The organism is Comamonas faecalis, from assembly GCF_039538025.1.
In the GTDB taxonomy this organism is placed as follows: domain Bacteria; phylum Pseudomonadota; class Gammaproteobacteria; order Burkholderiales; family Burkholderiaceae_C; genus Comamonas_C; species Comamonas_C faecalis.
The window spans coordinates 1-111,714 of record NZ_BAABBP010000008.1 but is presented as its reverse complement, the minus strand read 5'-3'; the positions used below and the strand labels follow the sequence as shown (position 1 = coordinate 111,714).

At 63.9% G+C, this 111,714-nt stretch carries 106 protein-coding genes and 1 pseudogene (1 of these 107 only partly in view); 63 read left to right on the top strand and 44 right to left on the bottom strand.

Annotated features, from left to right (window positions below):
- Positions 1-403 carry the 3' portion of a 3-hydroxyisobutyryl-CoA hydrolase gene (locus ABD767_RS06450; protein ID WP_103045002.1) on the top strand. The gene continues 689 nt to the left of window position 1, outside the view, so 403 of the gene's 1,092 nt are visible here — the last part of the coding sequence; the start codon falls outside the window, past its left edge; it ends in the stop codon at positions 401-403.
- A complete protein-coding gene (locus tag ABD767_RS06445; RefSeq protein WP_344868853.1) occupies positions 403-882 on the top strand; it encodes an acyl-CoA thioesterase in 480 nt (159 codons plus the stop codon). Before ABD767_RS06450 ends, ABD767_RS06445 begins: the two co-directional genes overlap by 1 nt.
- 11 nt (positions 883-893) lie before the next feature.
- Here the strand turns inward: ABD767_RS06445 and smpB are convergent, their stop codons facing one another.
- Entirely contained in the window at positions 894-1,367 is a 474-nt protein-coding gene (gene smpB / locus ABD767_RS06440) for an SsrA-binding protein SmpB (RefSeq protein ID WP_103045018.1), read from the bottom strand.
- Between the two features lie 131 nt (positions 1,368-1,498).
- On the opposite strand from smpB, the gene ABD767_RS06435 reads away from it, so the two are divergent.
- Complete coding sequence (locus ABD767_RS06435) at positions 1,499-1,939, top strand: SRPBCC family protein (protein ID WP_103045000.1); 441 nt, start codon at positions 1,499-1,501, stop codon at positions 1,937-1,939.
- A complete protein-coding gene (locus tag ABD767_RS06430; protein ID WP_103044999.1) occupies positions 1,932-2,258 on the top strand; it encodes an RnfH family protein in 327 nt (108 codons plus the stop codon). The genes ABD767_RS06435 and ABD767_RS06430 overlap by 8 nt, the downstream gene beginning before the upstream one ends.
- A gap of 44 nt (positions 2,259-2,302) precedes the next feature.
- Here the strand turns inward: ABD767_RS06430 and ABD767_RS06425 are convergent, their stop codons facing one another.
- Positions 2,303-2,896, bottom strand: coding sequence for a DUF4124 domain-containing protein (locus ABD767_RS06425; RefSeq protein ID WP_103044998.1), 594 nt, complete (start codon positions 2,894-2,896; stop codon positions 2,303-2,305).
- Positions 2,897-3,005: 109 nt separating this feature from the next.
- On the opposite strand from ABD767_RS06425, the gene guaB reads away from it, so the two are divergent.
- The 6 genes from guaB to repC all read left to right on the top strand — a co-directional run bounded on the left by guaB (position 3,006) and on the right by repC (position 9,741).
- Positions 3,006-4,481: an IMP dehydrogenase gene (gene guaB, locus ABD767_RS06420; protein WP_103044997.1), complete on the top strand. Its 1,476-nt coding sequence runs from the start codon at positions 3,006-3,008 to the stop codon at positions 4,479-4,481.
- A 76-nt stretch (positions 4,482-4,557) separates the two neighbouring features.
- Entirely contained in the window at positions 4,558-6,165 is a 1,608-nt protein-coding gene (gene guaA, locus ABD767_RS06415; RefSeq protein WP_103044996.1) for a glutamine-hydrolyzing GMP synthase, read from the top strand.
- A gap of 304 nt (positions 6,166-6,469) precedes the next feature.
- A complete protein-coding gene (locus ABD767_RS06410; protein ID WP_000954590.1) occupies positions 6,470-7,672 on the top strand; it encodes a tyrosine-type recombinase/integrase in 1,203 nt (400 codons plus the stop codon).
- A 147-nt stretch (positions 7,673-7,819) separates the two neighbouring features.
- The gene (locus ABD767_RS06405) at positions 7,820-8,041 is read left to right on the top strand and encodes a helix-turn-helix transcriptional regulator (protein WP_001179606.1); all 222 of its coding nucleotides are present in this window, start codon (positions 7,820-7,822) and stop codon (positions 8,039-8,041) included.
- A gap of 4 nt (positions 8,042-8,045) precedes the next feature.
- Positions 8,046-8,873, top strand: coding sequence for a helicase RepA family protein (locus ABD767_RS06400; RefSeq protein ID WP_001162384.1), 828 nt, complete (start codon positions 8,046-8,048; stop codon positions 8,871-8,873).
- A complete protein-coding gene (repC, locus tag ABD767_RS06395) occupies positions 8,860-9,741 on the top strand; it encodes a replication protein C, IncQ-type (protein ID WP_000743064.1) in 882 nt (293 codons plus the stop codon). Before ABD767_RS06400 ends, repC begins: the two co-directional genes overlap by 14 nt.
- A gap of 206 nt (positions 9,742-9,947) precedes the next feature.
- Here repC and ABD767_RS06390 read toward each other — a convergent pair whose 3' ends face one another.
- From ABD767_RS06390 to tetR(C), 3 genes are all read right to left on the bottom strand, one after another.
- A complete protein-coding gene (locus ABD767_RS06390; RefSeq protein WP_001067855.1) occupies positions 9,948-10,652 on the bottom strand; it encodes an IS6-like element IS26 family transposase in 705 nt (234 codons plus the stop codon).
- A gap of 531 nt (positions 10,653-11,183) precedes the next feature.
- Positions 11,184-11,498, bottom strand: a complete 315-nt coding sequence (locus ABD767_RS17275; RefSeq protein WP_061342203.1) for a helix-turn-helix domain-containing protein — start codon at positions 11,496-11,498, stop codon at positions 11,184-11,186.
- Complete coding sequence (gene tetR(C) / locus ABD767_RS06385; RefSeq protein WP_001038045.1) at positions 11,485-12,144, bottom strand: tetracycline resistance transcriptional repressor TetR(C); 660 nt, start codon at positions 12,142-12,144, stop codon at positions 11,485-11,487. Before tetR(C) ends, ABD767_RS17275 begins: the two co-directional genes overlap by 14 nt.
- A 92-nt stretch (positions 12,145-12,236) precedes the next feature.
- Between tetR(C) and tet(C) the strand changes: the two genes are divergently transcribed.
- Entirely contained in the window at positions 12,237-13,427 is a 1,191-nt protein-coding gene (tet(C), locus tag ABD767_RS06380) for a tetracycline efflux MFS transporter Tet(C) (protein WP_001297013.1), read from the top strand.
- Positions 13,428-13,482: 55 nt separating this feature from the next.
- Here the strand turns inward: tet(C) and ABD767_RS06375 are convergent, their stop codons facing one another.
- The gene (locus ABD767_RS06375) at positions 13,483-13,611 is read right to left on the bottom strand and encodes a type VI secretion protein (protein ID WP_001260374.1); all 129 of its coding nucleotides are present in this window, start codon (positions 13,609-13,611) and stop codon (positions 13,483-13,485) included.
- A gap of 265 nt (positions 13,612-13,876) precedes the next feature.
- Here ABD767_RS06375 and ABD767_RS06370 point away from each other — a divergent pair, with 265 nt between their 5' ends.
- Positions 13,877-14,155 carry a site-specific integrase gene (locus ABD767_RS06370; RefSeq protein WP_000015696.1) on the top strand — a complete coding sequence of 93 codons (279 nt, stop codon included), beginning with the start codon at positions 13,877-13,879 and terminating at the stop codon, positions 14,153-14,155.
- Between the two features lie 357 nt (positions 14,156-14,512).
- On the opposite strand, the gene ABD767_RS06365 is transcribed toward ABD767_RS06370, so the two are convergent.
- From ABD767_RS06365 to ABD767_RS06335, 7 genes are all read right to left on the bottom strand, one after another.
- Positions 14,513-15,217 (bottom strand): IS6-like element IS26 family transposase, encoded by a 705-nt coding sequence (locus tag ABD767_RS06365; protein WP_001067855.1) that lies wholly within the window; start codon positions 15,215-15,217, stop codon positions 14,513-14,515.
- Positions 15,218-15,393: 176 nt separating this feature from the next.
- Positions 15,394-16,158 carry an IS6-like element IS6100 family transposase gene (locus ABD767_RS06360; protein WP_001389365.1) on the bottom strand — a complete coding sequence of 255 codons (765 nt, stop codon included), beginning with the start codon at positions 16,156-16,158 and terminating at the stop codon, positions 15,394-15,396.
- Positions 16,159-16,664: 506 nt separating this feature from the next.
- On the bottom strand, positions 16,665-17,165 hold the full coding sequence (locus tag ABD767_RS06355; RefSeq protein ID WP_000376623.1) for a GNAT family N-acetyltransferase: 501 nt from the start codon (positions 17,163-17,165) through the stop codon (positions 16,665-16,667).
- 127 nt (positions 17,166-17,292) lie between these two features.
- Positions 17,293-18,132 carry a sulfonamide-resistant dihydropteroate synthase Sul1 gene (gene sul1 / locus ABD767_RS06350; protein ID WP_000259031.1) on the bottom strand — a complete coding sequence of 280 codons (840 nt, stop codon included), beginning with the start codon at positions 18,130-18,132 and terminating at the stop codon, positions 17,293-17,295.
- A complete protein-coding gene (locus ABD767_RS06345; RefSeq protein ID WP_000679427.1) occupies positions 18,126-18,473 on the bottom strand; it encodes a quaternary ammonium compound efflux SMR transporter QacE delta 1 in 348 nt (115 codons plus the stop codon). The genes sul1 and ABD767_RS06345 overlap by 7 nt, the downstream gene beginning before the upstream one ends.
- Before the next feature lie 163 nt (positions 18,474-18,636).
- Positions 18,637-19,428 carry an ANT(3'')-Ia family aminoglycoside nucleotidyltransferase AadA2 gene (locus ABD767_RS06340; protein WP_001206356.1) on the bottom strand — a complete coding sequence of 264 codons (792 nt, stop codon included), beginning with the start codon at positions 19,426-19,428 and terminating at the stop codon, positions 18,637-18,639.
- Positions 19,429-19,485: 57 nt separating this feature from the next.
- On the bottom strand, positions 19,486-20,118 hold the full coding sequence (locus ABD767_RS06335; RefSeq protein ID WP_000186237.1) for a type B-3 chloramphenicol O-acetyltransferase CatB3: 633 nt from the start codon (positions 20,116-20,118) through the stop codon (positions 19,486-19,488).
- Between the two features lie 170 nt (positions 20,119-20,288).
- Between ABD767_RS06335 and intI1 the strand changes: the two genes are divergently transcribed.
- The 4 genes from intI1 to ABD767_RS06315 all read left to right on the top strand — a co-directional run bounded on the left by intI1 (position 20,289) and on the right by ABD767_RS06315 (position 24,320).
- Positions 20,289-21,302, top strand: coding sequence for a class 1 integron integrase IntI1 (gene intI1 / locus ABD767_RS06330; RefSeq protein ID WP_000845039.1), 1,014 nt, complete (start codon positions 20,289-20,291; stop codon positions 21,300-21,302).
- Between the two features lie 355 nt (positions 21,303-21,657).
- Positions 21,658-22,395, top strand: a complete 738-nt coding sequence (locus ABD767_RS06325) for a recombinase family protein (RefSeq protein WP_001366550.1) — start codon at positions 21,658-21,660, stop codon at positions 22,393-22,395.
- Complete coding sequence (locus ABD767_RS06320) at positions 22,392-22,616, top strand: hypothetical protein (RefSeq protein ID WP_000743213.1); 225 nt, start codon at positions 22,392-22,394, stop codon at positions 22,614-22,616. The genes ABD767_RS06325 and ABD767_RS06320 overlap by 4 nt, the downstream gene beginning before the upstream one ends.
- Before the next feature lie 210 nt (positions 22,617-22,826).
- Positions 22,827-24,320, top strand: a complete 1,494-nt coding sequence (locus tag ABD767_RS06315; RefSeq protein WP_001120888.1) for an IS91-like element ISCR2 family transposase — start codon at positions 22,827-22,829, stop codon at positions 24,318-24,320.
- 235 nt (positions 24,321-24,555) lie between these two features.
- Here the strand turns inward: ABD767_RS06315 and glmM are convergent.
- Both glmM and sul2 read right to left on the bottom strand, forming a co-directional pair.
- Positions 24,556-24,798: pseudogene (gene glmM, locus ABD767_RS06310) on the bottom strand (phosphoglucosamine mutase); the annotation flags it as partial.
- An 86-nt stretch (positions 24,799-24,884) separates the two neighbouring features.
- Entirely contained in the window at positions 24,885-25,700 is an 816-nt protein-coding gene (gene sul2, locus ABD767_RS06305; protein ID WP_001043260.1) for a sulfonamide-resistant dihydropteroate synthase Sul2, read from the bottom strand.
- A 608-nt stretch (positions 25,701-26,308) separates the two neighbouring features.
- Here sul2 and ABD767_RS06300 point away from each other — a divergent pair.
- The 4 genes from ABD767_RS06300 (at position 26,309) to ABD767_RS06285 (ending at position 29,733) form a co-directional block, all read left to right on the top strand.
- On the top strand, positions 26,309-27,565 hold the full coding sequence (locus ABD767_RS06300) for a tyrosine-type recombinase/integrase (RefSeq protein ID WP_091571626.1): 1,257 nt from the start codon (positions 26,309-26,311) through the stop codon (positions 27,563-27,565).
- 155 nt (positions 27,566-27,720) lie between these two features.
- A complete protein-coding gene (locus ABD767_RS06295; protein WP_091571629.1) occupies positions 27,721-28,542 on the top strand; it encodes a type IV toxin-antitoxin system AbiEi family antitoxin domain-containing protein in 822 nt (273 codons plus the stop codon).
- Positions 28,526-29,473 carry a nucleotidyl transferase AbiEii/AbiGii toxin family protein gene (locus ABD767_RS06290; RefSeq protein ID WP_091571631.1) on the top strand — a complete coding sequence of 316 codons (948 nt, stop codon included), beginning with the start codon at positions 28,526-28,528 and terminating at the stop codon, positions 29,471-29,473. Before ABD767_RS06295 ends, ABD767_RS06290 begins: the two co-directional genes overlap by 17 nt.
- A 17-nt stretch (positions 29,474-29,490) precedes the next feature.
- Complete coding sequence (locus tag ABD767_RS06285) at positions 29,491-29,733, top strand: transcriptional regulator (RefSeq protein WP_091571760.1); 243 nt, start codon at positions 29,491-29,493, stop codon at positions 29,731-29,733.
- 29 nt (positions 29,734-29,762) lie between these two features.
- Here the strand turns inward: ABD767_RS06285 and ABD767_RS06280 are convergent, their stop codons facing one another.
- The 3 genes from ABD767_RS06280 to ABD767_RS06270 all read right to left on the bottom strand — a co-directional run bounded on the left by ABD767_RS06280 (position 29,763) and on the right by ABD767_RS06270 (position 31,500).
- Positions 29,763-30,140 (bottom strand): helix-turn-helix transcriptional regulator, encoded by a 378-nt coding sequence (locus ABD767_RS06280; protein ID WP_091571634.1) that lies wholly within the window; start codon positions 30,138-30,140, stop codon positions 29,763-29,765.
- A gap of 101 nt (positions 30,141-30,241) precedes the next feature.
- A complete protein-coding gene (locus ABD767_RS06275) occupies positions 30,242-31,111 on the bottom strand; it encodes an ImmA/IrrE family metallo-endopeptidase (RefSeq protein WP_091571638.1) in 870 nt (289 codons plus the stop codon).
- A 2-nt stretch (positions 31,112-31,113) separates the two neighbouring features.
- A complete protein-coding gene (locus ABD767_RS06270; RefSeq protein WP_091571640.1) occupies positions 31,114-31,500 on the bottom strand; it encodes a helix-turn-helix domain-containing protein in 387 nt (128 codons plus the stop codon).
- Between the two features lie 276 nt (positions 31,501-31,776).
- Here ABD767_RS06270 and ABD767_RS06265 point away from each other — a divergent pair, with 276 nt between their 5' ends.
- From ABD767_RS06265 to ABD767_RS06235, 7 genes are all read left to right on the top strand, one after another.
- Positions 31,777-32,001 (top strand): DUF2188 domain-containing protein, encoded by a 225-nt coding sequence (locus ABD767_RS06265; RefSeq protein ID WP_011812342.1) that lies wholly within the window; start codon positions 31,777-31,779, stop codon positions 31,999-32,001.
- Positions 32,002-32,006: 5 nt separating this feature from the next.
- On the top strand, positions 32,007-33,008 hold the full coding sequence (locus tag ABD767_RS06260) for a CBASS cGAMP-activated phospholipase (protein WP_091571643.1): 1,002 nt from the start codon (positions 32,007-32,009) through the stop codon (positions 33,006-33,008).
- A complete protein-coding gene (locus ABD767_RS06255) occupies positions 33,002-34,144 on the top strand; it encodes a CBASS cGAMP synthase (protein ID WP_091571645.1) in 1,143 nt (380 codons plus the stop codon). The genes ABD767_RS06260 and ABD767_RS06255 overlap by 7 nt, the downstream gene beginning before the upstream one ends.
- Positions 34,141-35,772 (top strand): ThiF family adenylyltransferase, encoded by a 1,632-nt coding sequence (locus ABD767_RS06250; RefSeq protein WP_091571648.1) that lies wholly within the window; start codon positions 34,141-34,143, stop codon positions 35,770-35,772. Before ABD767_RS06255 ends, ABD767_RS06250 begins: the two co-directional genes overlap by 4 nt.
- Complete coding sequence (locus tag ABD767_RS06245; protein WP_091571651.1) at positions 35,760-36,236, top strand: Mov34/MPN/PAD-1 family protein; 477 nt, start codon at positions 35,760-35,762, stop codon at positions 36,234-36,236. Before ABD767_RS06250 ends, ABD767_RS06245 begins: the two co-directional genes overlap by 13 nt.
- A gap of 324 nt (positions 36,237-36,560) precedes the next feature.
- Positions 36,561-37,097, top strand: a complete 537-nt coding sequence (radC, locus tag ABD767_RS06240; protein ID WP_091571654.1) for a RadC family protein — start codon at positions 36,561-36,563, stop codon at positions 37,095-37,097.
- Positions 37,098-37,364: 267 nt separating this feature from the next.
- Positions 37,365-37,712 (top strand): DUF2958 domain-containing protein, encoded by a 348-nt coding sequence (locus ABD767_RS06235; protein WP_091571657.1) that lies wholly within the window; start codon positions 37,365-37,367, stop codon positions 37,710-37,712.
- 33 nt (positions 37,713-37,745) lie between these two features.
- Here ABD767_RS06235 and ABD767_RS06230 read toward each other — a convergent pair whose 3' ends face one another.
- A complete protein-coding gene (locus tag ABD767_RS06230) occupies positions 37,746-38,417 on the bottom strand; it encodes a DUF6988 family protein (RefSeq protein WP_091571660.1) in 672 nt (223 codons plus the stop codon).
- 549 nt (positions 38,418-38,966) lie between these two features.
- Here ABD767_RS06230 and ABD767_RS06225 point away from each other — a divergent pair.
- The 6 genes from ABD767_RS06225 to ABD767_RS06200 all read left to right on the top strand — a co-directional run bounded on the left by ABD767_RS06225 (position 38,967) and on the right by ABD767_RS06200 (position 44,867).
- The gene (locus ABD767_RS06225) at positions 38,967-39,794 is read left to right on the top strand and encodes a DUF932 domain-containing protein (RefSeq protein ID WP_091571663.1); all 828 of its coding nucleotides are present in this window, start codon (positions 38,967-38,969) and stop codon (positions 39,792-39,794) included.
- Positions 39,795-39,901: 107 nt separating this feature from the next.
- Positions 39,902-41,926, top strand: a complete 2,025-nt coding sequence (locus tag ABD767_RS06220; protein WP_344868795.1) for a ParB/RepB/Spo0J family partition protein — start codon at positions 39,902-39,904, stop codon at positions 41,924-41,926.
- Positions 41,927-42,113: 187 nt separating this feature from the next.
- Positions 42,114-42,563, top strand: a complete 450-nt coding sequence (locus ABD767_RS06215; RefSeq protein WP_344868793.1) for a MerR family transcriptional regulator — start codon at positions 42,114-42,116, stop codon at positions 42,561-42,563.
- Positions 42,517-42,900 carry a carboxymuconolactone decarboxylase family protein gene (locus tag ABD767_RS06210; protein ID WP_091571670.1) on the top strand — a complete coding sequence of 128 codons (384 nt, stop codon included), beginning with the start codon at positions 42,517-42,519 and terminating at the stop codon, positions 42,898-42,900. The genes ABD767_RS06215 and ABD767_RS06210 overlap by 47 nt, the downstream gene beginning before the upstream one ends.
- A complete protein-coding gene (locus ABD767_RS06205; protein WP_091571673.1) occupies positions 42,897-43,730 on the top strand; it encodes an NHL repeat-containing protein in 834 nt (277 codons plus the stop codon). The genes ABD767_RS06210 and ABD767_RS06205 overlap by 4 nt, the downstream gene beginning before the upstream one ends.
- Positions 43,731-44,552: 822 nt before the next feature.
- Entirely contained in the window at positions 44,553-44,867 is a 315-nt protein-coding gene (locus ABD767_RS06200; RefSeq protein WP_091571675.1) for a DUF736 domain-containing protein, read from the top strand.
- Positions 44,868-44,972: 105 nt separating this feature from the next.
- On the opposite strand, the gene ABD767_RS06195 is transcribed toward ABD767_RS06200, so the two are convergent.
- The 3 genes from ABD767_RS06195 to ABD767_RS06185 all read right to left on the bottom strand — a co-directional run bounded on the left by ABD767_RS06195 (position 44,973) and on the right by ABD767_RS06185 (position 46,433).
- Complete coding sequence (locus ABD767_RS06195) at positions 44,973-45,548, bottom strand: hypothetical protein (protein WP_091571679.1); 576 nt, start codon at positions 45,546-45,548, stop codon at positions 44,973-44,975.
- The gene (locus ABD767_RS06190) at positions 45,545-45,994 is read right to left on the bottom strand and encodes a DUF6367 family protein (RefSeq protein WP_139182757.1); all 450 of its coding nucleotides are present in this window, start codon (positions 45,992-45,994) and stop codon (positions 45,545-45,547) included. The genes ABD767_RS06195 and ABD767_RS06190 overlap by 4 nt, the downstream gene beginning before the upstream one ends.
- A 145-nt stretch (positions 45,995-46,139) precedes the next feature.
- The gene (locus ABD767_RS06185; RefSeq protein ID WP_091571682.1) at positions 46,140-46,433 is read right to left on the bottom strand and encodes a helix-turn-helix domain-containing protein; all 294 of its coding nucleotides are present in this window, start codon (positions 46,431-46,433) and stop codon (positions 46,140-46,142) included.
- 223 nt (positions 46,434-46,656) lie between these two features.
- Here ABD767_RS06185 and ABD767_RS06180 point away from each other — a divergent pair, with 223 nt between their 5' ends.
- From ABD767_RS06180 to ABD767_RS06140, 9 genes are all read left to right on the top strand, one after another.
- Positions 46,657-47,004 carry a DUF2958 domain-containing protein gene (locus ABD767_RS06180; protein WP_091571684.1) on the top strand — a complete coding sequence of 116 codons (348 nt, stop codon included), beginning with the start codon at positions 46,657-46,659 and terminating at the stop codon, positions 47,002-47,004.
- A gap of 333 nt (positions 47,005-47,337) precedes the next feature.
- On the top strand, positions 47,338-48,153 hold the full coding sequence (locus ABD767_RS06175; RefSeq protein WP_091571687.1) for a DUF2285 domain-containing protein: 816 nt from the start codon (positions 47,338-47,340) through the stop codon (positions 48,151-48,153).
- An 83-nt stretch (positions 48,154-48,236) separates the two neighbouring features.
- Positions 48,237-48,530, top strand: a complete 294-nt coding sequence (locus tag ABD767_RS06170) for a helix-turn-helix transcriptional regulator (RefSeq protein WP_091571762.1) — start codon at positions 48,237-48,239, stop codon at positions 48,528-48,530.
- Between the two features lie 26 nt (positions 48,531-48,556).
- The gene (locus ABD767_RS06165) at positions 48,557-49,426 is read left to right on the top strand and encodes a replication initiator protein A (protein WP_091571690.1); all 870 of its coding nucleotides are present in this window, start codon (positions 48,557-48,559) and stop codon (positions 49,424-49,426) included.
- Positions 49,427-49,679: 253 nt separating this feature from the next.
- Positions 49,680-50,318: a ParA family partition ATPase gene (gene parA / locus ABD767_RS06160; RefSeq protein WP_091571695.1), complete on the top strand. Its 639-nt coding sequence runs from the start codon at positions 49,680-49,682 to the stop codon at positions 50,316-50,318.
- Positions 50,315-50,587 (top strand): chromosome partitioning protein ParB, encoded by a 273-nt coding sequence (locus tag ABD767_RS06155; protein WP_091571698.1) that lies wholly within the window; start codon positions 50,315-50,317, stop codon positions 50,585-50,587. Before parA ends, ABD767_RS06155 begins: the two co-directional genes overlap by 4 nt.
- Positions 50,584-51,177, top strand: a complete 594-nt coding sequence (locus ABD767_RS06150) for a DUF2840 domain-containing protein (RefSeq protein ID WP_091571701.1) — start codon at positions 50,584-50,586, stop codon at positions 51,175-51,177. Before ABD767_RS06155 ends, ABD767_RS06150 begins: the two co-directional genes overlap by 4 nt.
- Positions 51,174-51,737: a S26 family signal peptidase gene (locus ABD767_RS06145; RefSeq protein ID WP_091571703.1), complete on the top strand. Its 564-nt coding sequence runs from the start codon at positions 51,174-51,176 to the stop codon at positions 51,735-51,737. Before ABD767_RS06150 ends, ABD767_RS06145 begins: the two co-directional genes overlap by 4 nt.
- A gap of 412 nt (positions 51,738-52,149) precedes the next feature.
- Positions 52,150-54,147 carry a DUF3363 domain-containing protein gene (locus ABD767_RS06140; RefSeq protein ID WP_344868778.1) on the top strand — a complete coding sequence of 666 codons (1,998 nt, stop codon included), beginning with the start codon at positions 52,150-52,152 and terminating at the stop codon, positions 54,145-54,147.
- Between the two features lie 30 nt (positions 54,148-54,177).
- Here ABD767_RS06140 and ABD767_RS06135 read toward each other — a convergent pair whose 3' ends face one another.
- Positions 54,178-55,155 carry a helix-turn-helix transcriptional regulator gene (locus ABD767_RS06135; protein WP_091571709.1) on the bottom strand — a complete coding sequence of 326 codons (978 nt, stop codon included), beginning with the start codon at positions 55,153-55,155 and terminating at the stop codon, positions 54,178-54,180.
- A 184-nt stretch (positions 55,156-55,339) separates the two neighbouring features.
- Here ABD767_RS06135 and ABD767_RS06130 point away from each other — a divergent pair, with 184 nt between their 5' ends.
- From ABD767_RS06130 to ABD767_RS06045, 18 genes are all read left to right on the top strand, one after another.
- Positions 55,340-57,568 carry a TonB-dependent receptor gene (locus ABD767_RS06130; protein WP_139182758.1) on the top strand — a complete coding sequence of 743 codons (2,229 nt, stop codon included), beginning with the start codon at positions 55,340-55,342 and terminating at the stop codon, positions 57,566-57,568.
- Positions 57,568-58,827, top strand: a complete 1,260-nt coding sequence (locus tag ABD767_RS06125) for an MFS transporter (RefSeq protein ID WP_245704073.1) — start codon at positions 57,568-57,570, stop codon at positions 58,825-58,827. Before ABD767_RS06130 ends, ABD767_RS06125 begins: the two co-directional genes overlap by 1 nt.
- Complete coding sequence (locus ABD767_RS06120) at positions 58,824-60,617, top strand: ABC transporter ATP-binding protein (protein WP_091571714.1); 1,794 nt, start codon at positions 58,824-58,826, stop codon at positions 60,615-60,617. Before ABD767_RS06125 ends, ABD767_RS06120 begins: the two co-directional genes overlap by 4 nt.
- Positions 60,614-62,368: an ABC transporter ATP-binding protein gene (locus ABD767_RS06115; protein WP_344868775.1), complete on the top strand. Its 1,755-nt coding sequence runs from the start codon at positions 60,614-60,616 to the stop codon at positions 62,366-62,368. The genes ABD767_RS06120 and ABD767_RS06115 overlap by 4 nt, the downstream gene beginning before the upstream one ends.
- Before the next feature lie 118 nt (positions 62,369-62,486).
- Entirely contained in the window at positions 62,487-63,380 is an 894-nt protein-coding gene (locus ABD767_RS06110) for a LysR family transcriptional regulator (RefSeq protein WP_091571721.1), read from the top strand.
- A 75-nt stretch (positions 63,381-63,455) separates the two neighbouring features.
- On the top strand, positions 63,456-63,722 hold the full coding sequence (locus ABD767_RS06105; protein ID WP_091571724.1) for an EexN family lipoprotein: 267 nt from the start codon (positions 63,456-63,458) through the stop codon (positions 63,720-63,722).
- Positions 63,723-63,942: 220 nt separating this feature from the next.
- The gene (locus ABD767_RS06100; protein ID WP_091571726.1) at positions 63,943-65,952 is read left to right on the top strand and encodes a conjugal transfer protein TraG; all 2,010 of its coding nucleotides are present in this window, start codon (positions 63,943-63,945) and stop codon (positions 65,950-65,952) included.
- Positions 65,949-66,407 carry a ribbon-helix-helix protein, CopG family gene (locus tag ABD767_RS06095; protein WP_091571728.1) on the top strand — a complete coding sequence of 153 codons (459 nt, stop codon included), beginning with the start codon at positions 65,949-65,951 and terminating at the stop codon, positions 66,405-66,407. Before ABD767_RS06100 ends, ABD767_RS06095 begins: the two co-directional genes overlap by 4 nt.
- Entirely contained in the window at positions 66,404-67,489 is a 1,086-nt protein-coding gene (gene trbB / locus ABD767_RS06090; protein ID WP_091571731.1) for a P-type conjugative transfer ATPase TrbB, read from the top strand. Before ABD767_RS06095 ends, trbB begins: the two co-directional genes overlap by 4 nt.
- Positions 67,486-67,863: a TrbC/VirB2 family type IV secretion system protein gene (locus ABD767_RS06085; protein WP_091571734.1), complete on the top strand. Its 378-nt coding sequence runs from the start codon at positions 67,486-67,488 to the stop codon at positions 67,861-67,863. The genes trbB and ABD767_RS06085 overlap by 4 nt, the downstream gene beginning before the upstream one ends.
- Positions 67,860-68,144, top strand: a complete 285-nt coding sequence (locus ABD767_RS06080) for a VirB3 family type IV secretion system protein (RefSeq protein ID WP_091571736.1) — start codon at positions 67,860-67,862, stop codon at positions 68,142-68,144. The genes ABD767_RS06085 and ABD767_RS06080 overlap by 4 nt, the downstream gene beginning before the upstream one ends.
- A 12-nt stretch (positions 68,145-68,156) precedes the next feature.
- Positions 68,157-70,625: a conjugal transfer protein TrbE gene (gene trbE, locus ABD767_RS06075; RefSeq protein WP_344868765.1), complete on the top strand. Its 2,469-nt coding sequence runs from the start codon at positions 68,157-68,159 to the stop codon at positions 70,623-70,625.
- The gene (gene trbJ, locus ABD767_RS06070; RefSeq protein WP_091571004.1) at positions 70,622-71,350 is read left to right on the top strand and encodes a P-type conjugative transfer protein TrbJ; all 729 of its coding nucleotides are present in this window, start codon (positions 70,622-70,624) and stop codon (positions 71,348-71,350) included. Before trbE ends, trbJ begins: the two co-directional genes overlap by 4 nt.
- A gap of 12 nt (positions 71,351-71,362) precedes the next feature.
- Entirely contained in the window at positions 71,363-72,733 is a 1,371-nt protein-coding gene (gene trbL / locus ABD767_RS06065; RefSeq protein ID WP_091571007.1) for a P-type conjugative transfer protein TrbL, read from the top strand.
- Between the two features lie 45 nt (positions 72,734-72,778).
- Positions 72,779-73,483 (top strand): conjugal transfer protein TrbF, encoded by a 705-nt coding sequence (gene trbF, locus ABD767_RS06060; RefSeq protein ID WP_091571010.1) that lies wholly within the window; start codon positions 72,779-72,781, stop codon positions 73,481-73,483.
- A 5-nt stretch (positions 73,484-73,488) separates the two neighbouring features.
- A complete protein-coding gene (gene trbG, locus ABD767_RS06055) occupies positions 73,489-74,502 on the top strand; it encodes a P-type conjugative transfer protein TrbG (protein WP_091571333.1) in 1,014 nt (337 codons plus the stop codon).
- 2 nt (positions 74,503-74,504) lie between these two features.
- The gene (locus tag ABD767_RS06050) at positions 74,505-75,797 is read left to right on the top strand and encodes a TraB/TrbI/VirB10 family type IV secretion system protein (RefSeq protein WP_091571013.1); all 1,293 of its coding nucleotides are present in this window, start codon (positions 74,505-74,507) and stop codon (positions 75,795-75,797) included.
- Positions 75,794-76,036 carry a DUF2274 domain-containing protein gene (locus tag ABD767_RS06045; protein ID WP_091571015.1) on the top strand — a complete coding sequence of 81 codons (243 nt, stop codon included), beginning with the start codon at positions 75,794-75,796 and terminating at the stop codon, positions 76,034-76,036. Before ABD767_RS06050 ends, ABD767_RS06045 begins: the two co-directional genes overlap by 4 nt.
- On the opposite strand, the gene ABD767_RS06040 is transcribed toward ABD767_RS06045, so the two are convergent.
- The 11 genes from ABD767_RS06040 to ABD767_RS05995 all read right to left on the bottom strand — a co-directional run bounded on the left by ABD767_RS06040 (position 75,993) and on the right by ABD767_RS05995 (position 92,641).
- A complete protein-coding gene (locus ABD767_RS06040; RefSeq protein ID WP_091571020.1) occupies positions 75,993-76,541 on the bottom strand; it encodes an ATP-binding protein in 549 nt (182 codons plus the stop codon). The genes ABD767_RS06045 and ABD767_RS06040 overlap by 44 nt on opposite strands.
- A complete protein-coding gene (locus ABD767_RS06035) occupies positions 76,538-77,005 on the bottom strand; it encodes an ASCH domain-containing protein (RefSeq protein WP_091571023.1) in 468 nt (155 codons plus the stop codon). Before ABD767_RS06035 ends, ABD767_RS06040 begins: the two co-directional genes overlap by 4 nt.
- On the bottom strand, positions 76,965-78,440 hold the full coding sequence (locus ABD767_RS06030; protein WP_091571026.1) for a GNAT family N-acetyltransferase: 1,476 nt from the start codon (positions 78,438-78,440) through the stop codon (positions 76,965-76,967). Before ABD767_RS06030 ends, ABD767_RS06035 begins: the two co-directional genes overlap by 41 nt.
- A 27-nt stretch (positions 78,441-78,467) precedes the next feature.
- Entirely contained in the window at positions 78,468-78,677 is a 210-nt protein-coding gene (locus ABD767_RS17270; protein ID WP_425549900.1) for a PaeR7I family type II restriction endonuclease, read from the bottom strand.
- A gap of 215 nt (positions 78,678-78,892) precedes the next feature.
- Positions 78,893-79,909: a S1 family peptidase gene (locus ABD767_RS06025; protein ID WP_091571039.1), complete on the bottom strand. Its 1,017-nt coding sequence runs from the start codon at positions 79,907-79,909 to the stop codon at positions 78,893-78,895.
- Positions 79,910-80,002: 93 nt separating this feature from the next.
- On the bottom strand, positions 80,003-80,215 hold the full coding sequence (gene cspE, locus ABD767_RS06020; protein ID WP_091571041.1) for a transcription antiterminator/RNA stability regulator CspE: 213 nt from the start codon (positions 80,213-80,215) through the stop codon (positions 80,003-80,005).
- Positions 80,216-80,406: 191 nt separating this feature from the next.
- A complete protein-coding gene (gene nhaA / locus ABD767_RS06015) occupies positions 80,407-81,759 on the bottom strand; it encodes a Na+/H+ antiporter NhaA (RefSeq protein WP_344868750.1) in 1,353 nt (450 codons plus the stop codon).
- Between the two features lie 155 nt (positions 81,760-81,914).
- Positions 81,915-82,298, bottom strand: a complete 384-nt coding sequence (locus ABD767_RS06010) for a CE1 family esterase (protein ID WP_091571045.1) — start codon at positions 82,296-82,298, stop codon at positions 81,915-81,917.
- Positions 82,299-82,391: 93 nt separating this feature from the next.
- The gene (locus tag ABD767_RS06005; RefSeq protein ID WP_175488291.1) at positions 82,392-82,688 is read right to left on the bottom strand and encodes a CopG family transcriptional regulator; all 297 of its coding nucleotides are present in this window, start codon (positions 82,686-82,688) and stop codon (positions 82,392-82,394) included.
- 220 nt (positions 82,689-82,908) lie between these two features.
- Positions 82,909-84,039, bottom strand: a complete 1,131-nt coding sequence (locus tag ABD767_RS06000) for a sensor histidine kinase (protein ID WP_175488298.1) — start codon at positions 84,037-84,039, stop codon at positions 82,909-82,911.
- A 61-nt stretch (positions 84,040-84,100) separates the two neighbouring features.
- Positions 84,101-92,641, bottom strand: coding sequence for a glycoside hydrolase family 94 protein (locus tag ABD767_RS05995; protein ID WP_344868741.1), 8,541 nt, complete (start codon positions 92,639-92,641; stop codon positions 84,101-84,103).
- Positions 92,642-93,210: 569 nt separating this feature from the next.
- Between ABD767_RS05995 and ABD767_RS05990 the strand changes: the two genes are divergently transcribed.
- Positions 93,211-93,645 (top strand): HipA domain-containing protein, encoded by a 435-nt coding sequence (locus tag ABD767_RS05990; RefSeq protein ID WP_425549898.1) that lies wholly within the window; start codon positions 93,211-93,213, stop codon positions 93,643-93,645.
- Positions 93,646-93,837: 192 nt separating this feature from the next.
- Here the strand turns inward: ABD767_RS05990 and ABD767_RS05985 are convergent.
- Positions 93,838-94,985, bottom strand: a protein-coding gene (locus tag ABD767_RS05985) for an IS3 family transposase (RefSeq protein ID WP_344868739.1) whose coding sequence is annotated in 2 segments (ribosomal slippage) — positions 93,838-94,724 and positions 94,724-94,985 — 1,149 coding nt in all. Because the reading frame shifts where the segments join, the coding sequence is not laid out codon by codon here.
- Positions 94,986-95,070: 85 nt separating this feature from the next.
- On the opposite strand from ABD767_RS05985, the gene ABD767_RS05980 reads away from it, so the two are divergent.
- Together ABD767_RS05980 and ABD767_RS05975 are read left to right on the top strand one after the other, a co-directional pair.
- Complete coding sequence (locus tag ABD767_RS05980) at positions 95,071-95,325, top strand: DUF2274 domain-containing protein (protein WP_312563846.1); 255 nt, start codon at positions 95,071-95,073, stop codon at positions 95,323-95,325.
- A gap of 324 nt (positions 95,326-95,649) precedes the next feature.
- Positions 95,650-97,188, top strand: coding sequence for a DNA cytosine methyltransferase (locus ABD767_RS05975; RefSeq protein WP_344868736.1), 1,539 nt, complete (start codon positions 95,650-95,652; stop codon positions 97,186-97,188).
- Between the two features lie 54 nt (positions 97,189-97,242).
- Here ABD767_RS05975 and ABD767_RS05970 read toward each other — a convergent pair whose 3' ends face one another.
- Genes ABD767_RS05970 through ABD767_RS05930 form a run of 9 tightly spaced genes read right to left on the bottom strand, consistent with a single transcriptional unit; the run spans position 97,243 to position 111,184 of the window.
- A complete protein-coding gene (locus ABD767_RS05970; RefSeq protein WP_344868734.1) occupies positions 97,243-97,485 on the bottom strand; it encodes a hypothetical protein in 243 nt (80 codons plus the stop codon).
- Between the two features lie 30 nt (positions 97,486-97,515).
- A complete protein-coding gene (locus ABD767_RS05965; RefSeq protein ID WP_344868732.1) occupies positions 97,516-99,345 on the bottom strand; it encodes a hypothetical protein in 1,830 nt (609 codons plus the stop codon).
- A 3-nt stretch (positions 99,346-99,348) separates the two neighbouring features.
- Entirely contained in the window at positions 99,349-99,807 is a 459-nt protein-coding gene (locus ABD767_RS05960; RefSeq protein ID WP_312563842.1) for a very short patch repair endonuclease, read from the bottom strand.
- Positions 99,808-99,830: 23 nt separating this feature from the next.
- A complete protein-coding gene (locus tag ABD767_RS05955) occupies positions 99,831-101,351 on the bottom strand; it encodes a hypothetical protein (RefSeq protein ID WP_312563840.1) in 1,521 nt (506 codons plus the stop codon).
- A 43-nt stretch (positions 101,352-101,394) separates the two neighbouring features.
- The gene (locus ABD767_RS05950) at positions 101,395-103,164 is read right to left on the bottom strand and encodes an AIPR family protein (protein WP_312563839.1); all 1,770 of its coding nucleotides are present in this window, start codon (positions 103,162-103,164) and stop codon (positions 101,395-101,397) included.
- A gap of 2 nt (positions 103,165-103,166) precedes the next feature.
- A complete protein-coding gene (locus ABD767_RS05945; protein WP_312563838.1) occupies positions 103,167-104,177 on the bottom strand; it encodes a PD-(D/E)XK motif protein in 1,011 nt (336 codons plus the stop codon).
- Positions 104,161-107,103, bottom strand: a complete 2,943-nt coding sequence (locus ABD767_RS05940; protein WP_312563837.1) for a Z1 domain-containing protein — start codon at positions 107,101-107,103, stop codon at positions 104,161-104,163. Before ABD767_RS05940 ends, ABD767_RS05945 begins: the two co-directional genes overlap by 17 nt.
- The gene (locus tag ABD767_RS05935; RefSeq protein WP_344868728.1) at positions 107,100-108,593 is read right to left on the bottom strand and encodes an ATP-binding protein; all 1,494 of its coding nucleotides are present in this window, start codon (positions 108,591-108,593) and stop codon (positions 107,100-107,102) included. Before ABD767_RS05935 ends, ABD767_RS05940 begins: the two co-directional genes overlap by 4 nt.
- A complete protein-coding gene (locus ABD767_RS05930) occupies positions 108,590-111,184 on the bottom strand; it encodes a sigma-70 family RNA polymerase sigma factor (RefSeq protein ID WP_344868726.1) in 2,595 nt (864 codons plus the stop codon). Before ABD767_RS05930 ends, ABD767_RS05935 begins: the two co-directional genes overlap by 4 nt.
- Between the last annotated feature and the right edge of the window lie 530 nt (positions 111,185-111,714).

Below are 111,714 nucleotides of genomic sequence, written 5' to 3'. Positions count from 1 at the left end.
TGCCGAGCGCGCGCAGATCGATCGCGTGTTTGCGCTGACCAGCGTGCGCGAGATGATCGCCGCGCTGGAAGCGGACGACAGCGCATGGGCGCAGGAGACGGCTGCGGTGCTGCGCAAGCGCTCGCCGCTGATGCTGCACGTGGTGCTCGAGCAGATCCGCCGCGCGCGCGGCATGGAGCTGGGCGATGACCTGCGCATGGAGCGCGACATGGTGCGCCACTGCTTTTACCTGCGCCCTGGCGAGAGCGAGACGCTGGAAGGCATTCGTGCGCTGGCCGTGGACAAGGATCACAGCCCTGCCTGGAGCCCGGCGCGCATCGAGGACGTCGATCTGCAACTGGTGCAGCAATTCTTTGCCAGCCCCTGGCCGGCCTACGCTCACCCGCTGGCGGCGCTGGCCTGATGCATGCAGCCGCCGCGCCCGCCGATCTGCCGTGGGATTGGCCACGACCGTTCACGCTGGCGCTGTCGCCGTGCGAGGACGACATCGACGAGCTGCGCCACACTAACAACGCGGTCTACGTGCGCTGGTGCGAGCAGGCAGGCTGGGCGCATTCCGCGGCGCTGGGACTGGCCGTCCCCGACTACCATCGCCTGGGCCGCGCCATGGTGATCCGCCAGGCCGAGTACGACTACCTGTTGCCCTCGCTGCTGGGCGACGAGCTGCTGCTGGGCACCTGGATCAGCGCGAGCGACGGCAAGCTGACGATGCGCCGGCGCTTTCAGCTGGTGCGTCCGCGCGATGGCGCCACCGTGCTGCGCGGGCGCTGGGAGCTGGTGTGTGTGGATCTGCAAAGCGGCCGCCCGCGCCGCCTGCCGCAGGACTTCGTCGACGTCTATCTGCCGGTGCTGGTCAGCGACGAAGTACGGGTTGAAGGCTGAGCCACGCCGCTTCAGCGGTGGCGGCTCTTCATCGCGCGCTCGACCTCGCGCTTGCCCTCGCGCTCGCGGATGGTGTCGCGCTTGTCGTGCTCGGCCTTGCCCTTGGCCAGCGCAATCTCGCACTTGGCGCGGCCGTTCTTCCAGTGCAGATTCAGCGGCACCAGGGTGTAGCCCTTTTGCTCCACTTTGCCGATCAGGCGGCGGATCTCGTCCTTGTGCAGCAGCAGCTTCTTGATGCGCACGGCGTCGGGGCTGACGTGGGTGGACGCGGTCTTGAGCGGGTTGATCTGGCAGCCGATCAGGAACAGCTCGCCGTTCTTGATGACCACGTAGCCGTCGGTGAGCTGCACCTTGCCGCTGCGCAGCGCCTTGACCTCCCAGCCGTGCAGCACCATGCCCGCCTCGTGGCGCTCTTCTATGAAATAGTTGAAGAGCGCTTTCTTGTTGTCGGCAATGCGGGACGATGAATCGGATTTCTTGGCCATGGCGTTGAAGTGGGGTGCAAACAATCGGTTGCAAGCCCTCTCTACAATGCCTGCTTTTGCGAACCCATGGATTCTAGGGCCAGCGCGGCGGCACACCGCGTGCCGCGGCAGCCGCCGGCCACCGCTCTTGCATGAAAACCGTCAACAAATCCGTCCTGATCTGGTACAGCCCCGCAGAAATGTTTGCTCTGGTGACGGATGTGGAGAAATACCCGCAGTTCCTGCCCTGGTGCGACCATGCCCGTGTGCTGGAGCGCTTTGACGGCGGAATGATGGCCGAGGTGGGCATGTCGCTGGCGGGGCTGCGCAAGTCCTTCGTCACGCGCAACACGCACGAGGAGGGCCGGCGCGTGACGATGGAGTTGGTGCAGGGGCCGTTCTCTCACCTCGATGGCGACTGGCATTTTCTGCCCGTGGGCGATGGCAGCCAGCGCGCCTGCAAGGTGCAGCTGGAGCTGCGCTACGGTTTCTCCAGCCGTACGCTGGCAACCGTCGTCGGACCGGTGTTCGACCGCATTGCTTCCAGCCTGGTTGACGCCTTCATCGAGCGTGCCCAGAAAGTCTATGGCTGAGACGCCTGTGTCGGCGCCGCTGGACATCGTTCTTGCCTGGTCGACCGAGCCCGGCCGGGTGCGTGAGCTGGCCTTGCAGCTGCCGCCCGGCGCCACTGTGGCGCAGGCGCTTGCCGCCGCCGGCCTGCAGCAGGCGTGCGCGGACGGCGCGCTGCACTGTGGCATCTGGGGCAGGGCGGTGGCGCTGGATGCGCCGCTGCAGCGCGGCGACCGCGTCGAGGTGGTGCGCGACTTGCGCGTCGACCCCAAGGTGGCGCGGCGTGCGCGCTTTGACGCCCAGGGCAAGCGCGCGGCCGGCTTGTTTGAGCACCGGCGTTGACGTGTATTTGATCCGCGCGGGGCGTTGCTCGCCGCGCTCGAAGGTTACTTGCAGTCGCTGTCGATGACTTGCTGCACGCGCTTGAGCTCGGCGTTGCGCGTTGCATCGTCCATGAAGCCTTGCTCGCCGCGGCTGTTGGTGTGGGCCAGCAGCCGGCCCGAGGTCAGCGTGGCCTGCGTCTGCCGCGCGCGGGCGCAGTTGTCGGCCTTCAACTTGGCCTGGCGCTGCGCCTGCTCCTGTTCGCGGGCTTTTTGCTGTGCGGCCTCGGCGGCCTGCTGCTGCGCAAGCTTGTCGGCGAGCGGCTTGTCCTGGCCTGCGCCGGCGGTAGCGGGCGCCTGGGGTTGCGGTGCGCCTTCGGCCGCGTTGTCCGCCTGCGGTGCGGCTGCGTCGCCGGCCGGGGCGTCGTTTGTATCCGCAACGGGTGTGCCGGGCGCCTCCGACTGGGCGGGTGCGGTCGTCGGCGGAACCAGAGTGTTGCCGTGCGGGCGCTGCAGGATGTTCTTGTCCGGCACGCTCAACGGCGGTGGGCGGTCGCTGAAGACCTTGCGGCCGCCCTGGTCGACCCATTGCCATTGAGCGGGCGCCGCAGTGGCGTATACGAGCGCGGAGAGCCACAAGAGGTGCTGGTGCAGTTTCATACCGTGCAGTGTAACTGGAGGTAATCAATAGGTGTGCATCCGGCTGTCGGCACGCCGCTGCGCGAGCTTTGGCTTGACGGGTACAATCCCTCTTTTGGAGCCTTTACCCATGCGCCTTCTCGGAAAAGCGCTCACCTTCGACGATGTGTTGCTGGTGCCCGCGTACTCCCAGGTCCTGCCCAAGGACACTTCTCTCGCCACGCGCTTCACGCGCAACATCACCCTGAACCTGCCGCTGGTGTCCGCCGCCATGGACACCGTGACCGAGGCGCGCTTGGCCGTCGCCATCGCGCAGGAGGGTGGCATTGGCGTCATCCACAAGAACATGACGGCCGAGCAGCAGGCCGCCGAGGTGGCCAAGGTCAAGCGCCACGAGTCGGGCGTGGTGCACGACCCGGTGGTCATCACTCCCGAGCACACGGTGCTGCAGGTGCTGGAGCTGTCGGAAAACCTGGGCATCTCGGGCTTTCCGGTGTGCGACGGCGGCAAGGTGGTCGGCATCGTGACCAGCCGCGACGTGCGCTTCGAGACGCGCTACGACGTCAAGGTGCACCAGATCATGACGCCGCGCGAGAAGCTGGTCACCGTGAACGAAAAGGATCACACCAGCCCGCAGCAGGCCAAGGCACTGCTGAACCGTCATAAGCTGGAGCGCCTGCTGGTGGTGAACGACGCCTTTGAACTGAAGGGCCTGATCACCGTCAAGGACATCAACAAGCAGACCACCTTCCCCAACGCCGCGCGCGACAGCGAAGGCCGCCTGCGCGTGGCCGCTGCTGTAGGCGTGGGTGCGGGCACTGAAGAGCGCGTCGCACTTCTCGTCAAGGCCGGCGTGGACGCCATCGTCGTTGATACCGCCCACGGCCACAGCAAGGGCGTGATCGACAGGGTGCGCTGGGTCAAGCAAAACTATCCCGCGGTCGACGTGATCGGCGGCAACATCGCCACCGGCGCCGCAGCGCTGGCGCTGGTCGAGGCCGGCGCCGACGCGGTCAAGGTCGGCATCGGCCCCGGCTCGATCTGCACCACCCGTATCGTCGCGGGCGTGGGCGTACCGCAGATCATGGCCATCGACAACGTAGCCACTGCGCTCAAGGACACGGGCGTGCCTTTGATTGCCGACGGCGGCATCCGCTTCTCGGGCGACATCGCCAAGGCGATTGCGGCAGGCGCCTCCACCATCATGATGGGCGGCATGTTCGCCGGCACCGAAGAGGCGCCGGGCGAGGTCATCCTCTACCAGGGACGCTCCTACAAGAGCTACCGCGGCATGGGCTCGATTGGCGCGATGCAGCAGGGCAGCGCAGACCGCTACTTCCAGGAAGCAACCACCGGCAACCCCCAGGCCGACAAGCTGGTGCCCGAGGGCATCGAAGGCCGCGTGCCCTACAAGGGCAGCATGGTCAGCATCGTCTATCAGATGGCCGGCGGCGTGCGCGCAGCTATGGGCTATTGCGGCTGTGCGACGATTGCCGAGATGAACGACAAGGCCGAGTTCGTGCAGATCACGGCCGCTGGCATCCGCGAGTCGCACGTGCACGACGTGCAGATCACCAAGGAAGCCCCCAACTACCGCGCCGACTGAAAGCTGGCGCACCGCAGGCCCGAACCCGCTCCAAGGCGTTCGGGCCTTTGTCTTTTCCCGACCCTGTCGCCCCACCATGCAACACGACAAGATCCTCATCCTCGACTTTGGCTCCCAGGTCACCCAGCTGATTGCCCGCCGCGTGCGCGAAGCCCATGTGTACTGCGAGGTTCACCCTTGTGACGTCGGCAGCGACTGGGTGCGCCAGTTTGCCGCCGACGGCAGGCTCAAGGGCGTGATTCTCTCGGGCAGCCACGCCAGCGTGTACGAGGTCGACGACAAGGCACCGGACGCGGTGTTCGAGCTGGGCATTCCCGTTCTGGGCATCTGCTACGGCATGCAGACCATGGCCAACCAGCTTGGCGGCAAGGTCGAGGGCGGCCATACGCGCGAATTCGGCTACGCCGAGGTGCGTGCCCACGGTCACACCGCCCTGCTCAAGGGGATCGAAGACTTCGCCACGCCCGAAGGCCACGGCATGCTCAAGGTCTGGATGAGCCATGGCGACAAGGTCACGCAGCTGCCGCCGGGCTTCAAGGTCATGGCCAGCAATGCCAGCTGCCCCATCGCGGGTATGGCCGACGAGGCGCGCCATTACTACGCGGTGCAGTTCCACCCAGAGGTCACGCACACGGTGCAGGGCGCGGCGCTGCTGACGCGCTTCGTGCGCGAGATCTGCGGCGCGCGCGCCGACTGGGTGATGAGCGACCATGTCGAAGAGGCCATTGCCCGCATCCGCGAGCAGGTAGGCGACGAGGAGGTGATCCTGGGCCTGTCCGGCGGCGTCGACTCATCGGTGGCCGCCGCGTTGATCCACCGCGCAATCGGTGACCAGCTCACCTGCGTGTTTGTCGACCACGGCCTGCTGCGCCTTCATGAAGGCGACATGGTCATGGAGATGTTCGAAGGCAAGCTGCACGCCAAGGTCATCCGCGTCGATGCGTCCGAGCTGTTCCTCTCCAAGCTCGCGGGGGTGAGCGAGCCTGAGCAAAAGCGCAAGATCATCGGCGGCCTGTTCGTCGACGTCTTCAAGGCCGAGGCCGCCAAGCTCAAGCAGGCCGGCGGCGGCCACAAGGGTGCAAGCTTTCTGGCCCAGGGCACCATCTACCCCGACGTTATCGAGTCCGGCGGCAAAAAGGCCGTCACCATCAAGAGCCACCACAACGTCGGCGGCCTGCCCGAGCAGCTGGGTCTGAAACTGCTGGAGCCGCTGCGCGACTTGTTCAAGGACGAAGTGCGCGAGCTGGGCGTGGCCCTGGGCCTGCCGCACGCCATGGTCTACCGTCACCCCTTCCCCGGCCCGGGCCTGGGCGTGCGCATCCTGGGCGAGGTGAAGAAGGAATACGCCGACCTGCTGCGCCGCGCCGACGCCATCTTCATCGAGGAACTGCGTGCCTGCATCGACGAAAAAACCGGCAAGAGCTGGTACGACATGACCAGCCAGGCCTTTACCGTCTTCCTGCCCGTGAAAAGCGTCGGCGTGATGGGCGACGGCCGCACCTACGATTACGTGGTGGCGCTGCGCGCGGTGCAGACCAGCGACTTCATGACCGCCGACTGGGCCGAACTGCCGTATACGCTGCTCAAGAAGGTGTCTTCGAGAATCATCAATGAAGTGCGTGGCATTAACCGCGTAACCTACGATGTGTCGAGCAAGCCGCCGGCGACGATTGAGTGGGAATGATTCCGCGTCTGGCACAGCCAGGCACCTGATGGCATGAAATGCCGCTAAGCCCGCGTAATTGCGGGCTTTTTTTTGTTTGTGTTTGGCACGATCTGGCAACGGGAGGAAGCGCCAAGCACCGTTTGAGCATGGCATTAAAGCTGGTATTATGGTTTGGCGATGCCATGATTGATGCCGATACCATGCTGCGTTCTTTTGTGTGTTCATGGTATTAATATTCTATAAGTTACTGTTTCGTAAGAAAAAATACGATAAATTCGAGATTTTTTCAGCATGGTATCGGAGACGAAGAAGGACAAGGTACATGCTGACCGATACCAAGCTGCGCAATCTCAAGCCCAGGGACAAACTCTACAAAGTGAATGACCGGGAAGGTCTCTATGTGGCAGTGACTCCAGCCGGCTCCATCTCGTTCCGTTACAACTACTCAATCAACGGTCGGCAGGAGACCATCACCTTTGGGCGTTATGGTGTCGGTGGCATCACCCTGGCCGAAGCCCGCGAGCTGTTGGGTGACGCCAAGAAGATGGTTGCGGCGGGCAAGTCGCCGGCCAAGGAGAAAGCCCGAGACAAGGCGCGGGTGAAAGATGCAGAGACGTTCGGTGCCTGGGCGGAGAAGTGGCTGCGTGGCTACCAGATGGCCGACTCCACCCGCGATATGCGCCGCTCGGTTTATGAGCGTGAGCTGAAGCCGAAATTCAGCAATCAGAAGCTGGTGGAGATCACCCACGAAGACTTGCGGGCGCTGGCTGATGCCATTGTTGAGCGAGGCGCACCGGCCACCGCCGTTCATGTGCGTGAAATCGTGTTGCAGGTATTTCGCTGGGCCATCGAGCGTGGGCAGAAGGTCGAAAACCCGGCAGAACTGGTGCGCCCAACAAGCATCGCTCGATTCGAGCCACGTGACCGAGCGTTGACGCCAGAAGAAATTGGGCTGATGTACCAGTACATGGAGCGAGTGGGCACAAGCCCAACAAACCGTGCGGCGGCCAAGCTGTTATTGCTGACGATGGTGCGCAAGAGCGAGCTGACCAATGCGACCTGGAGCGAGATCAATTTCAGCGAAGCGTTGTGGACGATTCCAAAGGAGCGGATGAAACGCCGTAACCCGCACCTGGTATTTCTGTCCCAGCAGGCTCTGGATATTTTCATTGCCATGAAAACCTTTGCCGGTGGTTCCGACTTCGTTTTGCCATCACGGTACGACTCGGATGCGCCGATGAGCGCTGCCACACTTAACCAGGTGCTGACGCTGACTTACAAGGCGGCGCAGAAAGATGGGAAGTCACTTACCAAGTTCGGACCGCATGATTTGCGGCGCACAGCCAGCACGCTGTTGCATGAGGCCGGCTACAACACCGACTGGATCGAGAAGTGCCTGGCGCACGAGCAGAAGGGCGTGAGGGCTGTCTACAACAAGGCTGAGTACCGCGAGCAGCGGGCGGCGATGTTGCAGGATTGGGCCGATATGATTGATGAGTGGACTTCGGGAGGCAGTAAGGGTTGATGTTTTTGCTATCTTTGATAGCATTGAAGTTGATGCCGTGAATTTATAAATAAGGCCGCCATTGGCATCGGGCAGGTCAATTACCGATTAGCTGCTTCGCGCAGCTACTCGATGAATAGCAACTATTCATTTGAGAGGTATTGACCCATGCAAAATATAAAGACCCTCATCAACAGGAAGAAGCTCCTGGAGATGATCCCGCTTTCGACACGAACAATTTATAACCTGGAGCAGCGAGGGGATTTTCCACGCCGTATCGCGTTAACCAGTAGAAATGTCGCCTGGGATTTGTCAGAGGTCGAAGAGTGGATTGAGGCACGTAAATCATCGGGTGATCAAGCTGCGCGACCTGGCCCTATAGAGGGCTAGTTATATGGCTCTTGATCTTATGGCGGCTTTCACGGAATTGCCGCCACCCATTGATTATGTTCTGCCTAATATGGTTGCTGGCACTGTTGGTGCTCTTGTGTCGCCTGGTGGGGCTGGTAAATCCATGTTGGCCCTTCAATTGGCTGCACAGATTGCAGGCGGGCCTGATTTACTTGAAATAGGCGAGTTTCCCACCGGGCAAGTGGTCTATCTGCCTGCTGAAGATCCACCGGCCGCTATTCACCATCGTCTGCACGCCCTTGGGGCACACCTCAGCGCAGCGGAACGGCAAGCCGTGGCTGATGGTTTGCTCATTGAACCCTTGATCGGTAAATGCCCAAACATCATGGCTGCTAGCTGGTTCGATGCTCTCAAACGAGCCGCTGAAGGTCGTCGCTTGATGATCTTGGACACTTTGCGGCGCTTCCACATTGAGGAGGAGAACGCTAGCGGGCCGATGGCGCAGGTTGTTGGGCACATGGAGGCCATAGCCGCTGATACAGGCTGCTCCATTGTGTTTCTGCACCACGCGAGTAAAAGCGCAGCCATGATGGGGTCGGGCGATCAACAGCAGGCCAGTCGTGGATCGTCCGTACTGGTTGATAACATCCGTTGGCAATCGTACCTATCCGGCATGACGCAAGGCGAGGCCGAGATACTGGGGGTCGATGATTGTCAGCGTGGGTATTTTGTCCGCTTTGGCGTCAGCAAGGCCAACTATGGCGCACCTTTTCAAGAACTCTGGTTTAGACGGCACGACGGCGGCGTGTTGAAGCCTGCTGTACTGGAGCGGCAGTGCAAGGTGAAAAGGAGACAGCGTGAAGAAGCCTAAGCATGACCTGACCCACGTCCGACATGATCCCGCGCACTGTTTGGCACCTGGCCTGTTCCGCAGCCTCAAGCGTGGCGATCGCAAACGCTGCAAGCTGGACGTGACCTACACCTTTGGCGAGGACGAATCCATGCGTTTCGTCGGATTCGAACCTCTCGGGGCCGATGATATGCGTCTTTTGCAAGGCATCGTGGCCCTTGGCGGCCCGAACGGCATCTTGCTAACCCCGGAACCGACCAGTGAGACGGGGCGACAGCTACGGCTATTCCTTGAACCCCGTTTCGAAGCCATTGAGCAAGACGGCTTGGTGGTTCGTGAGAGCCTGACCAAACTGCTCTCAGAAACGGGCATGACGGATAGCGGCGACAACATCAAGGCGCTCAAAGCCAGCCTGCTGCGCATGTCGAACGTCACCATCCTTGTGACGAAGGGACGGCGGCAAGCCGCGTTCCACCTGATGAGTCATGCTTTTGACGAGACGGACGGCAGGCTATGGGTTGCCCTGAATCCGCGTATTGCCGAAGCGATCCTGGGGCATCGTCCATATGCCCGTATCGACATGGCGGAAGTGCGGGTGCTACAGACTGATCCGGCACGGCTGATGCACCAACGGCTATGCGGCTGGATCGACCCCGGCAAATCCGGGCGCGTGGAACTGGACACGCTTTGCGGCTATGTCTGGCCAGATGAAGCCAATGCCGAAGCTATGAAAAAACGCCGTCAGACTGCCCGGAAGGCACTGGCCGAACTTGCCGCCGTGGGTTGGGTAGTGAACGAATACGCCAAGGGAAAATGGGAGATCAAGAGGCCTGGCCCCACGGCAACTGCACCCGTTTACCGTCGTAACGTTCCCTTGTTACCGTCGTAACGCTCCCCTTCTGCCGTCGTAACGTTCCCCGTCCCAATTTGGAAAACCCAGACGGTGCGCTGCTTTGCGGGCAGTTTGGGAAATCCATCCAAGATTATCTAAAGATAATCCATCATGCGCGGTGCAGCTCGCGCCTTGAGGGCGCGTTCTGACCGGCACTGTTGCAAAGTTAGCGATGAGGCAGCCTTTTGTCTTATTCAAAGGCCTTACATTTCAAAAACTCTGCTTACCAGGCGCATTTCGCCCAGGGGATCACCATAATAAAATGCTGAGGCCTGGCCTTTGCGTAGTGCACGCATCACCTCAATACCTTTGATGGTGGCGTAAGCCGTCTTCATGGATTTAAATCCCAGCGTGGCGCCGATTATCCGTTTCAGTTTGCCATGATCGCATTCAATCACGTTGTTCCGGTACTTAATCTGTCGGTGTTCAACGTCAGACGGGCACCGGCCTTCGCGTTTGAGCAGAGCAAGCGCGCGACCATAGGCGGGCGCTTTATCCGTGTTGATGAATCGCGGGATCTGCCACTTCTTCACGTTGTTGAGGATTTTACCCAGAAACCGGTATGCAGCTTTGCTGTTACGACGGGAGGAGAGATAAAAATCGACAGTGCGGCCCCGGCTGTCGACGGCCCGGTACAGATACGCCCAGCGGCCATTGACCTTCACGTAGGTTTCATCCATGTGCCACGGGCAAAGATCGGAAGGGTTACGCCAGTACCAGCGCAGCCGTTTTTCCATTTCAGGCGCATAACGCTGAACCCAGCGGTAAATCGTGGAGTGATCGACATTCACTCCGCGTTCAGCCAGCATCTCCTGCAGCTCACGGTAACTGATGCCGTATTTGCAGTACCAGCGTACGGCCCACAGAATGATGTCACGCTGAAAATGCCGGCCTTTGAATGGGTTCATGTGCAGCTCCATCAGCAAAAGGGGATGATAAGTTTATCACCACCGACTATTTGCAACAGTGCCCATAGGCTTCATCAGCGCCTGACTGGCGAGCACGATTCCGGCCCTAGCCGCAGGATCGCGCAGGACGACCTAGTTACGAACCAGGCCGAGTGTTCCTGACATCCATCGGCACCATAGTTCTGCTTATCCGGCACGCGCGCGTCAGGGGTGTGGTGAACTACAAAGCAGACCCGTTGAGGTTATCAGTTCGATGCACAATCAGCAGCGCATAAAATATGCACAAGAACAGGAGCACCCTTCGCATTAAGCTGTGGTGGTAACAAGTAGTGCCGGGCTACCATCAGCGAGCATGATGCGCTCCCACAGCATTCGCCTTGGCAGTATGGAAGTTCCTCGCTCCAGTTCGGGCCGGTATCCACCTCGAGTGACCCCAGCCGCCCCTCATGCCAACCGAGCCCATTAAGCGCAGAGTCGGCCGCAACTATCTCGGGGACGCATAAACACGCAGCGATTTACCAAGGAGTTCGGCTAGGTCAATCCGCAATTCCCTTTGCCTGGCCGGAGATGCCGCGAGCAAACAATGTGTCCGGTCGCTACCAGATGGACTTTGTGGGCGGAGGATTGCACCAGACGCTTCAGCGCAGCGTCGTACGATGAATCGGAAGGCCCGGTAAGCAATTGAAGAACCGCTGACCACCTCCCATCCGACAATGCAAGGGTGCCCCGCTCCCAGCGCGACACGGTTGCCTGATCCACACCCATTAATTCAGCTAGGTGACTTTGCTTCATATGACGAAGCAACCGCGCCCTCCGCACCTGCCGCCCCCTGTCATTCGTCAACATTCTTCAGCACCTCAATGTCGTTCGTAGTGAGCCTCATTTTTTCAAGACCGCCGATGATGAGAGCCAGGCCTCGCTCGAATGCCGCGTCCGGACCGCCTTCGTAGACGATTTTCATCGCGCTCTGTAGGCGCGCCGGCATCGTAGACGCTGAGGTGGTCAACTGATCTTCGCCCCGCTCCTCGGCGTCTGCCTCGCTAGCTTGCTGCTCAAGAACAGCGCCGACGGTGAAGTAGCTGATTGCCATCAACGCATAGGTCGCGTCACCTGCCGAAAAGCCAGCATCGCAAAGGAAGCGAAGCTGCGCGTCGGCTTTTTCCATCTGCGGCGCGGCTGGCCGCGTCCCGGCATGAATACGCGCGCCATCGCGATAAGCGAGCAACGCCCGTCGAAAACTGCATGCATTGCCCTTCAGGAACGAACGCCAGTCGTCGTCATCCCTTGGCGTCGAATGCGTGTGATTTATCGTCAGCATGGCTTCGGCAAGTGCGTCGAGCAACGCACGCTTGTTCTTGAAATGCCAGTAGAGCGCTGGCTGTTGCACCCCGAGGCGCTCAGCCAGTCGGCGCGTCGTTAGACCTTCCATGCCCACGTCGTTAAGCAGTTCGAGCGCGGTTCGGATCACGGCCTCGCGTTGGAGCTTGTTCATTCGCGAATTCTCATGTTTGACAGCTTATCATCGATAAGCTTTAATGCGGTAGTTTATCACAGTTAAATTGCTAACGCAGTCAGGCACCGTGTATGAAATCTAACAATGCGCTCATCGTCATCCTCGGCACCGTCACCCTGGATGCTGTAGGCATAGGCTTGGTTATGCCGGTACTGCCGGGCCTCTTGCGGGATATCGTCCATTCCGACAGCATCGCCAGTCACTATGGCGTGCTGCTAGCGCTATATGCGTTGATGCAATTTCTATGCGCACCCGTTCTCGGAGCACTGTCCGACCGCTTTGGCCGCCGCCCAGTCCTGCTCGCTTCGCTACTTGGAGCCACTATCGACTACGCGATCATGGCGACCACACCCGTCCTGTGGATCCTCTACGCCGGACGCATCGTGGCCGGCATCACCGGCGCCACAGGTGCGGTTGCTGGCGCCTATATCGCCGACATCACCGATGGGGAAGATCGGGCTCGCCACTTCGGGCTCATGAGCGCTTGTTTCGGCGTGGGTATGGTGGCAGGCCCCGTGGCCGGGGGACTGTTGGGCGCCATCTCCTTGCATGCACCATTCCTTGCGGCGGCGGTGCTCAACGGCCTCAACCTACTACTGGGCTGCTTCCTAATGCAGGAGTCGCATAAGGGAGAGCGTCGACCGATGCCCTTGAGAGCCTTCAACCCAGTCAGCTCCTTCCGGTGGGCGCGGGGCATGACTATCGTCGCCGCACTTATGACTGTCTTCTTTATCATGCAACTCGTAGGACAGGTGCCGGCAGCGCTCTGGGTCATTTTCGGCGAGGACCGCTTTCGCTGGAGCGCGACGATGATCGGCCTGTCGCTTGCGGTATTCGGAATCTTGCACGCCCTCGCTCAAGCCTTCGTCACTGGTCCCGCCACCAAACGTTTCGGCGAGAAGCAGGCCATTATCGCCGGCATGGCGGCCGACGCGCTGGGCTACGTCTTGCTGGCGTTCGCGACGCGAGGCTGGATGGCCTTCCCCATTATGATTCTTCTCGCTTCCGGCGGCATCGGGATGCCCGCGTTGCAGGCCATGCTGTCCAGGCAGGTAGATGACGACCATCAGGGACAGCTTCAAGGATCGCTCGCGGCTCTTACCAGCCTAACTTCGATCATTGGACCGCTGATCGTCACGGCGATTTATGCCGCCTCGGCGAGCACATGGAACGGGTTGGCATGGATTGTAGGCGCCGCCCTATACCTTGTCTGCCTCCCCGCGTTGCGTCGCGGTGCATGGAGCCGGGCCACCTCGACCTGAATGGAAGCCGGCGGCACCTCGCTAACGGATTCACCACTCCAAGAATTGGAGCCAATCAATTCTTGCGGAGAACTGTGAATGCGCAAACCAACCCTTGGCAGAACATATCCATCGCGTCCGCCATCTCCAGCAGCCGCACGCGGCGCATCTCGGGCAGCGTTGGGTCCTGGCCACGGGTGCGCATGATCGTGCTCCTGTCGTTGAGGACCCGGCTAGGCTGGCGGGGTTGCCTTACTGGTTAGCAGAATGAATCACCGATACGCGAGCGAACGTGAAGCGACTGCTGCTGCAAAACGTCTGCGACCTGAGCAACAACATGAATGGTCTTCGGTTTCCGTGTTTCGTAAAGTCTGGAAACGCGGAAGTCCCCTACGTGCTGCTGAAGTTGCCCGCAACAGAGAGTGGAACCAACCGGTGATACCACGATACTATGACTGAGAGTCAACGCCATGAGCGGCCTCATTTCTTATTCTGAGTTACAACAGTCCGCACCGCTGCCGGTAGCTATTGACTATCCGGCTGCACTAGCCCTGCGTCAGATGGCTCTGATCCAAGGCAAACTGCCAAAATATCTGCTGGCACCGGAAGTCAGCGCCCTGCACCATTATGTTCCGGATCTGCATCGCAGGATGCTGCTGGCTACCCTGTGGAACACCTACATCTGTATTAACGAAGCGCTGGCATTGACCCTGAGTGATTTTTCTCTGGTGCCGCCTTATCACTGTTGAAGGCCACCGCTCATCACGCGTTTGCTGACATTGAGCCCTGCCGGCCGATCGGCCTGAGACTCTCAGCACAGGAGACGGCGGGTGACGAGCGTATACTTTTTCGACGCTTGGTTGCGGTCGCGCTAGGCGTGGCCGCCGACGAACCCGCTGGTGTCGCCCTTGCGGAGCAGCGCAAGGCGGACCTTGCCACGACATCCCCTCGCCCGCCGATCGTCTAAATTCGTCGAGGTTAAGAAATTCCCGCTCCGGCGAGGCCATCACCATCACCGGCGTCAGGTAGTGGACATGGCAGCAGCGCACGCAGGGGCACTGTTGCAAAGTTAGCGATGAGGCAGCCTTTTGTCTTATTCAAAGGCCTTACATTTCAAAAACTCTGCTTACCAGGCGCATTTCGCCCAGGGGATCACCATAATAAAATGCTGAGGCCTGGCCTTTGCGTAGTGCACGCATCACCTCAATACCTTTGATGGTGGCGTAAGCCGTCTTCATGGATTTAAATCCCAGCGTGGCGCCGATTATCCGTTTCAGTTTGCCATGATCGCATTCAATCACGTTGTTCCGGTACTTAATCTGTCGGTGTTCAACGTCAGACGGGCACCGGCCTTCGCGTTTGAGCAGAGCAAGCGCGCGACCATAGGCGGGCGCTTTATCCGTGTTGATGAATCGCGGGATCTGCCACTTCTTCACGTTGTTGAGGATTTTACCCAGAAACCGGTATGCAGCTTTGCTGTTACGACGGGAGGAGAGATAAAAATCGACAGTGCGGCCCCGGCTGTCGACGGCCCGGTACAGATACGCCCAGCGGCCATTGACCTTCACGTAGGTTTCATCCATGTGCCACGGGCAAAGATCGGAAGGGTTACGCCAGTACCAGCGCAGCCGTTTTTCCATTTCAGGCGCATAACGCTGAACCCAGCGGTAAATCGTGGAGTGATCGACATTCACTCCGCGTTCAGCCAGCATCTCCTGCAGCTCACGGTAACTGATGCCGTATTTGCAGTACCAGCGTACGGCCCACAGAATGATGTCACGCTGAAAATGCCGGCCTTTGAATGGGTTCATGTGCAGCTCCATCAGCAAAAGGGGATGATAAGTTTATCACCACCGACTATTTGCAACAGTGCCCCAATCTCGACTATGCTCAATACTCGTGTGCACCAAAGCGAGGTGAGCATGGCGACGGAGGCTCTGTTGCAAAGATTGGCGGCAGTCAGAGGTAGGCTGTCGCTCTGCGCCGATCAGGCGGCTGCTGCGAAATGGTGGTTGAGCATGCCCATGGCCTCCGTCAGCGCCGAGGGCCCAATGCCAAAAGCTCTCTCCACAAGGCGCACCTCGCCCCTGATGCCGGGCTGCAGGCACCAGGGGCGAGCCTGTCCTTTGCGCAGGGCTCGCATGACTTCGAATCCCTTGATCGTGGCATAGGCCGTGGGGATCGATTTGAAACCGCGCACCGGCTTGATCAGTATCTTGAGCTTTCCGTGATCGGCCTCGATCACGTTATTGAGATACTTCACCTGCCGGTGGGCCGTCTCCCGGTCCAGCTTTCCTTCGCGCTTCAATTCGGTGATCGCTGCACCATAGCTCGGCGCTTTGTCGGTATTGAGCGTGGCAGGCTTTTCCCAGTGCTTCAGGCCTCGCAGGGCCTTGCCCAGGAACCGCTTCGCTGCCTTGGCGCTGCGGGTCGGCGACAGGTAGAAATCGATCGTGTCGCCCCGCTTGTCGACTGCCCGGTACAGGTAGGTCCACTTGCCCCGCACCTTGACGTAGGTTTCATCCAGGCGCCAGCTCGGATCAAAGCCACGCCGCCAGAACCAGCGCAGCCGCTTCTCCATCTCCGGGGCGTAGCACTGGACCCAGCGATAGATCGTCGTATGGTCGACCGAAATGCCGCGTTCCGCCAGCATTTCCTCAAGGTCGCGATAGCTGATCGGATAGCGACAATACCAGCGCACCGCCCACAGGATCACATCACCCTGGAAATGGCGCCACTTGAAATCCGTCATCGTTCCGTCCGTCCAATCTCCGCCAAGCATGCTCAAGCTTCACGATTTTTGCAACAGAGCCCACACGAGTATTGAGCATAGTCGAGATTGGTGCAGATCACTTCTGATATTGAACTGTCAGGAGCTGGCTGCACAACAGCCATTACGCCCAATCAACTGGTGCAGTCGTCTTCTGAAAATGACATTTGGTATCTCTCATAAACGGATGTTTTTGAGAGAACTATCTTCGGCCTTCACACGCACGAAAGGCGGCGAAGCTCCGCCGTTAATCCGTCCGCCGGAGATCTCGCCCAGGCAGGCTGAAGGCCGAGCAAGCCTGACAGGCCCGAAAAGCCCGGCACGGGCGTCGGCGGCGATGACGGCGGCGGCATTATCCAGGGTTGATGATGGAAGTGGAGGATATCGACAACCTCTCGCGCAACCAAGACATCGCGGTCGGACTGCAAGTGATCTTGAAGCCACGGGCCCGTCCCACCCCGACATGGACCTCGATGCCCGAACGGACGTTAGATTTCGAGTTCTAGGCGTTCTGCGATGAAGGTTGGATCCCAGCCGGGATTGAAAGTGTCGACGTGGGTGAATCCGAGCCGCTCGTATAGGCCACGCAGGTTCGGGTGGCAGTCGAGCCGCAGCTTGGCGCACCCCTGCGTTCGCGCGGCATGGCGGCAAGCCTCGATCAGCGCGGAGCTGACACCCCGGCCCGCATGTGTCCGTCGCACCGCGAGCTTGTGCAGATATGCGGCCTCCCCCTTGAGGGCGTCGGGCCAGAACTCGGGATCCTCGGCCGACAAGGTGCAACAGCCGACGATGCCGTCGCTGCAACTCGCGACTAGGAGCTCGGATCTCAGGACGAAGGTCTCCGCGAATGTCCGGTCGATCCGCGCGACGTCCCAGGCGGGCGTTCCCTTGGCGGACATCCACGCCGCAGCGTCGTGCATCAGCCGCACAACCTCGTCGATATCACCCGAGCAGGCGACCCGAACGTTCGGAGGCTCCTCGCTGTCCATTCGCTCCCCTGGCGCGGTATGAACCGCCGCCTCATAGTGCAGTTTGATCCTGACGAGCCCAGCATGTCTGCGCCCACCTTCGCGGAACCTGACCAGGGTCCGCTAGCGGGCGGCCGGAAGGTGAATGCTAGGCATGATCTAACCCTCGGTCTCTGGCGTCGCGACTGCGAAATTTCGCGAGGGTTTCCGAGAAGGTGATTGCGCTTCGCAGATCTCCAGGCGCGTGGGTGCGGACGTAGTCAGCGCCATTGCCGATCGCGTGAAGTTCCGCCGCAAGGCTCGCTGGACCCAGATCCTTTACAGGAAGGCCAACGGTGGCGCCCAAGAAGGATTTCCGCGACACCGAGACCAATAGCGGAAGCCCCAACGCCGACTTCAGCTTTTGAAGGTTCGACAGCACGTGCAGCGATGTTTCCGGTGCGGGGCTCAAGAAAAATCCCATCCCCGGATCGAGGATGAGCCGGTCGGCAGCGACCCCGCTCCGTCGCAAGGCGGAAACCCGCGCCTCGAAGAACCGCACAATCTCGTCGAGCGCGTCTTCGGGTCGAAGGTGACCGGTGCGGGTGGCGATGCCATCCCGCTGCGCTGAGTGCATAACCACCAGCCTGCAGTCCGCCTCAGCAATATCGGGATAGAGCGCAGGGTCAGGAAATCCTTGGATATCGTTCAGGTAGCCCACGCCGCGCTTGAGCGCATAGCGCTGGGTTTCCGGTTGGAAGCTGTCGATTGAAACACGGTGCATCTGATCGGACAGGGCGTCTAAGAGCGGCGCAATACGTCTGATCTCATCGGCCGGCGATACAGGCCTCGCGTCCGGATGGCTGGCGGCCGGTCCGACATCCACGACGTCTGATCCGACTCGCAGCATTTCGATCGCCGCGGTGACAGCGCCGGCGGGGTCTAGCCGCCGGCTCTCATCGAAGAAGGAGTCCTCGGTGAGATTCAGAATGCCGAACACCGTCACCATGGCGTCGGCCTCCGCAGCGACTTCCACGATGGGGATCGGGCGAGCAAAAAGGCAGCAATTATGAGCCCCATACCTACAAAGCCCCACGCATCAAGCTTTTGCCCATGAAGCAACCAGGCAATGGCTGTAATTATGACGACGCCGAGTCCCGACCAGACTGCATAAGCAACACCGACAGGGATGGATTTCAGAACCAGAGAAAGAAAATAAAATGCGATGCCATAACCGATTATGACAACGGCGGAAGGGGCAAGCTTAGTAAAGCCCTCGCTAGATTTTAATGCGGATGTTGCGATTACTTCGCCAACTATTGCGATAACAAGAAAAAGCCAGCCTTTCATGATATATCTCCCAATTTGTGTAGGGCTTATTATGCACGCTTAAAAATAATAAAAGCAGACTTGACCTGATAGTTTGGCTGTGAGCAATTATGTGCTTAGTGCATCTAACGCCGGAGTTAAGCCGCCGCGCGTAGCGCGGTCGGCTTGAACGAATTGTTAGACATCATTTACCAACTGACTTGATGATCTCGCCTTTCACAAAGCGAATAAATTCTTCCAAGTGATCTGCGCGTGAGGCCAAGTGATCTTCTTTTTGTCCCAGATAAGCTTGCTTAGCTTCAAGTAAGACGGGCTGATACTGGGCAGGTAGGCGTTTTATTGCCCAGTCGGCAGCGACATCCTTCGGCGCGATTTTGCCGGTTATTGCGCTGTACCAAATGCGGGACAACGTAAGCACTACATTTCGCTCATCGCCGGCCCAGTCGGGCTGCGAGTTCCATAGCTTCAAGGTTTCCCTCAGCGCCTCGAATAGATCCTGTTCAGGAACCGGGTCAAAGAATTCCTCCGCTGCCGGACCTACCAAGGCAACGCTATGTTCTCTTGCTTTTGTAAGCAGGATAGCTAGATCAATGTCGATCATGGCTGGCTCGAAGATACCCGCAAGAATGTCATTGCGCTGCCATTCTCCAAATTGCAGCTCGCGCTTAGCCGGATAACGCCACGGGATGATGTCGTCATGCACGACAAGGGTGACTTCTATAGCGCGGAGCGTCTCGCTCTCGCCAGGGAAAGCCGAAGCCTCCATAAGATCATTGAGCAATGCTCGCCGCGTCGTTTCATCAAGCTTTACGGCCACAGTAACCAACAAATCAATATCGCTGTATGGCTTCAGGCCGCCATCCACTGCGGAGCCGTACAAATGCACGGCCAGCAACGTTGATTCCAGATGGCGCTCAATGACGCTTAGCACCTCTGATAGTTGGTTCGAAATTTCGATGGTCACCGCTTCCCTCATGATGTCTAACGCCTGAAATAAGCCGTGCCGCGAAGCGGCATCGGCTTGATTGAATTGTTAGACGGCAAACTCGAGCCAATACTTGTGCAGGCCAACAATATTAGACGAGCACAGCATGGGCATTGCCGCTTTGATCTTCTCCAGTGACCAATTCCACCACTCCATCTCCAGAAGCAATGAAATTTCCTCATCGGTGAAGCGTTTCTTAATCTTCTTAGCGGGATTGCCGCCAACGATAGCGTAAGGCTCCACATCTTTTGTCACCAACGAGCGGCTGCCTATCACCGCACCGTGCCCGATCTTGATTCCGGGCATGACCATTGCCTCAGAGCCGATCCAAACGTCATTGCCAATGACAGTATTACCTGCTTTTTGGAAGGCATCGAGTGCGCTTGAGAATGCAGGTTCTTCCTGCATATAAAAGAACGGGAAAGATGATGCCCAGTCGTACCGATGCCCCTGATTGCCAGCCATGATAAAGGAAGCCCCACTCCCGATAGAGCAGAAACTACCGATGATCAACTTATCAACGTCATCACGGTCCGGAAACAGATACCGTGCGCAGTCATCGAATGAGTGCCCATGATAGTAGCCAGAGTAATAGCTGTACCGCCCAACTTTGATATTGGGGTTCTTCACTTGCTCAGAAAGCAGCTTGCCTTTGAAGGGGCTATCAAAGTAGTTGGTCATAAGAGATCCCGCGGTCTGTGACTTTGCCGTCTAACTTTGTTTTAGGGCGACTGCCCTGCTGCGTAACATCGTTGCTGCTCCATAACATCAAACATCGACCCACGGCGTAACGCGCTTGCTGCTTGGATGCCCGAGGCATAGACTGTACAAAAAAACAGTCATAACAAGCCATGAAAACCGCCACTGCGCCGTTACCACCGCTGCGTTCGGTCAAGGTTCTGGACCAGTTGCGTGAGCGCATACGCTACTTGCATTACAGCTTACCAACCGAACAGGCTTATGTCCACTGGGTTCGTGCCTTCATCCGTTTCCACGGTGTGCGTCACCCGGCAACCTTGGGCAGCAGCGAAGTCGAGGCATTTCTGTCCTGGCTGGCGAACGAGCGCAAGGTTTCGGTCTCCACGCATCGTCAGGCATTGGCGGCCTTGCTGTTCTTCTACGGCAAGGTGCTGTGCACGGATCTGCCCTGGCTTCAGGAGATCGGAAGACCTCGGCCGTCGCGGCGCTTGCCGGTGGTGCTGACCCCGGATGAAGTGGTTCGCATCCTCGGTTTTCTGGAAGGCGAGCATCGTTTGTTCGCCCAGCTTCTGTATGGAACGGGCATGCGGATCAGTGAGGGTTTGCAACTGCGGGTCAAGGATCTGGATTTCGATCACGGCACGATCATCGTGCGGGAGGGCAAGGGCTCCAAGGATCGGGCCTTGATGTTACCCGAGAGCTTGGCACCCAGCCTGCGCGAGCAGCTGTCGCGTGCACGGGCATGGTGGCTGAAGGACCAGGCCGAGGGCCGCAGCGGCGTTGCGCTTCCCGACGCCCTTGAGCGGAAGTATCCGCGCGCCGGGCATTCCTGGCCGTGGTTCTGGGTTTTTGCGCAGCACACGCATTCGACCGATCCACGGAGCGGTGTCGTGCGTCGCCATCACATGTATGACCAGACCTTTCAGCGCGCCTTCAAACGTGCCGTAGAACAAGCAGGCATCACGAAGCCCGCCACACCGCACACCCTCCGCCACTCGTTCGCGACGGCCTTGCTCCGCAGCGGTTACGACATTCGAACCGTGCAGGATCTGCTCGGCCATTCCGACGTCTCTACGACGATGATTTACACGCATGTGCTGAAAGTTGGCGGTGCCGGAGTGCGCTCACCGCTTGATGCGCTGCCGCCCCTCACTAGTGAGAGGTAGGGCAGCGCAAGTCAATCCTGGCGGATTCACTACCCCTGCGCGAAGGCCATCGGTGCCGCATCGAACGGCCGGTTGCGGAAAGTCCTCCCTGCGTCCGCTGATGGCCGGCAGCAGCCCGTCGTTGCCTGATGGATCCAACCCCTCCGCTGCTATAGTGCAGTCGGCTTCTGACGTTCAGTGCAGCCGTCTTCTGAAAACGACACCTTTGAACAACTTACGGCGTGACGCTGCCAATGTTTGGCATGGCACATAAGGGTTATCTTTTTGGGCTAGGCACTTATAAGCCGACCTTTTGAGCTATGAGCCACCAGCGATAAACTGGCACTTTGAGGCATGCCCAAAGGAGCCCGCAAGTATGCGCAGGACGAAGCCAGTAGCCGCGCCGATGGTGGCGCGGGTCTATCTGCGCGTCAGCACCGACGCGCAGGACTTGGAACGCCAAGAGGCGATCACTACGGCCGCGAAGGCCGCCGGCTACTACGTCGCCGGCATCTACCGTGAGAAGGCATCCGGCGCACGCGCCGACCGGCCTGAGCTGCTGCGCATGATCGGCGACCTACAGCCCGGCGAGGTGGTCATTGCCGAGAAGATCGACCGCATCAGCCGCCTACCTTTGCCCGAGGCCGAGCGCCTGGTGGCCTCGATACAGGCCAAAGGCGCACGCCTGGCCGTCCCTGGCGTGGTCGATCTATCCGACCTGGCGGCCGAGGCCCAGGGCGTCGCCAAGATCGTGCTGGAAGCCGTGCAGATCATGCTTTTTCGCCTGGCCTTGCAGATGGCCCGCGACGACTACGAGGACAGGCGCGAACGCCAGCGCCAAGGCATTGAGTTGGCCCGCCAGGCCGGGCGGTACAAGGGCCGCCGTGCTGATCCGAAGCGCCGCGCCCAAGTTGTCGCGCTGCGCAAGTCCGGCTACAGCATCAACAAGACCGCCGAGCTGGCCGGGTACAGTGCGGCCCAGGTGAAACGGATATGGGCCGAGGTCAGCCAGGCCGAAGCGAAGCAGCACGGCGCGTTCGTGGAGGACGCATTGACGGAAGCCGATGCCCTGGCCGCTGTCGGCCAGGATGAGCGCCAGGAGGAAAGGGCATGAAGAAGCCGAACCAAGACGACGAGCCGTTTTTCATCACCGAGGAGATTGCGGCCGAAATGATCGCCGGCGGCTATGAGTTCGAGCTGCCGCCCATTCCTTGCACCATCCGCCTACGCGACGTGCTGGAGCGCATGACCGATGCTGAGCTAGCATTGCAGCCGGGCGAGATCGCCGACCAGGAGCGTGAACGCTGCCGGCGCAAGCCGTGTTCAACCTCATGATCTGGTCATGGTATTTTTCATGGCACTGAGCCTGATAGTTCTTGCAAATTGTTGTCACTAAAGGGTTTTGTGTGCTTGTTTACAATCGAGTGGGAGTGACGGGCACTGGCTGGCAATGTCTAGCAACGGCAGGCATTTCGGCTGAGGGTAAAAGAACTTTCCGCTAAGCGATAGACTGTATGTAAACACAGTATTGCAAGGACGCGGAACATGCCTCATGTGGCGGCCAGGACGGCCAGCCGGGATCGGGATACTGGTCGTTACCAGAGCCACCGACCCGAGCAAACCCTTCTCTATCAGATCGTTGACGAGTATTACCCGGCATTCGCTGCGCTTATGGCAGAGCAGGGAAAGGAATTGCCGGGCTATGTGCAACGGGAATTTGAAGAATTTCTCCAATGCGGGCGGCTGGAGCATGGCTTTCTACGGGTTCGCTGCGAGTCTTGCCACGCCGAGCACCTGGTCGCTTTCAGCTGTAAGCGTCGCGGTTTCTGCCCGAGCTGTGGGGCGCGGCGGATGGCCGAAAGTGCCGCCTTGCTGGTTGATGAAGTACTGCCTGAACAACCCATGCGTCAGTGGGTGTTGAGCTTCCCGTTTCAGCTGCGTTTCCTGTTTGCCAGCCGGCCCGAGATCATGGGGTGGGTGCTGGGCATCGTTTACCGCGTCATTGCCACGCACCTGGTCAAGAAAGCGGGCCATACCCACCAAGTGGCCAAGACGGGCGCGGTCACCCTGATCCAGCGTTTTGGATCGGCGCTCAATCTGAATGTTCACTTCCACATGCTGTTTCTCGACGGTGTGTATGTCGAGCAATCCCACGGCTCAGCGCGTTTCCGCTGGGTCAAGGCGCCGACCAGCCCAGAGCTCACCCAGCTGACGCACACCATCGCCCACCGGGTGGGTCGCTATCTGGAACGGCAAGGCCTGCTGGAACGGGATGTCGAAAACAGCTATCTGGCCTCGGATGCGGTGGATGACGACCCGATGACACCCCTGCTGGGGCACTCGATCACTTACCGTATCGCTGTCGGTTCACAGGCGGGGCGAAAGGTGTTCACTTTGCAAACTCTGCCGACCAGTGGTGATCCGTTCGGTGACGGGATTGGCAAGGTAGCCGGGTCCAGCCTGCACGCCGGCGTGGCGGCCAGGGCCGATGAACGCAAGAAGCTCGAACGGCTGTGCCGGTACATCAGCCGCCCGGCGGTATCCGAGAAGCGGCTGTCGTTAACACGAGGCGGCAACGTGCGCTACCAGCTCAAGACGCCGTACCGGGACGGCACCACGCACGTCATTTTCGAACCATTGGATTTCATTGCAAGGCTGGCCGCCCTGGTACCGAAGCCCAGAGTCAACCTAACCCGCTTCCACGGGGTGTTCGCACCCAACAGTCGGCACCGGGCGTTGGTCACGCCGGCAAAACGGGGCAGGGGCAACAAGGTCAGGGTGGCTGATGAACCGGCAACACCAGCACAACGGCGAGCGTCGATGACATGGGCGCAACGGCTCAAGCGTGTTTTCAATATCGACATCGAGACCTGCAGCGGCTGCGGCGGCGCCATGAAAGTCATCGCCTGCATTGAAGACCCTATAGTGATCAAGCAGATCCTTGATCACCTGAAGCACAAAGCCGAAACCAGCGGGACCAGGGCGTTACCCGAAAGCCGGGCGCCACCGGCTGAGCTGCTCCTGGGTCTGTTTGACTGACGAGCCTGAAGGCCAACGATACCAATCAAAATGCTGCGTTCACAGCGCCGCGGCAGGGATCCGCCGTGCTGGTTGTCGGAAAAGGAGCCGCTAGTGGGAAAGAGGAGGGTAAATTTTCAGCGTTGCTGGCTCCCCGTCAGCCGGATTGGGTTGCATCGCAGGGGTGTCGAAAGAGTCAACTGCGGTCCAAAGCTGTTGGACTTGGGTGAAAAGGGCGTTTATTCTTCCTATACGTTGTCGGCAGCGGGCCAAAAAGGAATACGTCCATGCCCATCGAGGTGAAACCGGCTGTGAGCGCGGGTTCAAGCATATAGCCCGACAGGCGCGTATCCTTGCCGATCACGACACGATGGCGGTGGTCACCGCGACGAAAGACACGGCCAGCCGCCATGCCGACGCGCAAGGCGGTTTCCGCCGTCATCGCGCCTTCGTTGGCTTTGCCACGAATACCGTCTGTGCCGAAATATTTGCGCACCATAAGGTCGATTATCCTGTCGTCGGGTCGCCCTCAAAGGGGACATGCCTGCTGAACCGCGAATATAGAGAAATATCCCGAATGTGCAGTTAACGAATTCTTGCGGTTTCTTTCAGCGCCGCCAATACCGCCAGCCCGTCGCGCAAGGGGCGCGGCTCGTGTGTGCGGATGAAGTCAGCTCCACCTGCGGCGGCGGCAAGCTCTGCAGCGAGTGTCGCGGCCCCGACATCCCCCGGACCACGGCCTGTGAGCGCGCGCAGAAAGGATTTGCGCGAAACAGACAGAAGCACCGGCAAATCGAAGCGCAGCCGCAATTCATCGAACCGCGCCAGCACCGAGAGCGAGGTTTCGGGAGCAGCCCCCAGAAAAAACCCCATGCCGGGATCAAGGACAAGGCGGTTGCGTTTGATACCGGCACCCGTCAGCGCCGCGATGCGCGCGTCAAAGAACGCCGCAATGTGATCCATGATGTCGCCAGCGGGTGCCTCGCGCCGATCTGCCTGCCCGTCTTGCACCGAATGCATAACGACGAGTTTGGCAGATGATTTCGCCAATTGCGGATAGAACGCAGCGTCTGGAAAACCGCGAATATCATTGAGATAGGCCACACCACGCGACAAGGCATAGGCTTGCGTCGCGGGTTGATAACTGTCGAGCGAGACGGGAATGCCATCTGCCTTGAGCGCGTCCAGCACCGGCGCGATACGCGCGATTTCTGTGTCGGACGAAACAGGCGCGGCGTCGGGATTGCTGGATGCCGGACCGAGGTCGATCACATCTGCCCCCTCGGCCATCAGCTTACGCGCCTGCGCAATGGCTGCGTCTGGCGCCAGATACCGGCCTCCATCGGAGAAACTGTCCGAGGTTATGTTGACGATGCCGAAAATGATGAGCGATTTATTCATGGGGGCTTCTATAATAATAATAATCGAGCATGAGTCTCATACGGATGCTCGGGTCGAAAGGGAATCCCCAGGCGAGTAACCTGTTTGCGGTGATCCATTAGCTGCAGGAGCAGAAGAGCATACATCTGGAAGCAAAGCCAGGAAAGCGGCCTATGGAGCTGTGCGGCAGCGCTCAGTAGGCAATTTTTCAAAATATTGTTAAGCCTTTTCTGAGCATGGTATTTTTCATGGTATTACCAATTAGCAGGAAAATAAGCCATTGAATATAAAAGATAAAAATGTCTTGTTTACAATAGAGTGGGAGTGAATTGACGTCCTTCGGGGACTATCGCCAGCTATCGAAAAACTGACGTAACGTGTTGATTTAAAAGGAAATACGTCACGGCTTCTATCGATGGCTATCGCCGACCAGCGAAATGGGTTGACGGTAGAGCTGACGGTAAGAACCGGGGGGCGGATCAAGACCCTCCCGTTTACTATTGAGACCAAAACGGTCTTTGACGGTAAAGCGCTCCTCTGGAAAGCTTGTTTCATGCGGCTTTCCGGGCATCGACGGGTCTCCTGACCCCTGACGGTAAAAGCCGTCACGAAACAGGAGGAAAACCTCGATGCTTACCGACACAGCACTGCGCAATCTGAAGCCTAAGTCGTTGACCTATAAGGCTTCTGACCGGGATGGGATGTACGTGACGGTATCGACCGCCGGTACCGTCACCTTCCGCTACGATTACCGTCTCAACGGGCGCCGTGAGACCCTGACCATCGGCCGCTATGGCCCCGGTGGCATCTCGCTGGCCCTTGCCCGTGAAAAGCTTCTAGACGCCAAAAGGACCGTCGCTGCGGGCCGTTCCCCGGCGTTGGAAAAGCAGCGCGAGAAGCGTCGGCTGACCGCCGCCAAGAACTTCGGGGACGTCGCCGTGAAATGGCTGGCTGACGCCCGTATGGCCGACAGCACGCGCGCGATGCGCAAGCATGTCGTCGACCGAGACATCCTGCCGGTGTTCCAGAACCGGCTGCTCAACGAGATCACCGCCGATGACCTGCGGGCTCTGTGCAACAAGGTGAAGGCGCGCGGAGCGCCTGCCACTGCCGTGCATGTCCGTGACATCGTGAAGCAGGTCTATGCGTTCGCCATCCTGCATGGTGAGAAGGTGGACAACCCGGCCAACGACGTGGCTGCGGCCTCGATCGCGACCTTCGTTCCGAAAGACCGGGCGCTGTCGCCGGCCGAAATCCGGCTGGCGTTCCATCAGTTGGAGTCCATCGCGACCTATCCGACGATCCGCTTGGCGCTGCGCATGGTCCTGCTGACCCTGGTGCGCAAGAGCGAATTGATCGAGGCCACGTGGAGGGAGATCGACTTCGAGAAAGCAACCTGGACGATTCCGAAGGAGCGCATGAAGGGGCGCAACCCGCACGTGGTCTATCTGTCGCGGCAGGCCCTGGACATCCTCGTGGCGTTGCATACCTGTGCCGCTGGCTCCAAGTTCGTGCTGCCCTCGCGTTACGAGCCGATCCGTTGCATGTCCCATGCGACCTTGAACCGCGTCACCCATCTCATCGTCGGGCGGGCCAAGACCGCGGGCCTGCCGCTGGAACCGTTCACCGTCCATGACCTGCGCCGTACCGGCTCGACGCTGCTCAACGAAGTGGGCTTCAACGGTGACTGGATAGAGAAGTGCCTGGCGCATGAGGAAGGGCGCTCCTCGCGCTCGGTCTACAACAAGGCCGAGTACGCAGAGCAGCGGCGCCACATGCTGCAGGAATGGGCGGACATGGTCGATGCCTGGATTGATGGGCGAACCCATGTGCCGAAGCTGCTGCCGGACAACGTGTCGGTCCCGGTGCTCAGTGCAGTTTTGTGAGGGAGAGCCCCATGATGTTTTCATCGGCGCTTCTTGTCGGCGGACAGCGCGGGGTTTACATAGGTGGAAAAAGGCGCACTTTGGGTGATCTTTTCGGGAGTTTTTCAAACCACCAAGCCTTGGCGTTGGTTTATAAATCTGTTATTTTGAGCACTATGGATGCTCAAAATGCAGGAAAACTGAACCAGTTGCTGGCCGAACTGGGCGACACGCGCTTGGTATCCAGCCGCTGGCTACGGGCGCATGGATACTCCAACAGCCTTGTGGCGCGCTACATGGGCAGCGGCTGGCTGGTCTCGCCGGCGCGTGGCGTCTACATGCGCAGGGGCGGGCGGCTGCAATGGGATGGGGTGGTCCGCAGCCTGCAGCTCGGGGAGGGCATGCCGCTGCACGTCGGGGGACGCTTCGCCCTCGGCCTGCAGGGCCATGAGCACTACCTGCGCCTGGGCGATGCCGGGACGATCACGCTGTATGGGCCACGACAGCCGCCGGGCTGGGTGGGCAAGCTTTCACTGGAGCAGCGCTTCGAGTACCCGGGCAAGGGGCCGGTCGACCTCACGGCTGTGCCCGTCACTGCGGAAGTCTCAGGGACGGTGTTGTCGGAAGCGGGCCTGGCTTGGTACTCCGCTGCGCCTGGCGCCGATGCCCTGGTCTGCTCGACGCCCGAGCGGGCCATGCTCGAACTGTGCGATGGCGTATCGGGTGCGGCAGAGGTCTACGAGGCCGATGCGCTGATGCAGGCCATGACCACGTTGCGGCCGCAGCGGGTCGGCCTGCTGCTGCGGCACTGCCGCAGCATCAAGGCGAAGCGGCTGTTCCTGGCCCTGGCTGATCGCCATCGGCATGCGTGGCTGGCGCACATGTCCCTGGAGGGTGTTGATCTGGGCAGAGGCAAGCGTGCGCTCGTGCCCGGCGGACGCCTGCATCCGACCTACCAGATCACCTTGCCGGGAGATCTTGATGAGCACCTGGCTTGACCAATGGGACCGGCGCTATACCGACCGTGTGCGGCTGCTGGTCGAGATCCTGCCGGTGCTGGCGCAGGAGCCGGCTTTTGCGCTCAAGGGCGGCACGGCCATCAACCTGTTCGAGCATGATCTGCCGCGTCTGTCGGTGGACATCGATCTGGCCTGGTTGCCGGTGCATGACTATGCCGAGGACGCGAGGCTGATTGCCGCAGCGCTGGAGCGAATGGCGGATGTACTGCGCGCCCGGCCTTTGCAATTGCAGGTGCAGACTTCGGCGGGCGAGGGTGGGGCAGTCACTCGCTTGGTGGCCAGTCGCGGCCGTGCGCGCGTGCAGATCGAGACGACACCCGTCATGCGTGGAACGGTGCATCCGGTGCGAACCATGGTCGTGCGGCCACGGGTGGAGGAGGCCTTCGGCTTTGCCGAGGTGCAGGTGCTGGCATTCGCCGACCTCTATGCCGGCAAGTTGGCGGCTGCGCTGTCGCGGCAGCACCCGCGCGATCTCTTCGACGTGGGCCTGCTGCTGGAGGATGAACGCGCGGACGAGGGGCTCTGGCGGACCTTTCTCGTTTACCTGACGTGCAGTCCGAAGCCAGCCTGGGAGATGCTGGCACCGCGCGTGCCAGCGGATTTCGAGGCCACTTTCGAGGCCCACTTCAACGGGATGACGTCCGAGCCTATTGGTGTGGCCGCCTTGCTGGAGAGCCGCGAGCGCCTGTTGGCCCGCGTAGCGCATTGGCTGGACGGGCCGTCGTGCGCCTTCCTTCAATCCGTCGAGGATGAGAAGGCCGATCTCAGTTTGATCGGACTGGCCCATGCGGCCGAGTTGCCGGGGGTGCGGCGCAAACTGCACAACCTGGGGCAGCGCACGGCGGCCAAGCGTGCGGCAGATCGCCAGCAGCTTGACGAAACGCTGGCGCGGATTGCTGGTGCCCGATGACGAAGGAGGCTGACGCGATGGTTCACGATTTCACGCTGGTCTACGCACTGGACTCGGACATGGGGTCGCAGGAGGATGTCCTTCGTCAGTTGGCGGGTAGCGACTGCGCCGATGTCTCGGTCGGCTGGGGACGGCCGGGTCATGTCGGTCTTGCTTTCAGCAGGAAGGCGGACGACAGCGATGCTGCGGTCACGCTCGCAATGGCTCAGGCGGCACAGGCGTTGCCGGGGGCGGTGCTGGTCCGGGCGGATGGGGTGTAGTCAGTCGCCGCAAGCGCTTGATGGCGGATTCATCGAACAGGACGGTGCCGACGCAGTCTCACGTCCGGGCCGACCGATGCGCTGGTCTTCACGGATCGAGAGGCTTGCTTGCGGTCATCGATCCAGGCTTCGACTTCTGCCAGATCCCAGACGACGCATCGGGCGGTAAGGCGGAAGCGGCGCGGAAACTCGCCGCGCTGTTCCATTTCGTAGATCGTCGTCTCGGCCAGAGGCACGATCTGGTGCAGTTCGTGGCGGCGGATGGTGCGACGGAAAGGAAGAGGGCTGCTCTGCGAAAACTGGGGCAGAGCCTCGTAGGCTTCGGTGCCTGGCAAGGGAAGCGGCTGGTGAGCGTTTGTGCCGGCTGAATGGGATGTTTGACGTAGCTGTTCCACCTTGGACTCCATGAACGTGCTGTTATGGAGATATGGTGAGGTTCAGTACCTATCGGGACAACTTGCTGCAGCGTGGCCCGGCAAGCGCTGTGCGGCCAAACGCCCCCCGCTTCTCAGCGGCGTCTGTTGCGTCCCGGCCAGGCCAACTGACCCGTCAATTCGGCCAGGCCGCCGTCGTCCTCGACACGGACACCGAAGCGATTCACCTCCACTTCAGGCAGATCTTCGCTGTCGAACCACAGCAGCGACGTGGTGGTATCCGTGCGTGCGTAGTGTCTGGAGAGCTCCCAGAGGTCGAGGCCCTTTTCCCAGTTGTCGAACCAGATGTCTTGTGCAACCTCATCCGTGTCGGCAGCACTGCTGCCTGAAGAACGGAGGCGGTGAGCCACGGAGCCGACGGGGATGGCGGACCTGGGAGATATCCAGGCCCCAGCCTGTCGCAAGCTGGTGGAGCGCGCCGCGTAGCGTACTGCGCCGCGTTCCATGGTCACGAAGGCGCACGGGATGTCACTGAGCGAAGCGAACCGCGACGCTGCGGCAGGGAATGATGTGTGGAACAAGTCCGCCATGCGCTGGATGAGCGCCAGTGACGGTTCCTCGTTGGGCACAAGCGACAGCCATTGTTGATAAGGCATCAGCAATTCAGCGGCGAAGGTGTCGCAAGCAATTTCGTTCGGATGCCGCTTCGCATAGGACCAGGACGGCACTTCTTCGTGGCTCGACTCCAGCGCAAGGACGATGTGCGCAATTTCGTGGCAGATGGTGAAGCGTTGGCGCTCTTCTGTCTCCAGCGAATTCACCGTGATCACGTGCTTGCCATTCGGCTTGGTGATCGTGTAGCCGGACTCTCCCTCACCAAGCTCATCCTGCTTGACCTTGGCATTCGCCGCTACCACATAGGGTGTCAGGTCTTCTCGGATGCCGGACACATCAACCTTCGCAACAAAGGCCCGTGCTTTCTGTCTGACATCCGCTTCATCCATGTTCAGTCGTCCTCGTCCTCGAACGCTCGCTGTATCCGGGCGATCAAAGTCGCGGGATCAGGTCTGGCATTGCCACGATGCCTCACACCTGCTGCAGCAGAAAAGATGTCAATGCTGATGGACGGATCGTTCAGCACGAATTCCACAAGGCGCGGATCGGCCTCCGCATGGTCAACCAGCCACAGCACCAGTGCAGCATCTCTTTCACCTGGTTTAAGTACCTTCAGCAGTTTTTCGACCAAGTCGGCTGAGGGGTTTGTCTTCTCGCCGGACTCCAGCCGGTGGACATAGGCATGGTCCACCGAGGACAGTTGCCCGATTTCGCGCAATGAGAGGGTCCTGCGCTCGCGTAGCGTCTTGAGGGCGACGCCCAGGCCTGTTTGTGACATCCGTTCCGTTCCTTGGACTGAGGCGGACGGCGCGATGCGCCTGTCCCCGCAGCAACTGCGTTATGCGGCACCAAGCCCACCATTTGCAGCCTGGCACCAACTCTGATACATTGTTGTCCAGCCAGACAACAGACGTGGGTTCTTCGAATCCAGCAGGTTGATTTGGCTTGACTCACCCGTTGTCTGCAAGAGCAACGTATTTTGCTTCAGCAGGTGGTCATTGGCAACCCGGCCGGCTGGCCGGGGTCTCGATGGTTCAACTTTAGGGAATTCGCCATGACAGGCAAAAATCAGCATGTAGTTCCTCACCAGGACGGTTGGGCCGTCAAGGGTGCCGGCAATCAGCGGGCAACCTCCGTGCACGACACACAGCAGCAGGCCATTGACGCGGGGCGAGACATCGCGCGCAACCAGCAGTCGGAACTGGTCATCCACCGTCCGGATGGCCGCATCCGTGACAAGGACAGCCACGGCAACGACTCCTTCCCGCCGAAGGGCTGAGTGCAATGACGGGCGTGCCCACCTACCATGTGCTCGCCCTGTCTGGGGGCGGCTATCGCGGCCTGTACACAGCGACGGTCCTGGCCGAGCTCGAAGCCGTGCTGGGCCGCCCCATCGCTTCGCATTTCGATCTGATCTGCGGTACTTCCGCAGGCGGCATGCTGGCCTTGGGGCTGGCAGCAGAAATCCCGGCCATTGAACTCAAGGCGCTGTTCGAGAAGCAGGGCTCCCGCATCTTTGGTTGCCGCAGTCTCGCTCGGCGCCTTCTGGGCTTCTGGTTGACCGCCAAGCACGACTCCGCGGGATTGCGGTCGGTGCTGACCGAGCGCTTCCAAGACGCCACGATCGGCAACTTGAAGCACCGTGTTCTCGTGCCAGCCGTCAACTATTCGACCGGGCGTGGCCAGTTCTTCAAGACGCCTCACCATCCCTCATTCGAGATGGACCACCGCATGAAGATCGTGGATGTGGCGTTGGCGACCGCCGCTGCCCCCGTTTACTTTCCGCTGGCGCGCAACGACCGTGGCGTCTTTGCGGATGGGGGTCTGGTCGGCAACGCGCCCGGACTGTTCGGGCTTCACGAAGTCAATACGTTCCTCGCGCCTAAACAGAGTGCGCTGGTTCGGGTGCTGTCCATCGGCACGATGACGATCGGCGCAACGGTCCGCGGTGGCGCCAGCCTTGACCGAGGATTCGGCAAGTGGCGCGGGGGGCTCTTCGACCTGGTGATCTCCGCCCAGGAGTCGTCGGTGGACTACATGCTGCGACAGGCCTTGGGTGGCAACTACTTCCAGATCGACGACAAGGCCACGCCCGATCAAAGCAAGGACGTAAAAGCACTGGACCGTGTGTCCATCGGTGCCACGAACACGCTGAAGGACCGCGGCAGCCACGCTGCACAGCGCGCACTGGGCGACCCTCTGTTCCAACCGTTTCGAGCGCACCAGGCCGGCGCACCTACCTTCTATCACGGCCCCAACAAGAATGTGCCGGAGGCCGCATGCTGAACCTGAGTCCGCTTTTCTTCACCACGGTCGATGACGAATCCTGCATGCATGAAGAGCTGAATCTGTCAGTTGAACAACGTGCCTGGATCGCCAGCGCTCGCAACGATGTCAGAAACTGCCTGCGCACCGGCATCCCGCGCGTTTTGCGCGAACGCGGGTATACGGACGACGTGCCGCAGCCGCGCTTTTTCACGCAAGGATCGTGGGCGTACAAGACCTTGAACGCTCCTGCACAGCGCCCCCAGCAAGCGGATGTCGATGATGGCTGCTATCTCCCACTGAGCTTCGTCTCGCAGACGAAGCGCCCCAGCAGGGCCACGACGGTGTTCTTTGCCGCCGCCGAAGAAGCCTTGAAGCCGCTGGTCCAAGAGAAGCACTGGAAGCTGGTCACCGACAAGCCGACATGCGTCCGGATCGTCATTGCGGCCTATGCCCACATCGACGTTCCGCTGTACGCCATCCCCGATGAAGAGTTCGTCACGCTCGCGAAGGCCTCGATGGAGCGATACGGTTACGACTCGCTGACGGAGGCGGTGAACATGGCAGAGCGGGATGCCTGGACGGCACTGCCCGCAGACAAGGTGCTCCTGGCTCACCGCGAGTGCAACTGGATGCCCTCCGATCCCAGACCTGTCAAGGAATGGTTCTTGGGCGAAGTGGAGGCCAAGGGCGAACAGTTCCGCCGTGTGATTCGCTACTTGAAAGCGTTCCGCGATTGGCGGTGGTCCAGCGGCGGACCCGCCTCCATCCTGTTGATGGCTGCGGCGGCACCACTGTTCGAGAAGCGGGATCGGCGCGACGACCTGGCGCTGCTGGACGTCGTGGCGGCCCTGCCGGCCAAGCTGCGTGCAGGGGTGAACAACCCCGTGGATGAGTCGGAGTCGCTCACGGTGCGACTCGGCAAAGAGGGCGTCGAAGAAGCGGCGAAGGCGTTTGAAGCATTGGAGAAGGTGCTGCGCGGTGCAACTGACGCCGGCAGTCCTTCACAGGCCTGCATCTGGATGCAAGGCGAGTTCGGCCCGCGCTTCCCGAATGAACCGGCTCGGGTCAAGGTGGTATCCGTTGCAGCCACCATCGCCGCAGCGCCGGCCACGGCTGGTCCGAGCGAATTGGTCGGGCGAACGAAGGCGGGATGAGCAGCGTTGCCGCAGTCGCGGACGTGATCGAAGCCTTTGAGCGGCGAGGCTTCGAGTTCGTCGGCAAGACGGAAGACGGCTGGTTCAAGCTGCGGGGGCTGTTGATCCCTTGCGGCGCGGTCGATGGCATTGCATGCGAGGTTCAGCTCGACCCTGCCTTCTTCGACCTGCCTCGCATCCGGCTGCTTGAAATCCCGCCTGAACTGCCCAAGGCGGTTCCTCATCTTGGTGCGGATGGCAGCCTTTGCTATTTGGCCAAGGGGACCGTGGTATTGGACATCTACGATCCAGTCGGGCAGTCCTTGGCATGTCTGCAACGCGCGTCCGCCGTGCTGGGGCGAATATTGAAAGGCGAGATGATCGAAGACCTCGCCGAAGAATTTTTTGCCTACTGGAGCGGCTGGCTTTGCTTCGTGGACATGCAAGGCGAAGATCTGGGCCGGCAGAACTGTATCGTTGCGCAAGCCCATGGCAATCCGCTCTGGTTCATCACCGACAACGAAGAACGAACAACCAAAAAGCTGCATTCGCTCGGCTACCAGGTCACCGATAGAACGGTGCTGACCTACCGAGTCAAGACGACCGCTCAACCCCGGCCGCTGACCAGCCACTGGCCTCCCGAAACCGTGGGGGACGTGTTGGCTTGGCAAAGCACCCTGGACCCTCGGTGTCGGCGCAAGATTCACGAACGTATCAAGGAGGGGCAAAGCAAGAAGGCCAATGGTGTCCTCATCGTCATCGAGTCGCCATTGATGACGTATGGCTTTGTTGTGCTCTTTGACCACCAACCGTTGACGCACAAAGCCAAGCTCGCTGATCGCAGAGATTCAACCTTTGGACTGAAGGTGATGCCCGTCTCTGTGATCCGGATCGATGACCGGTATCTGGCCCAGCGCAACATTCCCAAGTTGAGAACGCTGGCGGGGAAACGAATCGCCCTTGTGGGGTGCGGCACGATCGGCGGATACCTCTCGGACATGCTGGTCAAGGCCGGGGCGGGCACATGCGGCGGAAAACTCACGCTGGTGGATTTCGACGCACTCCTTCCACAGAACATCGGGCGGCATCGCCTCGGATTTCCGGACCTGCTGTCGAACAAGGCCGAGGCCATGGCGCAGGAACTCAAGCGCTTGTCGCCAGGCGCCGAGGTTCACGCGCTTCCTGTAGATGTCAGACAGGCTCAATTGGGAAAGCTTGACCTGCTCATCGATGCCACCGGCGAAGAATCCCTCGGGCACTGGCTGTGCGGCCGCTATCGGGCGCCCACCCCCATGCTTTCTGTCTGGATCGAAGGGCCTGGAACAGCTGTGCGGGCGCTCCTGAGAACGACCGCGTCGGGTGCGTGCTACCGGTGCTTATGGCACAGCCACAGAAGAGGCGAACTTCGCTCGACCGTTGATGCTCTACCGAACATCTTGGCAGGCCATGGGTGCGAGGGCTTGTATGTGCCATTTCCGGCTTCGGTGTCGGTGCAGGCTGCCAGCCTGGGCGCTGATATGGCCCTTGATTGGATCAACGGCGCCCACTCTCCTGCGTTACGAACCCGGCTGATCGATCAGACCCATCAGCTGGCCACGTCCGACTGCGATCCTCAGCGAGATCGGGATTGCCCTCTATGCAATTCCTAGGTTCCTGGGCAACTGGCGGCAAAGGCACGTTGCTGCATTTTTCGGCAGGTACGCTGCAGACATTCAATCAGCATATTCAGGGCACTGATGCCGACTGCGAAGCTGGTGGGCTTTTGCTTGGCTCCGTGCATGGAGGCCACTTGCTCATTGAGCAAGCGACGGTTCCCACGGCTTGGGACAAGCGGTTTCGCTACCTGTTCGAGCGGATGCCGTTTGGACACGAAGCCATCGCCTTGTCTCGTTGGACGGCGAGTCAAGGAACGGTGCGCTATCTGGGCGAATGGCATACCCATCCTGAAGATCATCCCCATCCTTCTGGTCTCGACAGATCGGAATGGACCCGACTTTCAGCGCAGCGTCGAGACAAGCGGCCCATGCTCGCTGTCATCGTCGGGCGACAGTCCCTGTATGTCGAACTGGTGCCAAGTACGGGACGCGGTTCAGTGCTGATCCCTGTGGAATAACTGGCAATCGATATGCGGTCGTTCCGGCGTACCGCCGCCAGGCTCGCGGGCTGCGCCCCGGGTTTCGTGCCGCATCCCGGCTATCCGGCTTTGATCCTTGACGTCTGCGCGGCGTTGCCGCTGCGCGCTTCGCTTGCCAGTGCAATGCGGGCGGGGTGTGGGCTGGCTTGCTGTTCCCTTCATCCTTGCACACCGTTCTCGCGGTCAAGGTCTGCGCGCACTCGTGCGCTTGCGGCCTGGCGGCCGTCGTTGAACCTGTGACAGCTGCGCTGCGGCGTGCCGGTTCCGGTCTCGGGCAATACCGCCCGATCACTGGAGTTCGCCATGTCGCACGATCTGTTCTCTTCCCTCGATTCCTTCGCTGCCGTTTCTTCTGCTGCTGGTTCATTGCTCGTTCGCGATGTTGCGGGTGAGTACCGCTCGGCCGAGCCTGCCGAAGTGCTGCAGGCGGCGCTGCGGGTGCTGGCAGGCCAGTTGCGCGGGACCGAGATGCTGTCGTCGCCGCAGGCGGTGCGCGACTTCTTGCGCATCAAGCTGGGCACGCTGGAGCACGAGGTGTTTGCGGTGATCCATCTGGATACCCAACACCGGGTCATCGAGTATGTGGAGATGTTCAGGGGCACGGTGAGCCAGACCTCGGTGTACCCGCGCGAGATCGTCAAGGAAGCCCTGGCGCGAAATTCGGCGGCGCTGATTCTGGTGCACAACCATCCGTCGGGTGTGGCCGAGCCGTCGCGGGCGGACGAGATGCTGACGCAGACGCTCAAGAGCGCGCTGTCGCTGGTGGACGTGCGGGTCATCGATCACCTGATCGTGGCCGGGCCGACGATCCTGTCCTTTGCCGAGCGCGGGCTGATCTGAGCCCGCGCAACCGGGAGCCGCATGGGCTCCCGGTTTTTCGTATGCCGTGGACAGCGTGCCATGGCATGGCACGAGACCGTTGCAGGACTGGGGTGGGGCTGGCTTGCTGTTGCACCCAGCGTGCCACGCCGTTCTCGCCGTCAAGGTCGGCGCGCATCGGTGATGCGCTGGCGGCCTGGACGGCCGTCTTCGAACCTTGACCGCTGCGCTGCACCGTGACCCGGAGGCTGCGGGCAATCCCGCCCGGTATTTCTTCTGGAGTTCACCATGAACGCACTCATCAACGACGCGCAGCGCGTGCTGCTGCTGGCCAACGGCCGCGAATCACTGCAGAACGCCGACTTCGATCCGGCGCCCGTGGTCAAGCTGTTCACGCCCGATGCGGGCGCGACCTGGCTGCTGACGGAGATCGATCCTGACGACCATGACCATGCCTTCGGTCTTTGCGACCTGGGCCTGGGCGCACCCGAACTGGGCTGGGTCAGTCTGCAGGAGCTGGCAACCGTGCGGGGACGGCTGGGATTGCCGGTCGAGCGTGATCTGCACTTTCGCGCTGAGAAGCGGCTGAGCGCCTACGCGCGTGATGCGCGGCTGGCCGGGCGGGTCGTCGTCTGACCCGCCATCAGGGCGTCACCGACGCCCTGATCCTCAGGGTTTGAGCAGATCCGGCAGGCAGTCGGCGAATGCCGGCTGGACCTTGCTCATCGGCTTGGTGATGGCTTTATCGCCGGTGAGGACGGCCATCGTCATGGCGGTCATGGTGCTCAGGCCGTTCGAGTTGCGCAGCACCTGCAAGGCCAGGTGCATGGGGAAGCCATCGGCATTGCGTCGCAGGGGATGGATGCCGCCGTGCACGAACGAGTTCATGGCGTTCCAGGAGATGTCCTTGAAGTGGACCAGCATCTGGTGGGCCGCTGCCGGCGTGTCCTGTCCGACGCGTTTGCCGATCTGATCGATCATGTCCTTTGCGCTGGGCAGGTTCTTGGCGGCCTGTTCGGCTTCCAGCGTGAGCGGGGCCGACAGCTTCTCGATCGCGGTCTCGGGGGCCGCATAGATGAGCCACATCGCGCGGGTCAGCGCTTCGAACTGCAGCCGCATCAGGCCGGCAGCCGAGGTCGGCATGCCCAGCGCCATCAAGGCATGCAAGGCCGTGGCGTGTTCCATGGCGACCAGGCACATACCGAGAGCAGCTTCGCCGCGTGGAGAGCCGTCGAACTCGGCGTCGCCCAGCAGTTCGTTGAACCGTTCATGCAGGGCCTTCGAGCGCTGGAGCATGTGTTCCAGGGGATCGTCGGAATCGGCGTGTTCTGTCTCGGACATGGCGTCATCGTAAAGGCCACTTTGCGTTCGGACGTCCCCGGCCCCCTGGGAGATGGCCGGTCGCGCTGTCGTGCGCGTGGCGCATCGAGCCTCGCTGCGCAAGTCTCGCCCGCTTCGGGCTTCCATCGTTCCCTCGCTCCGCTCGGCTGACGCCTCCGGCCCGGCTTGCAGCTTCGGGCCTGCGCGCTTCGCTTGCCGTGCGGTCGGCGTGCAGTGCGGCCGTTGCCTGGTGAGCCGTCTTTCCCTGACTCCATCACCTTCTTCGCGACGGTAGCCCACGGCCCGGTGCCGTCAAGGCGCGCAGGGCCGTGTCCTCGGCTGTGCCTGCGGGCCGCACCCACCCTGCGCTTGTCTCCTTGACAGCCCCCGTCCGCGCGCTCCCTTTTGTCGCGGGCGATGAACTCAGGAATGACGGTGGCAACGAGGCCAACCGGGTTCTTCGTGCCGACCGCACCGAACAGCCACGAGGCTGGGCTCCGAATCTTGGAATCCGGTGTGCGGTTTCTTCAACAGCCAACGGACATCCGTTGATTTTTTCAGGAGAAAGACATGCAACTCGCCTCCCGCTTCGCTTCCCGTTCCCCGGTGCTGCGCTCCGAACACCCTTTGTCGGATGACCAGATCCGGGCCGTGGTGCCGTCCATCTTTGCCGACGCTCCCCATCAAAGCCGTTCGCAGCGTTACGCCTACATCCCCACCGCCGCCGTTCTCACCGAGTTGCGAAAGGAAGGGTTCCAGCCCTTCATGGTGGCGCAGACCCGCGTGCGCCAGGACGACCGGCGCGACTTCACCAAGCACATGATCCGGCTGCGTCATGCCAACCAGATCAACGCCCGCGAAGCCAACGAAATCATCCTGCTGAACTCGCACGACGGCACCAGCAGCTACCAGCTGCTGGCGGGCATGTTCCGCTTCGTCTGCCAAAACGGACTGGTGTGCGGCGACACCGTGGCCGATGTGCGCGTGCCGCACAAGGGCGACGTGGCAGGGCAGGTGATCGAGGGCGCCTATCAGGTGTTGGATGGCTTCGACCGGGCGCTGGCATCGCGCGAATCCATGCAGGCCATCTCGCTGGATGCCGGGGAGTCGGAAGTGTTCGCACGCGCCGCGCTGGCCCTCAAGTACGACGACCCCGACAAGCCCGCACCTGTCACCGAAACCCAGGTGCTGGCCCCGCGCCGCTTCGACGACCGCCGCCCCGACCTGTGGAGCGTGTTCAACCGCACCCAGGAAAACCTCGTCAAGGGCGGATTGCAGGGCCGCGCCGCCAATGGCCGCAGGCAGCAGACCCGCCCGGTGCAGGGCATCGACCAGAACCTGCGCCTGAACCGCGCCCTGTGGCTGCTGGCCGATGGCATGCGCCAGCTCAAGGCCTGACGCCCACCGATTTTTCCCGGAGGGGCTCGGCCCCTCCATGCCTTCCCTCGTGTTTGCTGTTTCCGTCCTTTTCGTTCTTTCTGTTCTCTCACCGTAGGAGTTTCATCATGAATGCCATCACCCATCCAGAAGCCCAGGCCCTCCACACCGCTGCGGCCAGTGCCGTCATCCCGGCGCAGCCCGCGCAGCACATGCTGCTGGTGCTGCTGTCGCATCTGCGCCCCTCGCGCCGCAACGTGCGCAAGACGGCCGGGCCGTCCATCGATGCGCTGGCCGCGAGCATCGAGCGCGTGGGCTTGCTGCAAAACCTGACCGTGACGCTGGCCCCCGATGGTGTGCATTACGAAGTGGTGGCCGGTGGCCGCCGCCTTGCCGCCCTCAAGCTGCTGGCCAAGAGACACCGCATCGCCCGGGATTGGCCGGTGCCGTGCCTGCAGGTGCAGGATGCCAGCGCCCGCACCGCGAGCCTGACCGAGAACGTGCAGCGCGAGGCCATGCACCCGGCCGACCAGTTCGAGGCCTTCGCCGCGCTGGTGGCCGAGGGCCGGCCCGTCGAGGACATCGCGGCAGACTTCGCCGTCACGCCGCTGGTGGTGGAGCGCCGCCTGAAGCTGGCGAATGTCTCGCAGCGCCTGATGGCCGACTACCGCGCCGACGCCGTGAGCCTGGACCAGTTGATGGCGCTGGCGATCACGGACGACCATGGCGCGCAGGAGGCGGCGTTCTACGGCGCGCCGCAATGGCAGCGCAGCCCGCAGGCTCTGCGCGAGCGGCTGACCGAGCGCGAGACGGGCGCGGCCGATGCGCTGGTGCGCTTCATTGGGCTGGCGGCCTACGAGCAGGCGGGCGGCAGCATCCGCCGCGACCTCTTCGCCGAAGGGGATGCGGGCGTGTACGTGACCGACACCGCATTGCTGGAAACGCTGGTGCGCGAGAAGCTGCAGGTGCAGGCCGAGGCCGTGCGCGCGGAGGGCTGGGCCTGGGTCGAGGCCGTGCCCAGCGCCACCCATGCCGACCTGCAGGCATTCCAGCGTGCACCGAGGGAGCGGCGCAGCCCGACCCGGCGCGAGGCCCAGCGCATCGAGAAACTGCAGGCGCGGATGCAAGCCATTGGCGAGGCCGTGGATGCGGCGATGGACGCCGACGACCAGGACAAGGCCGAGGTGTTGGAAGAAGAAGGCGAACGCCTGGGCGAGCAACTGCAGGCGCTGGAAGCGGGCTTGCTGGACTGCGCCCCGAGCGTGAAGGCCGCAGCGGGCGCCATCGTCACCATCGACCGGCAGGGGGAACCCGTGATCCATCGCGGGCTGCTGCGCGAGGCCGAGGCCCGGGCGCTGCGCACGCTGGGGCGGCTGCGGCTGGGTCAGGCGCTGGGTAGCGTGGAAGGCGCCGACACGAACGAGGGCGAGGATGGCGAGGCACCCCCGGCCGCGACCGTCTCCGACCGGCTGGCGCAGCGCCTGAGCGCGCACCGCACAGCCGCGCTGCAGGTCGAGGTGGCCCGGCACCCGCAGGCGGCATTGGCCGCGCTGATGCATGGCATGGTGCAGACCGTTTTGCAGGATCGCCACTATGGCCCCGGTCGCGATTCATTGCCGCTGGGCGTGCGCCTGACCGTGCAGGATCGGCTGGACACCCTGGCCCCCGATCTGCCGGAGTCGCCTGCCGCTGGCGCGCTGCGCGAGGTTCGGCAGGCATGGGCCGGGAAGCTTCCCGAGGACAGTGCCGCACGGTTCGCCGCGCTGCTGGCGATGCCGCAGGATGAACTGGTGCGGCTGCTGGCGGTGTGCGTGGCTGCGACGGTGGACGTGGTGACGCCGCGTGCCACACCGCACCCACCCGGCGCGGAACTGGCGCAGGCTGTGGGGCTGGACATGGCCGCGTGGTGGAAGCCGACCGCCGAGGGGTATTTCAAGCACGTTTCCAAGGCCGTGATCCTGGAGGCCGTGGGGCAGTTCGCGCCGGCGCATGCGGCCCGGCTGGCGAAGCTCAAGAAGACCGACATCGCCAGCGAAGCCGATCGGCTGGTGGAGGGGACGGGGTGGATGCCTGCGATGCTCAAGGCCGAAGGCGCGGGCGACAGCGAGCAGGACGCCGCTGCACCGGCCGAAGGTGAGGTGCTGTCTACCTGATCGGCCCCATGCCCTGGCAGGCCCGGCCTTCGGTCGGGGCCTGCCTTCAAATCCAGGCGCGGCGGTGGCCGCGCCCGGTTTCACCGCCAATCCAAGACTGCCACGCCACCGCCTTCGCGGTGCTCAGACGGCGGCGCATGCATATAGTTGTTGACTTAGAGCGTGCTCTAACTTCTAGGATCATCCCGTGGAATCTCAACTGAGCATTGATGAAGTCGCCAAGCGCACGGGCCTGACGGCCTACACCCTGCGCTACTACGAGCGCATCGGCTTGATCGCCCCTGTCGGTCGTGCGGCTGGGGGCCAGCGGCGCTACGCGGCATCGGATATGGTTTGGATTGAATTCCTGCTGCGTTTGCGGACGACGCATATGCCCATTGGCAAGATGCAGGCGTTCGCAAAGTTACGCGGCGCTGGGGACTCGACGGTGCCGGATCGTCGCCAGATGCTGGAGGAACACCTGACGGACGTTCTTGCAGAGATCGAAGCGATGCGGCAATCCGCAGATGCTTTGCAGGCGAAGATCGAGCACTACCGCTCGTTGGCGCAGTCCTTGGCGTCGGATTCAATCTCTGATGAAGGACGTGCTGATGAACATCGAAAACCGCTACGAACGCGGACTCGCAAAACTGCGTGAGATCGACGGCGAGGCCGGCGAGCGCGTCGTGCAAAGCCTGGAGGGCATTGCCCCCGACTTTGCGCGCTACCTGATCGAGTTTCCCTTCGGCGACGTGTATTCCCGTCCCGGCCTCGACCTGAAAAGCCGCGAAATCGCGGTGGTCGCTGCACTGACCGCGCTGGGCAATGCGGCGCCCCAGCTCAAGGTGCATATCCAGGCGGCTCTCAATGTGGGGGTGACACGCGATGAAGTCGTCGAGACCATCATGCAGATGGCCGTCTATGCGGGGTTTCCTGCTGCCTTGAACGGGCTATCGGCCGCCAAGGAAGTGTTTGCGCAAGGGGATGCCCGATGAAGCGAATCATTTCCTATGCGGGCTTGGTTCTGGGGGTTGCCGGTGCCGCCATGCCAGCAAGCGCCGCGCAAGCAGATGCAATACCCAGGACCCAGGTGGCCGAGCGGCAGCAGCCCATCCTCATCCATGACGGATTGAGTTCGCCCGTCGGCATGGCCCATGACGACGGCGGCAATCTGTACGTGGCCAACTGGTCGGCTGGCACGGTTCTGAGATTCGCGCCGGACGGGCGTCGCAGCGTCTTTGCCGATGGGCTGAGTGGCCCGTCGGGACTTGCCATCTCGCGGGCGGGCGACATCTATGTGGCTTCCTACAGCGAGGATTTGGTCTGGCGCTTCACGCCGAGCGGAAAGCGAAGCGTCTTTGTGCGGGGACTGGCGACGCCTGCGGGTTTGTCCTTTGATGCGAAGGGACGACTGTTGATCGCCAACCGGCGAACCCACCAGATTCTGGCCGCGCATCCGAATGGAAAGATCGACGTGGCAGCCGAAGGGCTGCAAACGCCAGTGGGCGCAGTCGAACTTCCCAACGGTGACATTCTGGTGAGCAACATCGCTGGAGGTATTTCTCTGGTGTCGGGCCGCCTGCAGGCCCGCACCATCAACGCTGATCTGGCAAGCCCCGGTCCAGGCATCGTGCGGTCAGGTGCCGATGCGGCCTATGTCGTGGACTACGGAGGTACGACCATCAGCAAAGTGGATCGCAACGGCAGGCGAACGGTGATTGCCGATGGTCTGAGCAGCCCTGTGGGCCTGGCACTCGCGCCCGATGGCAGCCTGGTGGTGGCGACCTGGGGGGCGAATTCAGTTTTCCGCATTGGGCGGCCGTAAGCACATCACCACGATGGGTCGCGAAGCAAGCAGAGGTTGAGCGTGCCGGCGCGTTGCGCCGTCGGGCTTTGCGGGCTGCGCCCCGTGCCGTCTTCGTCGTCACGGCCATTCGGCTCCAATCCCTCACGCCTTCGCGCCTGCGGCGCTGCGCGCTTCGCTTGCCTCCAGGGGATCGGCACAAGGCCCATCCCCGCCGCGCGGGCTTGGCGCCCCTTGGATACCGCCGAACCGGCATCGCCGGATCGGCAGGTTCAGCGCCCCTCCGCTACGGGCTGGGTGCGGCAGGTACGCCTTGGCTTGCTGCGGCAGGTTGCACGGATGCGTGCCGTCCTCGACGCTGGCGGTTCCTGCCTATCACGTCACGAAGGACTCACGGACATCCCGCCCGGCATCGCCATGGAGATTCCACGCCACGCCTCAAGGCCGGCGCCACACGGTGCGGCAGGGGCGTTCTCGCTTGTCGTCGGGTGGTTGACCTGGCGCGCGTCAGCGGGCGAGCCGGAGAAGCCTTCGTGCGGGGATGCCGAGTCGGCCCTGTCTCCTTTCGGAGCGGTTCGGCCCAAGGCGTCCTTGTGTTGTTGTGAATCCTGGCGGTGGCACGGCTGCGCCTCGGGCTTCATGGCCGCAACCGTCCGCCGAAACCAATTTCCCCTGCTTTGTCACTGCGTTCGGCGCATTCCTCGCGGAGCCAAATTGTTGTCGCCTTCCGGTTCTCCACTGCGTTGCGACCGCAGGCGGTGCAGCCCGCCCGTCCCCCGCCGGCCGGATCACAACAAGGACGCGATGGGCGCGAACCTTGTTCAACCGAAAAGGAGTTTCATCATGGCCAACATCGGCACCTTCACCGCAGACAAAGACGGCTTCACCGGCACGCTTCGCACCCTGACGCTCAATGTCAAGGTCAAGCTGGTTCCCAACGACAAGGGCAACAGCGAGAACGCCCCCGACTACCGCCTGCAATCGAGCAGTCACGATATCGGCGCGGCGTGGAGGAAGACCAGCGAGGCTGGGCGGGAGTACCTGTCCGTGACCCTGGATGACCCTTCGTTCCCTGCTGCGGTCTATGCCCGCCTGATCGAAGGCGAGGACGGAACTCACGACCTGATCTGGTCGCGCAGCAAACCACAGGCCGCCTGACATTCAACCCTGCGCCCCGCCCTGTGGGCGGGGCGCAGGGTTGAATGGAGCAAACGCTACACGGCGGCAGGGAGCCCGTATGGTTTGATGTGCGCCTGAGATAGGCTACTCGCGTACCACGCCATAAATCCCGCCGCCCATGCGCCCAAATGGGTTGTCCTTGTAGCCGCAGGCGGCGTGCAACTCCCTCACAAGCATCTCCACATCTTCGATCGCATGTCTCGCGTTCTCGATCGTGGCAAAGGCTTTCCAGTCCGACTCGCTCACGATTTGAGGCAAGCGCGGAACATCGGCATCAATCAGCATCGACACGTCCTCAGTGACTGTCTTGCCGTGCGCCATGCGATCACGGAAAGCGAAGAGTTGCACGAGCGTGACGTAGGGGCGGCGAGCGTAGTCGAATTCGAGGTTGGCGGACCGCGCAAACGTCTCAAACTTCTGCCGTTTGCTGCGCCTTCGCTCAATTTCATCCCAGTCGCTATGCCGCAACTTGCCGAGATGATTGAGATAGGCCTCGAGCGTGAAGGCACAGTAGATGAGTGCGCTCGTGAGCGTGTAGAGTTGGCCCTCGCTCGTCCTCTCGGCCAACTCCAGCATGTGTTTCGCGCCGATGTGCGTGTAGACGAACGTGATCGTCGTCTGCCTTCCTCTGACGCGTGCGCGTGCGCCGTTCTCGGTCATGTCGCGCTGTCCTCGTTCGTCATGACCATGTAGATGGTGATCGTCTTGCCTATTTCTGCAGCCGACTCCAGCAACATGCTCTGAGGAGGGACACGTTGTTCCAGGATCGCTCCAACGTCAAGACCAAGCGCGGAACGAGCGAGATCCTGCACGACCTTCTGCGCTCCCACCGATGCATTGAACGAGCCTTTGTCGTGCCTCGTTCCGTCCTGATTCCACGACGCTTGTTGATTCTTGGCTCTGACATGCCTTGCCCGCGCAATGTGAACATGCCTTTGCAACGGAATGGCCGGGTTGGCAGCGTCCACACGCATCATCCAGTCGGCCTTGCCAGAACCGATCCACTGACCTTCATTCAGCAGTCCGGCAGGTGGGACACACGTCTCGGGTAGGCAAACGACAAGTTCGTCGACATCGTCGAGATACGAGAATTCACGGAATCGCATCAATTCTCCAATCTTCGCTTGCGCGGCGTGACCGGTTTTCTTTGAGGTGAAGACCCTATGGTCGCCCCCACTATAGAGGTCATGGTGCCTCGGCCCCCAAAGCTACGGCGACAGGACAGATTGGACCGACACGCTTCGGGACGCGCTACTTTGCGTCTGCCCGTGGAGTCACGGCCTCCAATTCCTGCCACACCTTCGCCAGAAGCTGCTCGACCCGCCTTGCATCGTCGCCCGCATACGCCAGCGTCAACAGCGTGAGCGGATGCACTTCCATCACCTCGCACAGCTCGGCCAGTTTGTTGAGCGTCGGGCTTTTCAGGTCGCGTTCCAGTGAGCTCAGATAGGTGCGGCTGGATACGTTGGAGAACGCTTCCTGGCTCAGGCCGCGCGCCTTCCTGATGGTTTTCAACGCCTCCGACAGTGTGTGTTTCGCCGCCAATCCTGGAACTCCTCAAAGTCCAAGATGACAGTCGATTGCGCTCTATAGAGCTACAATCTATAGTGTTCATTTGCGCGGGGCGGCGCTTTCGTGCTTTTACGTAAATCCGTTTCTGCGGTTTTGAACAGAACCACGAAGCCGCATCCGTGCCTTTCCTCAAAGCCGCCGATGCGGCTTTGCGCTTTCACGCTTGGGCGGATTCGTGCAACCGGGAGGGATCGCCATGAACCGACTGATCACCGAGGACGAGCGCGGCCAGCTGCTGGCGCATGGCCAGGCCCGTGCGACAGGCCAAGCCATCGATCCACTGCCGGTGGCGCGGCTGTTCACGCCGGACGCGCACGCCATCTGGCTGCTGGCTGCGCTGGACCCTGCGGACGGCGACACGGCCTGGGCGCTGATCGACCTGGGGATCGGCATGCCCGAGCTGGGCGAGGTTCGTCTGTGCGATCTGGCGTCCATCGTCGGGCCGCGCCAGCAGCCCGTGATGCGGGATCGCTACTTCAAGGCGGTGCGGCCGTTGTCGGAGTACCTGCGCCTGGCGCAGGAAGACGGTTCAGTCCCCGATTGAGCCCTTCGCGCCACGGCCAAGCCGGGCGCATTCAGACGGTTTGGGTCATGTTCAAGACCGGCCGGGTCTGGATCCGCATGCTTGCACCAAGGCAGTGCCCTCATGCTGCAAACAGTCTCGATCACTTGCGCGGGCCGTGGCACGGTGGCTCTGTGCCGCGCACCGTTGTGGGTCTTGCGGTCGTCGCATCTGGACGATTTCTGCAACGACCCTGTGCCCATCCGTCTTGACACGTCATGTTACAGCTTGAGCCGATGAAGACAAGGGTTTTGACGCAGTAGCCCCGCAGAGGTCCGTGGCGACGTTTCTGTTGTTCGACAGGGAGCTTTCGTCATGGCCGATCCGCCCATCGGGCCGTGGTACCCCACGGCCGCCTACCTCTACGTGCTGCATCTCGACGGCCCCGCGCTCGCCTGGGAGTACCTGCGCCGCCATCCCGACTACCAGCTCGACTGGCTGCGCCATCGTCAACGGCCGCAGGCCGCACACCAGGCGGCCCAAGCAGCTCAACACTGGGGCCTGCGCCTGCTCGAAGCCCCGGCTCTGGATGCACGTGACGCGCACCCAGCGTGGTTCCCCGACCACGATGGCGTGCTGCAGCTCTACCCCGATGCCGACCCGCCGCCGGATGCCGGCACGTTCGAGTTCTGGAACGTGCCCGGGCGCAAGCACCTGGTCCACGACGGCAAGCGCCTCGTGCTGACGGCGCACTGGCCCGGCTGCTGCCTGCGCTTCGCGCTCGCCCCCGGCCTGGAGGACGGCATGGCCTGCCTCTACGCCACGCGGTCCTGCGCCACGCCCTGCGCCCGCTACCGCGCCTTGGCCGCCGGGCTGGATGCGCTGGCGGCCGCCATCGAAGCCGAACCGGCTGCGGCGGCCTGCGCGCGGCCCACGCCCGCTGCGCTGCAGGAACTGCACACCCTGCAGGCGCTCGACGCAACCCGGGCGGGTGCGTCCATGCGCGAGGTGGGTGAAGGCCTGTTCGGCACGGACGCCGTGGCCGATTGGTACAGCGACGGCGGCCTGCGCGCCAAGGTGCGCCGCCTGGTGCAGCGCGGCGATGCGCTGATGCGCGGCGGCTACCGCCGGTTAGCACAACTGCCGCCGCTTGAGAAGGGCCGATCTGCCCCCGGCGCAGATCGGCCCTGAGCAGGAAGGCCGCGTTTTCTGAGACTGCCTCCATCCGGTTGCGCTGTGCAGCCGGAGCTTTGACACCGATGGAGGTTCTCACCATGCGTCCTGCTCCCTTGCGGCCCGCTGCAACCCTGCCCACTGCGGCCGTCGCCGCGACGGCGCAACCCCAGCGCTACCTCACCAACGACGAAGCCGCCGAGTATCTGCGCCTGTCTCCGCGCACGCTGGAGAAGCAGCGCGTGATCGGCGGAGGCCCCAGGTTCCGCAAGTTCGGCCGACGCGTCATGTACGCCGTGGCCGACCTCGATGCCTGGGCCGCCGAGCGCAGCTTCGACAGCACGTCCGACCCCGAGTACGCCGAGCACCATGCGGCGGACAGCCGTGCGCGCTGATCGGCGGCGCGCGGCCAGCCATCACCATGTCCAGCCCCGCGCTGCCCATGCGGCAGCGGCCTTCCGGGGGAGCCCGTCCAGAGCGCGAACAGCTCGACCTGTTCCGTGCCCTGCCGGGCGACATGGCGCCGCGCGACAGCCAGGACCTGATGGCGTTTCCGTTCTTCTCGCTGGCGAAGTCGCGGCGCGCGGCGCCGATCGACTTTCGCAGCGGCAACGTCACGATCCGCGTGGAGGGCACGGCCGAGCATGGCATCGCGACCATCTGGGATGCCGACATCCTGATCTGGGCCGCCAGCCAGATCGTGGAAGCGCGCGACGCGGGCCTGCGCCCCTCGCGCCTGATGCAGGCCACGCCCTACGAGATCCTGCGCTTCATCGGGCGCGGCACGTCGCTGCGCGACTACCAACGCCTCAAGGCCGCGCTGGATCGCCTGCAGTCCACCACGGTGGCCACGTCCATCCGCGAGACCACGGGCAGGCGCCTACACCGCTTCTCGTGGATCAACGAGTGGAAGGAGCTGGCCGACGCCCGGGGCTCGCCACTGGGCATCCAGCTGATCCTGCCGGACTGGTTCTACGCGGGCGTGCTCGACGCCGCCCTGGTGCTGACCATCGACCCGGCGTATTTCCGGCTCACCGGGGGCATCGAGCGCTGGCTGTACCGGCTGGTGCGCAAGCACGGTGGGCGGCAGGAACAGGGCTGGCAGTTCGACTTCCAGCACCTGTACCGCAAGTCGGGCAGCGTGGCGCGCTACTACGACTTCGCGGCCGACCTGCGCGCGCTGGTGGCGCGGCAGGCCTTGCCGGGCTACCGCCTGGGCATCGAGCACGTTGCCGGGCTCGCCTCCCCGCTGCTGACGTTCCGGCCCGTGCCGCACACGGCACGGGGATAAGCGGTGCGTGGCCTGTGGACGGGCTCGTGCCATCAGGCAACACCGGTGTCGTGCTATCGGGCAACGAAGCCTCGTGCTATCAGGCAACAGAATCGGCCGCCAGGCCAATGCCGGCGCGGGTTTCGGCCTCTCTTAACTTACCTAACTCAAATTCACTAACTGGTAGTAGAGGCACCGCGCCACGGTGGACAACCGCCACGCGGCTCGAAGCGCAGCAGCCAAAGCCCGGCTTTCCAGCAGGAAGGGGCGCGCCATGATCGTCGCGCTGCTCAACCAGAAAGGCGGCGTGGGCAAGACCACGCTCGCCACCCACATCGCCGGTGAACTGGCCATGAGAGGCCAGCACGTCATCCTGCTGGATGCCGACCCCCAGGGCTCTTCGCTGGACTGGACGCAGCGCAGAAGCCAGCAAGGCTTGCCCAGGCTGTTCAGCGCGGTGGGCCTGGCACGCGAAACCCTGCACCAGGAGGCGCCAGAACTCGCCAGGCGGGCCGATCACGTCGTCATCGATGGCCCACCCCGGATCGCAGCCCTGGCGCGCTCCGCGCTGCTGGCCGCCGAGCGGGTGCTGATCCCGGTACAGCCCAGTCCCTACGACCTGTGGGCCAGCGCCGAGATGGTGGCGCTGATCCGTGAAGCGCAGGTGTTCCGGCCAGCGCTGCGCGCGGCCTTCGTCATCAACCGGCGTGTCAGCACCACGGTGATCGGTCGCGAAGCGCGGCAGGCGCTGGCCGAACAGCCTCTTCCTGCGCTGCGCGCGGAAGTGCATCAGCGCATCGTGTTCGCCGACAGCGTGGCCGCTGGGCGGCTTGCGCGCGAGACGGCGCCCGGCAGCGCCGCCGCGCGCGAAGTCACCGCGCTGGTGGACGAACTGCTGCGGTGGCCGTCATGACCTCGAAGCCGGCACCGCACAGCCAGCGCACGGCCAAGCGGGTCGGCATCGGCGCGCGTCCGCCCGCGAACCCGCACGCCGAGGCCTGGATTCGCCAAGGCGACGCCGATGCGCTGAACAAGGGCGACCTCTACACCGCGCGCCTGACCCTCGACATCACGCCCGCCCTGCGCTCGCGCATCAAGGTCTCGGCCTTCACGCAAGGCGTGACGGTGGCCGAGCTGCTGCGCGCGCTGCTGGAGCGGGAGTTCCCCGAGAAGACACCATGAACAGCATTTCCCATCCGATTGCGGCGGCGTCTTCGGCCGCATCTGCGGTTGCCATGGCGGTTGCACTGCAGCCGCCTGCCGGCCAACCTGGCCGCACACCGTTGACCCGCGTCTCGCTGGCCTATGTGGAACAGCGCTTCAACCTCTATCTGCGCTTCGGCGAACCCACGCGCACCGTCCAGCTCGACCGCTGGCGGCGCTGCGCCGTGTTCCTGCCGAACGCCATGTTCTGCCGCATCCGCTGGCAGGCCAACGACTACGGAACGATCCGCTGGCAGCTCATGGTGCTGCAGGCCTGCACGCCGCTGGACGCCGCGCAGCGCATCCCCGGCGTGCGGCCGGGCGCGCGCATGCTGCTGCACGCCGAGGGCGAGCAGAAGGTGCGCGCCGTGCTGGAGAAGATCGACACCATCGAGGCGCTGGGCATCGCCGCCATCGACGTGTCGCCCGCGTACTGGGGCACGCTGGGCAACCGGCTGGCCGCGTGGACGGCTGGGCGCTCGTCTGCGCCGTCGTCTCTGCCGCTGCTGCTGCCGGACTACACCGCCGAGCGGCACGCAGCCTGGCTGGCCGGGCGGGGGCTGCAATGACGGCCACAACCACCACGGCTGCGCGCCCCAACGTGCGCACTCGCGTGCTGCTGGCGGCGCTGTCTGCCTGCGGCCTCGCCGCACTGGCCTGGGCGGCATTCGCGCGGCCACTGCCGCGCATCATCTACAACCCGTCCGACAGCGTGACAGTGGGCTGGTATCGCATCGAGCCGGCGCCTGCGCGGCCCGATGCGCTGCACGTCGGCAGCATCGTGTTGACCCGCTTGCCGACAGACGCTGCAGCGCTCGCCGCGCAGCGTGGCTATCTGCCGCAGCGCATTCCGTTGCTCAAGCGGGTGGGCGCCGTGGCCCCGCAACACGTCTGCATCGTCGCCGGTGTGGTGCGCATCGACGGTGTGCCGGTGGCAACCGTGCTGGCCGCCGACCGGCTTGGGCGGGCCTTGCCTTCCTGGCCGCACTGTCGGCAGCTACGGGCGGGTGAACTGTTCCTGCTGAGCAGCACCAATCAGGCGTCTTTCGACAGCCGGTATTTTGGGCCGGTCAGTGCAGCCGATGTGATCGGCGTTGCGCACCCGGTGTGGCTGGAGACACGCCCGTGATGGCCGCCGATTTGCTGCGCATCATCGTGCTATCGGGCGTGTCGATTCGGCAGCGCTCCGCGTGTCGTCGCGCGTGCAGTGCGAGCGCATCCGAGCTGCATTCCAACGTGCAGACATCTTGCCTTGAACGCGGCCGGCCTGCGGCCATCGGCGCGTTCCCCGGCGCGCTGGCTGCTCGTACAGCGGTGGCGCCGGGGCAGGACTGCCGGGAGCGAAAGCGGGAGGCAGGGATGCAAGGCAAGATTGAAGGGTGCGGCACCACGGTGCGCACCAAGCCAGTCTGCACGTGGGTTTGCGGCGGCACGCGCCCGAGGGCGCCTTCGTGCCGCCAGTGGCGCCAAGGCCTTGGCGCCATTGACCCATCCGCGTGCCGCCTTCGCCGGGGTGCGACGGGCTTGTCTGGGGCTGTGTCATGAGCCAGCGCGCTTCATCGGATGGGGATGACGGTTTCCGCCCACGGCCCGGCAAGCCCAAGCAGCGTGGCGACACCTTCATTGCGAAGGTGCTGCGCCAGACCAGCAAGGCGGCTGGCGCCACGGGTCGCCGGCGCGGTGCGGGTGGCAAAACCAGCGGCAAGGTCCCCGGCTCGCGCCTGGGGCGCGGCCACGTGGCGGCACGCTTCACCGGCCAGTCGCTGACCGCCCAGTCACGCCGGGCCACGGTGAAGGTGCGGCTGGTGTACCTGCAACAGGCCAGCGGCCGGTCCACCGTCCAGCACCTGCGCTACATCGAGCGCGAAGGCGTGGACCGCCAGGGCGGGCCGGGCCACGCCTACGGGCCTGCTACCGATGCGGCGGACACCGCTGCCTTCGAGGAAGGCGGCCGGGGCGACCGCCACCAGTTCCGCTTCATCGTCTCGCCCGAGGACTCGGAGCAGCTCGAAGACCTGCGCACCTACACCCGCCACCTGATGGCCCGCATTGAGGCCGACCTGGGCACCCGGCTGGACTGGGTGGCGGTGGACCACTGGAACACCGACAACCCGCACACCCACGTCGTGCTGCGCGGCACGGACGACACCGGCAAGGACCTCATCATCTCGCAGGCCTACATCACGCGCGGCGTGCGCGAGCGGGCGATGGAGCTGGCGACCGAATGGCTGGGGCCGCGCACCGAGCTGGAGATCCAGCGCACCCTGGCCCGCGAGGTGGAGCAGGAGCGCTGGACCAGCCTGGACCGCACCCTACAGCGCGAGGCCGTCGATGGCCTGGTGCGCACCGACCGCTTCAGCGCCCCTGCGTTGCAAGGCCAGCGCCTGCTGCTGGTCGGGCGCTTGCAGCGGCTGCAGCGCATGGGCCTGGCCACCGAAACCCAGCCCGGCACCTGGGCCGTGCATGCCGAGGCCGAACCCACGCTGCGAGCCATGGGCGAGCGCGGCGACATCATCCGCACCCTGCAGCGGGCCATGGGCGGCAAGCAGCGCGAGCTGGCCGTGTTCCAGCCCGGCCAGGAGAGCCGTGGAAGCGGCCACGCCATCATCGGCCGCGTGGCCGGCAAGGGGCTGGCAGATGATCTGTACGACCGGGGCTATCTCGTCGTCGATGGTATGGACGGCAAGGCGCATTACGTGGCCCTGCCGCCCAGGACCGAACTGGCGCAGTACCCGGTGGGTGCGGTGGTCGAGGTCAGGGGCTCCGCCGAGGTGCGCGCGGCAGACAGGAACATCGCTGCGCTCGCAAGCAATGGCCTGTACCGCACCGACTACCACCTGGCGATGGCGCGGGGGCAGGCAGAGGCCGGGCGCGACCCCCAGGAGGTCGTTGCCAGCCACGCCCGCCGACTCGAAGCCCTGCGTCGTGCCGGCATCGTGGAGCGCGTGGCCGAGGGGCTGTGGAAGGTGCCGGCCGACTTGCCCGAACGCGGGCGCCAATACGATGCGCAGCGCCAGGGCGGCGTGGCCGTGGAGTTGAAATCGCACCAGCCCATCGAGAGGCAGGCCCGGGTGATCGGGGCCACCTGGCTCGACCAGCAGTTGATCGGCGGTGGGCAGGGCCTGGGCGACATGGGCTTTGGCAGAGAGGTCAAGGGCGCGCTGCAGCAGCGCGCCGACTTCCTGGCCGAACAGGGGCTGGCCGAGCGGCGCGGCCAGCGGGTGATCCTGGCGCGCAACCTGCTGGCAACCCTGCGCAGCCGGGAACTGGCGCAGGCCTCGAAGGACATTGCCGCCGAAACGGGCCTGGAGCATCGGCCCGCAGCCGACGGCCAGCGCGTGGCTGGCATCTACCGGCGCAGCGTGCTGCTCGCCAGTGGGCGCTTCGCCATGCTCGATGACGGCAAGGGCTTCAGCCTGGTGCCGTGGAGGCCCGTCATCGAGCAGCGGCTGGGCCAGCAACTTGCCGCCACGGTACGCGGCGGCGGCGTTTCCTGGGAGCTGGGCAGGCAGCGCAGCCCGTCTATTGGCTGGTTATGAACGGCTGTGCAACCTACAGGCGCTGACGACCTATCCGTCACGACCGGGATCTCGTGTCGATCCAGATGATCCTGACGTGCAAAGCCTGACTTCGCTAGGCAGTATGGCGAATTGCCTGCGAAAAGCCTCAGCAAAGTGACTCATGTTGGTATAGCCCAACTCAGCAGCCACGACGCTGACAGAAACTTGTCCCTGTAACAGCCGCAGCCGGGCAGCGTTCATGCGCTCCACCTGGAACAGCCCGTGAGGGCTGTTGCCAAACAAGCGGCGAAATCCACGGGTCAACGAAGGCTCGCTCATGCTCGCTACCCGAGCCAGTTCGGCGAGTGCCGGCGCCTGACTAAGATCAGACAAAAGCCGGTCGCGTGCCCGCATGAGCCTTCTATCGCTCGCCTTGCTTGAGTCTGGCTCAGTGTCTGAGCCCCGCGACTCCAGGAACAGACCAATCAGGGACATCGCCTGCCCCTGGAACCACAGCGAATGACGCAAGGATGCATGGGATGCGTCCATCTCTGCCAACATCCGGTTGAGCCACTGTGCCGTGGCCAACAACTCTCCACCGCGGTGCCAGGAAGCGTATCCGCCCCTGGCGAGCAGGTTGCGCAGCTCGCTGTCTGGCTGGCCCATCCACGTCAGGAACACATCGGGGCGCACCATCACCGACAGGTTTTCCAGCGCACCTTGCTGCCGGTAGATCCCACGTCGTCCTGGGCTGTAGCTGATGCGCCCGGCTTTGTCCTCGATCCTGTGATGCACGCCGTCCTCGAACAGGCAGTCCGCTTGTCCTGCAAGATTGCAGTTAAAGCTAAAACTGATGCGCTCGCTGTCGTCGTACAGCGGAAGTTCTACGGGTTGCTCGAAATGTCCAGCCCAACGGACGATCTCCACACCATCCTGTAGCGGCAGCTTGCAGACTTTGCCGCAACGCCCCTGACCCAACGCCATCTCCGGCACGTTGGTGACAAGTTGCGAAACCAGAATGTCTGATGTGCCTATGGCGCTGGACATGGGAATAAATGATCGGATGGGGGTATTGATTGATCGGTTCGGGATGGCTAACGCGAATAAGAATCGTTACTGTATGCCATATCTAGATGTAACTCCACTTCTTCGCCGGCACGACGGCGTTTTCCCTGATCGAAATGGGCGGAGTCACGTTAAGTACGCCCGTCGTCGCATCTGAATTCAGCTCTTGAAATCCCTTGCTGCGGCGATCCCAGAGATCCTCACCGAAGGAAACCTCATGCCGCTCAAAGCCGAATCGCTTGCTTTCCCGCCCACCACAACTCAACTGCCAAACGCATTCCGCCCCATCATACTGTGCAGTTTGTTGGCGCTCTCCCACGGCCTCCATGCAGCGCCGAATGACGAGGCCAGGGCTGCCGGGGACACGTCGTCGGCCAAAGAAGACACAGTACAACTGGCTCCCGTTGTCATAAGTGGACGGAAATCTGATCTCGACGAGCCCAAGACACAACCCTATGGAACCACGACGGTCAGTGCCGAAGACCTGACCACGCAGCGGCTGGAAAGCGTCGAGCAGGTGCTGCGCGCTACTCCGGGTGTCAGTGTCAATTCATCGAGCGGCATTGTGGACAACAACGTCTACATCCGTGGCGTCGGTTCGCTCTACCAGAGCAGCAGCGACGACCTGAGTTTCGGCTTGTCCATAGACGGTGTGCAGGTGCCCTCCCGATATCTGTCGCTGGGCACACTCGATGCGCAGGGCATCAGCATCCTCAAAGGCCCCCAAGGCACGCGCACTTCCGCCAGTGGCGCCGCCGGCTTGATCGATGTACGAACCCAGCGGCCAACCTCGCGACTGGATGGCTACGTGCGCGCCGAAATCGGGCAGGACGGTAAGAATCTTGAGGAGGCCGCGATCAGCGGCCCTTTGACGGACAAGTTCAGCGGCCGCATCGCGATCCGGCACGCGGGCGAAGACCTCTGGGTGAAGAACAGCCAGACCGGCGGCCCGGCCAGCAAGCCGGACGATCTGGCCTTCCGCGCCAGCCTCCTGGGAGAAATCACCCCGCGCACCTTCATTGAACTGAACGCATCGCAGCAGCGCATCAAGGAGTCGCCCAACCTGCTGGTACTGCGCCCTTATGGCGGTTCACCACAGATCGACCTGCCTGCTGATGTCTATCGCGTCAACGACCAGAAGCTGGGCCTGTATTCGCTGCGTGTGAGCCATGACACCGATGCCAGCAGCCTCAGTGCGACAACCGGCTACACGACGACGGATTTCACCCGGGTGCTGGCCTACGACCAGAGCCTCTACCAGGCACTGTACGGCGTGCCGGGCTCCTACTGGCAGACCTATCAGGGCAGCGAGCACGTCTTCAGCCAGGATCTGCGCTGGGCCTCGCTCCAGGGAGCGCCAGTGGCCTGGAACCTTGGCGCGTACTTCTCGAACGGAAAGCGGTCGAACAACACGCTGAATCAGGCGCCGGCCAGGGGGAACATGTACGCCCGCGACTACGCCACCCGCCGATACGCGGTCTACGGCAACGTGACCTATCCGCTGACCGACGTGCTCAAGCTCGACACGGGCCTGCGCCACGACTGGTCGCGGCGGACCTACGATGCGCTCTACAACGGTTGGGGCGGGCCATCGATCGACCAGCGCCGCCTGGACGACGACTACACCACCGGACGCATCGGCCTGAGTTATGACTGGACGCAGCAGACCATGGTGTATGCGTCCTTGTCTCGTGGCCACAATCCGGCCTCGTTCCAGGATTTCGCCGGGCAGGTGGCCGACAGTGCGCCGTACAAGGCCGCCAAGGTCGATGCGCTGGAACTGGGGGTCAAATCGGCCACGGACGATCAACGCTTCGAGTTCAACGCGGCGGTGTTCTACAACAACGTCAAGGACAACCAGACGCTGGTCTACGACAGCGCGACCTACGTGAGCAACGTGGTCAATCTCGACACCCGCAGCAAGGGCGTCGAAGTCGGTGGCAAGTGGCGTGTGGACAGCAGCCTGAGCCTTACAGCTGGCCTGGCCTACACGGATGCGACGATAGCCAGCGCACTCAACACCTCGGTCGGCCGCATCGACAGTGGCAACCGCATGCCGGACGTGGCCAAATGGTCGGCGGCGCTGGGCGCGCAGTACCGCAAGTCGCTGCCGGGTTTCCTGGGCCTGTCCTCACCGGTCCTGAACGCCCAGGCGAACTATGTCTACATGGGACGCCGGGCAGCGGACCCGCAGAATCATTTCGACCTTGGCAGCTACGGCAAGCTGGATGTGCGCATCGGGATTCAGCAAGGGCGCGGTGAGTTTTACCTCTGGGCCGACAACGTGCTGGACAAGCAATACGACCTGTACGGCTACTGGGCCTCACCCACGGCCACCTATGGCGCGCCCTCGCGCGGGCGCATCGTCGGCGTCGGTTTCCGTTACCAACTGTGATGGCGAACGGCATCGTGACAGCAGCACCGATGACAACCGCGCCAACCGGCATCGCCAAAGCGACCTGGTGGCTGCTGGCCAGCCTCTACACCACGCAGTCGGTGGCGCTGATGTTCTTCATGGGCGCCTTCGTCGCCATCCTGCTGGAACAAGGCGCATCGATGGAGCGGGTCAGTCTGGTCTATGCGGTGGGCATGGTCTGGCCCTTCAAGTTGCTGTGGGCGCCCTTCATCGACCGCTTCCGCCTGGGCTGGCTCGGCCACTACCGTGGCTGGTTGATCCTGATGCAGTCCGGCCTGGTCATCACACTGGTCGCCCTGGCCGGACTGGACGTGGTCCGGGATTTCGAGGCCATCTATGCAGGGTGCCTGCTGATCGCCTTGCTCTCTGCCACGCAGGATATCGCGGTCGATGGCCTGGCCTGCCGTGTGCTGCCCCCCGCCCGGCGCGGCCTTGGCAACGGGCTGCAGATCGCAGGCGGGCTGATGGGCAACCTGGTCGGCGCCGGCGCGGTGCTCGTTGCCTACCGGTACGTGGGCTGGCACGGCAGCATGATGATCCTGGCGGCGGTCACCGCCGTATCGCTCGTGCAGTTGGTCTTTTACCGCGAGCCCCGCTGGCCTGCCGTGCAGGCCCGGACGCGGGACTTCGTGCTGCGCCTGTGGACCTTCTGGCGCCAGCCTGGCTGGCCGCGCTGGCTGCTGCTGGTGCTGTTCTACACGGTCAGCAGCAGCCTGGCCTATGCCCTGGTGATACCGTTGCTGATGGCGCGCGGCTGGTCACTGGATCGCGTGGGCTGGGTGGTCAACGTGTTCGGTTCGGTCCTCGGTTGCGCAGCGGCGATGGGGAGCGGCTGGGCACTGTACCGACTGGGGCGTCGGCGGGCGCTGGTCTGGGCGGCCGTGTTGCAGGTGCTCGGTGTGCTGGCGATCGCTCTGTTGCTGCGTGAAGAGCTGAGCGACGGCATCGCGATGGCTGCGGTCGGCGTGTACTTCCTCGGCTACAACCCGGCCGCCGTGGTACTGGCCACGCTGATGATGGACCACGTCTCGCGGGACAGCCCGGCCACCGACTACACCGTCCAGTACAGCCTGAACCAGTTCTTCGCGCTGGGCATGATTACGGCCGGCGCGGCGCTGGCGGTTCCGATGGGCTACGGCGGCGTGTTGGCATTGGCGGCGGCCGTGGCCGTGCTGGCGGCAGGGCTGGCCGGCATCTATCGCGAGCCCTTGCACATGGCGGCTGGAGGTGACGCATGAAGGCCGCATCCCTGGCTCCCCTCACGCAGCCCCAGAGCTTCTGGGGTTTGGCGCTGCGCGGTGCTCACACGCTCGGATGGGCCTGTGCCACCGCCATCCTGTCGGCGGCTCTCAGCGTGGCACCCTTCTGGTTCCTCTATCGCATCGCCATCGAGCTGTTCGCCCCTCGACCCGATCTGAGCGAAGTGCGCCGTCTGGCCGCCTGGGCGCTGGCGCTACTGGCACTGCGCTGGGCATTGATGGCCGTCAGCCACGTTCTGGCGCACAAGGGTGCGTTCGCCGTGCAGCACCGCTTGCGGGTGGGCATGGCACGCCGCCTGAACGAGGTACCGCTGTCCTTCTTCGCCGGACGTGGCAGCGGCCACCTGCGGCGCACGTTGACCGACGACGTGAACAACCTGGAAGGCTTCCTGGCCCATATGCTGCCCGATGCCATCGCCTCTGCCGCCGTCCCGCTGGCCGCGATGGCTTTGCTCTTCGCAGCGGACTGGCGTCTGGCGCTCGCCTCATTGCTGCCGCTGCCGCTGGCACTGGTCGCGCAGCACGTGCTGATGCGCCGAGCGGCCGGGCGCATGCGGGAGTGGAGCGAACTGCAAAAGCGCATCGCCGATCAGGTGGGTGAATACGTGCGCGGCATCACCGTGGTCAAGGCTTATGGCCGCGACGCGCGCTCCTTCGGCGAACTGTCGGGCGCGGTGCGCGGTGCCGTAGGCTGGGTCGAGGACTACGCACGTGACAGTTCAGCCGGCTGGGTGCTGTTCACCGGCCTGCTGTCGGCCAATCTGGTGATCGTCGCGCCGCTGGGTGCCTGGCTGCATGTGCAAGGGACGCTGGATCTGCCGACCTACGTGCTCTTTCTGCTGGTGGCACCGGCCGTGCTGCTGCCGCTGCTGCGCCTGACCTTTGCCCTGGGCGAGCAGTTGCAGCGTGCCGAGTCGCTGGCGCGGATCAACGACGTGCTGGGGACCCCCGCGCTGACTCAGCCGGCACAGCCAACGATCCCCGACGGTAGGCTGGACCTGGACTTTGCCGATGTGCGCCACCGCTACGGCAGCCGCCTGGCGCTCGATGGCGTGAGCTTGCGTGCTGAAGCCGGCTGCCTGACCGCACTGGTCGGTACCAGCGGTTCCGGCAAAAGCACGCTGGCGCGGCTGGTGGCCCGGCTGTATGAGGCCGAATCGGGGCATGTGCGAGTGGGCGGCATGGACGTGCGTGACTGGCCGCTGGATGCGCTGCTGGCGCGCATCGGCATCGTCTTCCAGGAGGTGTTCCTGTTCCATGGCTCGGTGGCCGAAAACCTCCGGCTGGCCCGTCCGGACGCCAGCGATGCCGAGTTGCAAGCCGCCGCGCGCGCGGCCCGCGCGCACGACTTCATCCAGGCCCTGCCGCTGGGCTACGACACACCGCTGGGCGAGCGCGGCGCGGGCCTCTCGGGCGGCGAGCGGCAGCGCCTGTCGATTGCCCGCGCCTTGCTCAAGGACGCGCCCATCCTGCTGCTGGACGAGGCCACCGCCAGCGTGGATGCCGAGAACGAAGCCCTGATCCAGCAGGCGCTGGACACGCTGTGCCAGGGCCGCACCGTGCTGATGATCGCCCATAGGCTGCGCACCGTGATGCATGCCGACCGCATCATCGTGCTCGACGCCGGACGTGTGGCTGGCCAAGGCCGGCACGACGAACTGCTGCGCGACTGCCCGGCCTACCAGCGCCTGTGGCGCGACCACGAGTCGGCGCGAGACTGGTCCCTGGCCGCCGACGGACGGCGTGACGCAGAAGAGGCCGCGCCATGATCCGCGACCTGCTGTTCGCCGGTCACCGGCTTTCAGGTCAAGGCGACACCCGGCTGCGGCGCGGCATCGCCCTGGCAGTGCTGGAAGGCGTGGCCGGCGCCGCCATGTACCTGCCCTTGATTCTGCTGCTGCAAGAGGTGGCGGCAGGCACGGTCACGCCGCTGCGCATTTCGACCTGTGCGCTGGCGATGCTGGCCTGCATGCTGCTGCGCATCATGGCCGGGCACATCGGCATGCCGATGCTGTTCGCTGGTGCCTACGCCATGATGGGCGAAGCCCGCCTGCGCGTCGCCGATCACCTGCGGCACGTGCCGATGGGCTGGTTCACCCGCCAGCGCAGCGGCGACCTGAGCGCGCGCCTCACCTCCGACCTGGAACTGATCGAACACCTGTGGTCGCACTTCCTGGGCAGCTTCGTCAGCGGGCTGGCGATGCCGCTGGCCCTGATGCTGTTTCTGGCCTGGGTGGACTGGCGACTGGTGTTGGTCGTGCTGGCCGGGTTGCCTCTGGCATGGATCGCCCTGGCCTGGACGCAGCACGTCGTCGCGCGGCCGGGCGAACGCCTGATCGCAGCCAGCGCCGCTGCGCAATCTGCCCTGTTGGAGTACGTGCAGGGCATCGCAGTGATCCGCAGCTTCGGCCGCTTTGGCGAGGCTTGGCGCCACCTGGTGGCGGTGCTGGACGAGCAGCATGCCGCTCTGGTGGCGGTGGAAGCCAAACCCACGCCCTGGCTGGTGTCCTACGGCTTCCTGCTGGAAGCGGGCTACATCGGTCTGGTGTTCGCTGGCGTCTGGTGGCTGGCTGACGACACGCTGACACCGCTGACGCTGGTTGCCTTCCTGGTCGTAGCGGTGCCGGTGTACCGACAGTTGTCCGAGGTCGGTCTGGCGACCATGATGTTGCGCTTCTCCCGGCGCGCGCTGCGGCGCATCGAGGCCCTGCTGGCTGTACCCCTGCTGCCGGAACCGGACGCAGGGAAGGCACGGTCGCCTGTCGACCACGACATCGTGTTCGACGGCGTGCGCTTCGCCTACGACGGGGGAGACGGCGCCGTGCTGGACGGCGTGAGCTGCACCATCCCGGCCCGAGGGCTGACGGCCGTGGTCGGCCCCAGCGGCGCGGGCAAAACGACGCTGGTGAACCTCATCGCCCGCCTGTGGGACGTGCAGGAAGGTTCCATCCGCCTGGGTGGCGTGGACCTGCGCGAGATCGGCACCGGCGAACTGCACCGGCATGTGGCCCTGGTGTTTCAGGACGTGGTGCTGTTCTCCGGTACCGTGCTGGACAACCTGCGCCTCGGTCGGCCCGAGGCCTGCCGCGAAGAGGTCACTGCCGCCGCCAGGCGGGCGCAGGCGCATGACTTCATCGAAGCACTGCCGCAAGGGTACGCCACGGTGCTGGACGAAGGCGGCGCGTCGTTGTCGGGGGGCGAGCGCCAGCGCATATCCATCGCCCGCGCGCTGCTCAAGGATGCCCCCATCCTGCTGCTCGACGAGGCCACCGCCAGCGTCGATCCGTCGGCCGAGGCAGAGATCCAGCGCGCCATCGCCGAGCTGGCGCGTGGTCGCACCGTGGTGGTCATTGCGCACCGGCTCAAAAACGTGCGCCACGCTGATCACATCCTGGTGATGGAGCACGGACGCCTGGTGGAACAAGGACGGCATGACGACTTGTTGTTGCAGGGCGGCCTCTATGCGCATCTGTGGTCACGGCAACAGGTTGCGCAGGGCTGGCGCGTTGGGACGATGTAGAAGCGGAGCACATGGCCAATCTGATCAGCCACATGGTCCGCCCTGCCTATTGGTGACAGGTGGTGAACGATGAGAAGTCGAGCGTTCACGGATCGAGCGTAGTGTTGGGAGGCGTGCCATGGACTTGCGGCATCTGCGTTGCTTCATGGCAGTGGCCGAGGAGTTGCACTTCGCCCGTGCGGCTGAGCGGCTGCACATGGAGCAATCGCCCCTGTCACGGGCGATCAAGGAGCTGGAAGAAGAACTGGGCACCTTGCTCTTCGTGCGCACCAGCCGCAGCACGCGGCTGACGCGGGCTGGCAAGCTGCTGCAGGAGCACGCGCCGCGCGTGTTCCTGGCGCTGGAGCAGGCGCGCGACAGCGTGAAGGCGGCGGCCAATGGTTTTCATGGGCAGTTGCGCATCGCGCTGTCGGACCGGATCACGCCCTCGCGCCTGCCCGCGCTGTTGGCGCGGTGCCGCGAGGAAGACCCGGAGATCGAGATCCGCCTGTTCGAGGTGACGCTGGCCCAGCAGATCAAGGGCCTGCACGACGACCTGTATGACGCGGGCTTCTCCATGTCCGACGAGGTGGGCGAAGGCCTCATCGTCGAGCCGACCTGGGAGGACGAGCTGATGGTGGCGGTGCCCGCGCGCCACCCCGTGCTGGCCTACAAGCGCGTTCCGCTGGACGAGGTGCTGCGCTATCCGCTGGTGCTGGGAGACCCCAATGCCTGCGAGGGCCACGTGCGGCAGGTGGATCGCATCCTGCGCAAGCACGACAAGGAGCCCTTGATCGTGCAGCGCGTGGCGACCTTCGAGGTCATGATGACGCTGGTGTCCGCCGGTTTGGCCCTGGGGCTGGCGGGTGCCGCACACATCGCGTCCACGCGCGAGCCCAACGTGGTCGCACGCCCCCTGGCCGGGCGGCCCCCGATGCTCACCACCTACCTGCTGCGCCCGGATGCGGAGCCTTCGCAGGCCTTGGCCCGCTTCATCGAGCGGCTGGAGTCCCTGGGGCCGGGCAATGCATAGCGCGTGGCGTTCCCAACCCGTACATCCCCTCACGCACTACCGTACCACTGCACCACACCTTGGAGGACGCAAGCCATGAAGCCTTTCCAACCCATCGCGCTGCTGTCCTTGCCGCTGGCGGTGCTGTTGGCCGCCTGTGGCCAGTCCGCCAGCAGCACGGAGACGGTGGAGTTCCTCGTCGGCAACCCCGAGCGCCTCAAGGAACTGCGCCAGCAGTGCAAGACCGACCGCGCCAAGCTGGGCGACGAGCTGTGCAACCGGGTGGCTGAAGCCACGCGGCGGCGCTTTGTCGGTGACGGCAAGGTGCCCTACACCCCACCCAAAGAGCAGCCCAAGTTCTGACGGACCCGGATCGTCTGCCGCCTGCAACAGCAGGCGCATGAATGTGCTCCACACGCCGCAACGCGCCTGCGCTTGCGGCGTTTTCGCTGGCCGCGCCAGTGCTGGAACCAATGCTTTTTGCGGCATCGACGTCCCGATAACGGTCTTTGACCGCAGCCTCCCACGGCACCGATCCTGAAGGGTGCGGCACGTTCCTGTGCCGTGAACGGAGGCTCAAGGCATGCAGGGAACGAACGTGCTGTTCGGTCAGATCGCCGTGGTGTTCGGCATCGTGATCGCCGGGGTGTGGGGCGCCACGCAGTGGACCGCCGCCGCCCTGGGCTACCAGCCACGCCTGGGCCTGCCCTGGTTCGATGTCTTCGGCACACCGATCTACCACCCGTGGCGGCTGTTCGAGTGGTGGTTCTTCTTCGACGCCTATGCGCCGCAGGTTTTCGACACGGGTGGCGCCATCGCGGGCGGGAGCAGCCTGGTGGCGGTGCTGGTGGCCATCGGCATGTCGATCTGGCGCTCTCGGCAGGCCAAGCTGGTCACGACCTACGGCACGGCGCGGTGGGCGAATGCGCAGGACGTGCGCCAGGCCGGGCTGACCCAGCCTGCAGGCGTGTTCCTTGGGCAGCACGACCAGCACTACCTGCGCCATGAAGGCCCGGAACACGTGCTGACCTTCGCGCCCACGCGCTCGGGCAAGGGCGTGGGCCTGGTGGTGCCGACGCTGCTGTCCTGGCCCGCGTCCGCCGTCATCCACGACATCAAGGGCGAGAACTGGCAGATCACCGCAGGCTGGCGCTCGCGCTTCTCGCACTGCCTGCTGTTCAACCCCACGGATGCGAAGTCGGCAGCCTACAACCCACTGCTGGAGGTGCGGCGCGGCGCGCATGAGGTGCGCGACGTGCAGAACATCGCCGACATCCTGGTCGATCCCGAAGGCGCGCTGGAGAAGCGCAACCATTGGGAGAAGACATCGCACGCACTGCTGGTGGGTGCCATCCTGCATGTGCTGTACGCGGGCGAGGACAAGACGCTGCGCGGCGTGGCCAACTTCCTCAGCGATCCGGCGTGCCCGTTCGAGCTGACGCTGCACCGGATGATGACCACGGCCCATCTGGGCGATGGGCCTCATCCGGTCGTCGCCTCTGCGGCGCGCGAAGTGCTCAACAAGAGCGACAACGAACGCTCGGGTGTGCTGTCCACGGCCATGTCGTTCCTCGGCCTGTACCGCGATCCCACGGTGGCCGAAGTCACCTCGCGCTGCGACTGGCGCATCGCCGACCTGATCGCAGCAGAGCATCCGGTGTCGCTGTACCTGGTGGTCCCGCCCTCGGACATCAGCCGCACCAAGCCACTGATCCGGCTGATCCTCAACCAGATCGGTCGGCGCCTCACCGAATCGCTCGATGGCTCCGACGGCATCGCGCGCCGCCACAAACTGCTGCTGATGCTCGACGAGTTCCCGGCGCTGGGTCGCCTGGACTTCTTCGAGACGGCGTTGGCCTTCATGGCGGGCTACGGCATCCGTAGCTTCCTGATCGCGCAGTCGCTCAACCAGATCGACAAGGCCTACGGCCAGAACCATTCGATTCTGGACAACTGCCATGTGCGCGTGACCTTCGCCACCAACGACGAACGCACAGCCAAACGCATTTCCGAGACGCTGGGCACGGCGACCGAGCTGCGCGCGCAGCGCAACTACGCCGGCCACCGGCTTGCGCCGTGGCTGGGGCATTTGATGGTCTCGCGCCAGGAGACGGCGCGGCCGCTGCTGACGCCGGGCGAGGTGATGCAACTCCCACCCGATGAAGCGGTGGTGATGGTCTCCAGCGTGGCGCCGATCAGGGCCAAGAAGCTGCGCTACTACGCGGACGGCAACTTCAAGCGCAGGGTGCTGCCGCCGCCAGTGCTTGCGGCCGGGCAGTACGCCGATGCGCCGCCGTCGCGCCCGGACGACTGGAGCGGGCTGGCGATTCCTTCAACGCCTGCCGCGCCTGACGCAGCCGCTACGCCATCCGCCCATGACTTCGGCAGCGCCGACGACGGCGGCCCACGCCGCCAGCCCGAGCTGACGGAGACCGTCGCCTACGACCCCGCGCTGGCCGCGCCCGCGCCAGACCTCGGGTTGCTCGATGACGACGACGACACGCCGCTTCCCCTCCCTCGCCAGCTCGATCCCGCCATGCAGCGCACGGCCCGGCTGGCATCCCTCGACCCCAACGACGGAATCGACCTATGAGCCCTCATCGTTCCAGCTACCGCCTCAACCTGTTCATCCAGCACGAGCACGCCAGGCGCCTGGACGAACTGGCCGCCAAGAAAGGCGTGTCCAAGTCGTCCATCGTTGCCGCTGCCTTGGCGTCCTGGCTGTCGCCCGATGCCGGCGACCAGCGCGAGGCGGCCATCGCCAAACGCCTGGATCGCCTGTCGCGCCAGGCCGAGCGTCTGGAGCGCGACCAGAACATCCAGATCGAGACGCTGGCGCTGTTCATCCGCTACTTCCTCACGGTGAGCACGCCGGTGCCCGAAGCCCATCAGGACGCGGCACGCGCGCAGGGCAAGGCCCGTTTCGAGCAGTTCGTGGAGCAGTTGGGTCGCCACCTGCTGCGCGGGCGCAGCCTGGTGCGTGACGTGGTGGAGGAACTGCATCCTGATCCGTCCCGCGTGAGCGAGGAACAGGAGCGCAGCCCATGACCACTGTTCCTGCATCGTTCACCGCCACCTCCCTGGACCGGCGCATCCGCATGCTGCGCACGGCGATGGGGCCGTTGATCGCCGCCGTGCTGGAAGACCCCGACGTGGTGGAGATCATGCTCAACCCCGACCGCACACTCTGGATCGACCGGCTGTCATCGGGCCGCGCGCCGATGGGCGTGGAGCTGCCCGAGGCCGATGGCGAACGCATCATCCGCCTGGTGGCGGCCCACGTCGGTGCGGAGGTGCATCGCGGCCAGCCGCTGCTCACAGCCGAGTTGCCCGAGACGGGCGAGCGCTTCGAGGGCATCCTGCCGCCGGCCGCGCCCGGCCCGGCCTTCGCGCTGCGCAAGCGCGCCGTTGGCGTGATCCCGCTGGAGCGCTACGTCATCGACGGGATGATGACGGCCGACCAGGCGGGGTTTCTGGTGCGGGCCGTGCGCGAGCGCCAGAACATCCTGATCGCGGGCGGCACCAGCACGGGCAAGACCACCTTGGCCAACGCGCTGCTGGCCGAGATCGCCGCCACGGGCGACCGTGTGCTGGTGCTCGAAGACACGGTGGAGCTGCAATGCGCCGCGCGCGACCACGTGCCACTGCGCACGCGCGCGGGCGTGGTGTCCATGACCGAGCTGGTGCGCTCCTCCATGCGCCTGCGGCCGGACCGCGTGGTGGTGGGCGAGGTGCGCGGCCCCGAGGCGCTGGATCTCATCAAGGTCTGGGGCACGGGCCACCCCGGCGGCATCGCCACGATCCACGCCGGCACCGCACTGGGCGCGCTGCTGCGCCTGGAACAACTGATTCTCGAAGTGGCAGTGAACCCGCCGCGTGCGCTGATCGCCGAGGCGGTCAACGTGGTGATCCACATCGGCGGGCGCGGGCGCAAACGCCGCATCGAGAGCATCGCCCGCGTCGTCGGCTTCGACGGCGCGGGCTACCGATTGGCGGATGGCCTGGCGAACGCAATGGACGCGCTGGACGCGCCATTGCCCGAGCTGCCGCCGATTCCCGACGCCGCACCCGGTGCGGCGCCTTCCTCGTCCCTGTCCCCATCCCTCAATCCCTCTGGAGAACTGCCATGACGCACGTTGATGCTTTCCGTATTTCTGTACATCCGGTTTTCAGCCCGGCCAGGCTGCGCAGCCTGGCGCGCCCTGCGGCGCAAGGGCTGTTGTTGTCTGCGCTGATGCTCTTGCTGGCCGGTACGGCGCAGGCCGCTGGTTCCGCGATGCCGTGGGAAGGCCCGCTGCAGTCCATCCTCGAATCCATTCAGGGGCCGGTGGCGCGCATCGTGGCGGTGATCATCATCATTGCGACCGGCCTGGCGCTCGCGTTCGGCGACACGTCGGGCGGTTTCCGCAAGCTGATCCAGATCGTGTTCGGCCTGTCCATCGCGTTTGCCGCGTCGAGCTTCTTCCTGTCGTTCTTCAGCTTCTCGGGCGGGGCGGTCGTATGAGCAGCCCGGATGCCTTCGCGGCCGGGTTCGCCAATGGGTTCGAGATTCCGCTGCACCGCTCGCTGACCGAGCCGATCCTGATGGGCGGCGCGCCGCGCACCGTGGCGATTGCCAACGGCACGCTGGCCGCCGCCGTGGGGCTGGGCCTGCAACTGTGGATTCCCGGCGTGGTGCTCTGGATCGTCGGCCACTCGCTGGCGGTGTGGGGTGCGCGTGTCGATCCGCAGTTCATGCAGGTCTTTGCGCGGCACATCAAGCACCGACCGCTGCTGGACGTGTGAGGGGACGCGAAGATGCTGAACCTCGCCGAATACCGCCAGCGGCCCGCGCTGCTGGCCGACTGGCTGCCCTGGGCCGGGTTGGTGGCACCGGGCGTGGTGCTGAACAAGGATGGTTCGTTCCAGCGCACGGCGCGGTTTCGGGGGCCGGACCTGGACAGCGCGACGCAGGGCGAGCTGATCGCCACGTCGGCACGGCTCAACAACGCGCTGCGCCGGTTGGGGTCGGGATGGGCAGTGTTCGTGGAGGCCGAACGCCGTGCGGCCGCCGACTACCCGCATTCGGACTTTCCGGAACCCCTGTCCTGGCTGGTGGACGAGGAGCGCCGGGCCGCCTTCGAGGACTCGGGCCACCACTTCGAGAGTGGCTACCACCTGACGCTGGTGTTCCTGCCGCCCGAAGAATCCCACGCCCGCGCGGCCGGGATGCTGTACGAGAACCGCCCCACCGAAGGCGTGGACTGGCGCGAGCGCCTGGCGGCCTTCGTCGCGGAAACGGATCGCGTCTTCGACCTGCTCGACGGCGTGATGCCGGAGATCGCCTGGCTGGACGACAGCCAGACCTTGACGTATCTGCACGCCACCATCTCGACGCGGCACTATCGCGTGGGCGTGCCCGAAGTGCCGTTCCATATCGACGCGCTGCTGACAGACTCCACCCTGGTCGGTGGTCTGGCGCCCATGCTGGGCGAGCAGCATTTGCGGGTGGTGTCGGTGCGGGGTTTCCCGACCTCGACCTGGACGGGGATTCTGGACGACCTCAACCGCCTGGGCTTTGCGTACCGCTGGAGTACGCGCTTTCTGTGCCTGGACAAAGCCGAGGCGGAACGGGAATTGGGGCGCCTGCGCCGCCAGTGGTTCGCCAAGCGCAAGAACGTCATCGCGCTGCTGCGCGAAACCATCTTCCAGCAGGAAAGCCCGCTGGTCGATACCGATGCGAACAACAAGGCGTCTGACGCGGACGCTGCTTTGCAGGAGCTGGGCAGTGATCAGGTCGCCTTCGGCTACCTCACCGCCACGGTGACGGTGCTCGATGCCGATCCGGCCGTGGCCGACGAGAAGCTGCGCAGGGTGGAGCGTGCCATCCAGGGCCGGGGCTTCGTCACCATCCCGGAAACGCTCAACGCCGTGGATGCCTGGCTGTCGTCCATTCCGGGCAATGCCTACGCCAACGTGCGCCAGCCCATCGTCTCGACGCTGAACCTGGCGCACATGATGCCGGTGTCGGCCGTGTGGGCCGGGCCAGAGAAGAACGAGCACCTGGGCGGCCCGCCGTTGATCGTCACGCGCACCGATGGCGCCACGCCGTTCCGGCTGGTGACGCACATCGGCGACGTGGGCCATACGCTGGTGGCCGGGCCGACCGGCATGGGCAAGTCGGTGCTGCTGGCCACGCTGGCGATGCAGTTCCGACGCTATCGCGGCTCGCGCATCTTCGCCTTCGACATGGGTCGCTCGATGCGCGCCACGATCCTTGGGCTGGGCGGCGAGCACTACGACCTGGGCACGGATGGAGAGATTGCCTTCCAGCCACTGGCGCGCATCGACCGCAAGGGCTACCGCACCTGGGCGGCCGAATGGATCGAAGGCCGCCTGCTGCACGAAGGCGTGGCGGTTGGCCCCGAAGAGAAGGCGGCCATCTGGTCGGCACTGGGGAGCCTGGCCGGTGCGCCGGTGGAGCAGCGCACGATGACGGGGCTTTCCGTGCTGCTGCAGTCGAACACGCTGCGCCAGGCGCTGTCGCCCTATGTGCTGGGCGGTGCGCACGGCAAGCTGCTGGATGCGGATTCGGATCGCCTGGGTTCCGGTGCGGTGCAGTGCTTCGAGATGGAGGAACTGATGCACAGCAAGGCCGCCGTCATGGCCGTGCTGCAGTACCTCTTCGCGTGCTTCGATGAACGCTTCGACGGTGCGCCCACGCTGCTGATCCTGGATGAAGCCTGGCTGTTTCTCGATGACCCGGTGTTCGCCGCGCGCATCCGCCAGTGGCTCAAGACGCTGCGCAAGAAGAACGTGTCGGTGATCTTCGCCACGCAGTCGCTCGCGGACATCAAGGATTCGAGCATTGCGCCCGCGATCGTCGAAAGCTGCGCCAGCCGCATCTTCCTGCCGAACCCGCAGGCGACCGAGCCGCAGGTTCGAGCCATCTACGAGGGCTTCGGGCTCAACAGCCGACAGATCGAGATCGCGGCCACGGCCGTTCCGAAGCGCGACTACTACTACCAGTCGCGCCTGGGCAACCGCCTGTTCGATCTCGACCTGGGGCCAGCCGCGCTGGCCTTCGTGGGCGCCTCCACGCCGCAGGACCAGCGCGACATGGATCGCGTGCTGCTGGACGCCGGCGTGCCCGGCTTCGCAGGCGCCTGGTTGCGCCATCGCGGCCTCGATTGGGCGGCCGATCTGCTGGCGTCGTTTCCTGGCCTCGCGCCATCCCCTGCGTCCCGTCCATCCCATCCATCCCATCCACAGGAGAACCAACCATGAAGAAGCGTCTCGTTGCCGCCGCCGTCGCGGCCCTGCTGTGCACCGTGCCCACCGCCCATGCCCAATGGGTGGTGGTCGATCCCACGAACCTCGTGCAGAACGCGCTGACCGCGATCCGCACACTGGAGCAGATCAACAACCAGATCCGCCAGCTCCAGAACGAAGCCCAGATGCTGGTGAACCAGGCGCGCAACCTGGCCAGCCTGCCGTTCAGCGTGGTGAACCGGCTGCGCAACAACCTGGCGACCACGCAGCGGCTGATCGCCCAGGCCAGGGGGCTGGCCTACGAGGTGGCGAACCTGGATCGGGAGTTCCTGCGCCTGTACCCCGAGCAGTACGCTGCCTCCGTCAGCGGCGCCCAGATGGTGCGCGACGCGCAGGAGCGCTGGCGCAACACCTTGAACAGCCTGCAGACCACCATGCAGATGCAGGCCCAGGTCTCGCAGAACCTGGGCGAGGACGAAGGCGTGCTGGCCGACCTGGTGGGCCAGAGCCAGTCGGCGCAAGGCGCGCTGCAGGCCATGCAGGCGACGAACCAGTTGCTGGCCCTGCAGGCCAAGCAGTCCATCCAGACGCAGCGGCTGCAGATCACGCAGGACCGGGCCGCTTCGCTGGAGCTGGCGCGCCAGGCGGCGGCCACGGAACGCGGGCGCGAGGTGCGGCGGCGCTTCGTGGGCGAAGGCACGCCCTACACACCGCATGCCGTCGACTTCTACGGCAACTGACGGGGCCGGGCCATGGACGACGTGACGGTCATCGACCGCTTCCTGAACACCTTCTCGCGCTACATCGATTCGGGCTTCGGGCTGCTGCAGGGCGAGGTGGCGTTTCTCACGGCCACGCTGATCGTCATCGACATGACGCTGGCCGGCCTGTTCTGGGCCATGGGCCACGCCAGCGGCCAGGGCGAGGACGTGATCGCCAAGCTGCTGCGCAAGGTGCTCTACGTGGGGGCCTTCGCCTACATCATCGGCAACTTCAACACGCTGGCGGGGATCGTGTTCCGCTCCTTCGCCGGCCTGGGCCTGACGGCCAGCGGCTCGTCCCTGAGCATGGGCACCTTCCTGCAGCCGGGGCATCTCGCCAAGGTGGGCGTGGACGCGGCAGCACCGATCTTCGACCAGATCGGCGACTTGGCGGGGTTCCCCGAGGTGTTCGTGCACGTCGACCTGATCGTGGTGCTGTTCTTCGCCTGGCTGGTGGTGATCCTCAGCTTCTTCGTGCTGGCGGTGCAGCTCTTCGTGACGCTGATCGAGTTCAAGCTGACCACGCTCGCGGGCTTCGTGCTGGTGCCGTTCGCGCTGTGGAACAAGACCGCGTTCCTGGCCGAGAAGGTGCTGGGCAACGTGGTGTCCTCGGGCATCAAGGTGCTGGTGCTGGCCGTGATCGTGGGCATCGGCTCGGGCCTGTTCTCCGAGTTCACGATTCCGCCGGGCGCCGAGCCTTCCATCGACCAGGCGCTGGTGATCATGCTGGCGTCGCTCTCGCTGCTGGCCCTGGGCATCTTCGGCCCAGGCATCGCGACGGGGCTGGTGTCCGGCGCCCCGCAATTGGGCGCGGGTGCGATGGCCGGGGCGGCGGTGGGTGCGGCGGGCGCTGCGGTGGCCGTGGGCGCCGCAGCCTCCGGCGTGGGCAGCGCCGTGGCGGCCGGGGCACGCATGGCGCCCGGCGCCGCACGCATGGCCGCCAGCGGCGCGCGCACGGCGGCTTCCACGGCCGGCAGTGCGGCGAGCGGTGCGCGGTCGGCCTACCAGGCCGGCTCTGCTGCTGCCGGTGGTGGCGCCAGGGGCGCGATGGCGGGTGTGGGCAACGTCGCCCGGACGGGCGCGCAGGCCGCTGGACAGAAGGTGGCGGAGGGTGCGCGCTCCATGAAGGAGCGCGTGGCTGCTGCGTTCCGCCCGGAGTCTTCCCCGTCCAGTGCCGCATCGAGTGGCCCGCAGGGCAGCGCCGATGCCGGTGGCTCACCGCCACCCGCCGAACAGCCCGCCTGGGCCAAGCGCCTGCATCGCCGCCAGCAGCTTACCCATGCCGCGACGACCGCCGCCCACACGCTGCGCGGGGGCGATGGTGGTGGCTCGGGCCAAGGCCCGAGCCTGCGCGAGGACTGATCTTTTGCTGATCCCTTTCGATTTCTTTGTTCCAGGAGAACGCCCATGCGATTCAAACGCGCGCAGGTGCGCTATGCGGATACGCCGCAGCCTGCCACCCCGTATCAATCCGCTGCCCAGGTCTGGGACGAGCGCATCGGCTCGGCCCGCGTGCAGGCGAAGAACTGGCGCTTCATGGCCTTTGGTTGCCTGACGCTGGCCGTGCTGATGGCCGGTGGCCTGGTCTGGCGCTCGGCGCAATCCATCGTGACGCCCTACGTCATCGAGGTGGACCACGCGGGCCAGGTGCGCGCCGTGGGTGAGGCCGCCACGCCGTACCGGCCCAGCGATGCGCAGACCGCTTACCACCTGGGCCGCTTCATCGGCCTGGTGCGCTCGCTTTCCATCGACCCCATCGTGGTGCGGCAGAACTGGCTCGATGCCTACGACTACACCACCGACAAGGGCGCGGTGGTGCTCAACGAGTTCGCCCGCACCCACGACCCGTTCGCGCGCATCGGCAGGGAGTCGGTGACGGTGCAGATCAGCAGCGTGACCCGCGCCAGCGACACGTCGTTCAACGTGCGCTGGACGGAGCAGCGCTTCGTCACCGGCGCGCTGGACCGCACCGAGCGCTGGAACGCGGTGGTGTCCATCGTGCAGCAGACGCCGCGCACCGAACAGCGCCTGCGCAAGAACCCACTGGGCATCTACGTCAACGGCCTGTCGTGGAGCCGCGAACTCGATTCTTCCGAAGGAACAAAACCATGAATGCCATGAATGCGCTTTTGTGCAAATCCGCCTTGCCGGTGATCCTGCTGGCATCGACCCTGCTGCTCGCGGGCTGTGCCACGCAGGGCACGCCGCCGCCGGTGATTTCGCTCGACGAGCCGGTGCAGGCCCAGCCGCTGCCGGAGCCGCCCAAGCCGGTGGAGGTGGTGGCCGTGCCCGAGGTGTTGCCGATGCCGGCGCAGTTGAAGCCCTTGCCGGAGGTCGCTGCAGCCCCGGCGGCACCGGAGCCGGCCGACGAGAAGGTGCGTGTGTCGCGCGCCAATGCCGAGGCACGCATGGCGCCCACCCGCGAGGGCTACATCAATGCCATCCAGGTCTGGCCTTTCACCGACGGTGCGCTGTACCAGGTCTATGCGGCCGTGGGCCGCGTGACGGTGGTGGCGCTGCAGCCCGGCGAGGAACTTGTGACGGTGGCCGCTGGCGACACCGTGCGCTGGATCGTGGGCGACACGTCCAGCGGCAGCGGCGCCGATCTGCGCGTGAACGTGATGGTCAAGCCGATCCGCTCTGGGTTGAAGACGAACCTGGTCATCACCACCAGCCGCAGGGCGTACCTGCTGGAGCTGACCTCGACCGAGAAGGCATGGATGGCTTCGGTGTCCTGGGACTACCCGAAGGACCGGATGCTGGCCTTGCAGCGTCAGGCGCAGGCGGCCAGCGCGGCCGCGCCGGTGGACGCTGGACTGTCGCTGGAGAAGATCCGTTTCCGGTATGCGGTCAGCGGCAGCAATCCGCCGTGGAAGCCGCTGCGGGCTTTCGATGACGGGGAGAAGGTCTACATCCAGTTCCCGGCGGGCATTGCGCAGGGCGAGCTGCCGCCGCTGTTCGTGATCGGCGCGCAGGGCGATGGGCAACTGGTGAACTACCGTTTCCGCTCGCCGTACTACATCGTGGACCGGCTGTTCGGCGCGGCAGAACTGCGCCTGGGAGCCGACAAGGGCGACGTGGTGCGCATCGAGCGCACGGACGGTGTGGCAGGCGCAGCGCGGGGGAACTGAGCATGAGCCAAGACGAGACTCCCGACCTGGCCGCGCCGCAGGCGGCCAAGGTGACACCCGAAGCGGTGGCGCTGCGCGCGCAGCCGCGCCCGGTCACGCGATTGAACCGGCGCACGCTGGCCATGCTCGTTGGCGGCCTGTCGGTCGCCGTGCTTGGCGCCACGATCTGGTCTCTGCAACCGCAACGGCGCGGCACCCAGGAGCCAACCGAGTTGTACAACGTGGATCGCGTGTCGAAGTCGGAAGGGCTGGGTAACTTGCCGGCCGACTACTCGAAGCTGCCGGCCGCAGTGCCGGAGCTCGGGCCGCCGTTGCCGGGCGACCTCGGCCCGGCCATCGTGAAGTCGCAGCAGCCGGTGACGGTGGCCTATGCGGCGCCGGGCCACGACCCTGAGGATGCCTTGCGCAAGGAAGCCGATGCGGCGATGGCCTCGTCGGTGTTCTTCCGCTCGGGCAGCTCGGGCAAGTCCGCTGCGCCGGCCACCGCGACGCAAGCCTCGGCTTCGCTTGGTCATCCATTGGCGGGCTTTGATCCACTCGCCGCCGGGCCGGCATCGACGGCCGCACAAGCACCACAAGCACCACAAGCGGCAACCGATCCGACCGTTGCGCAGAACCGGCAAGACCAGAAAGAGGCGTTCCTCAAAGGCGGTTCTGCGGAAACCCGCAATTCCGGCCACCTGACCCTGCCGGCTTCGCCGTACCAGGTGATGGCTGGAACGGTGATCGCAGGGGCACTGGTCACCGGCATCAAGTCGGACTTGCCGGGCGACGTGATCGCCACGGTGACGGAGCCGGTCTACGACACGGCCACCGGCAAGTTCCTGCTGATCCCGCAGGGCTCGCGCATCCTGGGCCGCTACAACAGCCAGGTGAGCTATGGGCAAAGCCGTGTGCAAGTGGTGTGGAACCGCGTCATCCTGCCCGACACGTCCTCGCTGACGCTCGACAAGCTCGTGGGCACCGATCCCGCCGGGTATGCCGGGCTGGAAGACGGCGTGGACTGGCACTGGGGCCGCATCTTCGCGGGCGCGGCGCTGACGACGCTGCTGGGCATCAGCGCCGAGCTGGCCGCGCCGGAGAACCGACAGGACGGCAACCGCATCGTGATCGCCGGCCGCGACAGCGCACAGGACAGCATCAATCAGGTGGGTCAGGAGATCACTCGGCGCAACATGAACATCCAGCCCACACTGACCAGCCGGCCGGGCCTGCCGGTGCGCATCATCGTCAACCGCGATCTGGTGCTGCGGCCGTACCAGCCGATGTTCTTCAATCGGAGAGCTGCGCAATGAGCACGACGAAGAAGCTGCGGCTGGGGCCGCTGCCCAAGACCGAGAGCGTCAAGCTGACCTTTGCGTGCCCGACCAGCTTGAAAGCCGACCTCGACCGCTACGCCGCGCTGCACGGCCAGACTTATGGCGAGGTGGTCGATGCGGCGACGCTGATCCCGCACATGCTCGGCGCGTTCATGATGCGAGACCGAGGGTTCAAGCAGCGTGCGGCGTCAGGGCGCTTGGACGCAGGCCGCTGAGTGCTTGTATCAGGTCTTGGATGGAGGGCTCAGATAGACAGATCAATGGAATCTCAAGAGCGCCCGCTACAGTTTCGGAATGTTCAGCTTCGGCTTTGGCGAACTCTTCAAGTTCCTGCGTGCTCCAAGAGGAGTCGCCTCTTTCAGTCAGGCGCTTTTTCACAACCTCCGTTGAGCAGGTCAGCAAAATGATCGCTTCACAACTCAGGTCGCGGAAAACCGCTTCTGGTAAACGTTCATGCTGGTTGATGGACTTTCTGAGAACCAGGTGACCGTCCAGCATGAGTGTGTTGCCGTTGTCATTGATTCTTTTGACCGCCCGGAGGAGGGCAGCCTGATTCTCGGCCACTTCGTCAACTTGCTTGTTTTTATCCCAGGTGATGCTTCCGCGTTCTTCACGGATCAGTTGGCTGGCAGTTGCATAGACAAGGGAAAGCCGTTCGGCTGCAGGCTTCGCCAAATAAGTCTTTCCGACACCGTGGATTCCGGCGATGAATATCGTCATATGGGCTCTTTGCTGGTGACCATTTTTCCTTGAATCTTTTTCAACTCAGCGGTAGAGAGATACCTGAAAGACTGAGGTGGGGCGAAGGCCTTAAAAAGCGACTTGGGATCGATAGGCGAGGCTAACGGCTGCACGCTACCCAGCAGAACAGCACACCCTTGTGGCTTGCCATCGAAGTAGTCAAAGAGCTCGCGGCGGGTAAGAGCCCCGCCGCGACTGTTGCAGTGGCTCCAGAGCATGGTTGAAGATCCACGCACGATGTCTTCTACCTCGACGAGAGCGACGATTCTCTGGACAGGCGAACTGGCATACACGGCGATCAGGCCAACATCTTCTGCCGCCCAGGTTCGCCGAAATTCGACACGCTTAATTCCGGACGAGATGAGGTCCGCATACTTGGGCTTGACCGATAGCAAAACAGCCCTACCTGCCGGCGGCAGCGAGCACTTTGGAAAAAGCGACATCTGAAACTTTGCGAATGGATTGGATCGGGCCAGTGACAATGCTCTCGAGCTTGAGCCGATCGTATGAAACGGGATGGGGCAGGTGCTCGACCAGCCGAAATAGGATGACCTTGGTCTTGCGCTTGGCCATTTCCTCGATTTGATCGAGCGCGTAGACGGTTCTGCGGCTGACCAGGCTGGCGATCTTGGCTGCATCGTCTAGTATTTCAAAACGATCCACCACACCGATGGAGGTGATGGATTTTTCATCTTCTGTTCGATAGAAGAGAACGACATCTCCGGGGTGGATCGCATTGGTTGGTGCATGGCACAGATAGGCGAGCTTGATCGCATTGCCGACATTGCCAGCCATGCCGAATAGCCGCTGCTGTTGCGGGCTGTAGTCGGGGAAGAGGGTTTCGTGGAAGGCGGGCTGGATGGGGATCAGAAATTTCTGAACTTGAGCGTCGCGACGAAAGTGCGGGAAAAACCTTCTGATGTAGTCAGAAGGTTCCGCCGTGCTGTCCGTGGGAGCAAGCCGGGGGTGAGGCTTCACCAAGACAAGGTCGTTGGCGTACGTGCCGCGTTCTTCGAAACCGAAGTCGTGGAGCAAGCTGATGAGGTAATCATGCTTGTCGGGGTCGGCATGGATGAACACGTGATCGCACGCGTTGTCCGTGGCATAGCGGAAGGCTGCTTTCAGAAAGAGTTCGCCGATTTTTCGGCCTCTGACGGTTTCGCCCACCTTGAAGGTGCAGAGCTTCAAAGCCCGCCCGGATAGGTGTTCGCCTGCATCGGTGATTTTCTGGTCGACTTGTGCAGCGTAGATGCATATAGCGGCCAGGGTGTCGTTCTCGTCCCGGTATACCCAGGCCATGCGGTTTTCCCGCGCTTTGCTGCGGAACCACTCGTCGAAAGCCCCCGGATACCCCTCACGCAGGCTGTCGAAGAATTCAGATGGAAGCAGGGGGGTCAGTTTGTGGAGCGGAACATCTTCGATGTTCGGCAAGAAGACCTGGCGCGGCTCGTGCAGACGTCGAAGCCAATCTTCCGCCGTTTGAATGGTGTAGACCCGATCACCCAATCCATGCGTGCGGGCCTTGGCGTGCAGCCGTCGATCCTCGGTGATCAGCGCATGCACTGCATCGCATGCAAGGGCGTAGAGGATCTCGTTGTCGCAGGCGTCGTTGGCGCTGGTCGCCGCTGTATTCCAGGGGCAGGGCGCTACGTCTTGCAGTGCAGGGTACTGCCTGATGCGCTGCAGGCTGCGTTCACGACGTTGCACATCCGCATCGCGCTCGAAATCTGTGATGGTCGCCGGGTGATACAGCAGCGAGTGGCCGCCGATGTTTGCCAGCCTGACGAAGTTGGCGAGATTCTTCTCCAGGATCTGGAAAGAATCCTGAAGAGGGATCAACACATTCGTGTCGAGCAGGAAGCGCAGTCGCTGCGTCAAGACGGAGCCTTCTCGGGCGACGGCCAGTTATGGCTGGCTGCCGAGAAAAGTCAGCGCATGGCCTCGCAATGCAGCCGTGAACCGCGCAAATGTCAGGTCCTCTGCCGGTTGCGAGATGACTGTATTCCTCGAGTTGGTGGCCAACATGAAGCAAGCGGAACTGTAGATTCGCTCGAGCACAAGCCGCCGGCACAACAGTTCGTACCGTTGTGCGTAAAAGCGACGGTAGAGACCCATGTCGATCACAGCCAAGTCCTTTAACCACGCGGGTTTGGGTGGCCTGTTGATGATGGAGTGGGCCCGGAGGGCTACAGAGTAGCAGGGCGAGCTTTGTCGTGGTTTAGCTAAGCAATCGAGTTCGCTCGCGTATAGGCCCAACTGCTGTTCGGCAGAAGCTGAACGCACAGTGCGCGTGCGTTATGGCCCGCGCTTTCAGTTAAGGTGACTGATCGCTATTTGTTTTGGGTCAGCACCATCAGAACATCTGCGTACCAAGCGCAATTGAGTCCAAGCCACTCATCTTTGATCAGGTCGCGGGTGCGCATGTCCATGCGCGTGGAATGCACGCCGAGCAACTGCCAAGTCGGCAGAGAGGACCTGCGTTCTTGGTCTTTGCTCCTGCGTCGAACGACAGGCGCACCGCTGCTCCCACGGTGTGTGCGGGCATCGGTCAGGAAGTAGCCCTGTTGCTGGAAGCGCACGCCGTACGCCGAGGCGATCGATGCGCTGCGCGCTACGGCGAGGTGATGGATCGTGTCGTGGAACCCCAGCGGAAAACCAACGATCATCAAATTGTCTCCAATCGCCACGTCCTCATTTTTAGGGTCAAGGTGCGACTGGTCGAAGGCATGCAGCACCGCGTGCTCGGGCAGGCGGCTGGTCTGGATCTCGATGGTGGCGATGTCCACCGGGCCGCCCGTGTCGGCGGCCTGTCGCCACAGCGCGAGGCCGTTTCCATAGAGGGGTATCGAGAAGGTCGCGTACTGGGTCAGGTTGCTCGCATCGGTATGCAATTCGATCTCGACGCGGTCGGGAAAATGCTCGCTTGGCTCGTCGCAAAAGACATGCCGATTCGTCACAAGGAACAATCGATCATCGCGGCGGAAGAAGAAGCCGCTTGCACCGGTCAACAATCGCGTTCCAGCGTAAGTGTGGATATGGGTCGTGGTCAGCAGAATGGCCTCGACGGCCTGGCGTGGATTGGCGTTTCCCTGTGGCTGCACGATCCCGGCGAGCACCGCGCGCGTTCTGGCAATGTCCCGTTCAAAGGCGGCCAGCACATGGTCTGAAATGGGGGTGTTCAGAATGACCGTTCGAGCTGCTTCGGCATGTGCTTCGAACGAACGCACCAGAGTGTTATGGGTAGCGGGCGGTAATGCTTCCAGCAGAGAAGGAAGCAATGCGTCCAATGCGATCAGGCTGCCCTTGAGTTCGCAGATGCGCTCGGTGGCCTCCTGCAGATTTTTCATGGCAATGATGCCTTTCAGAAATGAGAAAGCGCGGATGAACCGCGCTTCGCAGGTGGGTGTGGAGAAGTGATTGGACCATCAGGCCCAATGCCTTCAACTCACGGCACGAATGTTGGAGGCTTGGGGGCCCTTGGCTCCCTCGGTGACTTCGAACTGCACGTGCTGGTTCTCAGTCAGGGTCTTGAAGCCGCCGGCTTGGATTTCACGGAAGTGGGCAAAGAGATCCTTGCCCCCGCTGTCGGGGGCGATGAAGCCGAAGCCCTTGCCTTCGTTGAACCATTTCACAGTTCCGGTTTGTGTCGTCATATCGATTTCCTTTCGAGGTTACCGGGTCGCAAAAACGCATCCGGCGAAGAGACGCCAAGAAAATCATCAAAGGAGATTCGACACAGCCGCGGGAGGAACCCGGGAGAAGCGGAAAAAGACCGATGCAATGAATGCCTTGCACATATCAACGAACCCATAGTACGCGCATTGCGCCTTGCGTGCCGGTTTCTCTAACTTATATTTTCCTTGGCGTCGAGAGTCTGTGGCCGTGGCAACCACACTAACAGCGCCAGGCCAACGACCGCTGAGAACAGCGAGGCCAGGAAGATGCCGATCTTCGCGCTGTCCATGAACGGGCCGACCAGGGCAAGATTGGCAATGAACAGCGCCATCGTGAAGCCGATGCCTGCCAGAAAGCTGCCACCCGCCATGCTGCCCCAGTTCAGATCCGGAGGACGAATCGCCAGGCCGGAACGCAGAGCCAGCCAACTGAAAAGAAGAATGCCTGTTGGCTTGCCGATAGCAAAGCCCAGGAACACCGCCGCGGCGACAGGCTGGGCCGCGCTCGTCCACGAGAGTGCCAAGCCTGCATTGGCGAGAGCGAAGATCGGCATGATGCAAAAGCTGACCCACGGGTGCAGTGCCATCTCCAGGCGCTCGACCGGCGAGAGCGACTCGCGCGCGGCAATCTCCGCCACCTGCAGGGTTCCCCGATCACTTGTGTGGGCGCTGCCTTGGTTGCCCGTTGGATGGGCGATGACCTGCCCCAGGATCGCGTAGAGCCGGCTGTCGCTTACCCAGCGCCTCGCAGGCGTCATCAGCCCAAGGATTACACCGGTGACCGTGGCGTGAAGTCCCGACGCATCGATGGCCAGCCAAGTGGCGCAGCCCGCGATGACATAGATCGGGATGCTTCGAATGCCGGCGGCGGCCAAACCGCGCAGGATGCCGATGCACAACCCGGCCAGGGCGAGCATGCGCCAGTCCATGTGGTGGCTGTATCCGACAGCGACCACCAGGATGGCGCCGATGTCATCGACGATCGCCAGGAACAACATGAACACCCGCAGACTGTGCGGAATGCGCTTGCCGAGCAATGCCAGACAGGCAATGACGAACGCGGTGTCGGTGGCCATCACAATGCCCCAGCCATGCTGGCCGGGTTGCGCCCACTGCAGTGCCAGATAGACGGATGCGGGCGCGACCATGCCGCCCAATGCCGCAGCGATGGACAAGGCTGCCATGCGCGGGTTGCGCATCTCGCCCAGGACGGCTTCGCGCTTGAGTTCGAGTGCCACCAGGAAGAAGAACAACGTCATCAGCCCGTCGTTGATCCAGCTTTTCAGCGAACGACCGAATTCGAACTCTCCGAGCCGCAGTTCGATGCGTGTTTCCCAGATGCCAAAGAAAGCATCTGCCCATGGAGAGTTGGACAGGAGGAGGGCGGCGATGGTGAACGTCAGCAGGACGGCACCACCGGCCGCCTCGATGTGCAGGAATCGGACAAAGGGTGGAGCGATCCGGTCGATCAATGCCCGGGGGAGCTGGACGGGTGCGGTGGAGTGGGGCCGTGGGTCATTCATGGGTTTCCCTGATGGCGTGGGGTCGTGTGCGTGATGGCCTCATGCCATCCATCCATGCGCGCACGGGCTTTTATCGGAGCTATTGACTCACGCGGTCGGTGTCGGGAGCGCTCCACCGCGGGCCTTGGGTAGAGTGCGGTCCCGGTGCAGCAGCCTCAGTACGGCCTCGTCGCCGTGGCCGGCAGGTCGAAGAAGAACCGCACCATTTCCACCGAGGCATCTGGGCCTCTGGCATCGGTGTAGGTGCCGCTCCCATCGCCCCCGGACCATGCGTGTCCTGCCCCATGGAGCGTCCATGACTCGATGCATGCATAGCCTTGACCGCAGGTATGGACCGTGCGGCTGTATTTCCGCCCGCCCCCCGCTTCGCCGGTTTGTGTGCTGCTGGCCGACGTTCCGTGCGCCTGGCGCGCATGTACGACGATCTGCACTCCGTTGCTGTGCTGGACCGTATGGTCCCGGTCGCCATGAAAAACGATGATGGCTGTGATCGCGGCGGCGTCATAGGTGGGAGCCCGTGCATGGAAGGGGTTTTTCATGGGTACTTTCTCAAACTGAAAAGGTTTTGTCGAAAGAGATCAGCGAATGCGTTCGGCCAAGGCCCGCCGCACGGCGGGACCGGCCTGGAAGGCTCACAGCACGGTCACCGATTCGATGGCAGCGGATGCCAACTCCGGAGTGACGTTGTCCGCGATGCGCGCGAGCCCGACCACCTGAACCTGCAGGCGCTGACCGGTAGCCACCGCGCGTTCAAGATCCTCTCGTCCTACGTGCTGCAAGCCCACGGTGAGAGTGCGCCGCGCCACCGCCTGCTTCACGACATTGGCGTGCAGGGCCAACTGATTGCGCACGGCCATGCGGACAAGATCCGAGCGGTTTGTGTAGAAGCCTTCCTGCACCAACAGGTCGACGTGACCAATATCTACCATGCCCACTTTCCGGTCATCTTTTCGGTCTCGCCACCTTACTGTTTCAGTTCAGAGCGTGGGAACTCTCGTTCATAGCATCCATTTGAAATCCTTTTAAAGCATAAATGGCGTTGTCTGGTTGACTATCGCGACGGACGGATTCGCGCCACCGCAGGCCGATCCGCGGTCTGTCGACCTTTCGATGAGGCAGGTTGCGCAATGGATGGTCGGAGTCCGATGTTCAGCGCAAGGTGTGACCGGGCATGGCGATGGTGAACACGCAACCGCCATCAGGTGCGCGTCGCACATCGAGGGTGCCGCCGTTCAGCTCCACACTTCGGCGAGAAATAGTCAGGCCCAGGCCCATGCCGCTGCGGTCGTCTCCCGCCTGGGTGAACGGCTGGAACAGCGCCTGCATCGCCGCATCCGACAGGCCGGGGCCGTTGTCCTGCACGTCGATTAGGATGTGCTCGCCCTTGGCGCTGGCCTGCAGGCTGGCCACGCCGCCGTCAGCGCGCGAAAACTTGAACGCGTTCTGCAACAGGTTGCCCACGGCTGCGAGCATCAGGTCCCGGTCGGCGTCCAGAGCCAGCGACGGGTCCACGGCCGGGGCGCTGAACAAGCAACCCCGGCTCTGCGCCTCCATCGTGGCGGAGAGCTTGATTTCCGCGATGAACTCGGCCAGGGAAAACCGTTGCCGCTGCGCGGGCATGCCGGCGGTAATGCGCACCTCAGCCAGCGACCGATCGATCAGCTTGCTCATTCCTGCCAGCGCGCGGTCGAGCACGCCAGCTGTTGCGCCATTGGCTCCCACGTCTCCTGCCTTGATCGCCCGTTGCGCCAGCTTGGCGGCAAACAGCATGTTGCGTAATTCGTGCGCGAAAATGCCCAGACGCTCGTTGAGCGCCTGGGTGTGCCGGTCGGTCGCCTCGATCTCGCGCTGATGGGTGTATTCGGTGACGGCGCTGGCGATGGCATTGTCCAGGCAGCGGTTCAGGGTCCTGAATTCGTCCACGCCGATCGGCGTTCCGGTCTCGAACGCCATGTCGGAGATGGCTTGGCATAGGTCGCCGTAGTCGTGTACCACTTCCTCGACCGTGAAGCCGTGTCCCATAAGTTCCCGCCCGTGGCGGGTGGCGGAATCGCCGATTTCCGAGACAGCGCTGACGCCTCCTGCGACCCCGGAGACTTGGAGGCTGCGCTGCGGATCGTCGGTGCGCTCCGCCATCAGGGTCTGGATCAACTGATCCAGGAACACGGTAACCCCATGCGCGAGCTCTTCTTTGACCACCCCAGGCGATCGCAGGGCGACCTTGTCCCGGCAGCGCGCGATCAGCGTGCCACGGTTCGCAGATAGGAACTCATGCATCATCTGCACACAATACTCCTTGCAGGGGACAAATGGCCCAACGGCTGGATCGGAAAGGCGTTCTTCACAGTGTGATCACCAATAGATGGTCGCCTGGGGTGACTGGTACGTGTACGGCGCCGCCGAAGGCCAGCGCCACACCGTCCAGGACCGCCGACGAGATACCAGCGCAGTGCATCCCCGGCGATTCGACCTGGATGGTGTAGCGCGTCGCTCCGAGGACGACCTCGGCCTCGAAACCGGGCCATTCGGCTGGGATGCATGGATCAATGACGAGTACTTCACCTTCGCGGCGAATGCCCAGGATCCCTTCCATGCCAGCTCGGTGCATCCAGCCGGCGGCGCCGGTGTACCAGGTCCAGCCGCCCCGGCCTTCGTGCGGCGGCACCGAATACACGTCGGCCGCCACCACGTACGGCTCCACGCGGTAGCGCGCCGCATCTTGCGGTGTGCGTGCATGGTTGATGGGGTTGACCAGCTTGAACAGCGCGTGGGCGTGCGTGCCCGCCTGCGGGTCGGCGCGCAATTGCGTGAGCGCCAGAATGGCCCACATGGCCGCGTGGCTGTACTGGCCGCCGTTTTCGCGCAGGCCTGGTGGGTAGCCCACGATGTAGCCGGGGTCGCGGGGAGGGCGGTCGAAGGGCGGGGTGAAGAGCAGCGCCAGCCCAGGATCCGGCACCAGCAGGTGTGCGCGCAGTGATTCCATCGCGGCCTGGGCGCGGTCCGGATCGGCCGCACCAGACAGTACGGCCCAGGATTGGGCGATTGAATCGATGCGGCATTCCTCGTTGTCGCGGGTGCCCAGCCAAGTGCCGTCGTCGAAGGTGGCGCGCCGGTACCAGGCACCGTCCCAGGCCTCGCGCTCCAGCGCGGCAGTCACAGCCTGGGCATGGGCGCGCCAGCGTGCAGCACGGGCGGGGTCGCGCGCCTCCACCAGCGGGTCGAAGAGGGCCAGCGTGCGCACCAGCAGCCAACCCAGCCACACGCTCTGCCCCCGGCCATCCTGGCCTACGCGGTTCATGCCGTCGTTCCAATCGCCGGTCCCTATCAGCGGCAGACCCAATTTGCCAGTGAGCGCGATGCTCTGGTCCAATGCGCGCGCGCAGTGCTCAAACAGCGTCGCCGAGGCGCAGGCCTGCATGGGCTGGAAGAAGGCGTCATGCTCGCCGTCCTGCAGCACGGGGCCTTCCAGGAAGGCGATGGATTCGTCCAGCACTGCCGCATCGCCCGAGACGGCGACGTAGCTGGCCGCGGCGAAGGCTAGCCAGACGCGATCGTCCGAAATGCGTGTGCGCACGCCTTGGCCCGAATGCGGCAGCCACCAGTGCTGCACGTCGCCCTCCACGAACTGGCGGCCCGCGGCGCGCAGCAGGTGTCGGCGCGTCTCTTCGGGCCGCGCGAAGGCCAGCGCCATACCGTCTTGGAGCTGATCGCGAAAGCCGTAGGCGCCGCTGGCCTGGTAGAAGGCCGAGCGGGCCCAGATGCGGCAGACCAGTGTCTGGTAGAGCAGCCAGCCATTGAGCAGGATGTCCATCGCGCGGTCGGGCGTGCGCACCTGCACGGCGCCCAGCAGGGCATCCCAATGGTCTCGCACCCGCCGCAGTTCGGCGTCCAGGTTGGCCTCTCGCCAGCGCGCCGCCAGCGCCACGCTCTCCTGCGCGTTGCCGCATTGCCCGAGCAGGGCGATCACGTCCACTGATTCGCCGGGACGCAGCACCAGGCTGCACTGCAGCGCAGCGCAGGGGTCCAGGCCTGGGCCCACCGCGCCGGACAGGGTTGCCAGGCTCCGCAATGCCGCCGGTGCCGCCAGGCTGCCGTAACAGCCCAGGAATTCCGTGCGGTCGGCGGTCCAGGCGCTCTGCCGGCCCGCGAGGTCGGCAAAGGCAACGCGGCCCGGGAAGGCTGTGCTCCAGGGGTTGCGCGCCAGCAGCACGCCACTGGCCGCATCGGCCTCGGTCAGGATGAAAGGCGCGCAGGCGGCCCGCGAGGCGCCCAGCACCCATTCTGCATAGGCCGTGACTGACAGGCGCCGCGTCTGTGCGCCGCGGTTGCGCAAGGTGAGGCGCGACACCTTGACAGGGTCTTCCAGCGGTACGAATTGCAGTAGTTCCAGCGCGATACCATGCGCCTCGTGCGTGAAGCGACTGTAGCCATGGCCGTGGCGCGCAACATAGATGCCGCCGTCGCGGATCGGCTGCGCCGTAGGGCTCCAGAGCTGGCCGCTCGCCTCGTCGCGCACGAAGAAGGCCTCGCCGGTGGGATCGGTCACCGGATCGTTGGACCATGGGGTGAGTTGGTTCTCCCGGCTGTTGCCGGCCCAGGTGCTGGCGCTGCCGTCGGCCGAGACCTGGAAGCCGAAGCCCGGGTTGGCGATGACGTTGATCCAGGGTGCGGGCGTGGTCTGACCGTCGGCGAGTACGGTCACGTATTCGCGGCCGTCGAGGTCGAAGCCGCCGAGTCCGTTGAAGAACTCCAGCCGCGCTGTGTTCGGGCCCTGCGCCTGCCTAGGCAGGGCGGAGGATGGCAGCTGCGCGGCCGATTTGAGCGCAGAGCTCGCGGTGAGCGTCGCCTCGGGCAGTCGCGCGATTTGCCGGGCGATGTCGCCCCGACGCGCCAGCAGCACCACGCGGGCTGCTGACTGTAGCAGGCCGCGGGCCGACGCCTCCATCAAGTCTGCGCGCAGCGCATGGACCACACCCCGGGCCATCGCCTCACCGTCGAGGCGGGGGCGTGACTGGCTGCGGCGCACGGCGGTCTCGATGGCGGTCTGCAGGTCCTGCACATAGGACGAGGCGCGCTCGTTGACGATCACCAGGTCGACGCTCAGCCCCTTCATGCGCCAGTATTCGTGCGCGCGCAGCAGTTGGCGCACCTGGGCGATGTCCTCGATTTCGTCGATGCGCAGCAGCACGATCGGCAGGTCGCCCGAGACCGCGTGCCGCCACAGGTCCGACTGCGGGCCGGCGCCGCGCGCGATCGCCTCGGCCGGCGCGCGTAAGCGCGCACCCGCGTAGAGGATCGGCGCCGCCAGCCGCTGGAAGTCCGCCGCTTCGTCGGCCTCGATGCCGATGTGCCGCAACTGCACCTGAGCCTGGGTCCAGGCCAAAGTGCGGGCGCGCTCGAAGGCGCTGCGGTCGTGGTGCTGGTCCACCAGGTCGAGCAGCGCCTCGCGCGTGGCGGCCACCAGCGTCCAGAAGGCCAGCCGCGCCATCTGGCCCGGGGCGATGCGCACGCGGTGGCGCACCGAGAAGACTGGGTCCAGCACCGTGCCGGCCGTGCCGGACAGCGCGGCGCCGTCTCCCATGGCCTGCGCCGTGGCCGCCGTGCGTCCGCGGCCCAGGAAACGTTCTCGGTCGGATTCGTACTGCACAGGCGCCGTGGCGATGCCTTCGACGACCGCGAAATGCGCCGCCCACACCGGCGGCTCGTTGGGCGTGCGCGGGCGGCGCGTGGCGATCACGGCGCCGAACTCGGGCAGGTATTCGGTCTGCACGAACATCTTGGCGAAGGCCGGATGGGCATCATCGGCCGCGGGCGGCGCCAGCACCACCTCAGCGTAGGAGGTGAGTTCGACCTCGCGCGCCTTGCGGCCGGTGTTGGCGACTGTGACGCGGCGGACCTCGCCGTCGGCTTCGGCCGACACCACCACCTCCATCGTGGTCGTCAGGCTGCCGTCGTGCCGCGTGAAGGCGGCGTGATCCTCGGCGAAGACCACTTCATGGCTGTCGGTCGCCACGCCCAGGGGCTGTGCCGCGGCGGACCAGACCCGGCCGCTGTCCGTGTCTCGCAGGTAGACGTAGGCGCCCCAGTCGTCGCGGGTCGCGTCTTCGCGCCAGCGGGTCACGGCCAGGTCGCGCCAGCGGCTGTAGCCCGTGCCCGCCGCGGTCAGCATGACGGCGTAGCGCCCGTTGGACAGCAGGTGCGTGGCGGGTGCGGCCATGGTCGACATGCTTATGCGCCGCACCGCGTTCAGGTCGCCATGCGGCTCGGACGCGCCGGATGGCACTTCCTCGGCGCGCGCGTGCGCCACGGCGACGAGGCGCGGCATGCGCTCATGCAGCAGCAGTTCGCAGGCCTGGATCATCGGCTCACGATGGAAGCGTTCTCGCATGCGCGCGCCCTGCAGCGTGTTGGCGATGGCGACCAGCGTCATGCCCTGGTGGTGCGCCATGAAGTTGCGCACGATGGCGACCTGTGATCCGCTGGGCAGCCGGGCGCGCGTGAAGTCCAGTGCCTCGTAGAAGCCATGGCGCCCAAGCGCGCCCAGCGCCTGCAGGCGCTCGAAGTTGCGCTGCGCGAGCGGTGCATCGACCATGCTGGCTAGACCTGTGGCGTAGGGCGCGATCACCAGGTCCTCGGCCAGGCCGCGCTTGAGGCCCAAGCCCGGCACGCCGAAGTTGGAGTACTGGTAGGTGAATTCCAGGTCGCGGGCGCTGTAGGCCGATTCGGAGATGCCCCATGGCACGCCCATCTGCCGGCCGTAGGCCACCTGGCGCTGCACGATCAGGCGGTTGGTCTGCTCCAGCAGGCTGCCGGCCGGCGCACGCATCACCAGCGAGGGCATCAGGTATTCAAACATCGATCCGGACCAGGACACCAGGGCCGATCCGCGGCCCACGGGGATGGCGGTGCGACCCAGGCGGAACCAGTGACGCGTGGGCGCATCGCCCTTGGCGATCGCGAACAGGCTGGCCAGCCGCGCCTCGGATGCCAGCAGGTCGTAGCAGTTGGCGTCGAGTACGTTCTCCACCGCGGCATAACCGATGGACAGCAGCTTGCGCTCGGGGTCCAGCAGGAAGGCGAAGTCCATGTCGAGCGCCAGCGTGCGGGCCTGTTGCGCCAGGGCTTGCCAGCGGGCATCGAGGCCATGCGCCGCGGCGGCGAGTGACGCGGCGTCGCGCGCCTGCTGCTTGATCCGCCCGCGCAGCGTATCGATCCAGAATAGAAGGTCGTCGCCCTCCGCATGCACTGCCGAAACCAGCCCACGCGCTTCTTCTGCTGCCTTGTTGGCCAAACGCTGGAGTACCGGCAGCAACAGGCCGGCAGGACTCTGTAGCCCGGCGTCGATGTCATCGAGGATGGCCCGCAGCCGCTGGCCCTGCGGCCCCTGGGCCGCGGGTTTGGCAGACGCCGACTCGCGGGCCAGCGCGAGTGCATCGCCCACACCATCCGCCCAGTCGGCCGGCAGCGGCGCGCCCACCCATTCCTCGCAGGCGTTGGCCAGCGCGATCAGGTGGCCCGCCAAGTTGCCGCTGTCCACCGACGACACATAGGCCGGTGCTAGCACCCGGGCCGTACGCGTGTCGTACCAGTTGTAGAAATGGCCACGGAACCGTTCGAGTGTCTGCAGGGTGGCGAAAGTCGCTTCTAGGCGCTCGCAGGTCTGCAGTGCGCCAGCCCAGCCGAAGTCGCGGGCGGCCACCGCCGACAGCAGGTACAGGCCGACGTTGGTGGGTGAAGTACGGTGCGCAACCACCGGCTGCGGGCCTTCCTGAAAGTTGTCCGGTGGCAGCATGTGCTCGGCTGGCGTCACGAAGGTCTCGAAAAAGCGCCAAGTGCGGCGCGCCGTGCGCCGCAGGGCTAGGGCATCGGCGAGTTGGGGCGCGCCGGACGGTACGAGCGGTGGGCGACGGCTGGCGCGCCAGGCCAGGGCCGGCGCCGCGAGCCAGAGCGCCAGCAGGAACAACGCCACGGGCCACGCCGCGGGCGAGAACACGCCAACACTCACGGCCAATGCCACGGCCAGCAGTACGCCGCCGGCCATCTGCCCATAGAAGCCCGCTACGCCGGGCCGCGGGCGAGCGGCGGACTGGGCGGCGGTTGTCCATTCCAGCAGGTGCCGGTGGGTCGCGTACAGCCTGATCAGGGTGCGGATGATGGCGTCCAGCGCGCGCCACGCCTGGTCCGGTAGCAGGGCCAGTGCCCAGCCCGCCTGCAATGCGGCCATCCGCAGGTCGGTGGCCAGTAGGCGCAGGTGGCTGCTCAGCCGGATGCCCGTGCGTGGCGGCCCCAGCCCCGCGAGGCTGGGCAGGAAGGCTGGCACGGACAGGGCCAGCACCAGTAGCCCCATAGCCTGCAGTGACTGAGGCCAGGGCAGCCAGGCGCACAGCGCGAGGGCCAGCAGGCTCGTTGGCGCGAGTAGGGACCGCCGCAGATTGTCGATCATCTTCCAGCGGCCCACCGGCGGCACGGCTGCACCCGAGTGTCTCCGTCCAAGCACCCAGGGCAGGAGCTGCCAGTCGCCACGCGTCCAGCGGTGTTGGCGTCGTGCGGCGACGTCGTAACGGGCCGGGAATTCCTCGACCACCTCGACGTCCGACGCGAGTCCCGCGCGCGCGAACACGCCCTCGAACAGGTCGTGACTGAGCATTGTGTTCTCGGGAATGCGCTCGGCTAGTGCGGCCTCGAAGGCATCGACGTCGTAGATGCCCTTGCCGGTGTAGGAGCCTTCGCCGAACAGGTCCTGGTAGACGTCGGACACTGCGGATGCGTAGGGGTCCATGCCGCCCGCGCCGGACGACAGCCGCTGGTAGAGCGAACCATCGCGGCCCAACGGCAGCGCCGGCGTTACGCGTGGCTGCAGGATGGCGTGGCCGCCCACCACGCGCTGTTCGGCATCGTTCCAACGGACGCGGTTCAAGGGGTGGGCCATCTTGCCGATCAGGCGCAGCGCCGCGTCGCGCGGCAGCCGGGTGTCGGCATCCAGCGTGATGACATAGCGCACGCCGGCCAGGATGTCGGGCTGCGCGCCGCCATCGAGTGGCATGAAGCTGGTGTCGGTGGCGCCGCGCAGCAGCCGGTTGAGTTCGTGTAGCTTGCCGCGCTTGCGCTCCCAGCCCATCCAGCAGCTCTCGCTGGCGTTGAACTGGCGCCGTCGGTGCAACAGGTAGAAGCGTTTGCCGCCCGGGGCAGGGCCGTGCCGTTGGTTCAAGATGGCGATGGCCTTCTGCGCGATGCCGATCAGGTGGGCGTCTCCGTCCTGCACCTCCGTGTCCGCATCGAGGCCGTCCGACAGCAGGGCAAAAGACAGGTCGCCACTTGCGCCGGCCAGATGGTGGACCTCAAGGCTCTCGATGTGGCTGCGCAGCTCCGCCTCGCTGGACAGCAGCGTGGGCACGACGACCAGTGTGCGCAGGTTGGCAGGAACCCCGTCGACCAACGCCAGGGCAGGGAGTCCCACGGGGCCAGCGCGCGCGGCGATTGCTCGCTGGACGAAGGCTGTAGCCACCTCGGTGGCGGGCAGGAATGCGGCCAGCGCAAGCGCCGCGAGCAGCCCGGCGGGAGCTGCCGCCGAGGCACCTGTGGCGAAGGCGGCCCAGAACGCCAGGCCCAGCAGCATCGCTGCCAGCGCGAGGATGGCGGCTGCGTAGCCGCCAAGCCCGAGGCGGATGTTGAAGCGGTCGATGCGCATGGCCAGCGGCGGCCTGAATCCAATGGCCTGCTCCAATTCGCCGCGCCCCTCGGCGATCAGGTAATGGCCGGGATCTGTCATGCTGGCGTCATGGACGCGAAGCTCGGACGTCTTTTGCGAAGCCGCCAGTGCCAACGCCCGCTCAGCAATCGCGAGTTCGGACAGGGGTGAACCTCGTGCCAGTTGCTCGATCGCGGCGCGGTAGCGGTTGCGTGTCGGAAAATCCATCTCTGCGAAGGCGCTGACGGCCCGCAGGCGCGCATCAACGAGACTGTTGCTCTCGAACAGATCAGCCCAGTCGATGTCCGACATTAGGCGCATGCTGGTGATGACGTTGCGTACCGAGACGTTGGAGGCGCCCTGGCGCTGTTGTGCATGCAGGATGGCCTGGTCCGCATCCGTACCCTGGTTGCGCAGCCGCTCGTCCAGCCATTGCAGAGCCGGCGTGGTGCGCGGATCCTGGTCGCGCAAGCGCTTGGCGAGCTGCGCGGCGAACAGTTCGGATATCGGGCCGCTCGCCCGCGTTGCAATGTCCCGGTCCAGCGCTGCATACGCGCCGCCTGGCTCGAGCAGACGGTCGGCGAGGCGTTGCGCGTCGGCGCGCGCGGCGCGTCCAGCCGTGATCTGGTCGGCCAGCCGGCGCAGGTTCTCTATCAGTACGATGCGCAGAGTGATCGCTACGGCCCAGAGTTCGCTGATGTCCAGCGGCTGGACTTCCTGATAGGCCGCGATGAAGCGGCGTAGGATGGCGGGGTCGAAGTGGCTGTCGGTATGGGCGACGAAGGCCCAGGCGAGTCCGAAGACGCGTGGATAGCCCGCCAGCGGACCGTCTGCCAGCTTGGGCAACTGGTGGTAGTAGCCCGGTGGCAGGTCGGTGCGGATCTCGCGCACTTGCGCCTCGACCACGTGGTAGTTGTCCAGCAGCCACTCGGCGGCCGGAACCACGCGGCGGCCCGCAGCCACTTCCGCAGCACCCGCACGGTAGGCCAGCAGCAGCTCGGCGGCGTTGCAGCGCAGCCGGCTGTGCAGCGAAGGCACCCGGGGCGGGCTGGCGCTGACCCGCTGGGCCGCGGCGAGGCTGCGCGCGTGCTGTTCCAGGCGCTCGATGCCGAATAGTTCCTCACGCAGAGGTGCGGTATCGGCCCAAGGACCTGGGATAGCGCGCCGGAACGCTAAATGAATAACTGGATGCATGGGCGCCTTTCAGGGCGCCACGGGCACGGGAGGCCCCGATCACCCCGCCGAGCAGAAGATGGGCAAGATGGCCCTTGTGGAAGCGGCTGGGCGATGTGAACCAGTGCGCCTGTCAAGACTTCTTGGAAGTCTGCACGGGTGTCGCTGCGGCCCTGGCCAGTACCGGGGAGGCCGGGGCTGCCGGCGCCGGTTTCTTTTTAGGTTTTTTTAGTTCCCGGTTGCCGCGCTTTCGCTCTTTTCCTGCCATGGAGTGCTCCTGCTCTTGAATGTCAGCCCGCTATTGCGGGCGAAATGCTCAACCACTGGATGTAATGGCTGGCGTGTGCGTCAGGAAGGGAAGGGTTCTGCAGGACGCTGGCGTCAATCAGCGGGAAGCGAAGGGGCCGCCCATTCGGTAACGACTATAGATAGTGGCATGCGACTACATTTCAAGGCCCTTTCCTCGCTTGAACCAAGCTTGCCGTCCTCCTCGGCGGGAGTTGCGTAGATTGCCTCAGGGCGGGAGAGGTCGTTCTGGCGTTCTCCTCTTACTGCGGCTGGCGCCGCGTGGCGCCACGCCGACCAGTCATATGTTCAAGATCCCACTCAGCCTGATCGGTAGGCGGCACGCTGGCACGCTGCGGCAATCGGTGAACGCCGAGGCCGACATGAAAACGCTGATGGCGGCGCAAGTGCTGCTCTGGTTACTGCGAGCGCCCCACGGCCATGCCAAGAACTTCAGCATTCAGCTCCTGCCACGCGGTCGTTTCCAGTTGACCCCGCTGTATGACGTGATGTCGGTCTACCCGGTGTTGGATAAAGGTCGCAGCCCGTGGTCACCGTATGAAATCAAGCTGGCAATGGCCTTGATCGGCAAGAGCCGGCACTACGAGATGCAAGGTGTCCAGCGCAGGCACTTCAACAGCACGGCGCAGAAAGTTGACTATGCATCGACCGCTGAGCCGATCATTGAAGAACTTCTGGCTCGTACGCTATCGGCAATCGCCGAAGTGCAAGCCGAATAGCCACAGGACGTCTCACCGCGTGTCCGTGATGCCATCCCTGGACGGGCTTGAGCGGGCGGCCAGAACACTCGGTGAGATGCCGCCGTAAGGAAGCGAAGAGCCGGGTGTTTCAGGGCGAGTTCGAGCGGGCGAAGATGCAACCCGATCGACGATAAGGCCGGATGGGCTGCTGCCGGTTCCGTTGACACCGACCTAAGCTTCTTGAGCTTTCTCGAACTGTACGGGACTGAGATAGCCGAGCGTCGAATGCCGGCGCGTCGGGTTGTAGAAGCACTCGATGTAGTCGAACACATCTGAACGGGCCCGCCCTCGTGTGCGGTACACCTTCCTGGCCGTGCGCTCGGTCTTGAGGGAGCTGAAGAAGCTCTCCATGGCCGAGTTGTCCCAGACCTCACCGGCCCGGCTCATGCTGCAAGTGATGCCTTGTTCATCCAGCAGCTTCTGGAAGTGCTCGCTGGTGTATTGGCTGCCCTGGTCCGAGTGATGCAACAAGGCCACCGGCTTGCCTCGCCGCCACACGGCCATCATCAGCGCATCCACCACGAGCTGCGAGGTCATGCTCTCCTGCATCGACCAGCCCACGATGCGCCGCGAGTACAGGTCCAGCACCGCCGCCACGTACAGCCAGCCCTCGGCTGTCCAGATGTAGGTGAAGTCGGCTACCCACTTCTGGTTCGGGCCATCGGCCCGGAACTGGCGGTCCAGCACGTTATCGGCCACCGCGCCGCGCGTGCCCCGGTCCTTGGGCAGTCCACGTCGTCGGGGCCTGGCTCGTAGTGCCTGCTCTCGCATGAGTCGCTCGATGCGGTGCAGACCACAGGCTTGACCTTGCTCCAACACGTCGTGCCACACACGGCGCGCGCCGTAGGTGCGGTCGCTGCGCACGAAGCTCTGGTGGACCTGCGCGCCCAGCACTTCATCGCTGAGGCTGCGCTGGCTCCTGGGCCGTGTGAGCCACGCGTAGAAGCCACCCCGCGAGACACCGAGCGCCTCGCACATCAGATTGACCGGCCAGGCCCCTCGGTGTTTCGCCACGAAGCCGAACTTCACATCGACTCCTTCGCGAAGTAGGCCGCGGCTTTTTTCAGGATGTCGCGCTCCATCTTGAGCTTGGCAACCTCCTTGCGCAGTCGCGCTATCTCCGCGTCCTGGGCCTTCTGCTTGCCGTTGCCAGGGAACGCCTCCTGGGGCTCCTCTCGCAACTCACGAACCCACTTGCGCAGCACGTTCTCGTGAACGTCCAGGTCCTTGGCTGCCTGGGCCACAGCCACGCCACGCTCGGTGACCAACCTGACCGCCTCGAACTTGAACTCGCGGCTGAATGTCCTTCTTCTCTCCATGAACCACCTCCGGTTTCATCTTCCACCTTAACAAGGTGTCATCGAAACCGGCAGCAGCCCAGTTTGTCAATCGGGGGCTCATGCGATGAGCACGAACAAGAAGCTGAGGCTGGGGCCGCTGCCCAAGACCGAGAGCACAAGGGTCACGTTCTCTTGCCCAATAAGCCTGAAGGCTGAACTGGACCGCTACGCCGCGCTGCACGCGCAGACCTACGGCGAAACGGTCGATGCGGCCGCCTTGATTCCGCACATGCTGGAGGCTTTCATGGCGGGGGATCGAGCATTCGGAAAACGGCGGACACTCAAAAGTGCTTCATTGACTAAATCGCCAGACGCCTGACGACACCGTTGGCTGCGATAAGGATGTTTAAAAGAGGCAGCGACACTTTTAGGCGCTTGAGTGGCAAAGCGTAGTTATGAACTTTTTGAAGAATGAGCCAGGAGAGGAATAGGAGGATCCCCTGGTCCCGGGATGATGCGAATGGACGGCGCATGAGAAGGGCAGCCGGTGAATCGCTGTATCAAGACAGCTAAAATATAGGGTTGCCAGAAGTGGGTCTGGCTTGTCGCTGTCGGCCCCTTCCTGCACTCCATCGGGTGGGCCGGTGGCTTCATGATCTGAACACGAGAAGAAGAACTGATGGCGCGGCACAGTGAGATTCCGGTGATCGATTTGTTCGCCGGGCCGGGAGGGCTATGCGAAGGCTTTTCGTCCATCTTTGACGAGGCCGGCGCGCGGCGCTTCGCCGTCAAGGTCTCCGTTGAGATGGACCCCATCGCCCACCGGACACTGCTGCTGCGGTCGATTTTTCGCAAGTTCCCCAAAGGCAAGGTCCCTAGCTGCTACTACGACTACATCCGCGGGAAGATCACCCGCGAGGCGTTCCTGACCCATCCCGACATCAAGGACGCGGCCGAGCGCGCCGCCAAGGAGGCGCGCTGCGCGGAACTCGGCGCCACCCCCGCCGAGGAGGTGGACGGCTGGATTCGGGAAGCGTTGGGCAACCAGACCGACTGGGTGCTCATCGGCGGCCCGCCGTGCCAAGCCTATTCGCTGGCCGGACGCTCGCGCCTGCGCAGCAAGGACCCGAAGAAGTTCGAGGCCGACGCCAAGCACTTCCTCTACACCGAATACCTGCGGATCATTCAGCAGTTTGCCCCGGCCGTCTTCGTGATGGAGAACGTCAAGGGGATGCTGAACTCCACCAATTCGGGCAAGCGCATCTTCGAGAAAATCCTCGCCGATCTCAAATCGCCGCGAGAGAACCTGAGCTACGAGGTTCGGTCGCTGGTGGTCCACAAGGCCAATGGGGAGGAACTTGACCCCAACGACTATGTGATCGAGGCCGACGACTACGGCATCCCGCAAAGCCGACACCGCGTCATCCTCTTTGGCATCCGCTCCGACGTGGCGGAGGCGACTCCGGCCCTCGCTGAGAACCCCGAGCGCTTCCTGCTGACCAAGGCCAAGAAAAAAGTGGGTGTGAGCGCCGCCTTGGCGGGCCTGCCCGCTCTGCGCAGCCGGCTGTCCAAGGAGCCCGACTCGCAAGAGGCGTGGATGAAGGTCCTGCGCGAGTCGCCCAAGTCGCTCAAAGACTGGCGCATTCCGTTGCGAAGCGTCATCGAGACGGCCATGGAGAAGTTCATTAAGAGGGCCGAGAAGCAAACGACCTTCGGCTCGACCTTCATCCCCATGGAGGTGGCGCCGGGAGAGGCCATGCCCAAGGCATTGCGTGAGTGGTATCTGGACCCGAAGGTGGGAGGCGTCCTGCAACACGAGACGCGCAGCCACATGCGGTCGGACCTGCACCGCTACATGTTCGCCGCTTGCTTCGCGGCCACCCAGAAATACGCCCCGGACCTTCGCAACTTCCCGCCAAGGCTACTGCCCGACCATGTAAACGTGGACGAGGAGACGATCCCGTTCAAGGACCGCTTCCGCGTGCAGATGGGCAAGCATCCATCGTCCACCGTGGTGGCCCACATCAAGAAGGATGGGCATTACTACATCCACCCGGACCCCGCGCAGTGCCGCAGCTTGACGGCCCGCGAGGCTGCCCGCCTGCAAACGTTCCCCGACAACTACTTCTTCGAGGGGAACCGCACCGAGCAATACGGGCAGATCGGCAACGCGGTCCCACCACTGCTAGCCAAGCAGATCGCGGAGATCATCTACGCCTTCATGTCGTCGCCACGCAAGTAGGCGGCGAGCGCAACCTCAGCCTTCGACTCGAAAGTCCCGCAACTTGGCTAGGTTCTACGCTTGGTCCCATAAGGCGCTGTGCCGCTCCATTCCTTCCTCGGTCGCCGGGTCCATCCCGTGGCGCAGGAAGACCGCGTAGATGACCATGTTGGCGTTGCAGAAGTCGTGCGAATGGCAGACCTCTGGCACCGTTTCCGCGCGGTTGCGTTCGACCAACTCTCGCATTTGCTCCAGCCCAAGACAGGCGTGGAGGTCTTGGCTGAATTCGAGATCGATGGTGGCGGCGGAGGGCGTCATAGGCATTCGGCGTTAGGGTGCGTGGCACGGTTATAGCGTGCGAATGGCCGACTCCCCGCCCGTTTCCGAAGCCCTGTTCTTGTCGTCCGCCCGGTTCCAAAAGTCGTGAATGTGAAGCGTCTTGTCGGCGATTCGCATCAATGCTGGCATCGGATAGACGATGGGCACTTGCCCATGTTCTTCGATCAAGCGCGCGTGGACATCGCGCATGGACCCAGCGGACGGGCCAATCTCCATGCGCGCGCGGACAAACTGCGGCCACACGCCCATCGCCAGTTCGGGCGCCTCCGTCCTGACGCCATAGCCTTGTGTGCGGACCGACGACCTTGAAATGGCGAAGAGCAACGCGCTCCTGGCGGCCTCGCCTCGCTTCTGCTTGAGCCGCAGCGACTTGTCGAGCGCCGAGACACCGTTTTCGTCGAGCCATGACTTGACCTTGCCCGACCAGTCCCCCAACTCGGCGGAGAGGTTGGCGGCCTTGCTGCGAAGCTGGCGCACGTCGTTGGTGGAGTAGTCCTGCCACTTCAACTGAAAGAGGCCCACGTCGCCCGTGAGTTTGTCGTAGATGATCGCGTCAATGTCCGTGAGAACCGCGCCGCCTCGGCGAAGTTTCAGATTGCCGGGGAAGCGGATATAGCGATTTCCGCCGAACATCCCAAAGAGCTGCCTGCGCATCCACTCCTCTCGGTCGGCGGCGACGGCGTGCTCTGTGCGCGGGTCCAACCACTGATGCTGGGTCCTGGCCGCGGTGAACGGGTTTCGGGTGAGGCACGAGACCGGCCGCAGGATGAACCCATTGCCTAGGTCGAAGAGCATGGGAATCAGTGGCGTGGAGTGCTCGGCGAGCTTCTTGGATTGCTCCGATGTCATCGCCAGAGCATTGAAGACTGCATGGACCACTGGCTCTGGGCGTCCACTCATGATGGAGATCGACTCTTCGAGCGTGTCTCTTGGTCCCCAAATGGTCAGGCTTTGAGCAACCGACACTTCAGGGAAAAGCTTCTTGGCGACCGACACGCAGCCGAAGTGTTTGGCATGAAGGCTGATGAGCGCCGCGCCGACGCCCGCGATGTCCGCGCCGGTGATGGGGCCCAGTTTTGCGTCTGCATGAATGCCGGAGTCCTCGCGCCAAGGTGTTGCCAGTGCCAGCGCCTCGGCCATGTAATGCCTGTCCACCTCGATGCGCGCGTCATACGCCACCATCACGCCATAGCCCGTGTCCCATGGTCTCACCAACGGCTTGATGAGCTCCTCGATGTCGGGTCTGAGCCAGCGCTTTACTGGAGCGTTGGCAATTGCCATGTAGTTTCCCGGCATGTCGGGGAAGCGCAAGGCATCACGCATTGAGGCCATCGTCCAGCCGACGCTTGACGATGGCAATCGCGCCTCAGCGGCCTTCAACTTGTCCAACTCCGAAGCGTCAGCGAACTGCGTCCGCGCGTCTTCGCTCATGCGGATGTGGAACTCGTCGCCATTCCTGGCCACTTCCATGATGCCCCTTTCGCTCATGTCGGCCAGGCGGCGCAGCATCGACACCTTGCCGAGCTCCTGCATGAGGCTGGCAGCGAAGGTGCGCGACTCTTGCGTGCTTTCCATAATGGGGAAGGCGCCGGGTTGGTCCAACGGCTCAAAGAGCTCGGCCACAGCCCTGTTCCATCCCCAATACATGAGGTCGAATGACTGCGCGACCTTCTCGTCGTTGCCGATCAGAGCCGGGGCATGGGTGCCCCAGTAGTCCATTGCGCGGACCACTTCGACGAACAAGACAAACCGGCCGATCCTGTCTGTTGGCAATGGCTTGAGGACGGTGGCGAGGTGGACCTCGGCCAAGTCTCGGAGGGCTTGCGCAGAATCGGACATGGCTCAGCTTCGCGTCGGCGCGCCGATTTCGCCAAGGGGCTCGCAGCCCTCGACCCAAGAGTTCATGGCGGCTTGCAGGCCAGCGGCGGCCTCCGCGTCGCGCGTCGAGCATTCCCAGACGCACAGCACCCGCCAACCGAGAGCTTGCAGCTTCTCGACCGTGCGGCGGTCGCGCGCCACGTTCGCCTCGAGCTTGGCCTTCCAGAACTCCGGCCGCGTCGCGGGCATCTTGGCGAATCGGCATCCCTGGTGCATGTGCCAGAAGCAGCCGTGAACGAATACGGCCACCCTGCGCCCGGGCATGACGATATCGGGCGCGCCTGGAAGGTCCCGCCGATGCAGCCGGAAGCGGTAGCCCAGGGCGAAAAGCATCCGGCGGACGATCAGCTCGGGCTTGGTGTTCTTGCCCTGGATGCCGGCCATCATCCGGCTGCGGTCGGCGGGAGAGACGATATCAACCATGGGCTTGTACCGAATCGGCTAAATCAGCCCTTCACAGGGCCGCGCACACGGAAATACTTATCGACGAGATGAGGGCGAGCCGACACGAAAGCTTGAAGTAGAAAGCGATCGACCTTGCGCACTTCCACGTCGCGCTTCCCGCAGATCGAATCTACCTTGTCGTGGAGAGTAGCGTCGATATACCCGCAGGTCATCACGCCGTACCCTCCGGCATCGTATTGTTCGATCACATCGCCGATGGACTTGATGTGCTTTGGCGTCAGCGAGTCATCAGCACGGATGTGTTTGCACTGAAAGACCCACTTGACCGGGGGCCGATAGAAAGGGGGGGCGCGGTTTGTCCAGGCCACTATGTCCCGCCCGCCATCGCGCGAGCGTGACTTGCCGATCTTCTCCAGCCGGTTTCGATCGAACTGCGGCGATGTGTACAGGTAGTCCCAGCAAAGCTGCTCGAAAAGCTCATCGTCGAGAATCTCCCACGGAAGATCGGGCGCCGACTTGGCCGACCCGCCATCGTGCAGGCTTGTTGCCAGAGATTGCAGGACCTCGGCCTGAGCAGCGCGCCCCGGGGTGGGGCGCTGGTGTTCGCTAAAGAAGACGATTGTGAATCCGGAGCACCTGAGTGCGGCAAACCCCGAAAAATCGCCGACCCAAGCGGACGGCTCGTCATCGGACCCGGCGACCCGCCCTTCGAAGGCAATGAGGTCATACGAGTCCGGCTCGGACTGCGTACGTCGAACAAACTCGTCGCCGCAGGCGATCGCCTGAGTGACGAGCTCTGACGGAACACCGACAACTACATGCCCGCCAATGAAACTGGCCTCTTGCTCGGTCATGACCATCCGTGCAGGCAGGAGCGCTTCACCGCTGTAGCCCACGCTCTCGAGCACCTCTGCGAGTAACGCGTCCGCCGGTAGGATCAACTCGCCATCCGACAAAAGAACGGCCCGACCACCTGCGCGGATGGACCTACTAACGAAAAAACCATACCGCCGTTCCGGGTGGCGCTGAAGATGCTCCTTCAGCGCCTCGGTGTCCTCCCACTCTCCATACGACATGATCAGGTTGCCGACGTAGTGATCGGCGATCTCGGGGAACAGGAGTTCGCTCTGTTCCAGGGATTCCTCGTAGTCGTATCGCGCTTTCCGGACTTGCTCGAATTCTCCGCGCAGACCATCGGTCTCGTGATCGGGATAGTCGACGAATATCGCCATCCGCGCGAGTTCCAGCGCCATGGCATGCGGGTCGTAGCTGTCAAGTTCAAGCCGGATCACATTCAAGTGCTCGACCTTCGTCCACGACATCGATCGTCGTGTCGCATAGGCGCCAAGACGCTCGGCGATAAGGGACGCGTCCAGAAAGTCATCGGCCAGATCCAGATGCGAGTTCGAACTCCCGACGGAGGGGAGTGGGATGTCAACGGCAAACGCACGACCCGAGGAGACAGCTAGCAAGAACTCTGTGACTACGTCGGTCAGCGTCTGAGCGTCGTTGGGCAACTCTAGTTTCACCGCCGACTGCGCGGCGTCATTTGCTTCAGGCATGTGCTTCTTGGAGAAGATTTCGAGGGAATCCTTACGAATTGGCCTATTTCATTTCCGGGATGTTGGTGGCCGGGGCCGAGTAGCTCGCGCCCATCACGGCCTCCTTGCACTCGGGCCGCTTGGCCCACTCGGACACCATCTTGCCGCCGGACGACGAGTGCAGAACGTCATTGACCTCCTTGGCCCACACGGCAATTTGCGCGAGCAGCTCGGGAGACGCCGCCTGTTTGGCCCAGATTCGCTCGAGATCGATGCGGTCGCCGAGTTTCTCGGCCACGAGCGACACCGTGTAGGCGGTCACGTTGGCTTGGAAGGCCTGGAACATCGGCCGCAAGAGCTTCTGCGCGTCGCGGTAAATCTTCGCCTTGGCGATCATGGCCTTGAAGTCGGCGACGCTGGGCAGCGGCGCCTCTTGGCCGTCGGCCGGCGTCAGGCCAGCCATGAACTTGTCGAAGTTCTTCTGCGAGCCGAGGCTGACGATGTCGGGCTTCTTATCCCAGGCGGTGATGTATTTGGCCAAGTCGGTCTTGGTGACGCGGCGGGCCGTCGGGATCGCCTCCTTCAAGGCTTTGAGCTTGGCTGGCGTGGTGCCCTCGCGGGCGAGCAGCGTGTTGTAGCTGCCCGAGGCGCGCTCGTAGAACCATTGGCCGACGCCGTCGGGGCAGTAGACCGAGCGCGAGAGCTTCTCGATCTCGACATGGAAAGGCTTGTTGGCCGACAGGTCCGATTGCCGCACGGCGTTCTGGCTGTTGGCAAAGCGGCTGATGTCGGAGACCAGCGCCTCCTCCTTGGCCGAGTCCTGCGCGCGCATGACGATGATCTTGGCGGGCACCCGCACGCGGCTGAGGTCGGTGTCGGGATACTTCTTCTTGGCGAAGTAGATCGACGCTGTGGTTTGTCCGCCGTTGACGATTTGCAGGCCCTTGAGCCAAGCGATGCCAGCCGAGCCGTCGCCGGGCTTGCCGAGGCGCATCTCGTCGGCCACGATCACGATGCCGTTGTTGTAGGCCATGAACCGCTCGGGGGCCGAGCGCAGCGTGTTCTGGATGCCGGCGTTGACGCCCTTGCCCTTGACGCTCAGGAACGACCGCACGTTCGCCTCGAGCAGCCGCGCGCCGAATTTCTCGTAGAGCAGGCGCAGCGCCTCGGCCGGGATCGCGGTGAGGGCATAGTCGTAGTCGTCGTTCTCGCCTGGCACGAACACGCAGGGCAGGGGCGCGCCCGAGACTTCGGCGAAATCGACCACCAGTTCGTCGCGCGGCTTGCCCTCGGACCAATGCCGGTGCAGCCGCTCGATGTCCATCACTTCCAGGCGCACGGCCTTGCCGCCGATGTCGCGGGTCTTGAAGCTCTTGGACTTGGCGACGCGGTCGGTGATGACGTAGACGCGAATCTGCTCCAAGTCGTCATAGATGGCCTGCAGTGTCTCGGCCAGCGAGCGCACGTCGCTGGACGGGTCGAGCTTGGGCGCCATCTTGCCCTCCGCGCACAGCGTCAGAAAGCGCAGGCACTGCTCGACGGCGGTCTTGGTCTCCGAGTCCGGCACGGGCGTCGGGACATCTACGTTGGCGTAGAGGCTCACAAACAAGTCGAGCTGGTCGCTTTCCTCGGACAGCGAGTAGCCGCTCAGGCGCAAGTTGGCGTTGCCGACCTTGCCTTCGAAGTGGCACTCGACGGGCTCGAAGGTCATGCCGATGTCCGACATGTGGTCCATTACGATGCCGGAGAAGACCAGCTCCTCATACAGCGCGCCGTCGCGCATCTGCGAGCGGACGGCGGCCTGCGTCTCGCGCAGGAATTCAGGCAAATTCATCCTTAGATTGCTCCCAGTTTCTTCAATGCGCCCTTGGCCCCGACGTTGTCGCCCGGCGCCTTGTCGAGGTCGATTTCATACATGGCCTTCATGATGCCCGCCGGAACCGTGCCCGAGGTCATCCGGGGAAAGTTGGCCGCGACCTCTACGACGCGCATGCCGGCTTGCTCGAACTTCCTTGGATAGCGGTCGGAGTGCGAATCGATGTAGCCCGCGGCTAGCAGGCGCTCGGATAGCAGCCGCTCGGCCTCGCCGTCGCCCTTGATGGCTTGGCGCATCGCCTCGACGAAGCCTGGCAGGTTCTGCCCGCTCTCTGCTTGCCGCAGCCGGGCTCCGGCCACAAAGAGGGGCTGGCGCGTGGAGTCGTCAAGCTGCTCGAGCGAGCCGATCCTGGCGGGGAATCCCGCCGCCGACAGCGTGGCCTTGACCTCCAAGGCGCCAGCACCAATCTCGAAGTCCTGGATGCCGTCCAGCGGCCCCACCCACGACTCGATGGCCGTGGCTGGCGCGACGCCCGCCTCGATGATGGCCCGCAGCAGCGTGAGCTCGCCAATCAGGCCGATCTCGGCATCGGGGCTCAGCGCCTGGCTCCCCTTGCGCATGAACTCCTGCCAGGCTCCCACGCGGCCGATGAAGACGCGCAGGAGCTTGCCTTCGTCGGAGCCGGCCGCGACCGAGTCGTCGAGCGCGCCGATGACATCGCACGCCATGGACGCAAAGAGCTCCGCGCTGCCGGCCGATTTGCGGGTCAGCGCGAGCCAGAGCTCGCCGCTGCCCTCGGGGTCCGCGCGCTCGACGGCAAAGCCCTGGCCCTCGGGCAGCTTGTCGGCGGCAGCGAGCTTCGCGCTGGGAAAGCACACCAGGACCGCCTCGGCGTTGTCCGGCGAGCGCCTGCCCGCGCGCAGCTGCAGTTCCCCGGCAGAGGGCAGGGCGATGGCTTGCCAGCCTGGCTCGGCATCGGCGCTGGTGAGCGACGACCAGGCCATCAGGAATTCGTTACTCGGACGGGCCATATTCCTGCATCCAGTAGAGGAGGTTCACTTCGTATTCCACCCGGATGCCGTTCTCGGCCGACGGGAAGGCGATGGCGAAGGCCATGATGGGCTTCTCCCAGCTAGGCACGATGAGGTTCTCAGGAGCCTTGGACTTGCCCTTGTAAGGGGACAGCGTGTAGAGCAGCAGCAAGCCGCGGTCGGCGTCGCCGCCGAGCCGGTCGCGCGCCTCGCGGATGCCCTTGCCGCTGGGGCTCGTGGGTGGGTTGACTCGGCCTCGCGCCGGGTCGGGCTTCCACGCCGCGCGGGTGCGGGTGAGCGCGTCGCGCCACACGTCGTCGTCGATGTCGATACCCTCGTCCTTCGGGTCGGTCAGAACGCCGATGGCGAACATCGCCGGGTCCTTCGCGCTCGGCTGGTCGTCCATCTTGCGCGTTTGGAGCGACTTCGCCTCGAAGCCGCCAGGGAAGGTGTATGGCTCGCCGACGCCGTCGCCGCCGGAGAGCAGGGCGACGCTCCACTGCTTCAACTTGCCGATGTCGAGCATCTTGGCGATGAAGTCGGAGAGCACCGCGGCCTTGGCGCTGGTGGCGTTCGGATGGGTCGCGTAGGCGGCGAGGAACGCGAGGACATGGGACGCGTCCACGTCCTGCCAGAGGCGCGCGCCCGGCCAGGAGTCGGCCTCACCGTCGCGCGGGTATTTGGGCGCGTCCACGAACTTCGTGCCGAGGGCCGCGACCAGCGCGTCGGTCGCGTCGAGGTTGGCCTTCTGGATCGCCGCGTTGCGGTGGAAGAGGATCGTTTGCGGGCGCGTGCCGCTGTAGGTCAGTGACAGCGTCTGCGCGTTGCGCATCTTCAAGGGCGACGTGACCGTGAGAGTCTCGTGCGACATGACCTTGAGGCCGTATTGCTCGGGCGTGAGCTTGGCTTTCGCCATGAAGTCGAACTCTTCGCGCAGCTCCTCGGAGGCGTCGGCGATGTGGCCGAACCATTTGACCAGGTCCGGCGACGTGTAGAGCCGGCAGAGATCCAGATATCCCGGACGGTAGCCGAACCAGCGGCCCATCTGCATCAGCGTGTCATACATCTTCGTCGTGCGGACGAAGTAGCTGGTGCATAGGCCTTCGAGCGTCAGGCCCCGCGCCAGCTTGTCGCCGCCGACCGCGATGACCTTGAGGGCGGCGCCAGGCGTGGCGTAGTCGAGCGCGTCCTTGGCCGTGCCGTTGATCGAGCGCACGTCGATGTCGTCGAGCACGTCGGGCAGCTTGGCGAGCACGTCGTCCCAGGAGGGCATCGGCGGAGGCAGCTCTTCGGGCGTCGAGAATTCGGCGATCTTGTCGCGCGTCGGCACGAAGTCTTCGTCCCAGAGCTTGCGCATCTGCGTCAACAGCTCGTCGGCGTCGCTGCCGCGGGTGATCTTCTGGCGCATCCGGCGCACGGCCTCCTCGACCTGCTCGCGCACATGGTCCTGCACTGCCACGTAGCGGGTGACGTGGATCAGCATGGAACTGTGGTCGAGCCCTTGGCCGCGCAGCTCGCGAACCGCGCAGGCCAACACGAAGGAATGGATCGCTTCGCGCAGGGACTGGGGAATCGTCTCCTGGCCGTTGTGGACTGGAACGTGGGTCTTCTTGTGATTGGGCGGCATCCACCCCGCCTCGGCCTCCGGGTCGTAGTGGTCGAGGATGCTGCACGAGAGCGGCAGTGCGCCAACGCGGCCTTCCTTGGTCAGCTTGCCGAACATGCGGGCGGGGCCGACGTAATTCGACGGCGCCGCCAGGTTGATGATGAAGGCCTTGGGAAAGAGGTCGGGGCCTTCGGCGATGGTCGCGCCCTTGTGGTGGATGTAGATGTTGGCAAAGGGCGTGGCCGTGTAGCCCACGTAGGCCTTGCGGGTGAACGAGTGCAGGACCCGCCGGATGAGGCTGTTGATTGTCTTGGGCGAATGCTCCTCGTCCGGCGTGCCGTCCTCGTTGAAGAGCTGCTCGCCAGTGTCCACCGACGCGTTGTCCGCTTCGTCGTCGATCACCAGCAGCGGCAGTTTGGTCACAAGCCTCCACTCCTTTCCGTCCGGGAGCGGTTGCTGGAGAGGCAGCGTGTAGGGGAGCGGGTGGGGCGTGTCGGCCACCCGCTTCTGAATCCACTTGAGCAGCTCCGTGAGCACGGTCTTTTGCTTCTTGACCACGAAGATCCAGGGCCGCTCCTCGGGCGAGATGCCGTTGAAGTGCTTGGCGATGGCCTTGCTGAAATCTCCGTTCTCCGCGCGAGTCGTCGCCGAGTTGGTTTTGAGGTCTTCGCCGAACGCGGCCACGCCGATGGACGCTCCGGGGTCGCCGCCTTGCGTCGTCTCGTAGCCCAGGAAGCCCTCCTCGAGGCGAATCTGGGTCTGCGAACGCAGGTTGTTGTGGAGGCCCGCGAGCACGATGATGATCTTGTAGCCGGCGTCGGCGGCCTTGTTGATGAGGCCCGTGTAGTTGCTGGTCTTGCCGGACTGCACATGCCCGACGACCAGGCCGCGCCGATCCCACGGATCGGCCCGCAGCGGGTCTTCGAGGAGGCCCAGGATGTCGCTGGTGGATTCGTCGAGGCCATCGACCACCACGTCCGACAGCTTCGACTCCTGGTAGTCGCGATAGCGGCGCCAGTAGTGCCAGTCCTTCTTGCGGGCGGCGTTGAGCCACTCGATGTGGCCGGCGTCATCCTTGAGCGTGGTGGCTTTGCCCATGCGGTGGCTGAACCGCTGAATCAGCGTGGAGACCGCCTTGGCCTCGTCGAGCGGGATCGGCGGATCGCTGGCGAACATCGCGGCAGCCAGTTTCACCTTCTCGGCGATGTAGGCCGGCGTGACCTTGGAGGAGTCCTTCTCCGCCTTCACCAGCCGCTGCGCGGTGGCGATGACATCTTCGAGCAACTGGGCTTGCGCTGCTGCTTCTTCCGCTGCGGTCATTTCTTACTCTCTAGTTTCGCGACGAGCGCGGGATATTTTTGGAACGGCTCCGTGCGTAACATTGACTTGCGCGCCTCTTCGACGCTAAGGCCCTTGCGCTCGATGAGGTCATTGAAGAGCACGCTGGCGACTTCGATGACCGCCGCGTTGGGCTCGCCCTCGAAGCTTGTGCGCGGCGTCTCCTTGTTCTCGGCTGTGTCGAGCCAGATGCGCTGCACGGGCACGGTCTCCTCGATCACGCGAAGCATCGACTTGACCAAGGGCGCGAGCGCCCCCGCGCTCTCCAGGACAGCCGCCACCGAAGGGTGCGCTTCGTCGATCCGGTAGCGCATACCGGCCCTGACCCGCTCGACGCGCCAGGCTTGCTCGATGGGGATGTTGCCCTTTGCGGGCGCGGGCGTACCGCGGTATGCGAACACGCGTCGGGCGCGCTCGCGGGTGTTCTCGGCTAAGAGGGTGAGCCAGGGGCGCAGCGACACCGGTGGGCGTGCAGTGGACTTGCGAACGTCAATCTTCCAGTCGGCATCGGCGGTGTTGGGGATGTCCAGGCGGATGCGCGCTAGGCGGTGCGCTTCCTCGCGGTTCCACGCCCGGGAGCTGCCAAGGCCCAGCCAGCCGCCCGCGACCAAGAGCCGCTCGTTGCGGTAGACGTAGAAGCCTTGCTGCGCGGTCCATCCGGCCGGGCCGGCGTTGTCCTCAAACTCTTTCGCGGTCAGCTTGTCGCGGTGCGGCAGGACGTGCGCCTGCACCGTGACCGTTCCGTAGTCGGTGGCACGGTTGCTTGGCGGCGACGACCAAGGCTTAGCCGGGTGCCCCGACATGAAAGGGTCCCACGGCGCTACGGCGCGGCCGTTGAGGAGCAGTTTGAGCTTGGCCCGCGGTCCTTGGAGAAGGCGGTGGAAGACCATCGCCAGATGGGACTCGACGGTGTCGATGAGGTCGTGGAAGTCGTCGGAGGTGTAGCCGGTGGTCACGACGCGGTCCATTGTCTCCCACAGTACGACGGTGCCAGCCTTCTTTCCCTTCAAGCCCGCGACGAAGGACTTGGACCCTTGCGCCGGCCCCTCGAACAGGAGCCACCCACCATCGGGATCGGCAGCGAGCTCGTCGAGGTCCCAGCGCAGGCAACTGGCGGCGCCGCCTTTGACGGTGGCGACTGTGAGGCGGCGGCACTGCGAGAAGGATGCGGTTTTCAGGCCCATGCCGAAGCGCCCGAGGTCGTGCGCCGAACGGACATCGAGCGGGTTCTTGTCGCCTAGGCGCATCGCGCTTTCGAGTTCGGCGTCATCCATGCCGCGCCCGTCGTCGAGGATGGTGATGCGGCTGTTCGGGCCGCTCCACACGAAGTCGAGCCGGACTTCGGTCGCGCCGGCCGACACGCTGTTGTCGATGATGTCGGCCAAGGCCGCACCGGTAGAGTAGCCGAGGCCCCGAAGGGACTCGAGCATCGCCATCGCGCGCGGCGGCGCGCTTCTTGACTTGGGCTTCATCGCCAATAGCCTTTCCCTGGCCAGAACTCGAATCCCAGGTCAATGAGATTTCGGACAATCTTGCGAGAGTGGTTGTTGGGGGTCTCCGTAATGTGGACCCATATTCTTCGATCAGGGCCGTCAGGAGAGTCTTCGACGGTGAAGCCAATGGCTCGGACGTGCGCAAGAAGCTTTTCGAGCGCATTGGGATCGGACCCTGTCGGCTGCTCCGGCCATGCGGCCACTTGCGCTGCCGGCTCAGGCTTCGTCGCCGCGACTTTTGCCTCCTCGGTTGGCTCGCGGCCGTCGTCCTCAGTGTCGGAGTCTGTTCGCGTGCTGGCGCTCTGACGGGGCTTCGGGGTCAGGCCGATTTCAATCAAGAATCGGTCGAGACGCGTGGGATGCCTCAATCGCCGCAGGGCCTTGGCCTCGATTTGCCGGATGCGCTCGCGCGTCACGTCGAGTCGCGTGCCGATCTCTTCGAGCGTCATCGAATCCTGGACGCCGATGCCGTAGCGCATGCGCATGACGTTCTCTTCTTTGAGCTTGAGGGTGCTGAGGAGGTGGTCCACCGATTCGCCCAACTGGATGTTCTCGACGCATTCCATGGGATCGCGGACGGCGAACTGGTCCTTCGCATGGGTGGCAATGAGGCAGTCGATATCAGGAAGCTCGTGCAGAGGCAGCGGCTCCAGGCTCATGCGAGAGAGAGCCTCAACCTTGGGGACGGGAAGCTCGACGAGCACCGAGACCTCCTCGAGCGTTGGCGCGTGGCCATGGCGAGACTTGAAGGCGTGGGTGGCTTGCGCAATGCGCTGAGTCTTCTCGTAGACGTGGACGGGGAGGCGGATGGTCTTGCCCTTGTCGGCCACGAAGCGCCCGACCTGCTGGCGAATCCACCACGTCGCGTAGGTCGAGAACTTGAAGCCCCTGCGCCAGTCGTAGCGGTCCACCGCCTTGATGAGGCCGATGTTCCCTTCTTGCAGCAGGTCGTCGAGCGGCTGACCGCTGAACAGGTATTTCTTGGCGATGGAGTAGACGAGCTTCAAGTTGGCGATGGCCATCCGGTCGCGCGCGCGCTGGTAAGTCCGCATCGCCTGGCCGAACGCATGGGCGGGCGCTACCTCGCCGACGAGCCCGGAGTCGGCCAGCTCCATCAGAAAGCCACGGGTCAGGCCCAGCGAGGCCAGCACGCCACGGCAGGCTTTCCATTCGGCCGTGTCCTGGCTCGCGCCGACGGGCAGGCCCGACAAGAGCTCCGCGTTGGCGCAAAACTCTGTGTGCTCGTCGGTGGACTCTTTTGTGTCGAGGTCAAACTGCGAGTCGGGTTCGTCTTCGGAGCCTGCGGACTCGCCCTCGGCGGCTGACGGCTCCAATGCGGCGTCCACTTCGGCATCCGCGTCGGTCTCGGCGGTGGGCGTAGAGTGCGAGTCCTGGGGTTCGATTTGCGGGCCAGAGGACATCGCGCGCAGCGGCTTGGCGCCTTTGGCCACCAGACGGGCCGTCTCAAGCGTTGCGGTGACGCCCGTGGGCCACGCGGCCAGAGCGTCGAGCGCCTGTTCAACGCCGCGCTCCATGGCTTGGCCCAGCGCGACTTCGGCCTCGGCTGTCAGCAGGGCCTCGCGCTGGAGTTCGCGCTGATAGAGGCGCAAGGGCTCGTTGTGGCTCGTGGCAAGGTCGTCCAGGAACGCCAAGGCGTCGGCGACTGCATCTTCTTCGCCGGGCTTCTCGTCGGGCGCGACGAAGACCTCAAAGCTCTCCTCGGGCGTCGAATACTCAAATCGCTCGTCGGTTTCGGCGCCGAGGTCGTTGATGACCATGCCAAGTAGCGCACCGGCCTCGGCGTCGGGCTCTCCGTCGTCGCCGCGCGTCAAATCCTCGATGACCTCTTGTGGGACGCTGCCCTCGCGGATGGCGCGAAGCAGGACCAGGCGCAGCCGCTCGCGGGCCTCGGCGTCTTCGGCGCGAGGCAGCGGAGTCGCACGGTCGGGCAAGAAGGCGTCGAAGTCATCCCAGTCGGCCGACGTGTCGATGGGCTGGTGTTCGGTGATCGCCGCTTGGATTTCCACGGCGGCCACGGCGAGGGTCGGATCGCCCTCGGGAGGCGCTTGTTCCTCCTCGGCCTCCCAGTCGCTCAGATCGAATCCAAGACCATCGTCGACGGCCATCAAGGCGGTTTCCGGCGCGGGGGCTTCCGGGGTTGGAGCTGCGGCTGGGGGAGGGGGCTGGTCGGGCTCGAGATCCGTGAGCCCGAACGCTGAGGCAACGTTGGCGGCTTGCGCGGGAACGGCTCCATCGTGCTCCACGGTCTGAGGCACGCAAGCGGCCTCGATGGCTGAGGCCGCCTCGTGCGCGCCGGCCGCCTGGGCGATGCCAAGGGCGTCGCGCCCTGATGGATCGCGCAAGTCAGCGTCGGCGCCAGCGGCAAGCAGCAGCTTACAAATGGCGGCCTTGTTGCGAGCCGCGGAGAGCATGAGGGGCGTTTGGCCCTTTTCGTCGCGAGCGTTGAGGTCGTCGCCGCGGTTGATGTGGATCTGGACTGCGCTCTCGACGCCCGCAACTACGGCCATCCGGAGGAATCGGCTCAGTTGAGGAGTGTCTTGGACCGCCATGTCGGTTACGCGCGTGCCATATCTCGGCGCGGCCTGACGGCGGTGTCCGTGTGTGACCGAAGGCTTCCTCTCCCTCCCGGTTCAAAGCGCCGGCCTTGGCCGATCCGCAACTTCTTCTCTGCGGCCATTTTGGCTCTATTGAGTTGAAACGTTACAAATTCTACAGGGGCCACATAGGGAAAATTGGCTCGTCTTCCTCATTCTGGAGTAGCCGTGCGCCTAGCGTCACTGGCCGCTTTGACTTGGGTCAGGCGCAGCATCAAAACGGCTGGCGCGTTGCTGCGCCGGTTATTGGCGAGTACGGGGCGGTCGAATATCGGATGTTCTTTGGCCTAGGCCTTGTAGTGCTAGGCCATGCCCGAGCCTAGAATTTGAAGTTGGCGTAGGCAAATCGACCTGCCCAGGGGCGTGTCCGAATTTTTGTGTAAACGGGTCGGACTTCAATTGACGGAGATGCGGTCTCCGAACTGAATGGTAAAGCGGGTCAGCGCGGCCTTCCAATCCCGGATGGGCATGGTCCACTTCTGGCT

Excerpts from the sequence above, each read along its gene's own strand:
- ABD767_RS06035 (WP_091571023.1), bottom strand. The coding sequence starts at position 77,005 with ATGTCGCTTTTTCCAAAGTGCTCGCTGCCGCCGGCAGGTAGGGCTGTT.
- ABD767_RS06220 (WP_344868795.1), top strand. The coding sequence starts at position 39,902 with ATGAATGCCATCACCCATCCAGAAGCCCAGGCCCTCCACACCGCTGCG.
- sul2 (WP_001043260.1), bottom strand. The coding sequence starts at position 25,700 with ATGAATAAATCGCTCATCATTTTCGGCATCGTCAACATAACCTCGGAC.
- sul1 (WP_000259031.1), bottom strand. The coding sequence starts at position 18,132 with ATGGTGACGGTGTTCGGCATTCTGAATCTCACCGAGGACTCCTTCTTC.
- guaB (WP_103044997.1), top strand. The coding sequence starts at position 3,006 with ATGCGCCTTCTCGGAAAAGCGCTCACCTTCGACGATGTGTTGCTGGTG.
- ABD767_RS06125 (WP_245704073.1), top strand. The coding sequence starts at position 57,568 with ATGGCGAACGGCATCGTGACAGCAGCACCGATGACAACCGCGCCAACC.
- ABD767_RS06430 (WP_103044999.1), top strand. The coding sequence starts at position 1,932 with ATGGCTGAGACGCCTGTGTCGGCGCCGCTGGACATCGTTCTTGCCTGG.
- ABD767_RS06270 (WP_091571640.1), bottom strand. The coding sequence starts at position 31,500 with ATGTCACAAACAGGCCTGGGCGTCGCCCTCAAGACGCTACGCGAGCGC.
- ABD767_RS06370 (WP_000015696.1), top strand. The coding sequence starts at position 13,877 with ATGAGCGGCCTCATTTCTTATTCTGAGTTACAACAGTCCGCACCGCTG.
- parA (WP_091571695.1), top strand. The coding sequence starts at position 49,680 with ATGATCGTCGCGCTGCTCAACCAGAAAGGCGGCGTGGGCAAGACCACG.
- ABD767_RS06405 (WP_001179606.1), top strand. The coding sequence starts at position 7,820 with ATGCAAAATATAAAGACCCTCATCAACAGGAAGAAGCTCCTGGAGATG.
- ABD767_RS05955 (WP_312563840.1), bottom strand. The coding sequence starts at position 101,351 with ATGCCTGAAGCAAATGACGCCGCGCAGTCGGCGGTGAAACTAGAGTTG.
- ABD767_RS06170 (WP_091571762.1), top strand. The coding sequence starts at position 48,237 with ATGCGTCCTGCTCCCTTGCGGCCCGCTGCAACCCTGCCCACTGCGGCC.
- ABD767_RS06200 (WP_091571675.1), top strand. The coding sequence starts at position 44,553 with ATGGCCAACATCGGCACCTTCACCGCAGACAAAGACGGCTTCACCGGC.
- ABD767_RS06265 (WP_011812342.1), top strand. The coding sequence starts at position 31,777 with ATGACAGGCAAAAATCAGCATGTAGTTCCTCACCAGGACGGTTGGGCC.
- ABD767_RS06165 (WP_091571690.1), top strand. The coding sequence starts at position 48,557 with ATGTCCAGCCCCGCGCTGCCCATGCGGCAGCGGCCTTCCGGGGGAGCC.
- ABD767_RS06365 (WP_001067855.1), bottom strand. The coding sequence starts at position 15,217 with ATGAACCCATTCAAAGGCCGGCATTTTCAGCGTGACATCATTCTGTGG.
- ABD767_RS05960 (WP_312563842.1), bottom strand. The coding sequence starts at position 99,807 with ATGGTTGATATCGTCTCTCCCGCCGACCGCAGCCGGATGATGGCCGGC.
- trbB (WP_091571731.1), top strand. The coding sequence starts at position 66,404 with ATGACCACTGTTCCTGCATCGTTCACCGCCACCTCCCTGGACCGGCGC.
- ABD767_RS06390 (WP_001067855.1), bottom strand. The coding sequence starts at position 10,652 with ATGAACCCATTCAAAGGCCGGCATTTTCAGCGTGACATCATTCTGTGG.
- ABD767_RS06150 (WP_091571701.1), top strand. The coding sequence starts at position 50,584 with ATGAACAGCATTTCCCATCCGATTGCGGCGGCGTCTTCGGCCGCATCT.
- ABD767_RS05930 (WP_344868726.1), bottom strand. The coding sequence starts at position 111,184 with ATGGCGGTCCAAGACACTCCTCAACTGAGCCGATTCCTCCGGATGGCC.
- ABD767_RS06115 (WP_344868775.1), top strand. The coding sequence starts at position 60,614 with ATGATCCGCGACCTGCTGTTCGCCGGTCACCGGCTTTCAGGTCAAGGC.
- ABD767_RS06335 (WP_000186237.1), bottom strand. The coding sequence starts at position 20,118 with ATGACCAACTACTTTGATAGCCCCTTCAAAGGCAAGCTGCTTTCTGAG.
- ABD767_RS06110 (WP_091571721.1), top strand. The coding sequence starts at position 62,487 with ATGGACTTGCGGCATCTGCGTTGCTTCATGGCAGTGGCCGAGGAGTTG.
- ABD767_RS06320 (WP_000743213.1), top strand. The coding sequence starts at position 22,392 with ATGAAGAAGCCGAACCAAGACGACGAGCCGTTTTTCATCACCGAGGAG.
- ABD767_RS06195 (WP_091571679.1), bottom strand. The coding sequence starts at position 45,548 with ATGACCGAGAACGGCGCACGCGCACGCGTCAGAGGAAGGCAGACGACG.
- ABD767_RS06250 (WP_091571648.1), top strand. The coding sequence starts at position 34,141 with ATGAGCAGCGTTGCCGCAGTCGCGGACGTGATCGAAGCCTTTGAGCGG.
- ABD767_RS05980 (WP_312563846.1), top strand. The coding sequence starts at position 95,071 with ATGAGCACGAACAAGAAGCTGAGGCTGGGGCCGCTGCCCAAGACCGAG.
- ABD767_RS06325 (WP_001366550.1), top strand. The coding sequence starts at position 21,658 with ATGCGCAGGACGAAGCCAGTAGCCGCGCCGATGGTGGCGCGGGTCTAT.
- ABD767_RS05945 (WP_312563838.1), bottom strand. The coding sequence starts at position 104,177 with ATGGCCCGTCCGAGTAACGAATTCCTGATGGCCTGGTCGTCGCTCACC.
- ABD767_RS06260 (WP_091571643.1), top strand. The coding sequence starts at position 32,007 with ATGACGGGCGTGCCCACCTACCATGTGCTCGCCCTGTCTGGGGGCGGC.
- ABD767_RS06045 (WP_091571015.1), top strand. The coding sequence starts at position 75,794 with ATGAGCACGACGAAGAAGCTGCGGCTGGGGCCGCTGCCCAAGACCGAG.
- ABD767_RS06295 (WP_091571629.1), top strand. The coding sequence starts at position 27,721 with ATGGATGCTCAAAATGCAGGAAAACTGAACCAGTTGCTGGCCGAACTG.
- ABD767_RS06360 (WP_001389365.1), bottom strand. The coding sequence starts at position 16,158 with ATGACGGATTTCAAGTGGCGCCATTTCCAGGGTGATGTGATCCTGTGG.
- ABD767_RS06375 (WP_001260374.1), bottom strand. The coding sequence starts at position 13,611 with ATGCGCACCCGTGGCCAGGACCCAACGCTGCCCGAGATGCGCCGCGTG.
- ABD767_RS06005 (WP_175488291.1), bottom strand. The coding sequence starts at position 82,688 with ATGGTAGATATTGGTCACGTCGACCTGTTGGTGCAGGAAGGCTTCTAC.
- ABD767_RS06010 (WP_091571045.1), bottom strand. The coding sequence starts at position 82,298 with ATGAAAAACCCCTTCCATGCACGGGCTCCCACCTATGACGCCGCCGCG.
- ABD767_RS06180 (WP_091571684.1), top strand. The coding sequence starts at position 46,657 with ATGAACCGACTGATCACCGAGGACGAGCGCGGCCAGCTGCTGGCGCAT.
- ABD767_RS06445 (WP_344868853.1), top strand. The coding sequence starts at position 403 with ATGCATGCAGCCGCCGCGCCCGCCGATCTGCCGTGGGATTGGCCACGA.
- ABD767_RS06230 (WP_091571660.1), bottom strand. The coding sequence starts at position 38,417 with ATGTCCGAGACAGAACACGCCGATTCCGACGATCCCCTGGAACACATG.
- trbL (WP_091571007.1), top strand. The coding sequence starts at position 71,363 with ATGGACGACGTGACGGTCATCGACCGCTTCCTGAACACCTTCTCGCGC.
- ABD767_RS17270 (WP_425549900.1), bottom strand. The coding sequence starts at position 78,677 with ATGGGTCTCTACCGTCGCTTTTACGCACAACGGTACGAACTGTTGTGC.
- ABD767_RS06025 (WP_091571039.1), bottom strand. The coding sequence starts at position 79,909 with ATGAAAAATCTGCAGGAGGCCACCGAGCGCATCTGCGAACTCAAGGGC.
- ABD767_RS17275 (WP_061342203.1), bottom strand. The coding sequence starts at position 11,498 with ATGTTGACGAATGACAGGGGGCGGCAGGTGCGGAGGGCGCGGTTGCTT.
- ABD767_RS06435 (WP_103045000.1), top strand. The coding sequence starts at position 1,499 with ATGAAAACCGTCAACAAATCCGTCCTGATCTGGTACAGCCCCGCAGAA.
- ABD767_RS06255 (WP_091571645.1), top strand. The coding sequence starts at position 33,002 with ATGCTGAACCTGAGTCCGCTTTTCTTCACCACGGTCGATGACGAATCC.
- ABD767_RS06210 (WP_091571670.1), top strand. The coding sequence starts at position 42,517 with ATGAACATCGAAAACCGCTACGAACGCGGACTCGCAAAACTGCGTGAG.
- ABD767_RS06345 (WP_000679427.1), bottom strand. The coding sequence starts at position 18,473 with ATGAAAGGCTGGCTTTTTCTTGTTATCGCAATAGTTGGCGAAGTAATC.
- ABD767_RS06340 (WP_001206356.1), bottom strand. The coding sequence starts at position 19,428 with ATGAGGGAAGCGGTGACCATCGAAATTTCGAACCAACTATCAGAGGTG.
- ABD767_RS06040 (WP_091571020.1), bottom strand. The coding sequence starts at position 76,541 with ATGACGATATTCATCGCCGGAATCCACGGTGTCGGAAAGACTTATTTG.
- ABD767_RS06105 (WP_091571724.1), top strand. The coding sequence starts at position 63,456 with ATGAAGCCTTTCCAACCCATCGCGCTGCTGTCCTTGCCGCTGGCGGTG.
- guaA (WP_103044996.1), top strand. The coding sequence starts at position 4,558 with ATGCAACACGACAAGATCCTCATCCTCGACTTTGGCTCCCAGGTCACC.
- cspE (WP_091571041.1), bottom strand. The coding sequence starts at position 80,215 with ATGACGACACAAACCGGAACTGTGAAATGGTTCAACGAAGGCAAGGGC.
- ABD767_RS05940 (WP_312563837.1), bottom strand. The coding sequence starts at position 107,103 with ATGACCGCAGCGGAAGAAGCAGCAGCGCAAGCCCAGTTGCTCGAAGAT.
- intI1 (WP_000845039.1), top strand. The coding sequence starts at position 20,289 with ATGAAAACCGCCACTGCGCCGTTACCACCGCTGCGTTCGGTCAAGGTT.
- ABD767_RS05970 (WP_344868734.1), bottom strand. The coding sequence starts at position 97,485 with ATGACGCCCTCCGCCGCCACCATCGATCTCGAATTCAGCCAAGACCTC.
- ABD767_RS06410 (WP_000954590.1), top strand. The coding sequence starts at position 6,470 with ATGCTGACCGATACCAAGCTGCGCAATCTCAAGCCCAGGGACAAACTC.
- ABD767_RS06280 (WP_091571634.1), bottom strand. The coding sequence starts at position 30,140 with ATGGAGTCCAAGGTGGAACAGCTACGTCAAACATCCCATTCAGCCGGC.
- ABD767_RS06300 (WP_091571626.1), top strand. The coding sequence starts at position 26,309 with ATGCTTACCGACACAGCACTGCGCAATCTGAAGCCTAAGTCGTTGACC.
- ABD767_RS06145 (WP_091571703.1), top strand. The coding sequence starts at position 51,174 with ATGACGGCCACAACCACCACGGCTGCGCGCCCCAACGTGCGCACTCGC.
- ABD767_RS06140 (WP_344868778.1), top strand. The coding sequence starts at position 52,150 with ATGAGCCAGCGCGCTTCATCGGATGGGGATGACGGTTTCCGCCCACGG.
- trbE (WP_344868765.1), top strand. The coding sequence starts at position 68,157 with ATGCTGAACCTCGCCGAATACCGCCAGCGGCCCGCGCTGCTGGCCGAC.
- ABD767_RS05950 (WP_312563839.1), bottom strand. The coding sequence starts at position 103,164 with ATGAATTTGCCTGAATTCCTGCGCGAGACGCAGGCCGCCGTCCGCTCG.
- ABD767_RS06000 (WP_175488298.1), bottom strand. The coding sequence starts at position 84,039 with ATGATGCATGAGTTCCTATCTGCGAACCGTGGCACGCTGATCGCGCGC.
- ABD767_RS06155 (WP_091571698.1), top strand. The coding sequence starts at position 50,315 with ATGACCTCGAAGCCGGCACCGCACAGCCAGCGCACGGCCAAGCGGGTC.
- ABD767_RS06285 (WP_091571760.1), top strand. The coding sequence starts at position 29,491 with ATGGTTCACGATTTCACGCTGGTCTACGCACTGGACTCGGACATGGGG.
- ABD767_RS06245 (WP_091571651.1), top strand. The coding sequence starts at position 35,760 with ATGCAATTCCTAGGTTCCTGGGCAACTGGCGGCAAAGGCACGTTGCTG.
- ABD767_RS06100 (WP_091571726.1), top strand. The coding sequence starts at position 63,943 with ATGCAGGGAACGAACGTGCTGTTCGGTCAGATCGCCGTGGTGTTCGGC.
- ABD767_RS05995 (WP_344868741.1), bottom strand. The coding sequence starts at position 92,641 with ATGCATCCAGTTATTCATTTAGCGTTCCGGCGCGCTATCCCAGGTCCT.
- ABD767_RS06190 (WP_139182757.1), bottom strand. The coding sequence starts at position 45,994 with ATGCGATTCCGTGAATTCTCGTATCTCGACGATGTCGACGAACTTGTC.
- ABD767_RS06175 (WP_091571687.1), top strand. The coding sequence starts at position 47,338 with ATGGCCGATCCGCCCATCGGGCCGTGGTACCCCACGGCCGCCTACCTC.
- ABD767_RS06290 (WP_091571631.1), top strand. The coding sequence starts at position 28,526 with ATGAGCACCTGGCTTGACCAATGGGACCGGCGCTATACCGACCGTGTG.
- ABD767_RS05990 (WP_425549898.1), top strand. The coding sequence starts at position 93,211 with ATGTTCAAGATCCCACTCAGCCTGATCGGTAGGCGGCACGCTGGCACG.
- radC (WP_091571654.1), top strand. The coding sequence starts at position 36,561 with ATGTCGCACGATCTGTTCTCTTCCCTCGATTCCTTCGCTGCCGTTTCT.
- ABD767_RS06275 (WP_091571638.1), bottom strand. The coding sequence starts at position 31,111 with ATGGATGAAGCGGATGTCAGACAGAAAGCACGGGCCTTTGTTGCGAAG.
- ABD767_RS06235 (WP_091571657.1), top strand. The coding sequence starts at position 37,365 with ATGAACGCACTCATCAACGACGCGCAGCGCGTGCTGCTGCTGGCCAAC.
- ABD767_RS06050 (WP_091571013.1), top strand. The coding sequence starts at position 74,505 with ATGAGCCAAGACGAGACTCCCGACCTGGCCGCGCCGCAGGCGGCCAAG.
- ABD767_RS06225 (WP_091571663.1), top strand. The coding sequence starts at position 38,967 with ATGCAACTCGCCTCCCGCTTCGCTTCCCGTTCCCCGGTGCTGCGCTCC.
- ABD767_RS06315 (WP_001120888.1), top strand. The coding sequence starts at position 22,827 with ATGCCTCATGTGGCGGCCAGGACGGCCAGCCGGGATCGGGATACTGGT.
- ABD767_RS06135 (WP_091571709.1), bottom strand. The coding sequence starts at position 55,155 with ATGTCCAGCGCCATAGGCACATCAGACATTCTGGTTTCGCAACTTGTC.
- ABD767_RS06095 (WP_091571728.1), top strand. The coding sequence starts at position 65,949 with ATGAGCCCTCATCGTTCCAGCTACCGCCTCAACCTGTTCATCCAGCAC.
- ABD767_RS06400 (WP_001162384.1), top strand. The coding sequence starts at position 8,046 with ATGGCTCTTGATCTTATGGCGGCTTTCACGGAATTGCCGCCACCCATT.
- trbG (WP_091571333.1), top strand. The coding sequence starts at position 73,489 with ATGAATGCGCTTTTGTGCAAATCCGCCTTGCCGGTGATCCTGCTGGCA.
- trbJ (WP_091571004.1), top strand. The coding sequence starts at position 70,622 with ATGAAGAAGCGTCTCGTTGCCGCCGCCGTCGCGGCCCTGCTGTGCACC.
- ABD767_RS06425 (WP_103044998.1), bottom strand. The coding sequence starts at position 2,896 with ATGAAACTGCACCAGCACCTCTTGTGGCTCTCCGCGCTCGTATACGCC.
- trbF (WP_091571010.1), top strand. The coding sequence starts at position 72,779 with ATGCGATTCAAACGCGCGCAGGTGCGCTATGCGGATACGCCGCAGCCT.
- ABD767_RS06355 (WP_000376623.1), bottom strand. The coding sequence starts at position 17,165 with ATGGACAGCGAGGAGCCTCCGAACGTTCGGGTCGCCTGCTCGGGTGAT.
- nhaA (WP_344868750.1), bottom strand. The coding sequence starts at position 81,759 with ATGAATGACCCACGGCCCCACTCCACCGCACCCGTCCAGCTCCCCCGG.
- ABD767_RS05935 (WP_344868728.1), bottom strand. The coding sequence starts at position 108,593 with ATGAAGCCCAAGTCAAGAAGCGCGCCGCCGCGCGCGATGGCGATGCTC.
- smpB (WP_103045018.1), bottom strand. The coding sequence starts at position 1,367 with ATGGCCAAGAAATCCGATTCATCGTCCCGCATTGCCGACAACAAGAAA.
- ABD767_RS06080 (WP_091571736.1), top strand. The coding sequence starts at position 67,860 with ATGAGCAGCCCGGATGCCTTCGCGGCCGGGTTCGCCAATGGGTTCGAG.
- ABD767_RS06120 (WP_091571714.1), top strand. The coding sequence starts at position 58,824 with ATGAAGGCCGCATCCCTGGCTCCCCTCACGCAGCCCCAGAGCTTCTGG.
- ABD767_RS06205 (WP_091571673.1), top strand. The coding sequence starts at position 42,897 with ATGAAGCGAATCATTTCCTATGCGGGCTTGGTTCTGGGGGTTGCCGGT.
- ABD767_RS06085 (WP_091571734.1), top strand. The coding sequence starts at position 67,486 with ATGACGCACGTTGATGCTTTCCGTATTTCTGTACATCCGGTTTTCAGC.
- ABD767_RS05965 (WP_344868732.1), bottom strand. The coding sequence starts at position 99,345 with ATGTCCGATTCTGCGCAAGCCCTCCGAGACTTGGCCGAGGTCCACCTC.